The sequence below is a fragment of the Enterococcus sp. DA9 genome, from assembly GCF_008000875.1.
Classification (GTDB): Bacteria; Bacillota; Bacilli; order Lactobacillales; family Enterococcaceae; genus Enterococcus_B; species Enterococcus_B lactis.
Genome location: NZ_CP042839.1, coordinates 1,540,858 through 1,656,200, shown reverse-complemented (window position 1 = coordinate 1,656,200; position 115,343 = coordinate 1,540,858). Strand labels below are relative to the sequence as shown.

Sequence of the window (115,343 nt, the reverse complement as noted above, 5' to 3'; positions counted from 1 at the left end):
AAATTTTCCTACAAAAAATGAGTCACTCCATTGAGTTAGCCAAATAAATAATGATTCTAGTTGGGTCCAACTTGAAAAACCAAACATTTCTTTTAATTGTCTAATACTATAATATATTTTTGGTCTCCAATTAGATTGTATGAAAAGTATTATAGATGATATCACCAAACTAAAAATATTACCAATGATAATTGACCAATATGAAAAATTAAGAAGAGCTAATGGTATAGTTATAAATAACGGGATAGCTGTAGTAATAATTCTATTAATAAATAGACTTTTAAATTTAAAATCTCTTCTTAAAATCCCAATCTGTATTGAAGTGAAGGAGGTGAGAATTACCTGAATAGAAGCAATAGGAATTATACTCGCTAACCTCTCGTTTCCTAACAATTGTGCTAATGGACTTCTAAATAAAAAAATCCACGTATAGACAAAAATTGACAGCAGAAAATTAGTCCAAAATGCTACATTAATTACTTGCTCTTTTTCCTTATTGCTAAGAAACTCTCTCTGAATAATATATTTTTGAAATCCTCCATCAGTTAAGATATCAGCAAAACTAGTTATTATCGTAATATTTATCACAACTCCAAATTCTGAAGGAATCAATAGTCGTGCCAGGACCATATTTATGATTGGTGTTATTATTTTACCAGAAAATTCTCCTATAACTGACCATTTTGTACCATTAATTATTTTTTTTTCCATAGTTTTCTCTTCTCTGTAAAATCTTTTTTTATAATACTTATAGACTCTCTTATTCTTTTAACAAGAGACAGAATATTTTTGTCCTGATATTTAAAATTAGGTTCAACTTCTATCAAATATGAGTAGTATTTTTTTTTAAAAGGATGAGCATTTCTATACTGCCAGGGCTTAGAATTAGAAGTAAAATGAATAATCGATGGATTTTTTCTTAAGTCTTTTAGATGGATAGAATCTATGTCTAATTCTTTGCTTGACTTCATATAGAATACATACTGAACGTTCCACTTTTCAGGAAGTAATTGCCAATCAAGGAAGACTGCATTAAATGCAGCTTGATCATTTAGCCTTGTTAAATGCCCCTTTTCATCAAGGAAGAACTTTAATTTTTTTGAAAATTCGTGTTTTCTAATGTTTTTTAAATTTAACATCATCACACCAGAATTAAACGTCTTATGATCTTTAGATACACCAAATACTCTATTGTCATAATCATATCCTGGATTAATAATAGCACCTAAATAATGGATTTTATTTGAATAAGACCACAATTCTTTAATATCATCATTAATTAAAACATCACTATCTAAATAAATTACTTTATCAATATCAGATAGAATCGTATCTAAATTTATTTTGATATATGCTGCTTTACTAACATGATTTTTAGCACTATAATCAATTCTATTTGAATAATTGATGAATCGTAAAGTAATATTTTTATACATTTTTTCCAAATTCAAAAAAAATTCTCTATCTTTTTTTGATATTACTCCACTATAAATTAAGTTTACTCTAATTCTAGAACTAGTATTTTTACATAAACTAACTATTGCAACTTTTTGATATAAAATATAATTACCATCAGTTATTGTTGCTACTTCTATCTGATCCATTTATTATCCCATCTTTCATTAATTTATAATTTGAAAGAAGCATTCCTGTCAACAGAAATAAATTCTTATATGCAGTATAGTTAAAACTCATCATTCTATTGATTATTATAGCTATTAACAAAATTGCTATTAATTTACATATATTGTTATCTATTCTTACTATAATCCTACTTAAATATAGTAGAATTGTAATAAATATTAGCAATCCAACTAAACCTATTGAAGACCAAATTTCCAAAATAATATTATGTGGATAGAACTTTCCAAAACCACTTCCTATAAATGGTGTAGAATTAATTGATATTAAAGTTTCTCGTATTTTGTCTACTCTTCCTATTGAAGTACTACTTCCAAAAATTGATTGGGAATTAAGTAGTGATTGGACTGAAAAACGTGATACCAGGGGAAACATCATGCTTAATTGTTCATTGAAATAATTAAATAATCCATATAAAAAAAGAACAATCCCTGAAGAAGTTATAATTCTATATGACTTAAAAAAAATACCCTCTGCTAGTACAATGGTTAAAAAAGTAGTAATGATTGCTCCTCTTGAACTTATAATTACTATTTGACAAAAAGAGAGAGCAAGAAAAAAATATATAAAGTAATTTATAACTATTTTTATTAAATTCAAATCTAAGTGTATAATAACTTGTTAAAGAAAGTATAGTTAATAATTCTCCTAAACCAATAGGATTTGCATTGTTTAGCATTACCCTACCAAAACTTTGTGAATTTGACACATACTGAAATATTAATGCAACAATTATAATACTTGAAAATAAGAAAATAGTTTGTTTTAAAACTTTGCTGTTATCTAATATGATGAATCTCCCAAAAAAATAAAAAATACAAGAATAAAAGATAAACTGTATTGTTTCCAGTGCAGTAGACGTAAATATGCCAATTAATAACGAGTAAGATATCAGTAATAAAATCAACATATCCATAATTTGAAATTTAAATATCTTTTTTTCCTTTATCATTACAAATAATACTAGTATAAAAAATATAAGAGAAATAGGTGTTGTAGCATCTGTTATTTTTATCACATTCTCCAATCCGTAACTATATACCAATCCCATTGCTGTCACAATGAGAAATTGATTATATTTATTAAAGTGAATCAATCATCTATCAATCCTTTCAATTAGCATTTATATATTAATACTTATCTTAGAAATTTCACTATATCTAAATCCCTTTTGTGCTTTTTCTGCCCTGGTTTTAAATAAAGAATAATTTCTTCTCATTTCTATAATAGCTTCACTTAGTTCTTCAACTGAACTATTTTCAACAAAAAGAACATTATTTTTTGTGTTTACATGTTCAGTACCTTCCCACTTTTTAGCAATAATCGGTTTTCCGATTGATACACATTGCTCCCAATAAACTGAATGTCTTCCAGGAAATACGCATAAATCTACTCCATTAAATATCTTATAAAATTGCTCATTGTTAAGCCAGCCACCATAAATGATTTTTTCATTATCTATCAATAAATCAAATTTGCTTTTAAGTTCATCAATAACACTACCAAATATTAATAACTTGGTTCTTGAATTTTCTATATTTTTTACACTTTCAATAAGATTAAAAATTTCCTTTTTGGCTATATCTATTTTTCCAATAGTAGCAATAATAAAATCATTTTTATCTATAGAGAAACTTTCTTGAAGGTATTCTCTTGAAACATCATATTTATTATATTTATCTATATATTCATCATCTCCCCCCATTATTAGAAGTTCAACTTTTTTAGGGGGAGTTTATACATATTAACAAGAAAATCAGTACGTGCTGGGAGTACACCATAAAATTTATCTACATATTTTTCTATGCTCCTAGCATAAAATTTCCATACTATTCCATGAAGCAATATTTTTGAGGTAAACGTTCTTGCACTATTGGAAAAATCTGCATGATTATCAATAAATAATTTGGTGTTTGGAAAATTAACCATATATTTTTTTATATTTTTTATTTCTCTAGTTTGTACACCGTGAACAAATATGATATCAGGTCTCTCTCTTAAAAGAAGTAAATATAGATTTTCCATTATTCTAAATCTTTTAGAAATTTTATACGGAAGCCATTTATTAAAAGGTATTCGTATCACCTTCGTTCCATCTAATAAGTAATGGGTTCCATTTGGCAAGGATATTGTCTTTTTTCCGTCTCCAGAGAAACTTAATGGACTTGCCACTATAGTAACATCATATCCCATTTTTTTATGATATTTCGGAATCAAATTTTCTTGATAACTCCAATTATCTGTATATTCACCACAAATACATAAATGTAAAATTTTCATTTTTTTAACCTACCTAAATATTTAAATATATATACTATATAAAAAGTATCCAAATAATTTAGCAACTGCCATTCTTTGTTTTTTCGTAAATTAATATATATTTTCTATTCATATTTTTTACGCTATAGATCTGAGCAGTTTGCATACAGTAATTAGATATGTTTATGTCTTTCCTTATTTCACTAATTTTTTCTATAAATTTTTCACGGTTTCCTTGTTCAATAACAAAACCCACATCTTCTGTAAGAATCTCGCCACTCCCACCAGTATTATATGTAATTACTGGTGTACCAGCAGCAAGTGCTTCAATATTAGTAGTTGGAAAATTATCTTGATAGGTAGGATTTATAAAAACATCAGCTTGTTGATATAATTGAATTAACTGTTCAAGATTATCTGTTCTATCAATGTGTGAAATATTAGCAGGTAGTGTTCTGCCAACTTTTCCAACGATAATAAAATGGTATTTTCTTTCATCTAACTTTTCAGCAAAATAAATAATGTCTTCAAGTCCTTTTCTTTTCTCCCATATATTTGCGACAGCCAAAACTTCTTTTTTATTTCCTTTTTTTATCCCAGTTTTTTGTTCAGTTTTCTCGAATTTTTCCAAATTTATTCCATTATTGATTGTAATCACTCGGTAATCTTTTAAGAAAGACATTTTTACCATTTTATTTAACCAATTAGATGGAGTCACAATCGTAAGATTATCAACATTACTAAATAGGCGTTTTTTTCTTTCAAAATTATAATAAGAACGGTTTATAAAAGATTTCGGATAAGCATATCTTTCAGCAAAATTGGAATTTTTATTAGGTAATGTCCCATTCTTATCATATTCAATATAGGCAGCATGTCCTGAAAAAGCCCATGAATCGTGAAATGTCCATACTATAGGTATTTTACTTTTCTTTAAAAAATTAAACAAAATTTGAACATTTAAATAATACCCGTGAATATTATGCAAATGTATAATATCAGGCTTATACATAATAATAAATGAAATAAATTTTTTAGTTGCTCTTCTTGAAGCAAATCCATGATTATCAAATAAACGAGTCTCTAATACGTGCCAATAGTTATCAAACTTATTCCCAATTTTGTAAGTATTAATTTCTTCCGATGCATCTCCTCTGCCGTAAGCAATACAGCACTCATGGCCTTCTTTTGATAATTCTTCATATAAATCTGTACAAATCCTACCAGTACTGCCCACTCCACAAACTGAATTTATCATTAAGATTTTCATCTTCCCCACACCACTCTATTCACATAGTCTGTATAAGAAAGGATGATACGCAATACTTTTTCCGAAACATTTGGCATTGAATAATCTGCGACGTGTCGCAAAGTATCTTTTTGCTGTGTTTTCAATACTTCCAGTCCTTGCATGATTCTTTCTTTTTCTAATCCTACCATCATGACACTTGCTTCTTCCATTGCTTCTGGTCGTTCATGTGCTTGACGGATGTTTAATGCTTTGAAGTTCAAAATGGAAGATTCTTCGCTAATCGTTCCGCTGTCGCTTAGTACAGCTTTTGCATTGATTTGCAATTTATTGTAATCATTGAACCCCATTGGTTTCATTGTTTGGATCAGCTCATGGAATTTGATTCCTTTTGCTTCGATCATCTTCATTGTTCGCGGATGCGTACTGATGATGATTGGCAATTGGTAAGTTTCAGCGATTGTATTCAAGCTATCTACCAAGTGTAAGAAATTTGTTTCTGAGCTGATATTTTCTTCGCGGTGAGCAGAAACAACAAAATATTGTCCTTCTTTCAACCCTAAGCGATTAAGGACATCGGAATGTTGGATGTCATCTTTTCTTGAATTGAGAACTTCAAACATCGGACTTCCTGTTTTGATTACACGATCAGCTGGTAATCCTTCACGTAAGAGATATTCTCTCGCGATATCGCTATAGGTTAGATTAATATCAGCTGTATGATCAACAATTTTACGATTTGTTTCTTCCGGTACTCGTTGGTCGAAACAGCGATTTCCTGCCTCCATATGAAAAATAGGAATATGGCGACGTTTGGCTGCAATTGCACATAAACAGCTATTTGTATCCCCTAATACTAAGAATGCATCTGGTTTTACTTCTTCCAAAATTGGATCGATCTTGATCAAAATATTTCCAACTGTTTCAATAGCTGTGCCAGTTGCTGCATTTAGAAAATAATCGGGTTTCTTTAGCTTGAAGTCTTCGAAGAATACTTCATTTAGCTCATAGTCATAGTTTTGGCCGGTGTGTACTAGAATATGTTCGATTGCTTCTGATTGATCCAGTCGGTTGATAACAGCAGACAAACGAATGATTTCTGGTCGAGTTCCTACTACTGTCATCACTTTTAATTTTTTCATTGATTAAACCTCCACATAATAAGTATCAGGATGTTCTGGATCAAATGGCTCATTTACCCACATCACTGTCACCATATCCGTTGATCCCAGATTCTCGATATTGTGCGTATAACCTACTGGAATATCAACTACTTCCAATTTTTCTCCTGAAACAAAATACTCGATTATTTCATTTGAGTCTACTTTTCTAAAACGGATTACACCTTCTCCGCTTACTACTAAGAATTTTTCATTTTTTGTATGATGCCAATGGTTTCCTTTAGTGATTCCCGGTTTGGAAATATTGACAGATACTTGCCCCCGGTCTTTTGTTCTTAAAAATTCAGTAAACGATCCTCGATTGTCTACGTTCATTTTTAGAAAATAAGAAAATTCGTCTTCTGGTAAGAAGCTTAAGTACGTACTGTACAGATTTTTTTCTACTCTTCTCGCAAGATTAGGAACACTCAAATTCGTTCGACTATTTTTGAAAGATGTAATTAGTTCTTTTAATTCGCCGACCGTTACTTCATCCGTTTCACGAACAGCACAATACCCATTTTCTGTATAAGGTTGTCCGTTCAGACAATGGAGTAGTTCCTTCACGACATCATCGATATAACAAAGCTCTATGACAGCAGACGGATCATTTACCGTAACTTCTTCGTCCCTTGCGATTTTGTAACAAAATGTGGCTACAACTGTATTATAATTTGGTTGCGACCACTTACCGTATAAGTTTGAGAAGCGATAAATATATACAGGTGCTCCTGTTTCTTTTTGGTATTTCTTTAATAGATCTTCTCCGGCTTTTTTGCTCTTGCCATAAGAATTATTAAGTTCTGCTTGGATAGAAGAGGAAATCATAACAGGACATGTATTGCCATGCTCTTTTAGTTTTTCTAGCAATTCTGAAGTAAAACCAAAATTTCCTGTCATGAATTCAGCATCGTCTTTTGGTCTGTTCACTCCAGCTAAATGAAAAACAAAGTCTGCTTTTTCACAATATTCATCCAATAAATGTACAGGCGTATCTCTATCAAAACTAAGAATGTCTGTGAATCCTTCATTTTTTAATTCAGCAACTAAATTTTTTCCAATAAAACCATTTGACCCAGTTACTAAAATATTCATTGACTTTGCCACTCTTTCAATTCTTTTCTTACATAGTCCAGTTCAAGAAGTCTTTCTTTGATTTGTTCTACAGATAAACGTTGTGTATTATCTGAATTGTATTCTCCTTCTTGTGTCAGCTCTTTGCTTCCTTCAACGAAATACTTGTCATAATTCAAATCACGTGTGTCTGCAGGGACACGGTAGAAATCACCCATATCTTGAGCAACTAAGTATTCTTCTTTTGTCAGTAGTGTTTCATAACGCTTTTCGCCATGTCGTGTTCCGATAATATGAATCTCATTGTCTACATGGAATAATTCTTTGACTGCTTGTGCTAGGTCGCCAACAGTAGAAGCTGGTGATTTTTGAACCATGATATCCCCTGCTTTTGCGTTTTGGAAAGCAAAAACAACCAATTCTACAGCTTCTTCCAAACTCATCAAAAATCTTGTCATGCCAGGATCTGTCACTGTTAATGGTTTACCACTTTTTATTTGGTCAATGAATAATGGAATAACTGATCCTCTAGAAGCCATTACATTTCCATAGCGTGTGCCACAAATCATCGTGCGTTCGTCAGTAACGGTTCTTGCTTTAGCAACAAACACTTTTTCCATCATAGCCTTGGAAATCCCCATAGCATTGATTGGATACGCAGCTTTATCAGTAGACAAGCAAATAACTTTTTGAATCCCCATTTCGATTGCTGCAGTTACGACATTATCCGTTCCCATGATATTTGTTTTTACAGCTTCCATTGGGAAAAATTCGCAAGAAGGTACTTGTTTAAGCGCTGCTGCATGGAAAACATAATCAACGCCATGCATCGCATTTTTGACACTGTTGATGTCCCGAACATCTCCAATGTAAAACTTCAATTTGTCATTATTGTATTTTTTCCGCATATCGTCTTGTTTTTTCTCGTCACGAGAAAAAATACGTATTTCTTTGATATCTGAATCTAAAAAACGTTTCATCACTGCGTTCCCAAAAGAACCAGTGCCACCTGTGATTAATAAAATTTTATCTTTAAACATGCTTTGATCACTCCTATATTAAATAGCTATCCATAATAGTCAATAATTTTTCTTTTTCATATTCTTTTTCAAAGTATCTTCTAGAATTTTCTCCTAATTTGTCTATTTCTTGAGGAGATAAATGAACAATCTGTAATAAATTATTAAATAAATCATCAGGTTCTCCTGCTTTTCCTACAAAGCCACATTTAGCTTCTTTAACAATATCTGCTACTTCACCATTTGCAGATAATAAAATAGGTTTACCACAAGCCATGCTTGACTGTAGTTTTGCAGGGATTGTCATTGAAAATATGTCGTTTTTTTGTAAACTTACAAAAGAGAAATCACTTCCTGCTAGTATTTCAGGGATTTCAGTTGCAGGGACAGGATCAACAAAATGAAACCATTCTTGTAAACTAGCACGCTTGACTTCATCCATTAGTAGCTGCTTATATCTTCCATCCCCGACTATGTTGAATCTAACGTTTAGCTGTTTTTCCTTTATTTTGTTACCAACCATTGGTAATATTTCTAGTCCTTGAGCGGTTCCGATGTTTCCAGCAAAAGTAATATTTATTTTTTTATCATATATTAATTTATCACTTTTTGTATCTGTGATATGATAAAATTCTTCAGCATATTGAGGCCAAAAATGGATCTTCTCTGAATCAATTCCTCTATTTTCTATATTTCTCTTAAAGCTACGTGAAGCAGTAAATATTTTTGTACAATTTTTGTAAATATAATCTACCATTTTATCCAACGGTTTAATGACAAGAGGATTGGTTATACCTGTAATTATTTCAAAATTTTCAGGCCATAAGTCCATTACATAAATATAACATGGTATACCAAACTTCTTTGCTATTTTTACTGCTGGCAGTGCTTGTGTCATAGGGGATACCTCGTAAATAAACACTAAATCGTATCTCTGTTTATTTAACATTTTCCAAAGTTCACCAGAGACAACAAACGAAAGATAGTTTAGCCCCATCATAAGACTGTTCTTTTTTCTAGGAATAATTGGGATTCTTTTAATCGTTATTCCTTCATAGTTTTCGTTTCTTTTTTTGTTATATCCATAACCTTCATAAAAATCTCCATGGGGATAATTAGGGATGCCAGTCAAAACTGTTATATCGTATCCTTTTTTAACCCAAGTTTTACAAATATCATTTATTCTGAATTGTTCAGGATAAAAATATTGGGAAACAACTAAAATTTTCTTTTTACTCATCTTTATATCCTATACTCTTTTTTATTGTTTCTTCGAAGTCAACTAGTCTATCCTCTCTTTCGTTAAGTGTATAAACCAGATTTCCAAATGCTTTATTGGTAAGCCTGCCGATTTTCCCAGGAAAATATCCTAACAATTTAACAAAATAGTTAAAATAGGGAAAGATGATTATTTTCTTTTTTCGGTATTTTGCTATTGTTTGTATAATATCACTTGTCCTGACATACTCGTTATTTTGCGGAAAAAAGATACCATTCTTTTCTTCGTCAATTATTTCTTTTAAATATATGCATAAATTTTCAATAAACAACATGGAACGTTGATTTTTAATAGCAGGAAAGGCAGGTAACATATCCGCTAGTTTAACTAGTTCCGGAAAGTTCCCCTTACTCCCCGGTCCATAGATCATCGGCGGACGTAAAATAGCGATACGGAAAGTATCGTCATCTAATGGTTGTAAGCCAATCTCAGCTTGCAGTTTGCTGTCACCATAGAAATTAGAAGGGTTGGGTTTGGTATCTGGTTTGATTATACGTTTTTTGTTGATATTTGTTTCTTCTCCATAAATAATGATGGAGCTCATATAAATGAATTGGCCCTTTTTTCCTGATAGATCTTGTTTATATTTTTTTGCGGTCTCAATCGCAAGGTCTCGGTTGACCGCATAATAGAGTTGCTTTGTTTCTTCGCTTACTTTCGATACATCTGCGTGCGCGATACCTGCTACATGAAAGACCGTATCATAGCCCGAAAAGTCATGTTCTCTCCACGCGTCACCTCGTACACTTAAAGTGTCGATTTGATATTCGTCTTGGAATTGTGTCATCCATTTTTTGAAGGATGTACCGATATAGCTGTTTGCACCAGTAATCAGGATTTTTTTCATTTTGCATCCCCCTTTTTCACCGAACCAGTTCCGCCTTCGACAACACCTTCGCTTTTAAAGACGGAAATTATAGTTCCAAAAAAGCATTTTAGATCCATCCATGGCGTAATATTTGCTGTGTACTGTCCATCTAAACGTGCTTTGTAGTCGATCTCTAATTCATCACGTCCACTGATTTGTGCCAGGCCTGTTAGTCCTGGACGGATATCATTTGCGTGGTACTTGTCTCGTTCTTCAATCAAATCATATTGGTTCCATAGCGCTGGACGTGGTCCGATGACTGCCATGTCCCCTTTTAATATATTAAATAATTGCGGTAGTTCATCCAGACTTGTTTTTCTAAGAAATTTTCCTACTCGTGTAATAAAAAAGTCAGGATTTGATAATAAATGAGTTGGTGTTTCTTTCGGTGTATCTACTTTCATTGTCCGAAATTTATAGATATAAAAATGGGTCTTGTTTTTTCCTACCCGTTTTTGTTTAAAGATGACTGGACCTTTTGAATCGATTTTGATAGCTAAGCATAAAATCAAAAGAATCGGTGACAATACGATGATACCAGCTAAAGATAATAAAAAATCTATTCCTCTTTTTAAACCGTCTTTATACACTTTATTCCCCCTATTTATTCGAAGCATTTGCAAAAGTGACGATATCTTTAGCCAATTGTTCATCGTCTTGTGGCAGGCTCTTGACAAAATCCATCACTTTTTGTATTGAGTAGCCTTTGATGTTTCCTACAAAGATTTTCTCATAAACTGCTTCATCATTTCTTTCCTTATCCAACAATAGTTCTTCATATAGTTTTTCCCCTGGACGGATACCTGTTTCAATGATTTCGATTTCGTCTTCGCTATACCCGCTCAATCGGATCATGTTTTTGGCTAGGTCTACAATCTTCACTGGTTCACTCATATCTAGAATAAAAATTTCGCCACCTTTTGCTAATGCGCCAGATTGAATAACTAAACGACTAGCTTCAGGAATCGTCATGAAGTATCGGGTCATACGAAAGTCTGTTACAGTGATTGGACCACCTTGAGCAATTTGTTCTCTGAATACTGGAATCACACTACCGCGAGAACCAAGGACATTCCCAAATCTGACAGCTGAGAATTTCGTACAGCCTTCTTCATTCAATCCAGTCACGATCATTTCAGCGATTCGTTTTGTTGAACCCATGACATTTGGAGGATTGTTAGCTTTATCTGTCGATACCATGACGAAGTTTTTCACTTTTGCTGCTTTAGCTGCTTCTGCTACATTTTTTGTACCGAAAATATTGTTTTTGACTGCTTCTTTTGGATTATATTCCATCAGTGGTACATGTTTATGAGCAGCTGCATGGTAGACGATATCTGGATGATATTGTTCCATGATCTCATTGATTTTCTCGCGATCTTGAATATCTGCGATGATCGGTACGATTTCTGTAGGACAATTTTGATGATGCGTGCGTAACTCACGGTCAATCAAGTAGATCGAGTTCTCCCCATGTCCTAAAAGCAATAGCTTTGCAGGATTGAATTGAATGATTTGCCGACAGATTTCTGAACCGATCGATCCTCCTGCGCCGGTGACAAGAATAACTTTGTCTGTGATCTGATCTTTGATGGATTCAATATCCAGCTTTACCTCATCTCTTCCCAGTAAATCCACTACGTCAATTGTTTTTAATTTTGATACGCTAATTTTCCCTGAAGCAAGTTCTTCTATAGAAGGCATCGTGTTGACTTTCACACGAGCGGATTCGACTAACTCGAAGATTCGTCGTAATTTTTTTCTTGATAAGGAAGGGATAGCGATCGTTACCATTTGAATGTCATATTTTTCAATTAATTCCGGAATATCTTTTAATGCACCTAATACTTTTTTTCCTGAAAGATACGTATTTCTTTTATTCGGGTCATCATCTACAAACCCGACAACGTGGATATCTTGAGCCGTTTTGGATCCAAGAAAGCTGTTGTATAAAATACGCCCGCCTTCGCCAGCACCAACGATCAAGGTATTTTTAGCAGAATCTGCTGATACGTATCTCATATTTTTTGTTTCGATGTAGATACGCCAGATCAATCGGCTACCGATGATCAATAAGAGCGAAAGCAGATAAGCAAAGATAACTAACCGTAAACTGTATCGCCGATTAATGAACAGCAGTATGAGGATACTTGAGGCAGCACTTGCAGATAGTGAACTAAAAATTGCAATTATCTCTCTTAAATTTGTATAGCGATTGATCCGAGTGAAAACTTTGAATAAACTACCATAAAATAAATAAAAACCAATCGACAAACCGATAGAGATTAAAATAAGGTCCATTGGTATAGCTACAAACGGCTTCATGAATTTAGCTGCTGCAATATTTGCAGCGATCAATAACAAACTGTCCACAACAACCAATGTGGCAATTTTTCTTCTTCTTGTTAATACAAACACCTTACACTCCCCCTAAAATAAACCAAACTTCTTCTTTTTTATCTCTTCATAGACTGGATAACTGATTTCATCCCCGTTGATCAGATCCTTTGCGACTTGTTTCATCTGTACTACTTTTTCCTTACCAAAGTCCTTGGCAATCTGCTTATAGCACTCTTTTAAGTAAAAGGTGCGCTTAGAGACCCCATGGGCATCAGAAGCAGCCATCTGCACAAGATTATGTTTGACCATCATTTTGGCTGTTTTCTGGATGTCTTTTCCAAATACACCGACATAACTTGGTGCGGTGAGTTGGGCCAAGCATCCCATATCTAGGAATGGCAGCATATGATTCGGGTCTTTACGAAAATGCGCGTTGCGTTCTGGATGGACGATCACTGGTGTCTTTCCTAGTTGTAACAACTCAAAAAAGAGCTGTTCTGCATATAACGGCACTTCCAGTGTCGGAAATTCGATTAGAAGATATGTATCATCTAAATCTGTAAATAAAATTTCATCTCGGTGGATGTCTTCGATCAGTGTTCCGGTAATACGTACTTCTTGTCCTTCCAATAACGTCAAAGGCAATTGTCTTTTCTCTAATTCTGCTTGTAACGAAGCGACTAGAGAAATGACTTGTGATTTTTCATTGCTGTATTTTCCATTATTATGATGGGGTGTGCATAAAATATGTGTGATCCCTTGTTGAATCGCTTTTTCAGCCATGGCGATACTGGCATCTATGTTTTCTGCTCCGTCATCGATTCCTGGCAGGATATGGCAATGTAGATCGATCATTTCTCTTGTCTCCTCTCTTTTTATTTCTTAATTCCCGTAGTAATAGCCAGCATCTTTGCTGTGTTCTGCCCCATTGTATACAACACCAAGGACTCGCGCTTGTACCATATCCAGCAATTCTTTTGCTTTAGTCAATGATTCTTTCCGTGACATATTTTCACGTACGACCAATAAGGTGCCATCCGTTTTGGAAGACATGATCTGTGCATCTGTTACGGCAACGACTGGCGGCATGTCGAAGATCACTACATCAAATAGTTGTCTTGCTTCTGCTAAAATCTGATCCATTCTTGGCGAACTTAGTAGTTCTGATGGATTTGGTGGTTTAGGTCCACTTGGCAGAATCGACAAATTCTCGACTGGTGTTCGTTGGATCTCATCTGCTACACTTCCTGATGAACTAAGAACGGTACTTAATCCGCTTGCGTTGTTCAACTTGAACATTTTATAGATGACGGGCTTACGTAAGTCTACATCGACTAGCAGCACCCGTTGACCAGATTTGGCAAAAACAACGGCAATGTTTGCTGCAGTGGTCGATTTCCCTTCTCCAGGTCCTGATGAAGTCACAACAATCGTTTTAATTTGCTGACCAGCTGCGGAGGCAAACTGGATATTCGTCCGAATCGTACGATATTGTTCAGCGATTGGTGAAGAGGGGTTTGTGAGTGTGACCAAACTGACTGCATGAGTTTGGGCTGCTTTTTGTTTCTGTGTTCGTGCCATTTTTCTTTCCTCCTAGACTCTTGAGCGGCTTCTGCGTGATGGCGCTGTTTTATCGTTTGTAGCTTTTGGTTGTGTCGGAGCTGGTCCTTTTTTACGGATACCAGCATTCAATTCTTTCGCTGACATTTCTGGTACAGTCCCTAAGATCGGGAAGCCCAATGTATCCGTCACATATTTTTCATCTTTTACTGTCCGGTCGAGTAATTCAAATAAGAAAGCTAGACCTACGCCTACCATCATTCCTAACACTAAGCCAATCACTAGATTCAATTTATTATTTGGCGAAACAGGTGTCGTATTGGCAACTGCACCTGAGATGATCGAGATTTTATCGACATTCATCACGTCTTTGGCGTTCTCTTGGAATACTTGTGACGTTGTATTAGCGATTTGTTGAGCCGTCACTGCATTTGTGCTTGTTGCTTGGATCGAGAACATTTGTGAATTTTGTGACTGATTGACGGAGATGGCATCTTTGATTTGTCCAGCAGTCATTTTTACATTGTCTTCTGTTTCTAAACGATCTTTGACTTCATTTAGTACTAGATCACTGACGATCATATCCTTATACGTATTGATCATTTGCAGGTTCGTATTGACATCATTGACATTTGCAGTATCTGATTGCGGCAGTGTCACGATCAATTGGGCTTGTGAGCTGTATTTTGGCGTCAAGATGAAAAACGTCACGATGCCTGAGATGGCCAAGCCAGCAAACATTGAGATGAGGATTGTTATCACGTGTTTGCGTAATGTTTCAAAAATTTCTTTCAAGCTGATTGTCTCTTCCATTTTTTCTCCACTTTCCTATTTATTCTCTAGATTCATTTGATCTTTTAATTCTTTTTTCACACGATCAAGTTCTTGATCGCTGACTTTTTGGTATGAGATATTGTCTTGCATGAAGCCTTCTCCTTGCAGCTGATCTTGCTTGATCGTACCAAATGCATCCCGATAATCTAAAGCAATCTTTTTCATTTCATCAAAGCTCATGTCTGTTTTCATATTCGACTCTAGAGCATTCAAAACGGATTGATAGTTGCTTACACCGTTCAGACTCAACACTTTTTTCGCTACACCTTCTACGATCTTTCTTTGACGTTCTTGTCTGCCGTAGTCACCATTTGGATCTTCATAACGCATACGAGAATAAGACAATGCCTGATCCCCGTTCAATGTGATTTTACCGATCGTAAAATCATAGCCATCTTGTGAGAAGGTGAGGTCATTATTGACTTCGATACCACCAACTGCATCAACGAGTTCTTTTAGACCTTTCATATTGATTGAAACATAGTGATCGATTGGGATGTCTACATATTTTTGTACGGTATCCATCGCCATGGCAGCTCCGCCGAATGCGTAAGCGTGGTTGATCTTGTCTTTTGTGTCATGTCCAACGATGTCGACATACGTATCACGAGGAATGCTGACAATCGTTGTCTGTTTGTCTTCAGGACTGACTGTGGCAACCATCATCGTATCTGATCGTCCTTGATCGACCCGACCTAAATCTCCCGTATCAATCCCCATCAATAGAACAGAGAAAGATTCTTGTTTGTCCAGATCAACTGGTTTTGTTCGTTCTCCTTGGGTTCGTTCCACTGATTCGTAAGTTTTTTCAATAGAATGTGAGAGATCTAGATATAATTTTGCTCCTACTCCTACGATTGCTAATACTAATACGACAAGAATTGCTAAAATAATTAGAAATATCTTTTTCCCTCTTGATCTTCTTCTTCGTTTTGCCATAGTTTCCTCCGTTTGCTAGCCTTGCTTGAATTCTCGCTTATTAATAGCTCGTATTGCTATAGCCCATTTGCTGAGCGACTGTTTCTGCTTTTGACGCGTATGCGGCTCTTATTTTTTCATTCCGGATCTGTTCGATGAGACTGAGTGCGGTCAAATATTGATCGTAAGTAGCAGTAGTTGTTACTTGACCGTCTTTCAGCATCGTATCGAATAGCTGATCTAGTTGCGTGACTTGTGCAATTTGGGTATCAGCGAATCCTAGATATTGCATAACGACCGTTTTCCAAGCACTATCCTTAAAAAAGCTCATATTTTCACGTACATGGGCGACATCTGCACTTGCCAACTTTTCTTTGATGATGACATCATCCACAGCTTGCTGCCAGTTTGATACGTTTTTAGTAAATAATTTATTGACAGCCGTTTGGATCTTCAGTTTTGATTCTGCATCCTCTAACTGTGTTAAGACTGCTTTCTTTTCTTCTTGGATCGCAGCAGCTTCTTTAGGTAATTCTGATTCCTTGATGTCATAATCATCTGCTGAAAGTTTGATAGAAGATAGTTTATGTGACAAATTTGAAACTGTTTCTTCTGTTATTTCAGGATTTAGGAAAATTTTTTCTTTTGTACTGTACAGCTTATCTACTTCTTTTGATAAAGAGGTCACGGTGTCTTTTTGATTGGTGATGGCAGATTCTGCGTAATTGATCCGTTGATGATGTTGCCGCTGATTATTGAGATGGTATCCAAACAAGCAAATCACAATAGCGCCTGTGCCTACCGCCACAGTAGCCAATAACTTGACGAACGGCTTTTCCATAGATTCACTCCTAAATATTGATGATAGATAAATAAAGATGTGATTCATTCACATCAGAATGAGCGCTTTTTATTTTAAAAGCATAATTAAACTAATATATTCATAGAAATATTTATAAACAGGTTTTCCATATATAATCATACCACAAACAGTTTTCTTGACTAGGGAAATTCCTAATTTAAAAGTAAATAAAACAGTAACAAGATTATTATTAATCTTTTTCATTTTTATTTCCTCACTTTTCATGAGCGTTTTGAAAATTCTAGCAAAGAATAAAATAACAAAAATTATTAAAATAGAATTAATAACAGCTTTTATATTTATAACAAAAAAACAGAGACACAGCACGTTTCGTGCATGCTCTCTGTTTTTCAAACAAAAGACTATTTTGTGATGATTTGATCCAAGCTTGCTAATGACAAAGCCATGGCAGCTATTTGACTAAGTTGTGTTAGTCGGTTCTTACGTACTGCTGGTTCATCAGCCATGACCATCGTTTGATCAAAATAATTTTCGATCAGTGGACGAAGAGCGACAAGCTGGTCGTAGTTTTCGTGGATCGTTTGGTCAGCAAAACTTGCTTTCATTGCTTCTACTGCTTTGTGTAATTCTTTCTCTGCGTCGTTTTCGAACAGCTCAGGGTCTACTTCTGATTGTTTTTCAAGCTGCGCTTTTTTCGCTAAGTTCACGACACGTGTCAATGCTTCCATTGAAGGTTTGAAGTCTTCATCTGCAAGATGTTGTTTGAACAATTGTGCTGCTGCAAATACTTTTGTCAGATCTTTTTGTTCCGCATTCAAAACAGCATCGATGACATCATGACGGATGTTCTTCGTGGTCAATAATTGGCGCAGACGACCCTTGATAAAGTCGATCACTTGTTGTTGCCCTTCTGATAAACCAATGCCGAAACGATCCGTATCTTTACTGATAACATCACTAATCGTTTCTTGCAGAACAGACAAAGGAAAGGCCCATTTTTTCGATTCGATGATCCGAACGACACCGTATGCTTGGCGACGTAAGGCATAAGGATCGTTTGACCCGCTTGGAATCATCCCAACTGCAAAGAAAGAAAAGATGCTATCTAATTTATCTGCAATCGCTAAAACAGAACCTACTGTAGACTGAGGTAGCTCTCCTTCACTGGATATAGGCATGTAATGCTCACGAATCGCTGTCGCTACAGCTGGTTTCTCGCCTTTCAGCAGAGCATATTTTTCGCCCATGATCCCTTGTAGTTCAGGAAATTCCCCTACCATGTTGGTTACTAGATCAAATTTATAGATTTCAGCAGCTCGTTGCAGATCCATCAATTCTTCCTCAGATAGTCCTACTTGTTCGCCAATGATACGGGCAATGACTTGTACCCGCTGCATTTTCTCATAGATACTACCGATTTTTTCATGGAAAGTAACAGTTTTTAGTTTTTCAACGTATTGGTCGATTGAAGCTTTCTTGTCTTCATTATAAAAGAATTCCGCATCTTCTAAACGAGCAGTCAATACTTTTTGATTGCCTCGAACCACATTTTCCAATTTTACCCGATCGCCATTACGAGCAGAAATAAAATGAGGAAGCAGCATACCTTGATCATTCCGTACTTCGAAATAACGTTGATGTTCTTTCATAGAAGTGACTAGTACTTCTTCAGGAACAGAAAGATATTTTTCTTCGAAGTCGCCAGAAAAGACAGTTGGATATTCGACTAAATTGTTGACTTCTTCTAGTAAATCTTCGTCTAGATCAATAACCCAGTGATTTTTTTCTGCTAATTCGTTTGCTTGTGTAACGATCATTTCTTGTCTTTTTTGCGGAGACGCAATGACGAATTGTTCATTCAATTTTTCTTCATATTCTTTTGCATGCGCAAATGTCACATCTTCGCCTAAGAAACGATGACCTCGAGAGGCTCTGCCTGTTTTGACATCCAAGATTTCGAATGGGATTACTTCATCATCTAACAATGCCACGATCCAGTGAATAGGGCGGATATATTCAAAATCGTATTCTGCCCAATGCATCGTTACAGGGAAAGTCAGGCTTTTAATGACATCTGCTAAACCTGTCAATACTTCTTTGGATTCCTTACCATGAGTGTATTTCGTTACATAGACATATTCCACACCTTTTAATTCTCTAAAAGTGATAGCGTGTGTCGTCAGACCTTGTCCGCGGACAAATCCTTCCGCTGCTTTCGTCCAGTTTCCATCTGCGTCCAAAGCAATTTTTTTGGCTGGTCCTTTGACTTCTTCTTCACTGTCCGCTTGTCGTTCTGGAATGTTTGTTACTTTGATTGCTAAACGGCGCGGTGTGGAAAATGTTTCGATCGTATCATAAGTCAATTGGTTTTCATCTAAAAATTTTGCTGTTTTTTCTTCTAATTGTTTCATGCTTGGTGTGACAACATGGGCAGGCATTTCTTCCAGCCCGATTTCAAGTAATAAGTCTTTTGCCATCTTATTCAGCCTCCTTCACGGTTTCTGGATTTGCTGTGTTTTTATTCAACAAAGGGAATCCTAATTTTTCGCGTTCTGCCACAAAGATTTTGGCTACAGCACGAGCCATGTTGCGGATACGGGAAAGATAACCGGCACGCTCTGTTACGGATACTGCACCGCGAGCATCTAATAAATTGAATGTATGGCTGCATTTCAAAATATAATCATACGCTGGATGAACAAGATTTTCATCGATACAGCGTTTAGCTTCTTTTTCAAAACGATCAAAGTTGCTTAGTAGCAAGTCTTGGTCGCTTACTTCAAAAGAATATTTGGAATGTTCATATTCTGGTTGTTTGAAGATCTCGCCATATTTCACGCCATCAGCCCATTCTAAATCATAGACACTTTCAACTTCTTGGATATAAGAAGCAAGACGTTCTAGTCCATAAGTGATCTCAGAAGTGACTGGTTTACAAGGCAGTCCACCAACTTGCTGGAAGTACGTGAATTGTGTGATTTCCATTCCGTCAAGCCATACTTCCCAACCCACACCGGCACAGCCCATGGATGGGTTCTCCCAGTTGTCTTCAACAAAACGGATGTCGTGTTCTAATGGATCGATTCCTAAAAGGCGCAAGCTTTCTAAATAAAGCTCTTGGATATTCTCAGGTGAAGGTTTCATCACGACTTGGAATTGATGATGCTGATACAAACGGTTTGGGTTTTCACCATAACGTCCATCAGCTGGTCGGCGAGATGGTTCTACGTAAGCAGCATTCCATGGTTCTGGTCCGATTGCCCGTAAAAAGGTATATGGGCTCATCGTACCTGCTCCTTTTTCTGTGTCATACGCTTGCATCAGCATGCAGCCGTTTGATGACCAAAATTTTTGTAATGTTAAAATCATATCTTGGACGGTCAATTTTTTACTCATCTGTTTTGCCCCTTTCAATTTTAAAGCGTTGCTGTCAAATAAGAATACAGGAAAGAAAACGACAAAAAATCCCTATGTCTGATTACAGACATAGGGACGAATAATTCGCGGTTCCACCCTACTTCCGAATAAAGATTCGGCAGCTTCATTTATCGTACTCGCAAGTGCCTCTTCAAAAATCGTTTGGGTCCGGCTCCCACTCTCCCGAACTCGCTAAACCACGTGTTTTTTACTGATCTTGGTCAATGTACGTATTCATTTTGCAGTTTTCTTGTTTCTATAATAGATCCTCTCAGTGAACGATCTATTTGATCTACGGTTAATAATAGACGGAACTCCCTGTGTTTGTCAAATGGTTTTGATTTTTTGTTGTATGTTTCATTTACTATTCTTCTTTTTTAGGTAGATCTTTTTCAGACATGTCTTTCTCTGGCGTCTTTAATACGTGTGCCCAAGACTTCATTTGATCGATGAACTTTTTGCTTTTCAAATGGATACCGACATATTCATCATACAGCTGGTCGATGAGTTCACGGATTGCTTGTTTGGTTTCTTCTTTCAGATGGATTCCACTGATCTTATCATAAGAAATAGCTGAAAACATCCGAACGAAATAAACAGCTCGAGGATCTGCATGATAACGGTGATCGTCCATCGACCAATGTCTTTCGCATATCACACCACCATATTTGGAAGAATAGTCAAACTTCCCTTTTGTTTCCCCACATACGACGCAGTGCGTCCAGATCGGCGCGATCCCGAAGCGTTGCAGTATTTGGACTTCAAAAATATTCGTGATGATTTCTGCATCATCTCCTTGGTCCATCCGTTGCAGTGCTTGTTGCGTAAACTGGAACAAATGCGGGTCGTACTGATGATCTTCGATTGCCGCATCTACTAGATTCAATAAATATGTGCCATAGCCGCTCAAAAAGATGTCTTCTTGGATGTGTCGAAACGCATGGACATCTTTGACACTGCTTAAAAATGACAGACCTTCACTTCGAAAATTCCCGATATAAACTGCTTCAGTAAAAGGGAGCAAAGCCGGAGCTAAGGGCTGATTTTGCCGATGGATCCCTTTGATATAAAACATCATTTTGCCAGAAGATTCCGTAAAGATTTTGACTAATTTATCTTTTTCTTTGTAATTACGGCTAGATAAAATCAAGCCTTTTGATTCTGCAAGCTGGCTCATATTCTCCCTCCTAAAAAATAAATCTGGAAAAGCAGATTCTGCCGATCCAGATCATTTATGTTGCGATCTTCCGCAGCTTTTCTCAACACGCGGATTTTTATCCAGTTTATTTCTATACCTAATTTACAAGAAGCTCAGAATATCAGTATTCGTCTTTTCGGTAGCCGAAGTCTTGCAGATAGACTTTTTTGTCTCGCCAGTCTTTTTGAACTTTGACCCAAAGTTCTAGAAAGACTTTGTCTCCTAAAAGATTTTCGATATCTTTTCTTGCTTTCGTTCCTACTTGCTTCAGCATTTTTCCGCCTTTACCGATAATGATCCCTTTTTGGCTATCTCTTTCGACGATGATCGTAGCCTGGATATGGATTTTATCATTCTCGTTTCGCTTCATCGAATCAACAACGACTGCGACAGAATGAGGCACTTCGTCTCGTGTTAAAAACAAGACTTTCTCACGGATCAATTCAGAAACGATGAAGTATTCAGGATGATCAGTCACTTGATCATCTGGAAAATATTGTGGGCCCTCTGGCATTTCACTGACTAATACATCCATCAAACGTTCGACGTTGTTTCCTTCTGTAGCAGAAATTGGAATCACTTGTGCAAAGGGCATCTGCGTTGAATAATCTTCGATGATTCCCAACAACTCGTCTGGATGGATTTTATCGATTTTATTGATAATCAGATAAACAGGAGAATGCACGTTTTTTAGACGTTCAATAATAAAATCGTCTCCCCGGCCGCGTTTTTGATCAGCGCTGATCATAAATAAGACCGCGTCCACTTCTTTCAACGCACTGTAAGCTGCTTCTACCATAAAATCTCCTAAACGATGCTTTGGTTTATGGATTCCTGGTGTGTCAATAAAAATCAACTGAGCTTCTGGTGTAGTATATACTCCTTGGATTTTATTTCTAGTTGTCTGCGCCTTATCACTCATGATGGCAATTTTTTGACCCACGATTCGATTCAATAATGTGGATTTTCCTACATTCGGGCGGCCGACGATTGCGACAAACCCTGATTTATGTTCTGGCATATACGTTCTCCTTTTTAATTAAACAACAAATGATATATTTTAGGGACAAATAAAATCAACCCAACGATGACGGCAAAACAAGCGGTCACTAAAACTGCTCCAGCTGCCATATCTTTGATTTTTTTCCCAATCGGATGAAAATGAAAATCCGTAAACATGTCTACGACATTTTCAAAAACAGTATTGATGATCTCTACTATCCATACGAGAAAAACAGCTAAAAGCAGCCATAACCATTCTATCCGATCAAGTTGGAAAATCACGCCCATAAACAAAGCGAGGATTCCGAACGCAACATGTTTCCTCATGTTGCGTTCTTCCTCAAAAACAGTTTTGACTCCTTGGACGGCAAATTCCACGGACATCAGGAAATGTTTGTTTTTCTCTACGTTTTTATCTTTTAAGTCCATAGGCATCTAAGATCTCTTTCTGTAAACCAAACATTTCTTTCTCATCCTCTGGTGTCATATGGTCATACCCGTTGATATGCAAGAATCCATGAACCGCTAAAAAGCCAAGTTCCCGATCATACGAATGGCCGTAAGCTTCTGCTTGCTCTGCAGCACGTTCAGTAGAGATCATGATGTCTCCCAGTACACGAGGCAATGGATTCTCTCCATCTTCAAAAATCACTGGGATTTCGTCTTCACCCTCTTCTTCCAAGGCAAAACTGATGACGTCTGTCGGTGCATCTTTTCCACGGTAATCACGATTGATTACTTGGATCGCTGCGTTGTCCATGAAAGTAACAGACATTTCTGTTTCTTCTGGCAACTCTAAATATGATGCTGCAAATTGCAACAAGTCGTCGATTTCTTTCATTTTCTCTTCTGAGACTTGGTTTGTTTCATCCATGAAGGTAATATCCATTATACATCGCTTCTTTCTATTCTTCTTTCTATTCTTCTTGCTATTCTTCTTGTTCTTCTTTTATCTTCTCAACTTCCGATTTCATTTTAGGATATTTGATCCGAGAATGGAAGGTACTGCTTAAACCGCTGATCAATGATTTTTCTACTTTACGGATTTCTTTTAACGTCAATCCACTGTCGTCCAATTGTCCATCGGAAATACGCTCTTCTATAAGATTATGGACAAAACTTTCGATTTTTTCGCTCGTTGGATGGTCCATTGCCCGTACTGCCGCTTCACAACTGTCAGCTATATTGACGATTCCTGCTTCACGGCTTTGAGGTTTTGGTCCAGGATAACGGAATTGCTCTTCCGTGACTTCCGGGTTGCGTTCCTTTGCCTTAACGTAGAAATAACGCATCAGCGTGGTTCCATGATGCTGTCTGCAAATATCGATCACCATTTGCGGCATATTATAATCTTCCAATATTTTGGCACCATCTGTCACATGTCCAAAGATAATATGTTTACTGTCTTCTGGCAATAAGAAATTGTGCGGATTTTCCGCTCCTGAAGGCAAGTTCTCAACGAAAAAACTGGCGTGTTTGATCTTGCCGATATCATGATAATAGCAAGCTACTCGAGTTAGTAAAGAACGTCCACCGATTTCTGCTACAGCATTAGCACTTAGATTGGCTACCATCATGCTATGGTGATACGTACCTGGTGCTTCTTCCAGCAACTGTTTCAATAAAGGATGATTAGGATTGCTGAGTTCATTTAATACGATCACACTATCATCATTGACCATCAATTCAATATAGGGGTGCAGACCTATCGTCAGCAAGAATGAGAACAATGCACCTGTGAATCCGCAGACTAGCGTTAACCAAGTCGTTGCATCCCCAAAGCTCATTCCTTGGTAGATAATCAAAATGACATCCATCATCACAGGGAAAATAATGACCCACATAGCAGCGGATAACCCTTGTTCTGAGATCCGTTTGCGTCTGACGATCGTTGCCATGAGACCAGAAAATACATAGGACATCAAAATAACTGTCAGAAAGTTCGTGCCAATCGAATCATAAAAAATGAAAAGTGCGGATACTGCTTGGAAAATACCAGCCATGATCCCTGCTCTTCGATTCAAGAAAAAGCTTAAAACAAGTGGAGCAAAAGCCGCGGGGTAAAACAGCGGAATATAAGCAGCTTGTTCTGTTTGGAAGAGTTGGAAAAATTTCATTAGTACTACGCTGACTGACATTGCTGTCACGTAGAAAAGTACGTATTTTGTTCTTTCTCCTGCATTTTGAAATTGAAGTGAATTATAAATCAGTACACCGATTTGAAGCAAAACAGCTAAAACCATGGCAATGAGTGGGAAAATCGAAGTCGTTTGATTCGTCAATCCTAGTAATTCCAATTTTTTCATCGCTGAAGCATCAATTTGATTTCCTTCGCGAACAATGATTTCTCCTTGGAAGATCATCACTGGTTGTACAGCTTCTCGTGCAGATTGTTTTAATTCTTCTGTCTTTTTCTCATTCAATACATCATTGACTACAATGCCTTGATCCACTAAGTAGCGGATCATTTGTTGCTGCTCTGTTGTGACATTCAAATACTGAATCTGATCTTCTGCTTCTTGTTTAAAAGCTTCCAATTCGCTTTCACGAACTTGTTTACTCATCTGTTCGTCAATGAGCTTCAAACTTTCATCCCTAACCGTGTGAATTTCCGTTTCAGTCATTTCAAATATCGTCGAATAAAAATTGTTCGGCAGTTTTTGGTAAAACGCAACGTTTTCTGCATTCACGTTTTCAAAATTTTTCTTCAGTGTAGCAATCCGCTCTTCTGTAGTAGGTTTCGGGATATTTTCATCTTCCTTCGCCTTATCTACCTTGTCATTATAAGATTTGTTGATGGTATCATTCGTCTTATCGATCAATTCGAATAATTGCTTGATCCGATTGTTCTGGTCATCTGCCAGATCTTTTTGATAAGTATATTCTGGAGTCACTGCTTCTGCTGCCAGTTTTCTTCTTTGTTCGGTTTCTTCCGTGTTCTCGATCGTTTTATTCGCACGGATACTCTCTTCTGCTACTTGGCCTTCTCTAAAATCATTGGCCTTTTGTTTGACACTACTAAATGTAACGCCGCAGACAATGATAAAAAACAAGAACAGAAGGAAAGGCAATGCTGCCTTTCCGAGTTTTTCTTGTAGTTTCTGCAGTGTTTTATTCAACATGTGCTTATCCTCCTAAGCAAAGCTTATTCTTGATGAAGATCTGCCTTTTCATAAGCTTTGATGATTTCGGCAACTACAGGGTGCCGAACAACGTCACTTGCTTCAAAATTAACAAAATCGATTTTTTTGATTTGCTTTAGTGTTCGTTCTGCATGAACAAGACCACTTGTCGTCCCTCGAGGCAAGTCTATCTGACTTGTATCCCCATTGACAATCATTTTTGATTGATAACCGAGACGGGTCAAGAACATTTTCATCTGAGCGACTGTCGTGTTTTGTGCTTCGTCCAAGATAACGAATGCATCATCCAATGTCCGCCCCCGCATGTAAGCTAATGGTGCGATTTCGATTACGCCTCGTTCCATCAATCGGTTCGTATGATCCAATCCAAAAATTTGGTATAAAGCATCATAAACAGGCCGCAGATAAGGATCCACTTTTTCTTTCAGATCCCCTGGTAGAAAGCCTAGGTTTTCCCCTGCCTCTACAGCGGGCCGCGTCAAAATGATTTTTTGCACTTCGCCTTTTTTTAAGGCAGCAATTGCTAATACTACGGCAAGAAACGTTTTCCCTGTTCCGGCTGGCCCTACACCAAATACGATGTCATGTTTGGCTACCGATTCAACGTATTTCTTTTGACCGCTGTTTTTTACCCGTATAGGTTTTCCATTACGGTCTTTGACGATCTCTTCCTCATACATCTCAACAAAATAATCTAATGTACCTTTTTGCCCCATTTTCAATGCCGTCACAACATCGGGCGTACTTACGTGGATTCCTCGTTTGATCAATTCCTGTAATGTCCGAATGACTGAGGCAGCCAAGGAAATCTGGGATTGTTCACCAATGATCTGAATGATTTCTCCACGTGTATGGATGGTTGTTTCCGTTGTTTCCTCGATCAGTTTTATATGCTTGTCGTGTGCACCTAAAAGCATGCTGACATCATCAGCAGCTGTCAATCTAATCTCTAAAGAACTAGACTCTTCCGTCAAAAATAGACATCCCCTTTTTTTCGATTCATTCTTTCCTATTTTACCATACTCAGAAGAAACTATATAGCAAATAAGAAAAGGTTGTAAAAGAGGCTCTTAACCATACGTACCAAGAAACGTTAAAAAATAGCCGTTTCCATTCGCTAAAGGTCTCGTTTTGATAAAAAGAAGCTGAGAATGTAAGTTATATGAAAGTGGAGAACAAAATATTCCGTTTCATTCAGCAGGTATTCTCTAGGTATTTTTCTTGTTTCAAAAAAAGAAAACAAAATAGTTAAAATATTCTTGCATTTCAAAAAAAACAGGTGTATTATTACGTCAACAAATAAACATACAGCAAAGCGTCGAGGAAAACAGTAGGCTATTCAACGATTTATTCCCAGTGAGTCATGTAAGTGAGAAATGACAATAAATCGAATAGACGAACATCATTTCCGAGTCAATGTCGAAAACGTAGATCATTGTGGCTGCCTCCATTATCAGGCTAGCGGATAACTTTAGCAAAAAGCGTCCGTGAATGAAGAAGCTTTTTTAAGCGAAAAAAGGTGGTACCGTTCTAGAATCTAGAGCCCTTTTCCCAAGTGGAAAAGGGCTCTTTTTTATATTTTAAGGTGGTGGTTTTCATGGAATCTGATATTAGTGGCATTACTAATTGCTGCAACGTTTATATCGTCAATCAAAATGATAATTATTGGAGGAAAAATTTATGGAAGAAACAAAAACTTATTCATGGAAACAACTATTGATGGTCAGTTCACTTATCTTCGGGATGTTCTTCGGGTCAGGTAATCTAATCTTTCCTGTCCACTTAGGTCAAATGGCTGGCGCAAACTGGGTCAGTGCTGGCGTAGGATTTGCCATCTCAGGCGCTCTTTTCCCATTACTAGCTATCTTAGCTGTAGTAGTGACAAAAAGTGATGGTCTGTATGACTTAGCTAAACCTGTTGGAAAATGGTATGCTGCCTTGTTCTTAATCCTTGTTCATTTGACGATCGGACCATTTTTCGGTACACCACGGACAGCTGCTACTGCTTTTGAAATGGCTGCTAAACCATTTTTGTCTGAAAAATATAATTCATTAGGTATGTTTTTATTCTCTGCTCTTTTCTTTTTACTTGCTTATTTCCTTACTGTCCATCCCACACGGTTGGTCAAATACGTCGGAAAGTATCTAAACTCCTTGTTTCTTGCATTATTAGCAATCATTTTTGTCGTTTCTTTATTCCACCCAATGGGAAATCTAAATCAATCTGCTGCAGATACTTACCAAACAAACGCTTTAACAAATGGTGTCCTAGAAGGTTATAACACGGTTGATGCAGTAGCTTTGCTTGCCTTAAGTGTCACTTTTGTCCATGCAGTCCGTGACCTTGGTTTCAAAGATAAAAAAGTCACAGAATTAACAGCAAAAGCTGGTAGCCTGAGCGTTGCGCTAGAAGTCATGATCTATTTTGGTCTTGTTCTTCTCGGTGCGATGAGTTTGAATAAGATGTCTTTATCAGAAAATGGCGGAACTGCACTTTCTCAAATCACTAATTTTTATTTAGGTAACTTCGGCGCTAGCTTCTTAGGAGTGATGGTCACATTAGGTGTCTTCACTACCGCTATGGGACTCGTTGTTTCTTTTGCACAAGATTTCCATAAACTGTTCCCTAAAGTCAGTTATATGACATGGCTGCGGTTAACGACTTTTGTCTCTTTTGTCGTTGCAAATGCTGGTTTGGACAATATCATCCAATGGTCTTTACCAGTATTGATGCTTTTGTATCCATTGTCGCTTGCGTTGATCTTGCTTTCCTTAACAGCAAAATTTTTCCAAAAGACACCATTTGTCTATCAAGTAACGATGTTGTTTGCTGCTGTTCCCGCCGTATTGGATATGCTGGCAAATTCGCCTGCTTTAGTGAGTCAACAAAGAGTTGTAGCAAGCATGCTCGAATTTTATCATCATCACGTTCCTTTTGCTGCATTAGGACTTGGTTGGATGGTCCCAACGTTACTTGGTTACGCTGGCAGCTTACTCTTCTATTACGCCTATCGCCTATCAGGGCACAAACAAGAAGCGAATGAACTACCAGAAGAATAACCAGATCAAACACAATTTAACATAAGAAATATTAAACAGGAAAAAACCAGCTAGATGAAAGAATCCTATTCTTTCGTCTAGCTATTTTTTAGATTTCTTTTTTACGAGCACAAAAAAACTGCGGACAATGATTGTCCGCAGTTTAAATGATAAAATTAAGATTGTAATAGTTCTTTCACAATGGCATTTACTTGGTTTCCATCTGCTTTTCCTTTGACTTTAGGCATGATCGCACCCATGACTTTGCCAAATTCTTTCATTGATGAAGCACCAGTTTGTGTGATTGCTTCTTGAACAAGTTGTCGAATTTCTTCGTCGGAAAGTTGTTCCGGCATGTATTTTTCGACTATCACAATTTCACTTTTTACTTTTTCAGCTAAATCGTCACGTCCTGCTTCTTCAAACTCATGCAAAGAATCACGTCGCTGTTTCATTTCGCGAGACAACACCGTTAATTCTTCTTCTTCTGTCAAGTCGTGACCTTCTTTAATCTGCTCGTTTTGTATAGATGACTTGATCATTCGGATGACTTGTAAAGATTCCTTATCTTTCGCTTTCATCGCTGTTTTCATGTCATCGTTTAATCTACTTAGTAGTGACACACTACCAACTCCAATTCATCACAGAACTAGAATTTTTTGCGTTTTCTAGCTGCTTCAGATTTTTTCTTGCGTCTTACACTTGGTTTTTCGTAGAATTCACGTTTACGAGATTCTTGTAAAGTACCCGCTTTTGACACGGAACGTTTGAAGCGACGAAGAGCATCGTCAAGTGATTCGTTTTTGCGAACGACTGTTTTTGACATGTTAATTCCCTCCCTCCGAGCTTAAAAAGTAACCGTAATTGTTATTGAAATATATCTCAAAAAACAAGACTGTCCTGTAAATATTATATCTAATGCTGTTTTGACCGTCAAGGAAATCTTGCTTTTTTTTAAAATTATCAAATGTTATTTTATTTAAATCCTTATTGACAATTTACACATCTTCCGAAAATCTCGAATCTATGCCCTTCGATCGTACATCCACCGAGCTGTTCTTCGAAATAATTCATTGGACACATATGGATTTCTTTCGTTGTTCCGCACACCGTACAGATAAAGTGATGGTGATGGCCGATTTCCCCTTGACAGCAATGAAAACGAAACTTCATCTCTCCATTTAAATCGGTTTCTTCCAGTAAATCGATTTCTGCAAAATCATGGAGATTTCGATAAATCGTATCGTAACTTACTCCTTTGAATTCCTGATTCATATAGTCAAAAACTTCTTTAGCGGATACGTAGCGATTGCGCTTCACTAAATAAGTTAACAATGCTTCTCTTTTTTTAGTATATTTAAAACCGTTATTTTTCAATGTTTCTAGTGATTGTTCGATCAATGTCTGTTTTTTCATGACTTATCCCTCCAAATCAAAATGATTACGAAGTACACATTCTAGAGTATGGTATAATAAACATAAAAAAAATGCAAGTGAGGTTTTATCCATGTCTTCCGATTCTACAGAAATCGTTACTTTTTTTGTCATCTCCGACTCTGCTGGAGAAACTGCGACAAAATTAGCACAAGCCACTATGGCCCAATATCCTAGCGTTGAGTTCAATTTATTCCGCAGAACATTTGTGACAGATGAGAAAACATTGATGCAGGCACTGCAAGATGCACTAAAAGAAAAAGCCCTTGTCCTACACACATTGATCAATCAAGAATTGATCGAGATGACGCGTTCTTTTTGTGAAGAACATCAATTATTTAGTTTTGATGTGATGACTCCGCCGATATCAGAAATCGAGCGCTTAACTGGTATCAAGCCCATTCGGCAACCTGGCGCCCTTCATTTATTGAATGAGAACTATTTCAAACGGATCAAAGCAATGGAATTTGCTGTAAAATACGATGACGGGAAAGATCCGCGTGGGTTTCTAGAAGCAGATGTCGTTTTGCTAGGCGTATCCCGAACTTCCAAAACGCCTTTGAGCTTGTTTTTAGCTAACAAAAATTTAAAAGTTGCCAATCTTCCTTTGATCCCACAAGCACATATTCCCAAACAGCTTTGGGAGATCGATCCTAAAAAAATCGTGGGACTGACGAATAACCCAGATATTTTAAACAATATCCGTAAAGAACGGATGCGCTCTTACGGATTAAATCCTGATACTGCTTATTCCGATATCGAAAAAATACGAGCTGAACTCGATTTTGCAAATGATCTTTATGAAAAACTGGGCTGCGTAGTAATCAATGTCGCTTCTTTATCTATTGAAGAAACAGCTTCGCTTATTTTGAATGCTTTAGACCTAGAAGACCATAGTTATTATGGAACTGAAACCATCGAAGAAACAGACTAACAATTTTTCTTTAAAAAAACTGGACTGTGTCAGCGAAGAAGATTCGTTGACACAGTCCAGTTTGTCTCTATTTGCACCTATCGTTATTGATGTTCCACATGTTTGAGTGTCTGGTTCAAAATATCCAGTACGTGAGAATCATCAAGACTATACAAAATCGCTTTTCCCTCACGATGGGACTTGACGACATGGTTTTCTCTTAATAAACGCAGTTGATGCGATACAGCAGATTGTTCCATTTCCACTGCTTGGGTGATTGCTGTCACATTTTGTTCCCCGTCTTTCAGATACAGCAGAATTTTGAGACGAGTGGGGTCACTCAACATTTTGAATAGTTGGCTGACTTTCTCTACTTTTGTTTTTTGCGTGTCTGGCAATCCATTCACCTCCAACTTGAAAAAAGACTGACTTCTAAAGTTTACCACTTTTTCCATCAGTCTCAAGTTTTTTTATTCTTCTGTCATCTTTTGGATAATCGCTTCATAAGCGGCTACTTTTTCAGCTGCGTCTTCTGAAGAGTTTCCTTTTACACCGATATAAAACTTGATTTTCGGCTCAGTTCCTGAAGGACGGATAGCGATCCAGCCATTTTCTTCCAGCGTATACTTCAATACATCAGATGGCGGTGTCGTTAGTTTTTCTACATTTCCTTCACGGTTTGTTCTCGTCAACTCTTTGAAGTCTTCTGTTTGGATGACTTTTGCTCCGGCAAATTCTGTTGGTGCTTCTTCACGGAATTTTTCCATCAAAGCAGAGATTTTCGCAGAACCTTCTTGTCCGCTCATTGTCACAGAAATCGTTTTTTCTGCGTAGTAGCCATAGGTTTCAAAAATCGTTTGCAAGCCGTCATACAACGTTTTGCCTTGTTTTTTATAGTAAGCTGCTACTTCTGCTAATAAGAGCAATGCTTGGATCGCGTCTTTGTCGCGAACGAAAGGTTTAACTAAATAACCGTAACTTTCTTCGAATCCGAACATAAAAGTATGGGAATGATCTTCTTCGAATTGTTGAATTTTTTCAGCAATGAATTTGAATCCTGTCAATACATTGAACATGGTAGCCCCATAGTGTTCCGCAATTGCTGTAGGCAATTCGCTAGAAACGATCGATTTCAATACCGCTGCGTTTTCAGGTAAAGTGCCTCGCGATTGGTGTGCTTCCAAAATATATTGAGCAAACAGTGCTCCGATTTGGTTTCCGGTCAATACTTCATAGGAGCCATTTGGCAAACGAACGGCTGCACCTAAACGGTCTGCATCAGGATCTGTTGCAATCAGCAAATCAGCGCCTTCTTTCTCGCCAAGTCGTATCGCATACTCAAAAGCAGAGTGTTCTTCTGGATTTGGTGATTTGACTGTAGTGAAATCTGGGTCTGCGACAGCTTGTTCTGGAACTAGTACGAATTGTTCGAATCCAGCTTGTTTCAACGCACGTTCGCCTAACATTTTTCCTGTTCCGTGAAGTGGTGTGTACACAAGTTTCAAATCTTTCCCCATTGTTTCCACCAATTCATGATCAATCGTTACTGCTTTGATTTCTTCTAGATAAGCGGCATCCACTTCTTCTCCGATGATCGTGATCAATCCGCTATGTTCAGCTTCTTCGTCAGATAATACTTCAACTTTTAACGGATTGCTGACTTCACGGACATATTTCGTCAATGCATCTGCGTCTGCAGGAGGCATTTGTCCCCCATCTTCTCCATAGACTTTATATCCGTTGTAAGCTGCTGGATTGTGGGATGCAGTTACCATGATTCCCGCAAACGTCTTCAAATGACGGACTGCAAAAGAAAGCTCTGGTGTTGGACGTAGACTTTCGAATACATAAGATGGGATATTGTGATGTGCTAATGTTTTGGCTGCTTCCATGGCAAATTCTGGTGATTGATGGCGTGAGTCATAAGCGATAGCGACACCTCGGCGTTTTGTTTCTTCGCCTTGTGTATCCATGAAACGTGCAAGTCCTTCTGTTGCTTGTCTTACCGTATAGATGTTCATTCGATTGATCCCAGGTCCTAAGATTCCCCGCATGCCTGCAGTACCGAATTCCAACGGTGCATAAAAAGCATCTTCAAGTTTTTCAGGATCTTCACCCAGATCATTTAATTGTTTTTTTAAGTTTTCTTCTAAATTTTCTTCATGTACCCATTGTTCATACACTTGTTCCCAAGACATGAAAATAACACCTCTTTCTGAAATATGGTTCTTAATAAGTATAGCATTCACTTATTAGATATGAAAGTATGAGGACCAAAAAACGCTTAAATCAAGAAAAGATTCTTTTATCAAGCACGGTTACAAGTATTCGCATAAATCGGATTCAGTAGATTTCACGCGAAAAAAAAGAGTAAAAGAACAATTGAAACCGTTCTTCCACTCTTTTTAAACTTATGCAGTTGTTTCTTCTAAAGATTCCAAGTATTTATACACTTGTTGTCCAGCGATCCCACCATCACCAACAGCAGTAGTGATTTGTCGCAAATCTTTTTCACGAACATCTCCGATGGCAAAAACGCCTGGTATATTCGTCTTCATTTCGTTGTCTGTTGGAATCCAGCCGGCTTCGTTCGTCAACCCAGCTTCTCTAAATGGTGCAGTTAATGGATCCAGTCCAACATAGATGAATACTCCGTCTGCTGCCAAATCAAACTCATTGCCGGTTTTGACATTACGTGCTTTCACACCTGTCACTACCATTTCATTCCCAACGATTTCGTCAACGACTGTATCCCACATAAAGGAAATTTTTTCATTCGCAAATGCACGGTCTTGGATGATCTTTTGTGCACGTAATTCATCTCTACGGTGGACGATGACTACTTCAGAAGCAAATTGTGTCAAATAGATGGCTTCTTCTACTGCTGAGTCTCCTCCTCCGATCACTACTAGACGTTTGTTACGGAAAAACGCACCATCACAAACTGCACAGTAAGAAACGCCACGTCCAGCAAATTCTTCCTCGCCAGGTACGCCTAATTTACGGTGGATACAGCCTGTTGCGATAATGACTGTTTTTCCTTCGTAAGTTTTATCTTCACAAATAACTTCTTTGTGGCTGCCGTGATCCTTGATATCTTGCACGATTCCATAAGCATTTTCTGTCCCAAATCTTGAAACACCTTCATACATCTTATAAGCTAGATCAGGACCCATGATTGAATCGAAACCAGGATAGTTTTCGATTTCTGCCGTATTGTTCATTTGGCCGCCAGGGGCGCCTTGTTCGATCATCAATACGGATAAGTTTGAACGTGAAGCATATAAAGCAGCAGTCATCCCAGCAGGACCTGCGCCAATAACGATTACATCATACATATGTAGATTCTCCTTTACTTAATCAAGTAAGCATACTTTACAGCCAATGCGAAAAAAAGTCTATTGTTCTGCTTGCGTTTCTCGAATAGCTTTATTATACTCGAAAAATCCGCTGAAAAACAATAGACTTTTATAAATCATTGATCAATCATTCGAAAGATTTTCTCCATTTGAATCAATTACTTTTTTATACCAGTTGAATGATTTCTTCTTCGAACGGGCTAATGTGCCATTTCCTTCGTTGTCACGATCGACATAAATGAATCCGTACCTTTTCTTCATCTCACCTGTACCAGCTGATACTAAATCAATACATCCCCAAGTCGTATAGCCTAATAGATCGACTCCATCTAATTCTACTGCATCTTTCATTGCCTGGATATGTGCTGCCAGATAGTCGATTCGATAATCATCTTCCACATAACCATTCTTATCGGGCGTATCGACTGCACCTAAGCCGTTTTCTACAATAAATAGTGGTTTTTGATAACGATCATAAATATCATTCATCGTTATTCTCAAGCCTAATGGATCAATTTGCCAACCCCATTCACTTGCTTCCAGATATGGATTTTTGACAGAAGCAAAGATATTTCCTGCAGTCTGTTCCAAGAGTTCGTTGTCAGTAGTCGAAACTCGAGAAGAATAATAAGAAAGGGAGATAAAATCAACAGTATGTTCTTTCAGCAATGCGGCATCCCCAGGTTCCATTTTGATCTGAATGCCATTTCGTTCCATTTCTTTCAATGCATAAGCGGGATATTCTCCTCGTGACTGGACATCAATGAAGAAATAATTTTCTCGATCTGATTTTCTAGAAGCCCAAACATCTTCAGGATTGCAAGTGTATGGATAATATGCTCCTGCTGCCAGCATACAGCCTACTTTGTTCTCCGGATCTACTTCATGAGCAATCTTCGTTGCGATGGCACTTGCAACCAACTCATGATGTGCCGCTTGATATTTGATTTGTTCTTCATTTTCTCCTTCTTCAAAATACAGCCCTGCGCCCATGAATGGTGCATGAAGGATCATATTGATCTCATTGAATGTCAACCAATATTTGACAAGTCCTTTATAGCGATTGAAGATGACTCGGCACAGATTTTCATAAAAACCAACGAGTTCTCTGGAACGCCACGCACCATATTCTTTGATCAAATGCATCGGACAATCAAAATGTGTAATCGTCACAAGCGGCTCGATCCCGTACTTTTGACATTCTTTAAAGACATCCTCATAAAATTTCAAACCAGATTCATTTGGCTCTTTTTCATCGCCCATTGGAAAAATACGACTCCAAGCAATGGACATCCGATAAGTCTTGAACCCCATTTCTGCAAATAAAGCAATATCTTCCTTATAATGATGATACATATCGATCGCAATTTTTGCTGGATAAAAATGATTTTCATCAAATTCAAACATTTTCTTTTTTCCAGTAATGACAGGAAAACGGTCTTCTCCGATTGGCACAACATCTACGTTCGCTAACCCACGTCCGCCTTCATCATAACCGCCCTCGCATTGATTGGCTGCTGTAGCTCCGCCCCATAAAAAATTTTTTCTGAATCCCATCATACTTCCTCCATTACATGTGTATTGCTTGATAATTCTCTTGCCAGTTCATCTTGGACTTCGATTCCTTCTGCTTTTAACCGGCTGATTGTTTCCTTGAATTGCGGTAAATACTGCTGATGTGCAATAAACAACTCATCCATGATCCGTTTTGCTGTCTTTCCTGATCGTATAAGCGGATTGATCGTAAACGCTTGTAAAGCTGTTCCATAATCACCAGTCACGGCTGCTTCGATCGTCAGCAATTCCATATTCTTCATTACTTGCAACCAGCCTCTTTCAGCAGCAGGAAGGGAACCAAACGCTACATTTCGTGCGCCTTGTGCGACAACATAGGCAGTGACTTCTACTACACAATCTGCCGGCAGATCAGGAACAGCTCCATCATTCTTTGTAGATACCACGATCTGTGTTTCTTTATTTCCATAGATCGAAGCAATCGTTTCACAGGCAGCATCTGAATAATAAGCACCACCTCGTTTTTGCAATTGTTCAGGTTTATGATCCAACTCTGGATCTTTGTATAATTCAAACAGCTCTGCTTCTGTTTCTTTCACTTGCTGCGCTCTTGTACCAATCGTTTGATATTCTTCTAAAGCATGTTCCAGCATTTCTTCTTCACGATAGTAATAGCGGTGGTAGCCACAAGGGATCATGTTCATTTGTTTTAATTGTTCTTTGAAAAACGGGATATCAAAGATATTTTTCGGCAATCCATTGTCTTCATCGTATAAACGATCAATCAATTCTGCCGTGCGGTCATTTCCTTTATTATCTGCTACTTTGTGCCAATGGAAGTGATTTAGACCGGCAAACTTGTAGATCAGCTCTTCTTTTTTCTTGCCAAGCATTGTTGGTTCTGTCATCATCGCCATTACTGGCACATTGCATAATCCGATCACTTTATCCCATTTGCCATATCTGATAACTGCTTCTGTCACCATCCCGCTTGGGTTCGCGAAATTGATCAGCCAAGCATTTGGACATAAACGCTTCATGTCTTCAACGATTGCCAAAACCACTGGAACAGTACGAAAAGCTTTGAATATCCCGCCAGCACCATTTGTTTCTTGCCCAATCATCCCATAATAACTAGGGATCCGCTCGTCTTTGATTCGTGCATCTAATTGACCGACACGAAACTGAGTCGTAACAAAATCCGCATCTTTCAATGCTTCTTCCCGATCCAGAGTTGCATAGATTTTGACTTCATACGGAGAAGCATCCCACATACGCTGAGACATCTGACTGACGATCTCAAGCTTTTCTTTTCCTTCTTCTACATCTACGAGCCAGATTTCTCGTATCGGTAATTCCTCATATCTTTTGATAAATCCTTCCATCAACTCGGGGGTGTAACTGCTGCCTCCACCAATCGTAGCGATTTTGATTCCTTTTGCCATGTTCTCACTCCTTTACTTTTTACACTTTTATTATCTTTTTTGTAAACAAAACAAACAATAGAAATTCGTTTCTTTCCAGTAACATTTACAAAAGTTAGTGTTTTCTTCTGGATTTTTGTAAATATCTTGTCAAAAAATGTCTTTATTAAGCTATATAACATAAATCCGTTTACAAATCATTTTCAAAAAAGTTATAATTTACGTAAAAAAACAAGAAGAAAGTATCTACATGTTATTACGTGAAAAAATCAAAGAAATCTCCTTTTCTCCTTCAGAAAATGAAGTGATTCAGTTTCTCTTAAGCGATTCTCCAGCACTTGGCGAAATGACCATCCAAGAGATTGCTGAGCGATGTTATGTCCACCCGTCCACACTCATCCGTGTAGCAAAAAAAATGGGTTTTGATGGCTGGGTCAGTTTTCGTAATGCTTTTTTAGCTGAAACAGCCTATCTTGAAGGGAATTTTCAAGACGTAGATGCGAATCTTCCTTTTTCCACCACAGACGGTATTATGACGATCGCAAATAAAATGGCTTCTTTAGAACAGATGACGATTCAAGATACACTTTCTCTCATTCATCATGACCAACTGCAAAAAGCCAAACAACTAATGCTTCAAGCAAAAAAAATCGTGATTTTCGCCAGTAACTCGAATACTTTGATTTCTCAAGATTTCATGCTGAAAATGAAGCGCATCAAAATGGATGTCACGATTGTCACCACTTTTGGTGAATCGTTCTATGAAGCGTACAATTGCACGAGTGATATGTGCGGGATTCTGATTTCTTATACGGGTGAAAACAATGTGATCCTTCGTACCGCAGAAATATTGAAACAAAATCATGTGCCAATTTTAGCTTTGACCAGTATCGGTGTTTCAACGCTATCTTCAATGAGTACAGCCGCTTTGCGACTTACGACACGCGAACGACTGTATTCGAAAATTGGTAATTTTACGATCAATACATCGATTTGTTATCTTCTAGACGTGTTATATAGTTGTGTTTTTGCAGAAAATTATCAACAGAATTTAGTCCATCTAATTTCTGTAGGACAAAAATTTGATAAACGCCCTATCAGCTCAGCCATCATGAAAGAGCCTTTCAATTTCGAAAATAAAGAAGTGGAATAAAAAGAATAGTTAAGCCTAGTCCATTCTTTCACCTAACCGTTCAGGTCAGTGCGGTGATAAGTGCATCGTCTGGCCCGACCGTCTCCCCTTGATTTTCCAAAATATCCAAATAATCCGTGTAATTGGTGACGATCACAGGTGTTTCTAAACTGTATCCTTCCTCTTCGATTTTCTTTTTGTCGAAGCGGAGCAACAGATCGCCTTGTTTCACTCTTTCTCCTTGCTGCACCAAGCTTTCAAAATATTTCCCTTCCAACTGAACAGTATCCAATCCGACATGAATCAGCAATTCCAGACCTGCTTCAGAAACCATTCCGATTGCATGTTTCGTCGGGAACAGGGTCATGACTGTTCCGTCAAAAGGGGCACGTACTTCTCCTTTTTCAGGGTAGATCAAGATTCCTCGACCTAGTGTTCCTTGTGCAAAAGCTGCATCCTTTGCTGCATTCAGTGGAGCGATTTGTCCTTGTATCGGTGTTTTTACAATTTCTTTACCTGATCTTTTCTGTCTATCATCTGTTTCACCTGCTTCCTCCTTCCAAAAGAAAAAAGTCAGCGCAAAGGATACCACCGTCGCAATGGCGATTCCAATCAATACATTAATCACATCCGTTAAATCACCATCTGGTCTAATATAGTTGGGAATTGTAAAGATGCCTAATCCACCTTGATTCCAAGAAGTTAAATTCATTAATCCACTATACGCACCCCCTAACGCACCACCGACACAGGTAAAAATAAATATTTTTTTACGTGGCAATGTAAACCCATAAATAGCTGGCTCTGTAATCCCCACAATACCAGAAACAATGGCTGGTATTGCGATTGCTTTGTCTTTTGGGTTTCTAAGCTTAAAGTAGAGTGCAGTAAGTGCTGCAGTTTGTCCAAAAGACACTACTGCAACAGGTGTCATGATATTTTGCCAGCCATTCACAGAAAATTGCATCAATCCCATTGGTACGATTGCCCAATGGAGACCAAACATCACTAGAATTTGCCAGAAGAAGCCTACGATTGCTCCATAAATAACTGGCGAAAGTGCTAAAAGTGTTTCAAATCCAGCCATTAAAATATCAGTTGCGAATGTGAATGCTGGTCCAACGAGTAAAAAACCTAAGGGCATTGTAATAAGAACGGTGAAGAATGGAACGAAGAAATTCGCGATCATCTCAGGTACTAACTTTTTAATTGGCTTCTGAATTTGGCTAGCTAACAACACAATAAAGATAATGGGAATGACAGAAGAAGCGTAGTTACGCGCAATCCAGGGAATGCCGAATACTGTTTGATAAATAGGTGCTTCAAAAATAGTACCAGAAAATATGGTCGTCAGTGGTGCTTCTGCTGCACCACTCAAAGCTTCCAGCGACAAGCTAGGATTCATTAATGCTGCGCCAAGCAACATCCCTACGAATTCATTTACTTTAAATTTACGGGCAGCTGTTAAACCGATAATAACAGGCATAAATTGGAATACAGAATCACCGATATTATCAAACATAACAAATGTGCCAGAACCGCGGTCAAATGCGCCTAAGAAGACAAGTAATGCTGTCAGTCCACGAATCATCCCACCAGCAGCTAGAATAGCAAGGAATGGCTGGAAACAGCCCGATATTCCATCAATAAGCATATCAAACGGTCTCATTTTTTCTGTTGAAACAGCCTCATCAAAAGTAAGGTTTCCTGCTTTTATAACCTCTTCAAACACGACTGGCACATGATTCCCGATAACAACTTGGTACTGTCCTCCCGCTCGCATTACCGTCACAACACCGTCCATATTTTTCAAGATCTCATCATTTGCTTTTTCTTCGTTTTTTAATTTGAAACGAAGCCTTGTGATACAATGTGTCAAACCATTGATATTTTCCTTTCCGCCGACATTTTCTACAATTTTGCTCGCTAATTCTTGATATTTTCCCATTTCTATTCCCTCCAATTTATTAGTGGAAGGTTTAGCCAACTGAATGTCACTACCCTTATTTCATACGTTCTTGTTAATTTATCCTCCTTTTTTTATTTATTTACAACGATTCTCATGCACTAAACGCGTAGTATGAATCGTTAAATACATTTTTTCGTCCGTGGACATCTGGTAGTTGAATGCCTCGGCTAAAAAGTCTGCTATTTTCTCAACGCAACCAAACGTGTCCTTATATTTTTTTTGAATAACCTGGAACAATTCCTCAGAAACTTCTCCCACTTCTGTTTTTTCTCCATCTAGGACGCGTGTCAGAAAAAAACGTAGGTGTGTGACGAATCGAAAAAAATGGACTGAATCTTCATCAAATGTAATCTTATAGTAATAGCGGACGATATTTAGAATATCCTGTATTGTTGTAGTAAACAGGTAGGTATTGTCTTGTTGGCTTTGAATGCCTTGTGCATTGACTAAATGCAATGCGATAAATCCGGCTTCATCTTCTGATAACTTGATGTGGTATTTATCCGAGATTTTCTTCACTGTTTTTTTCCCGATGGCATACTCTTTAGGAAATAGTTGTTTGATATCATACAGCAATACATTTGGTACAAATATTCCCATTTTGTGACGTTCGATAGCCGTATACAAATGATCCGTCAATGCAATATACACCGAATCATTCAACTGGACTTGTAGAGCCTCTTTTGTATATTCAATGATTTCACAAGAAATTTCTAAGTACTCAAGAGGAATCGCTTGTGCCAATTCTTGGAACTGTTGTGAAAGTCCGTCATTTGTCAACTGAAATTTTTTGTCGATGCATGAGTCAAAAATCGGGTCACCCACTTTCTTTTGAATGCCAAACCTTTTCCCATCACGATCATTTCCTGATTTCTTTCATCCCTGGTTATTACGACGTTGTTATTCAGTACTTTCTCAATCAGCATGTTTTGCTCCTTTCCATGATATATAGGGCTGTATCCAAAACAAAAAGAAAAACCCAAAAAGCCGTCCATGGAACCATGGGAGACTCATCAGGTTTAGCTTGCATCAGGCAATCACTATCCAAGTTGTATCGTTTTCTTTATATTATCGAAAGTAAATGTTTTTGTCAACGCTTTCTTAGCGGCTATTAGGCACTTCTGACTAGCTGTCGTGATCTTTTTTTAAATCTGGTGACTACGACACTACCGCTCACAGATGAAGAATCTGGGAAGCTCTGTTTTATTTTCACTCTAGCGCTTAGGTCAAAATGCTACTATGCTACTGTCACAACTTCTAATATACGGTGTTCCAGTACCAGCTTATCGGTGATAAGCCAAATTTATGCAAAAATCTGGAAAGCCTTTTTTACAATTTTTTTCTTATCACCTAAAGCTGAACGGAGCCCTGTCACAACCACTTTTTACACACCACTGCTTTGCAGTTTGTACATATCTGCATACAAACCATTTTGCGCTAGAAGTGTTTCATGATTCCCGCGTTCTACTATATGACCTTTGTCTAAAACTAAAATCAATTCTGCATCCCGAATCGTGGACAGCCGATGGGCAATCGCAATCGTTGTCCGTCCTTGTCGCATTTTTGTCAATCCTTCTTGGATCAATCCTTCTGTTTCAGTATCGATATTTGCTGTCGCTTCATCCAATACTAGTATTTTAGGATCTGTCACGATTGTTCGCGCAAAAGTGATCAGCTGTCGTTGTCCGCTAGAATAGCTGGCACCGTGTTCGATCACTTTTGAGTGATATCCTTTTGGTAATTCATCGATGAACTTGTTTGCTTGAACAAACTCAGCTGCATGGCGAATCTGTTCGTCTGTGATAGCTGGATTCATCATCCGGATATTTCCTGCGATATCTCCATAAAACAAGAAGGCATCTTGCAAGACCAATCCCATTTTCTTACGTAACTCTTCCATTGGATATTCTCGAATGTCATGATCATCAATCAAGATCTGGCCTTCATAAAATTCGTAAAACCGCATCAATACGTTGATGATCGAGCTTTTTCCGCTTCCGGTGTGCCCCACTAATGCAACGGTCTCTCCCGGATTAGCGACAAAAGAGATATTGTTCAATACATTGTGCTCTCCATCATAAGAAAAGCTTACATTGCGAAACTCGATCTTACCTGAAGTAATCGCTTGATCTGCTCCAGGATTTTGTTGCGGTGCATATTCTTCTGTATCCATGATTTTCAAAATGCGACTACCGGCAACCATTCCATCTGTAAAGGTGCTCAAAAAGTCCATCATTTGAGACATTGGATTAAAAAATCCCTGGACATAGGTCGTAAATGCATAGATCAGTCCAACTTCTACGGGAGAATGCAACGCATCGATCCCAAACAAAGTCAACGCCAACGCAATCGCCAATGCATATAGAAAATTGATGATCGGACTTAACAGAATCGAATTCGTTTTGATCATCGCATAGCGCGTGTCTAAATACTCGTTGTTCACTTGTTCAAATTCTTTAGCTAAACGAGCTTCTTGGCGAAACTGCTGGATAATACGCATGCCGGAAATCGATTCATTCAATTTCGTGTTCAGCTGACTTAATTTTTCCCGCATATTCCGGTAAATACGAGAACTAAATTTCTGGTAATACCAGATGACGATTCCTAAAATCGGCAAGAACACCAAAGTCCACAAGGCAATTTCTCCATTGATTTGAAACATGGCAATGAAGGAAGAAACGACTGCAAAGATCCCAGTCAATACCATCAAAAAGACATACCAAAATTCAAATAGCGTTTCTGTGTCATTTGTCACTCGAGAAACAGTCGATCCTGCCGGTGTCTGATCAAAATAACGCATACCTAGTGTATGCAGCTTTTCAAATAATCTTACCCGAACATACTGATAGGTCTTCAATGAAGCCATGGAATACAAATACCATTGGAAAAACCAAATGATACTTTTGACTATGACTCCAAACAAGTACATACCAGCAAAAAACAAAATAACTTGTGTCGTAGCCGACTGTTTAGCCAGATGATCATCCATAAAAGTTTGGATGATCCTTGGCAATAGGACATTGATCACAGACAGGGCAAACGCAAATAAGATAGCAACGATGAACGTTCTTCTAAAAGGTTTGGCGAACTTCATCAGTCGTTTGATGATCTTCTTCTGTTCTTTAAGTGGAATCGATTTTGTCCATTCCGATTGATAATTTTCATCCATCAGGCCTCGCCTCCTTCTATCTTCGCTTCTAATTGCTGTTTCTCCCACATTCGTTCATACCAGCCGCCTAATGCAAGCAGCTCATGATGGGTTCCTCGTTCAATGATTTTCCCTTGATCGACAACAATGATTTCTTTTGCATGCATCACGCTGCTTAAACGGTGAGCTGCAATGATGGTTGTTTTCTCTTTTCTTATTTCTTTTAAATTATGCAAGATAGCTTCTTCTGTTTTGGCATCTACTGCAGAAAGTGCATCATCTAAGATCAGCAATTCAGGATTTTTGATCAATGCTCGAGCAATCGAAATCCTTTGTTTCTGTCCGCCAGATAAAGAGACTCCACGTTCTCCAACTAAGGTATCATAACCTTTTGGCAATTCCTTGATTTCATTGTTGATAAATGCTAAAGAAGCCGCATGCTCTACTTCTTCTTCTGAAAGTTTTGGATTAGAAAAACGGATATTATCTCGAATGGTCATCGAAAACAAGAAGTGATCTTGAGGCACATAGCCGATTGATCCTAATAAAGCATTCAATGAATATTCTTTGATCGAACGTCCGCCAAATTGGATTTTTCCTTGATAATCATCGTATTCACGCATCAGTAATTTGATGATTGTCGTTTTTCCCGCACCAGTTTTCCCAACAATACCTAATGTTTCTCCTTCTTGGATCACAAATTTGATTTGTTCTAATGCTGGTGATTCTTCTTTCGGATAGTTAAAAGAGGAAATAGCTACATTCAGCTCGCCTTTTGCCGGGGTCTGCACTGCACCCAGTTGTTCCACGATATGCGTCTTTTCATGCAAAAGTTCATTGACGCGATCATAAGAAGCATTTCCTCTTTCCAATACGTTGAACAATCGACCAATCGCAAACATCGGCCAAACAAGCATACCGATATAGCTAATAAATGAGACCATCTGCCCGATCGAGATCGTGCCTTCCAAGACATACTTTCCACCTAAAATAATTGTTGCAACATAAGACAGACCGATAATCAAGGTAATGAATGGATCGAATAAGGAGTCTAAAAAATTGACTCGTTTGTTTTTAATAATTGCATCTTCAATCTTTTCTTCAAAATCCGCGAGATCTTCTTTTTCTTGTCCAAATGTTTTAATGACTTTGATCCCAGTGATACTTTCTTGTGTCTTATCATTGATACTAGAAAAAGCTTCTTGCGAATCACGAAAAGCATCGTGGAGTTTTGACCCCAGCACTCGTGAAGTAACGGCTAGCAAAGGCAGAGGAATCAGCGCAATCAGTGTTAAGCGCCAATCAATAAACAAAATCATCGCAATGATCGTTGTTCCGCCCGTGATCACTGAATCTGCAAAGGTCAAGATACCAGCTCCTGCTACATTCTGGATTGCATTCAAATCATTCGTTGCATGAGCCATCAAATCTCCAGTCCGATATTTTTGGTAAAAGAGATTGTCCATTTCTGTAAAATGTTTGAATAGCTGCTGCCGAAGTTCTTTCTCCAACCGAGCTGCACTTCCCCAAATATTCGTCCGCCAGATATAACGAAAAAGATATTGTAAGAGAGCTGCAAGGATCAATAATAAGATCCACCAGGAAATGATCTTTATTGATAAATTTTTATCGGCAATCTCATCAATGATGATCCCAATCACCTTTGGAGGAACTAACTGTACCAAGGCCACTGCGAATAGGGAGAAAATCCCAATTAAATAATGTTTCTTTTCCTGTCGAAAAAACCAACCTAATTTTCTAAAAATCGACATTTTACTCCTCCTTTGTCTTTATCAAGAGCATAGGATTGTCTGTGCTTGTCTTTTTTGCTGAATAGTCTGAATAGTCTAACAAATTACGAAATAAAAAACGGACTGAAAAAATCAGCCCGCAAAAAGTCTTTGGGTCAGAACCTATTTTTTCCCTTGGTTCTTCATTTGCTGCATCATCTGGCGAATTTTCTTCTCAGATGGTTTTTGCCCCATTGACATCATCATTGATCGCAACATGTCCTCATTAACGGGAGGATTTTTTTCTAAATAGTCTTTCATATATTTACGCGCTAGGAAAAAGCCACCTACTGCGCCGATTAGCAAAGCAATAATAGCAATAAGTACGACAATACCTGTTGATACCATATAAATCTCTCCTTTCTATTTCCGAATTGCTCTCAATGATTTATTTTACTAAAGTTTATTGAAAAAAGAAAGGCGTATTCTTTAGTTTCATGCAAAAAATAGTGGTTTTTTTAGAGAAGAACAAAATTTCTTTCATTAACCAGCAAGACACGCCACGAAAAAAAATTAGGCATACCGAATCTTTTTCTTTAATTTTTTCTTTCTGAGGTGTAGAATGTAATCGTAGATAAATAGGAAAGGTGGTTTTTTCTTGAATAATCAATCCAACAAACAATTTCATAAGCATCGACTTATTGAACATACAAATGGTTTATCTTTAGCTGAAGTAAATGGAACAGTGGATGTACCCAAGGGAAAAAGTTTTTTTAAAACACTTCTTGCTTACTCTGGACCAGGTGCATTAGTAGCAGTGGGTTATATGGATCCAGGTAACTGGTCCACTTCGATCACTGGTGGACAAAATTTCCAATATTTATTGATGTCAGTTATTTTGATGTCTAGTCTGATTGCTATGCTTTTACAATATATGGCAGCAAAATTAGGAATCGTGACCCAAATGGATTTGGCCCAAGCAATCCGAGCACGGACAAGTAAGACATTGGGTGTCATTTTATGGATCTTGACTGAATTAGCCATTATGGCAACAGACATCGCAGAAGTCATTGGTGCAGCAATCGCCCTCTACCTGCTTTTTGATATTCCATTGGTAATTGCCGTATTTATCACTGTGTTAGATGTTTTCGTCCTTTTATTGCTGACAAAAGTCGGATTTCGTAAAATCGAAGCTTTGGTTGTCTGCTTGATTTTCGTCATTTTATTCGTTTTCGTCTATCAAGTTGGCTTGTCTAACCCTGATTGGCACAGTTTGTTTGCCGGCTTTATCCCTAACAGTCATACATTCTCAGACTCACCTGTCATCGGCGGTGAAACTCCGCTGACTGGAGCTTTAGGGATTATTGGTGCAACAGTCATGCCGCATAACTTATATCTTCATTCAGCAGTTTCTCAAACTCGGAAGATCGATCACCAAGACGAAGAAGATGTAGCACAAGCGGTACGCTTTTCTACTTGGGATTCTAATATCCAGTTGTCAATGGCTTTTCTAGTCAATGCACTGCTATTGATCATGGGTGTTGCTGTATTCAAAACCGGTTCTGTCCAAGATCCTTCCTTTTTTGGTCTGTATGAAGCTTTATCTGATCCATCAGCTATGAGCAATGGTATCTTGATTGCTGTGGCAAAATCTGGTATCTTGTCCACTTTATTTGCTGTAGCACTTCTTGCTTCTGGCCAGAACTCTACTATTACTGGTACGTTGACCGGTCAAGTCATCATGGAAGGCTTCATCCATATGCGTATCCCAATTTGGCTAAGAAGACTAGTCACACGATTGCTTTCTGTGATTCCTGTATTGATTTGTGTTTTGTTTACAAGTACAAAAGGAACGATTGAAGAACATACCGCTTTGAATAACTTGATGAATGAATCCCAAGTTTTTCTGGCTTTTGCATTGCCATTCTCGATGATTCCTTTACTGATGATGACCAATAGCCAAGCGGAGATGGGGAGCCGATTCAAAAATTCATTTGTTGTAAAACTACTTGGCTGGTTCTCTGTGATTAGTCTGACTTACTTGAACTTACGAGGATTACCAGGTCAAATCGAAAGTTTCTTCGGCGAGCAAGCCACCTCAGCTCAACTAGCATTGGCTGATCAAATCGCTTATGTAATCATTGTTCTTGTCCTTCTCCTGTTGGCATGGACGATTGGTGATTTATATAAAGGAAACAAAAAATATGAACAGCGTTTGCAAGAAACGATAGAAGAAATCGAATAGAAACTGATTCTTTCACACAAACATACTAAGAGTAGAGGGGAACATCATTCGTCAATGATGTTCCCCTCTACTTTTAGTATGTTTTTATTTAGAAGATAAAGCTTTTTTCAGATTCAATTTACTGAAAACTAGCATGCTTGTTACTACGATGAATTGCGTTAATGGCACACCTGCGCCAGTGTAGACACTTAAAAAATAATCCTTTTTTTCTGGCGCATAAGAACAAAACCACGAGACGCCGAAAAGAAAAACCAATTGTGTCAGTATTAATCCGATGACTACAATCAAAGAGGAACTATAATAGGCACGATCAGCTTTTGCAAATACGGTTCCTAGTACCATAAGTAATATCCCTGCTATTGAAGCAATCAGCACGGGAATGGCCAAAACTTGGTAAATTTTTATCATGACATTCGCGACTTTTGCTGTTTTTGTCAACTGGAAATCAGGTGTTCTCGGATCACTGCTATCGATCCAATTATCCATTAGTGGAAGATTCAATAGTTCTTGTGCCTGTTCGACTTGTTCTTGCGTCCCGAAACTATAATTCCCCCCTTGATGGAAATCTTTGTATCGCCATGCATAGGCATATCCTGATTTCAGAAAAGCAAATACGATTGGCAGATCATTCATCGTCTTTCCATCCCCTGATCCCATCAGATAGAATTCTTTTTTCTTTTTGATAGTTCCCTTTTGATAGGCTTCTTCTAATTCTTGATTGACTTTTTTCCAAAAATCATTGGTTTCTTTTGCATTGTTTTGGTAATAACCAGATTCGCTTACCACATCTCGCAATGCCCAAAAAATGATATCTCCTGGTAATTCTTTTACTTTTCCACCTTGGGTCCACGCATGAGTCGTATACAATTCGTCAATACGAGTAGAAACAGTATGAAATGTAGGAGATGCGTCTAATGCTTTATTTAACGCAGCATGCGAGACCCATATCTCACTGTTTTCTTTATTTAAGTTCGTTTCGTCATCTATTCGGATCAGCTGTTTCATCAAACGTCCAAATTCGCCACTCGAACGGTCATTGATGGTGGCAATACCATATGTTGTCTCGTTTTTATATTCGATCCACTGATAGACGATGGAGAAACCGACTAGAGGGAGTAAAAACAATGAAAGTTTCAGCCATTCTTGTTTCGAAAGGAGAAATGGTCGTTCTTTTAACTTCTTTGCTTCTTTGAAAGAAAAGTCTTGTCCTAGCAAGATCTGAACGAAACTGATGCCTAACGCGACTACAGTAAAAGGAAGAAGCCAGATGGAATCTTCGCGAATGAACCAAAAGAAAGGAAAAGAAACAGCCAGCCCTAAAAACCACGGCAGCAATTTTCTGCGGGAACTATATTTACGGTAATAAATAGCTAGTAAACAAGCGATAATGATCTCAACAGCCGGGATCACGAGAGCATTACGATACGTTCGAGTAGAATACTCATGTGTAAAACTAATCGGAGAAAACAAAAAATAAAAATAGATACTTAAAAGAAGATACTTGTTCTTCACGATCGGTTTAAACGCTAGTGCAACCAATATGCTGGCAAGAATACTGAACATGCCGAACAAAACTGCATAAGAAAGATGCAGTTTATGTGCAAGTACTAAAAACAAGCTGTAGGAGATCCCTTTTGAAAGTGTCGTAGTCGTGTACTCCCCTAGCCATTTACCATCCAAAATATTTTGAGCATAGTGAATCAGCAGCTGATCATCATAGGTTGCCGACATATCTGTTCCATAGATTGCTTTACTATATAAATACAACCGAATAATTGTAAATAATACGGCTATGCCAAGAATAAAGTATGTATGTTTCTTTTTTAGTTGGTCGATCAAGGGGTTTAAAGTGTTCAGCATCTTTTCGTCCTTTCAATCACGTTTTGCTACTTGCTTGTGAATCTTTTCGTTTTTTACTTTTCTATCAGTATACCCTGTTTGTCTGAATTTAAAAAGAGGGGGCGAAAGGAGCATGGCGAAAACGACTGCAAAAAGCACTCCTTTGTTTCTTAAACAAAAAAGGACAAGGCAGACTGCCCAATCCTTTTTTGTTGCTGTCAGATAGAAAACTTAAAGTGTGACTTCTTCTGCTAATAACTCAGGGAACACTTCGGGATCGAATGCTTGCGCTTTGAACATGGCAATTTCTTTTCCATATGGTGCGTAAGCTTTCTTTTTATCTTTACCGACATATGGAGTTTCTAAGATTTTCGAAATGTTGTCAAACATTGGATCATGGACGATTTTGTTCAATGTGTCAAATCCAATTGTTCCAAAACCGATATTGGCATGCCGATCTTTATGAGAACCTTGTGGATTTTTAGAATCGTTGATATGGAGTACTTTAAGCCGATCTAATCCGATGACCTTATCAAACTCTTCCATCACACCTGAAAAATCTTCTTTTATATTATATCCGGCATCATTCGTATGACATGTATCAAAAGTAACGGATAATTTTTCATTCAATTTTACTCCATCGATGATTTGCGCTAATTCCTCAAATGTTCGACCGATTTCCGTACCTTTCCCTGCCATCGTCTCCAAAGCGATCTGTGCCGTCTGTTCTTTTGTCAAAACTTCATTCAAACCCTCAATAATTCTAGCAATCCCAGCTTCTGCCCCTGCTCCTACATGAGCGCCTGGGTGAAGGGTGATTTGAGTAGCACCTAAAGCTTCCGCACGAACAATCTCTTCTCTCAGAAATTGTACAGCAAATGGAAACATTTCTGGTTTGATCGTATTTCCCAAATTAATGATATAGGGCGCATGAACGACGATATTTGTTAGTCCGTTTTCTGCCATAAATGCTTTTCCGGCATCAATATTCATCTCTTCGATGGCTTTTCTTCTAGTGTTTTGAGGGGCTCCTGTATAGATCATAAAAGTCGAAGATCCATAACTGGCTGCTTCTTCTGCTGCTCCTAACAGCATTTTCTTTCCGCTCATGCTGACGTGTGAGCCTAATAACATGGATGGATTCCTCCTTGAAAGGCAATTGTTTCGAACAATTCCTATATATTGGTAAGATGATATACAAAGAAAATGATTGATTTTTCTTTGCCCTGTTCTCCATAGTAACTGAAATTTTCTCTAAAGAAAAGCTTAAGAACTCTTTTATAAAAAAGATCATTTTCTCACGTTTTAACTCCTTTAAAAAAGAAATTCCTGCCAAAAACAGCCTTGTCTGTTTTTTTGTTCTATTATTTGCTATAATTAGCGAAATAAAACCATTAGTTGAGGTGACCCTTTTGCCACGCAAAAATACTCGAAAAAAACAGAATAGAAGAAAAAAAGAAAAATGGTTTGTTCCTAAGATTATTTTTAGAGTTTTTCAATCATTGACTGTTTTTATTACTGTTCTTCTTTTGATGTTCGCAGCTCTAGGTATTGGAATAGGCGCTGGCTATTTTGCCTATCTCGTCGAAGACACACAATTGCCGACTAAAAAAGCACTGCAGACAGAACTAGGAAACATTACAGAAACGTCAAAGATTGTTTATGCAGATAATACAGAGATATCAAAAATCCAGACAGATCTGATGCGCACGACTATTTCATCTGATAAAATTTCACCTTTATTGAAAACTGCAATTATCAGCACAGAGGATGAATACTTCGATAAACACCAAGGTTACGTTCCTAAGGCTGTTTTACGAGCATTAGTATCTGAAGCTACTGGTATTGGCTCTTCTGGTGGATCAACTTTGACACAGCAATTAGTCAAACAGCAGATCCTTACAGATGAAACAACATTCAAACGTAAAGCAAACGAGATCATTCTTTCTGCACAAGTAGAAAAATACTTTTCAAAAGATGAGATCATTGCTACGTATTTGAATGTCTCACCATTTGGTCGTAATAATAAGGGACAAAACATTGCTGGAGTCCAGGAAGCTGCAAGAGGAATCTTTGGTGTAGATGCAAAAGATGTGACTCTGCCGCAAGCTGCTTATATCGCTGGATTACCCCAAAGCCCGATCACGTATAGTCCATACACGAACACAGGCGCGCTAAAAGAAGATCTTTCTGCCGGCCTTGCCAGAAAAGATTTTGTTTTATTCAGTATGTATCGTGAAGGCCAAATTACGAAAGAACAATACGAAGAAGCGAAAGCCTATGATCTTACAAAAGACTTTCTCCCACAACAAATCGCGGAACAGACTGACAGAGAATTCTTGTATTATACCGTGATGAACGAAGCAACAAGGATTATTGCACAACAATTGGCAGAAAAAGATAATGCTGATATGTCAGATTCATCGGTCAGTGAAGCTTATTATCAAAAAGCACAGCAAACGATCCAAAACAAAGGATATACGATCCATTCGACGATCGATAAAGATATCTATGCTGCATTGCAAACCGGCGTAGAAAATTACGGCTATATGTTAGATGATGGTGCTGGTAGCCAAGTGGAGACTGGAAATGTATTGATGGATAACAGAACCGGACGTATCTATGGCTTCGTGGGTGGCCGGAATTACAGCCAGAATCAAAATAACCACGCCTTTGATACAGAACGTCAAGCTGGTTCATCCATCAAACCGGTTCTTGTTTACGGTCCTGCAATCGATATGGGGCTTATCGGATCAGAATCCCGTGTATCAGATTATGCAACAACTTGGCAAGAAGGAGAAAATGCTGGCGAGAAAATCGTCAATGCTACTAACGAAGGATCGAACACCTTTCAAACCGTCCGTGAGTCACTAGAATGGTCCAACAATATCCCGGCTTATCACTTATATCAAGATGTGTTGAATTCCGGTGGATCGAAACAATATGCTTACGAGCACTACTTGGCAAAGATGAACTACCCGGCAAATGACAATTGGGGCGTTGAATCTGCTCCTTTAGGTACAGTAGATGTCACAACGCTTCAACAGACCAACGGATTTCAGGCTTTAGCAAACGGCGGGGTCTATGAAGAAGGCTATATCATCGATTCCATCACAGATAACGCAGGAAATGTAATTTATAAACATGAAAGCAACTCTGTCCGGATCTATTCGGAAGCAACAGCATCGATCATGAATGACATGATGCGTAGTGTGATCAATGCAAAAATCACTACACCATTCAAAGATGCCATCTCAAGCTTAAACGGAAATCTAGGAAAAGCAGATTGGGTCGGAAAAACTGGTTCTACCAATGAATACCGAGATTCATGGCTAATTGTCTCTACTCCGTCTATTACCATCAGTAGCTGGGCAGGGCACGATGACAATACTGGAATGGACAGCCAAGCAAGGATACGTTCGGCTAATTATCTTGCCAATCTGATCAATCAAGCTTACCAAGCAAAACCTGACATTTTTGGCACTGATGAGAAATTCGAATTATCATCTGATGTGATGAAGAAAAAAGTATCTGGATTTACTGGTCAAACACCTGGAAAAGTTACTGTCAATAAAAAATCCATCCAAACACCAGGAAAAACAGTTGAATCGCTATGGGCAAAAAATGGACCGAAGAAAAGCGCCTTTAAATTTGGCGTTGGCGGTACCGATGAAAACTATACAGATTACTGGAACACCGCTTCAGCTTATGCTAGAGCGAATCCAGAGACCAAAGAATCAGACGATAAAGATGATTGATCTAATAGATTAATCAGAATTAAAGGGAGCTGCGACAAAAATCTTGTCACAGCTCCCTTTTTCCGAATAAATGGTGTTCAAAAGCTTGCATCTACGATATTAAGACAAATTTATGTAAAAATGTGAAAAGCCATTTTCACAAAATTTTTCTATATAACTTTACTAACGAAACTGTTTTAATTTCTTTTCTTGTCTTTGGAATAATTCGGTTAGTTTTTCTGCAAATTGACCTTTTACTGATTCTTTCAAGTGTACATGTCGGTTAGAAAATTCTTGAGCAGCTTCTTCTGCAGTCATTTGGTGGTTTTGATCTGTCAATCGTTTTTCTGCCCAAATTTGCTGAGATATCCCCATACCAACTGAACGTACATTTGATCGATGTAGATTTTTCTCTAATTCTTTTAGTAATTGCATTAAAAATTCATTCATAAGATGATTTCTCCATAGTTATTTGTCTGATTTTTTGACGATAGGAACGTTCTAGTTCGTCTTGCTGCTGATAGAGTTTTCGTCGTTCTACTTGTAGGGCTTGTTGATAATGCTCCTGATAATTCGAATAACTTCGTCTTGCTTGAAACAGAGGCTCATTATCTAAAGCTAAGTTCTTTAATACATGATGCAGTCGCTGCTCCTCTTGCTCCATCAATCGTAATCCTTGATTCTTAAAGTGGATCAATTCATCTTCTTGAGCTTCTAATTGTCTTCGTTCACTTCGATAATCTCTTTCCAATTCTTCTAGTTTCATCTACTTCTCCTTTAATTGAATTGCTGTGCTAATTCTCGATCTCGTGCCACGATTTCATTGATTTTGTCTTGGATCTCCTTCGCCAATGTATCAAAGGCCTCCCCCATACGTCTTGCCTTATTGATTCGCAGCAGATAGACTTCTTTCGCAGAATCGACTAAGTTCTCTTTTGTGGCGCCCACACTAGCTAATGCTTCTATGATTTCCTGTTCAGTCAACGAAGGGGCGACAACACGTGCTTGCCGCAAGCCTTCTTGCCATTTTTTCTCTAGCTCAAAAATTCCTCTTTGATTGATGCGGATAACTTCTTCCATAGCGCTTTTCATTTTTGCCGATAACTTTTCCACTACTAACCTAGCTTGTGTGTCATCTAAGTAAATTTGTTCATTAACTGTCAGCCGACCGCCACTTAATCGTAGTTTTTTACGTATGTTGTTCAGTTCTTGCAACTGATAGGAAAACAACTGGGTCGCTTGGTTTTCTTTCTGTTGTTTTCGAGCTTTAACATTGTTTTCATTTTCAGGAATAATCAGCTTTCCATTTTCATCAAACTTTCAAGAGGTTAAACTGTGGGAAGCAAGCAGATTCAAGAATGCTGTTTCCATACTGATCCGAACTTCAGCACCTGTGCCATTACCACCAAAATTACCGATAAAATCGGTGTGATTTCGGTAATTGGTGAGCATACCGGGATTTTCTTCCACCCATTTTTTTGCTTCTGGTGATAAGAGATCATACGGGTCCGGCCCGTTGAAGCCGACATTTTTCCATTGTTTCTCTGCTGCTACATATAATGCTAAGAATCCACCTAATGAATGGCCGGTAGTAGAAATAGCAGCTTCTCCATATTCCTTTTTTACTTCATTAGCAAATGCAATCGCTGAATTGATTTGCCCCGCTGTTTTCAATCCACTAACGGATAAAATCTTGTTTGTTGTTGCTTTTTCAGAAAAACTTGCTCCTGGTCTATTCCCGTAGAGATTCATGACACTCCTTGCATCCGTTTCCAAATCTTTCCAATCACTTAAGTTCGTTCCTGCAAAGGCAATCACTACTTGAGAAAGATCCACTTTACCGTCCTTGATTGGCGCTGCAGCCATCGCCTGCATGCCGTCGAAGGAGTTTTTGATTTTTAGGATTTTATACATAGTGCCGTTAATTTTAAAACTTAAATTTTCTTGCATTTCAGGTACATAGTCTCTATGTTTAGGATCTAGCCAGTAAACAGCATCACTTAATTCACTATATTGTTTGTCAGTAATCATTAAATACTTTCCTCATTTCCATTAGAGTAAGTTACTTTAACTTTATTGAGCGTATTTCCTTCTTTTTGCTTTTTTTCATCAACTATTCCGTAACTTCCTATCTCATTTCTTTCTTTCCAAAAACTATAAGAAAAATAAATCGATTGATCTTGTTTATTAGTCATTAGAATAACTATCCGGTATGAACCCGTCATTTCATTTCGAGCAGATTTTTCAATCTTCACTTCCTTGATATCCGCAAAGGTATTTTTCAGAACTTTGACGGACTGTTTTTCTACTGCGAGTAAATCTTTCTGTCTTTGTGCTTCTCTTTTGTCCATGTAGACTTTCCCTCCGATTCCTAATATGACGATTAACAAAATGGCTAAGCTGCGTTTTCTTATTTTCCGTGACAAGAACGTGCCTCCTTTCTTTTTATGTATGTAAGTATTGACACCTTCATTATTTAAGTACGCGAAAGTTTGCAGGAATTTTTTTATTTTTGAAATTTTTCTCCAATTTGCTATGGACGATTGGCGCTGCAGCCATCGCCTGCATGCCATCCAATGAGTCTTTGATTTTTAGGATTTGGAATTTTGTTTCTCCAAAGTTTTTAATGGCGCCTTCTTTGTAACTTTTACTATATTGAGGATGTTTTGGATCTAGCCAATAAACATGTTCACTTATATATCTATACTCTTCGTCTTTTACTGTCACACTTCCTCCGCCTCTCCATTAGAATAAATAACTCTTATTTTAGGAGTAGTAACCCCTTCGTTTTGTATTTCTTCATTTTCTACGCCATAACTGCTAATTTCATTCATTTGTTTTGAAAAAAAATAATCAAAATAAACAGATTTCCCTTCATTATTTGTCATTGTCACAAGTGCACCATAACTTCCGGTGACAGGGTTTTTTTTAAATTCTTCTACCTTCACTTCCTTGATATCCGCAAAGGTATTTTTCAAAACTTTGACTGACTGTTTTTCTACTGCGAGTAAATCTTGCTGTTTTTGCGCTTCTCTTTTGTCCATATAGACTTTCCCTCCGATTCCTAATATAACGATTAACAAAATGGCTAAGCTGCGTTTTCTTATTTTCTGAGACAAGAACGTGCCTCCTTTCTTTCTATGTAAGTATTGATACCTTCATTATTTAAGTACGCGAAAATTGGCAAGAATTTTTTTATTTTTGAAATTTTTCTCCAATTTGCTATGGACGATTGGCGCTGCAGCCATCGCCTGCATGCAGTCCAATGAGTCTTTGATTTGTAGGATTTTAAATTCAACACCCGCAAAATCCCACTCACTATTAATTTTTAAATCAGGCTCATATTTTGAATGTTTAGGATCTAGCCAATAAACCTTGTCACTTAACTCCCGATAGAATTCTTCAGTTATAGTCAAACTAGTTCCTCCTCTTTATTTGTATAAGTAACTTTTACTTTTTCTTTAGTGATTCCCTTTTTTTGTATATTTCTATTTTCTATACTATAACTCCCGATTTTGTTTTGCTCTTTCCAAAACGTATACGAGAAAGATACTGTTTCGTTATTAATAGTTATTAGCGTTATATGCATTCCGTAAGAACCAGTTTTTTCATTTTTTCCTGCTTCGTTAATCTTCACTTCCCTGATATCCGCAAAGGTATTTTTCATAACTTTGACGGATTGTTTTTCTACTGCGAGTAAATCTTGCTGTTTTTGCGCTTCTCTTTTGTCCATGTAGACTTTCCCTCCGATCCCTAATATGACGATTAAAAAAATGGCTAAGCTGCGTTTTCTTATTTTCTGGGGCAAGAACGTGCCTCCTTTCTTTTTATGTATGGTATTGATACCTTCATTATTTAAGTACGCGAAAGTTTGCAGGAATTTTTTTATTTTTGAAATTTTTCTCCAATTTGCTATGGACGATTGGCGCTGCAGCCATCGCCTGCATGCCGTCCAATGAGTCTTTGATTTTTAGAATTTGGAATTTTGTTTCTCCAAAGTTTTTAATGGCGCCTTCTTTGTAACTTTTACTATATTGAGGATGTTTTGGATCTAGCCAATATACTTTATTACTTATTCCTTTATACTGCTTATCAGTAATTGTCATACTTTTTCCTCACTCCCATCTGTATAGATAACTATAATCTCATCAACCGTAATCCCTTCTTTTTGTACTTCTTCATTTTCAACACCATAGCCATCTATCTCATTGCTTTCTTTTGTAAAGCTATAATCAAAATAAACGGCTTTTCCTTCTGTATTGGTCATCGTTATCAATGCTTCATAGATTCCTGTCATGTCGTTTTTCTCAAATTGTTCGATTTTCACTTCTTTGATATCCGCAAAGGTATTTTTCAGAACTTTGACGGATTGTTTTTCTACTGCGAGTAAATCTTGCTGTTTTTGCGCTTCTCTTTTGTCCATGTAAAATTTTCCTCCGATTCCTATAGTAAGAATGGTCAAAATGATGACTATGGTCTTTCGTCTTTTCTTAGGCAAATAGAAGTCTCCTTTCGGGTTATGTATGATGGATTGTTTCTCCTTTAAGATAAGTACGCAATCGGGCTTGGATTTTTTTGAATTTTTTAGAGTTACTTATCTACTTTTCTACTTTCTTTTTTATCACGTTTTCATTTTAAAGTAATTTTGATAGTAGTGAACAAAATGTAGCATCTACGCACAGATTGTGTCGTATACGATGGACGTAAGGTTTGTTTCCGCCATTCTCTCTTTTTTTAAAGTCACAAAAAAAAGGGGTTATGACAAAATTTTGTCATAACCCCTTTTCTCGAATAAACGTTGTTCCAGAAGTTGACCACTTTTGGAACAACCTTTAAATGATTGATCTTTTATTATTTAGTTGATCCTTTTTCTTCGATTCCATAAGGCAAGATAATCGTTTTTTCTTCGACTTCTTCTTTATTCATCATTTTCGTCAATAGGCGCATGGATACCGCTCCTAAATCGTATAATGGTTGTGTGATACTTGTCAAACGAGGACGAGCTACTTCTGTCAGTAAAGAATTGTTGCTTGTGATGATTTCGAATTCTTCTGGTACTTTTACGCCGCGGTCTAATAAACCATCCAAGATACCAATGGCTAATTCATCGTCTGAAACATAGACAGCTGTTGCACCGCTATTATGGATCCGGTCAACTAGAGACAGACCATCTTTAAAGTTGTATTGTGCCTCAAAGATTAATCCTTCGCTATATGGTAGATTGTTTTCGCTTAATGCTTCTTTATAGCCTTTTAAACGGTTTTGACCATTGATAGGATCAATCAGCGCACCGCTGACAAAAGCGATTTTTTTATTGCCGCTTTTTGCTAATTTATTTACTGCATCTTTTGTTGCTGATACATAATCAATGTTTACGCTACCTACTTGTTCATCTGGATCAATGGAACCAGCTAGTACAACAGGCGTTTTTGAACGTGAAAATTCTCCACGGATTTCGTCTGTGATATGGTGACCCATAAAGATCACGCCGTCCACTTGCTTAGCCAATAAATTATTCAATACATTGACTTCTTTTTGATCGTTGCCATCTGAGTTTGCTAAGATGATATTGTATTTGTACATTGTTGCCACATCGTCGATACCACGTGCTAAAGAGGCAAAGAACATATTGCTGACATCAGGAATGATTACCCCAACTGTTGTTGTTTTCTTACTTGCCAAGCCACGTGCGACTGCATTTGGACGATAATCCAAGCGATCAATAACTTCCAAGACTTTTTTTCTTGTTGCTGGTTTGACGTTTGGATTGCCATTTACGACACGTGAAACAGTAGCCATCGAAACATTTGCCTCTCTCGCTACATCATAGATAGTGATTGTTTGCTTTTCCATTTGTGTTCTCCTATTCATATTTTATATGTTTTCTGAAAATACGTCTTACATTTCTAAAATAGGATATCAAATAATCTCAACAATTGCAACCGTTTTATCTCTGTTTTCATGAAAATTTTTACTTTTTTCAGTTTTAAGAACGTTGGTCTTTTAATCAATCAGTGGTACAATTATTGAATACAAAATTAATTTAGAAAGTAGGTTGCCAAATGAATAACGTAAAAATCAATGAACTACGTCAATGGATGGCACAACACCAAGTAGAATTGGCTTATATCAGCGACCCTGGCCACATCGCTTACTTTTCCGGATATGAAAGTGATCCTCACGAGCGTGTACTCGCTCTTTTTATCCCTCTTGAACAAGATCCTTTCCTTTTCACTCCTGCTCTGGAAGTTGAAGATGCTCAAAACAGCAGCTGGACGTACGATGTACGTGGCTACTTAGACAGCGAAAACCCTTGGGAGATCATCGGAAAAGAGCTTCGCGCACGCTATGGGCAACCTGGTAATGTAGGGATTGAAAAGAATGCTCTGACTGTCGATCGCTTCGATGCTATCTCTGATATCTTGACAGGTACAGATTCTTACACTGATCTAACTTCTATTATCCAGCGTCTGCAACTGATCAAAACGGTAGAAGAAAAAGACAAACTGATCGAAGCTGGTAAATGGGCCGATGTTGCCTTTGAAATTGGCTTCAAAACAGTAAAAGAAGGCATAACTGAACAAGCAATTATCGCAGAAATCGAATACCAATTAAAAAAACAAGGTGTTTCGCAAATGTCTTTCGACACCTTAGTCCTTGCAGGAGCAAATGCTGCAAGCCCTCATGGTACACCAGGAAGCACGAAGGTTTCACCAAATGAACTAGTGTTATTCGATCTTGGCGTTGTTTGGAATGGCTATTGCAGTGATGCTACTCGTACAGTTGCTTATCAAAAACCAACAGAATTCCAAGAAAAAATCTACAACATCACTCTTGAAGCACAGCTTGCCGCACAAGAGGCAGTTCGCCCAGGTGTGACAGCAGGTGAACTTGATCAAATTGCACGAAACGTGATCAACAGCTATGGCTACGGCGAATATTTCAATCACCGTTTAGGTCACGGAATTGGGACAACCGTCCACGAATTTCCTTCTCTTGTAGAAGGAAACGACTTAGTGATCGAAGAAGGGATGTGCTTCTCTCTTGAACCAGGAATCTATATTCCTGAAAAAGTAGGGGTACGTATCGAAGATTGTGTGTATGTGACAAGTGATGGTTGTGTGCCATTCACGACTACACCAAAAGAATTACTTGTTTTAGAGTAATGAAAATAAAAAGGTGAGAGCTGGTCCGCTCTCACCTTTTTATTCTAGAAATGAGTAATCTTAGTGATTGGTAGTCGAATCTGTCATTGTATCTTTCATTTCTTTTTTAGCTTCTTTTGCATCTTCTTTTGCCATTTTCAACATTTCTTTTGTGTCATCTGCAACTGGTTTTGCTTCTGACATTCCTTCATTGACCGTCTCTCCTGCTTTATCTGCAGCATCTTTTACATCGATCATGATATCTTCTGAAGTATCTTTAGCAATACTACCTAATTCGTCTGCTGGTTTTTTCAGATCTTCTGCTGTTTTTTTGAAACGATTAGATAAATCAGCTGATTGTTCTTTGAGGTTTAACAAGATATCATCTGATTCACTTCCTGCTTCCTCTGCTGATTCACTTACCTTTTGCTTAACATTACCTGCTAGATCCCCTGCTTGTTGAGAAAGATCTTGCGCTTTTTCTTTTGCAATGCCTGTTAACTCAGCTGATTTTTCTTTTGCCATATCTGTGTAATCTGAAGCCATGTCCATCAAATCATCTGCTTGAGCAGCCAATTCATCCCGAAGTTCTTTACCAGATTTGGGTGCTAACAATAATGCGGCGATTGCTGCGGCTGTACCTCCAACTACTGCACCTAATAAAAATCCACCTTTTTTAGCCATTCTTATTTTCCTCCTGTCGTTTCAGTATGTTTTTTGTTTTTAAAAAATTTCATCGCTGTTCCACCGACTTTTCCGGCAACAGTCGCTTTAGCTGTCGTTTTTCCGATTCCGCCGACTTTCGTCACGATGTTTTTACTAGAATGATTAAGTTCCGATACACTTTCACTTAAATCAGCAACTGCTGTGAACAATGGATCGATCGTTGCGACTTTTCCATTGATATCCAAGAGCAGCTCATTACTTTTGACCAGCAAGCCTTCTACTTGTCTAGATAAAAGATCTACGTCTTTTGTGACGATCTCAATTGTCGTATTTGCTTCTGCGACAGTCTGGTCTACTTTTTCTAAAGTTTTGGAAACTTGCAACAATACGCGAACGATGAAAACGACAAGTATCGCAAAGGCGATTGCTGCGATCAATCCTGCAATTTCTCCTCCTGACATGATCAAACTCCCTTCTTGTCTCTCTTTTCTATAAGGATAGCATTTTCGTGTTTTTTAAACAAATAAAAACGAGCTTCAACTACTTTTTATTCAATTAGCAGCTGAAGCTCGTTAGAAAAAAATGATTATTTTTTCTTTTCTTCTTTGATTTCTGTTATTCCTTTTGGATTATGATCGATCTTGCTTCCTTCTGCTTCTAATGTTTTACCTAAAGACATGATGTATTCACGCAAAGGTGCCCCTACTTCTGGATGTGTCAGACCATATTCAATACTTGTTTTCATAAAACCAAATTTGTCACCAACGTCATAACGTTTACCTGTGAATTTACGGGCAAATACGCGTTGTGTTTTATTCAACGTATCGATTGCGTCAGTTAGTTGGATCTCATTTCCAGCACCTGGTTGTTGTTCTGATAATACATCAAAGATTTCTGGAGTCAATAAGTAACGCCCAATAATAGCTAAATCACTTGGTGCTTTGCTTGGATCTGGTTTTTCAACAAAGTTTTTGACATTGTATAACCCATCTTCCAGTACTTCCCCTGGGTTGATGATTCCGTATTTTGAAGTTTCATCGTGAGGAACTTGCATAACGGCAATCGTAGAAGCGTGTGTACGTTCATAGTCATCGATCAATTGCTGTGTCAATGGTACTTCGTCTTCCATGATATCATCGCCTAGCATAACGACAAACGGTTCATTTCCAATAAAGGCTCTTGCTTGAAGAACGGCGTGTCCTAACCCCTTTGGATGAGATTGACGGATGAAATGCAAGTTGACATCTGTCGTTTCTTCTACTAATTTCAATAATTCGGTTTTTCCTTTTTCACTTAGGTTTGTTTCTAATTCGATATTTGAATCAAAGTGATCTTCGATTGGTCGTTTAGCTTTTCCTGTAACGATCAAGATGTCTTCGATTCCTGATTTCAACGCTTCTTCAACGATGAATTGGATCGTTGGTTTGTCCACGATTGGCAACATTTCCTTTGCCATCGCCTTTGTTGCTGGTAAAAATCTTGTTCCTAATCCTGCTGCTGGAATAACTGCTTTTTTTACTTTCATATACATTCGCTCCTTCAAAAAATTGTTAATGAGAATTCATTTTCTTTTTTCCCATCACGTAACATGATTTCTTTTGCGGCTGTTTTGATTTCTTTTTGTTCATACAGCACTTCATAGATTGTTTGAGTGATGGGCATTTCGATTTCCATCATTTGGGCTAGTTCCATCGCTGCTTGAGTAGTATTCACACCTTCAACGACCATTCCCATATTGGCTAGCACCTCTTCTAGAGGCTGTCCTTGTCCTAACAAGTTGCCTGCGCGCCAGTTTCTGGAATGAACACTTGTGCAAGTAACGACTAGATCGCCTACTCCGCTTAAGCCAATAAAGGTCAGCGGGTTGGCACCCATTGCTACACCTAAACGGCTGATCTCAGCTAATCCGCGCGTCATGATTGCCGCTTTTGCATTATCGCCAAACCCTAAGCCGTGAATAGCACCAGCTCCAATGGCAATAATATTTTTCAAAGCTGCCCCCATCTCTACACCAATCACATCAGGGTTGGTATAGATTCGAAAATAATGGTTCATGAACAGCTCTTGTACATATTTTGCTGCTTTTGCATCTGTGCTTGCCGCTGTGATCGTCGTAATGTCATGCTTTGCTACTTCTTCCGCATGGCTTGGCCCAGAAAGAACAGCAACAGCTTTTCTTTTTTCTGTCGGGATTTCCTCTAACAAGATTTCAGAGATTCTTTTATGCGTTCCCTGTTCTAATCCCTTACTTGCATGGATGATCACTGGCTTCGTATTCAATTTGGCAACTAGTTCTTTTGCAACAGAACGTATCGCTTTCGTCGGGATAACGAATAGTACCGCATCTGCATCTTTTACTGCATCTTCCATATCGGTGAATGCTCGGATGGAATCGGGTAGATGATGATCTGGTAAATAACGTTGATTGGTGTGTTGGGTGTTGATTTCTTCTACTTGTGAAGCACGATGTCCCCAAATCCGAACGTCATGTCCGTTTTCAGCGAGGACTTGTGCTAAAGCAGTCCCCCAAGAGCCTGGTCCTAAAACCGCTACTCTATAATTCATTTTACCACTCCTGAAATTTTTTTCATTTTTAACGCTCTGAAAATCAAATAATTTGTTGATTTTTTCCTAATGAGCGGTCATAATCCGGTAAATTTCCTTTTTTTCTACGCCAAATAAACAGAATCAATGTGCCGACAAATAAAACAGCAGACAATAATTGAGAAATGCGGATCACACCTAAAAAGTAAAGGCTGTCTGTGCGTAATCCTTCGATAAAGAAACGTCCGAAACTATACCACATTAGATAACATAAAAGGACTTCTCCTTTTTTCAAAAGATGCGGTTTCTTCCGCAAAACCAAAAGCAGAATAAATCCAAACAAACTCCAAAGTGATTCATAAAGAAAGGTTGGTTGTCGATAGATCCCTTCGATATACATGTTATCAATGATGAATTGCGGTAAATGCAGACTTTCTAAGAAACTTCGTGTCGTGTCTGGACCATACGCTTCGTGGTTCATGAAATTTCCCCATCGTCCGATTGCCTGCGCCAGTAATACACTTGGTGCAGCGATATCTAAAAAGGTCCACAAAGAAATAAAATGATATTTGGTAAAAAAGTACAGTGTGATTGCACCTGCAATCAATCCCCCGTAAATCGCTAATCCTCCTGAACGGATATTGAATATTTGGATTGGATCAGCTATATATTGGGGAAGATCGAATAAAACATAATACAAGCGGGCACCAATAATGGAAATCGGCAATCCCCACAACATAAAATCTGTCACGTCATCTGCTTTTAATCCTACCCGAACAGCTTCTCTGCTGCTGAGCCACATGGCAATAATGATTCCTGATACGATAATCAATGCATACCAGTAGATAGGAATTCCTACAAGCTCAAAAGCAACTCGATTGATTTGTGCTAACATATTGTCACTCCTTGCTAGTCATTGCCTGAGTTTTCTTCAATCAAGCGACTTAATCTTTCTTCAAATGTTTTCGTTGCGTCAAAGCCCATTGTACGCGCGCGGAAATTCATCGCGGCTACTTCAATGATGATTGCAACGTTTCGTCCTGTTTTGACAGGGATTTTTATTTGTGGAATGCCCACTTCCGCGATTTCAACGGTCGTGTCTTCAGAACCCAAACGGTCGTATTTCTTATCTTTCGCCCATGCTTCTAGATAAACAGCTAACTGGACTTGCATAGAGCCTCGTACCGCACTCGCACCGAAAAGATTCATTACATCTATGATCCCGATCCCTCGAATCTCAATCAGATGTTCCAGGATTTTAGGAGGTTCTCCGATTACCGTCAGTTCATCTTGCTGATAGACATCTACTCGATCGTCTGCGATCAATCGATGTCCGCGCTTAATCAGTTCCAACGCCGTTTCACTTTTCCCTATCCCACTGTCCCCTTGAATTAGTACACCTAATCCGTAGACATCGACTAACACACCGTGGACACTTGTTCGAGGGGCTAAGCGCCCATCTAAATAACTAGATAATTCACCTAGCAGCCGAGACGTTGAGATAGGCGAACGCAGCACAGCTATCCCATTTTCATTGGCTGCTTGGATCATTTCTTCCGGAGCCGGCAATCCTCTTGAAATAATAAATGCGGGCATATCTTCACTACATAATCTTCTCATGATGATCAAACGCTCTTCTGGGATCATCCGTTCCGCAAAACTGATTTCTTTACTGCCAAATAGCTGTAAACGATTATGGGAATAATAATTAAAATAACCGGTCAACTCTAGTCCTGGGCGTGAGATGTCCCCAGTCACGATGACGCGGTCTAAACTTTTCTCGTCGCCTGTGACGATTTCCAAAGATAATTTTTTTACTAATTGGCTAACTTTTACAACTTCTGACATTCATGCTACCTCATTTCTATTAGAGTGTTCTCTATCATTTTATCATTGTCTAGCCAAAAGTACTACCAATTAAAAAAAACGTTTTTATTTAATTACCAATGTAATAGAAAACGCATTCTTGATTCTAAACAAAAAAAGCTGTGCCGAGATCTCGGCACAGCTTTTTTTATTTTCTGCTGTTATGTTCACTAACGATTACATTGACAAGTGACATCAAGATAGCTACGAATAACGCTGCACCAAATGAAGAAAAACTAAAATGTTCTGCTCCTACAAAAAAGGAAGTCATTTTAAGAATCGCTGCATTGATAACAAACGTAAACAATCCCAATGTGACTAATGTAAAGGGCAGGGACAGGATCGTCAAAATCGGTTTGACAAACATGTTCAACACAGATAATACGAAGCTGGCAAGGACGGCTGTCCAAATACTGCTCACATGGACCATCGCAGGAAAAAGAACAGCCAACGATATGAATGTTAACGTATTAACCAAAATACGCTGAAAGTACGACATTAAAAGTCACTCCATTCGTCATCATCGATTTTTTCCGCTTCTTTGCGTTTTTTTGTTTGTTCACGATAATTGTTTTTTTCATAATATGCATTGTTATGTCCATAGTTTGTTCGTGCAGAACGCGCAGATGGGATAATCAAAGCTAATAAAATGTATAAAATGATTGGACTTCCAAAAGCAACTAAGCTTAGGAATACATAAAGCACACGGATAACAGTGGGATCAATCCCGATATATTCCCCAATCCCTGCTAAAGTACCTGTCAAAACAACATTTTTATTGGATTTTGTCAACTTTTTTTTCATCATGTCTCACCTCTGTTCTACTATTTTAAATGAAGAAAATCGTTGTGACAACCTTCTTCTTAATCGGTGTTCAAGAGATAGCCTATCGGCAATAAGGCACAATTTTGTAAAATAGGGGAAGCTATTTTACAAAATCGCTTCTTATTGCTCAAGGCTGAACATCTCTTTCACAACCTCTTTATTTATCTGTATCTTTTAAATAGATACTTCCTGTTGTCGTTGAAAGTTGCACTTGCGCGATCTCATCATCTGAAACACGGCGGAATTGCAACATTTGGTTTGTCCGTTCTTTTTTCTCACGAACTACTTCGTAATTGGACAGACGGCTGTTGATGCTTCCAAGACTTGTTTTAGCGTGTCCTTCCAAACCGATGGTATCTGGTAAAGCAACTTTGACATTCCCGTTCACTGAACTTGCTTCTACTTTTTTCAAATTATCTTCTTTAATCGTAAGACGTACATCACCATTTACTAAAGACACAGAAAGGTTTTCTGGTGTGGCACCAAATGTCACTGTGCCGTTTACTGTTTCGATAATAGAATCTAAGATGTTCCCGTTTCGAATATCGATATTGCCGTTTACACCTTCTACTTCCAACATCGTTGCAGTTAATTGGTTCACGATGATGTTCCCATTCGTAGATTTTGTATAAATATCTTTAGCTTCCAATGTCTCAATCATGATGTTGCCATTTAGAAGTTTGATAGCTGCATGGTCGTATACTCGTTTAGGCAAGTAGAAAACAAGGTCTGCACGCACACGCTTATTTGGAATTTGGAAGGAGATATGATCTTCATTGACCTCGATCTGGCTCCGTTCAGAGAATGCTTCAAATGGTTCAGCACCCATTTTTCCGTAAAGTTTGATCTTAGCTTCCACTTTCACATCATCACTGTCCCACGTTTTTAACGTCACGTTTCCGTTTGCTGCCTTGATATCAAGGATACTTGCTGCAGGAGCTTCATAGTAAAATTCGTGTTCAAATTTCGTTGTCGCAATTCCAGGGACACGTAAGCTGACATCTTTCCATTCCATGTTGTCATTTACTGTTTCTGAAACAGTTTGGAATGTTTTCTTCAAGAATTTGCCTAACTGTGATCCAGCTTCTGACATTTTTTCGCCTACTTGATTCAGCGTATCTGTCGCTTGATCTTTCCAATCATCTGGCAATTCAAACTTATCCGTAAACGTTTCTTTTTTCTCAGACCATTGGTTCTTGCGGATATCTTTTAATTCTGCTTCCAGCTTCAATTGTTCTTCTAATAGTGTATCGCCGGTTGCTTCTAACTCTTTGATTTCTGCTTCTAACGTTTGACGCTGTGCTAATTCTTCTTCTGTCAATTCGCCTAATTCTTCTTTTGTATTCAGCTGCATCAATGCTTCCTGTTTCTCATTACGTGCTGCCTTATTGTCAGCAAATTGAGCATTTACTTCGTCTAGACGCGCCGAAGTTTTATTCGCTTCAGTTGCTAGTTCATCTAAGATCTTTTCTAAGTTTTCTTGATCTTGTCTTTCTTTTTCTTTTGGATCAACTGGCTCAGAAATTCTTTCTTCACCGTTTTCAAGTTCATCGATCAATTGACTTGCCTGATCTTTTTCTTTATGACTAGCAGTTACCTTGTCTGCTTCTTTTTTGATTTGTTTTTCGTCTTTTTCAGTTGCCATGCTTTCTAATAAATCTAAGCCTTCTTCAGTCGAAAGGATTCCTTTTTTCACTAAGTCTAAAATACGTTCTCTTTCTTTCATGGAAATTGCCTCCTTAAGCAAAATTGTTTGCAAGCTTTTCCTTACATCCATATTATGCACTGATTCAGTAAAAATGTCATAGGACTTAAGTTGTAACTTTTACTCCATCTTGAGATGTTCTTTCTTTTTTGTAAAGAGATATGCTGTAGTCACGCAAGTTAAGGGCAGGACAAGTAGTGCGGCCAATGTGGTAAGGATAGCCATCGTATATTCCAAGACAAATGATTTTTCATTGATTATTTGCTGAAAAGGAATGTCTAAATCAATGAACCAAAGAATCAACGCTAAAGAACTCCCCATAAACGCAAAAAGAAGAGTCATCACTGTTGACGCCAATATTTTTTTAGCAATGGCAAAACTAGCATGGCGCAATTGGTTAAAAGACAAATGCGGATTTGCCTGATATACTTCGAATGTTCCACTAGAAATCGCTACACTCGCATCTAAAACAGCACCGCTAAGACTGATCAGAAGCAACGACCTCGCAAGTAGTCTAAAATCAATTGCTAACGTCTTATCTAAGCCAGATAGTTCTTCTAGTTCTATCGAAGTAAACCCTTGGATCGCTAAAAAATCAGTGATAGGAATCAATAGTAGGAAACAAAACAAAAAGATCAGTATACTGGCAAAAGCGGCTCGCATTTTCAGATTATAACCGTTGATAAAAAATAAGATAACCACAGCGATCAATAGGAATCCTATAATCGACAATACCAATATCGGCCACTTCTGATGATAGCCGAATAATAATAGGAAAAAGATTCCTAAATTAATGAATAATCCTAAAAGAATATACATACCTTGCGTACCACCGACAAATAGCACACTAATTGCAAAAATCCCAACAAGTATAATAAGTACATTCATTTTTTTAACCTCCTTACAGCGAGAAAAAAGAGGACCGCGATGGGGATTGATAATACTATTCCTAAGCTGCCAGCAATGACGCGTAAAAATTCTAATGATAAATGTTGTTCTACCGTTTCTTTGAAAGACCATTGATTTCCTAAATATAACAGAAGCGATGGAATCGCTCCGCTGATATAGACGAATAAAAGGATATTAGCCATCGAACCAATCACATCTCGGCCCACTTGCCTTCCTGAAAGCCATAACTGTTTCGCTGATATTTTCGGTTGTTGCTTGGTCAATTCTTCTAATGTCGCAATGACTGTGATCACGGTATCCAGTGTCCCTCCAGCTGTCCCAATCAGCACGCTGGAAAGAAAAACAGAACGATACGGTCGTGTCAGATAATTCAGTTCTTCATAGCGCAGTCCTTGATCTTTCCAATGATTCATTGTCAAAAGACAAATAAAAAATGCTAAAAAAACACTTGTAACTGCAGCCGAAATTTTGATTATACTGCTTCTATTCCATCCGTCTAACGCCAATATACTAACGATTATCCCTATAACGACAAATAAGATTGCTATATTTAAGAGAGAAATACCTTCTGTTTTGGTAAAGAGGAGCAACAAAAGTAAAAGTAAAACGATGTTGACGATGAGACTTCCCAAAGCAAATACACCCTGTTTTCCACCAATAAGCAACATGGTGCCAATGAAGATACTTGTAAAGAAAAAAAGCCAGCCATCATTTTTTTTTGCTACTAGTTGCCATTCATCTCCATGCATTTGGACAAGATAGATTTGTCTTGTTGTTATATTTGCTGTTTCGATTTGATTTTTTTGATAAGGAGCCGATAAAGAAATCACTTCTCCTTTTTGGTCCGTGTTCATCAATCTTCCTGTAATCAATTGCTGATCCTCTTCTATTCTCACTCTTTCGATCTCGATAACAGGTACGTCATATAGAGCAGCTTGACGCTGAATAAACCATGAAGCAAGTATACAAATAAAAAATAGAGTGATGATGATGCTAATCTTTTTTTGCATTCTTTATCCTTTCTATTGGAATAATGAAAAGGGTTTGTGACATGTTTTGTCACAAACCCTATTCCCGAATAAACAGCAGAATCACAACTTCAGTTTAGAAAATCTCATTGTGGTTCGTATTTAACTCAGTGATTTTCCCTGTAGCCAAGTAGACGATCCATTCACAGATGTTTGTCACATAGTCTCCGATTCGTTCTAGATAACTGGCAACATTCAAATAGTCTGTTCCACTGATGACTGTTTCAGGATTTTCTTGCATGTTTTTGATGGTTGCATTATAGATTCGATTGAAATAGTCATTGACTCTTTGATCCATATTGGCGATCGTACGCGCGTCTTTTTCGTCTGTTTTGACATATGCAACTAGGACGTTGTCCACCATTTTTTTCACGTAATCGGACATATCGGAGATCTCTTTTTCGATTTCCGGTATTCTCGTCTGTCCTTTTACGCGGATTGTAGATTTAGCAACGGACACCGCATGATCGGCCATACGTTCTAAATCAGAGCTAGCTTTCATGACCGTGATAATCATACGCAAGTCAGTTGTAACTGGCTGTTGCAATGCAATCATTTCAAAACTTTTTTTCTCCAAACGCGTTTCCATATTATTGATATTTATATCGTTTTCGATAACTTCTTGAGCTAAGATTTTATCGTGTTTGATGTATGCACGAACTGACTTGTGCACAGCGCTGCTCACCATCATCCCCATTTCGTAGAACTGATTATGGAGATTCAGCAATTCTTCTTCAAATTGTGTACGTAGCATTCCGTTTCCTCCTTATCCAAATCGACCTGAAATATAATCTTCTGTCTCTTGTTTTTCTGGATTCATGAATATCTTCTTCGTATCGTTGTATTCGATCAAGTGACCATCTAAAAAGAATGCCGTCTTATCTGAAATACGTGAAGCTTGAGACATATTATGGGTCACGATGATCATCGTATACCGCTCTCTTAATTCTAACAGCATACTTTCGATTTTCCCAGTAGAAACAGGGTCAAGTGCACTAGTTGGTTCATCCAATAAGATGATTTCGGGATTCACTGCCAAAACACGTGCGATACATACACGCTGCTGCTGCCCACCGGATAAAGACAAGGCACTTTTATGCAGTTTATCCTTCACATCCTCCCAAACAGACGCTGCCTTCAGACTTTCTTCCACTACTTGATCAAGGACTTTTTTATCTTTTTCTCCTTTTAACTTCAATCCATAGATGACATTTTCATAAATAGAAAAAGGAAATGGATTTGGCTGCTGGAACACCATGCCGATTTCTTTTCTTAGTTCAACAACATCTGTTTTCGGACCATAGATGTCTTTGTCTTTATATAAAACACTTCCGGTGATCGTTACATTTGGAATCAGATCGTTCATTCGATTCAACGAACGTAGATAGGTAGATTTCCCGCAACCAGAAGGACCGATCATCGCTGTGATTTCACCTTGATTGAAACTTAGATCGATTCCCTTTAGTGCTTCTTTCTTTCCATAATACAGATGAAGATCTTTGGATGAGATAATTTCTTTTGTCATGTTGAGGCCTCCGTCTTAACCAAAATGACCGGACACATAATCTTCGGTTGCCTGAATTTTTGGTCTGGTAAATATCTTGTTTGTTTTGTCATATTCCATTACTTTTCCTAGATAGAAAAAGGCAGTGTAGTCGCTGATACGAGCTGCTTGTTGCATATTATGCGTCACGATGATGATCGTGTAGTCTTCTTTCAAGTTTACAAGTGTTTCTTCAACCGTTCCTGTCGAAATAGGATCCAAGGCACTTGCCGGCTCGTCTAACAGCAAGATATCGGGTTTCATCGCAATTGCACGAGCGATACACAAACGTTGCTGTTGTCCGCCAGATAAAGCCAAAGCACTTTTATCCAAGCTATCTTTTACTTGATCCCACAAAGCTGCTTGTTTCAAGCTTGTTTCAACGATTTCATCTAATTTCTTCTTGTTTTTTTCACCATGTTGTTTCAAAGCAAAAGTTATATTGTCATAAATCGATTTGCTAAAAGGGTTGGGGCGTTGGAACACCATGCCGATCCGTTTGCGCATTTCATAAACATCCACTTGAGGCGCATTGATATCCACGTCTTTATACATGATCTTTCCAGTGATTTTCGTATTAGCGATCCCATCATTCATACGATTCAAAGAACGAAGATACGTGGATTTTCCGCAGCCAGAGGGGCCAATCAATGCAGTGATCTTATTTTTTTCGAACTCTAGATCCACTCCCTTGATTGCTTCATTGTCGCCATACCAAACATGCAGATCATTCGTATATAATGCTACTTCCTTCTCTTTTGGCATGGTAATGACATTTGTTTCATTCCAATTATATTTTTTCATCTTACTTCTTCTCCTTAAGCTGAAGTCATTTTTCGGTATAATCGTTTGCCAATCGCACGAGCGCCGAAGTTGAACAGTAAAACAGCAATGATCAACACGGCAGAAGCACCAGCCGAAACAGAAACACCATCAGGCATCGTACCTTCTGTGTTGATCTTCCAAATATGGACAGCCAGTGTTTCAGCTTGGCGGAAAATGCTAATCGGACTAGAAACACTTAATGGATTCCAGTTCGTAAAATCTAATGCTGGCGCGCTTTGACCAGCTGTATAAATCAATGCGGCAGCTTCACCAAAAATTCTTCCTGAACTTAGGATCACACCAGTCAAAATTCCTGGTGTTGCTTCTGGAACAACCACTTTTATCACTGTTTCCCAGCGTGACAAACCTAACGCCAATCCAGCTTCTCGTTGTGTGTAATGGACCGCTTGTAAAGATTCCTCGACCGTTCGAGTCAAAAGAGGCAGGTTGAATACGGTCAAAGCCAATGCACCAGAAATGATTGAGAAACCATACTGGAATTGAATAACGAAAACCAAGAAACCGAATAAACCGACAACAACAGAAGGCAAAGAACTCAAGATCTCGATAGACGTACGGATCACGTCTGTCAGCCAGTTTTTTCCGGCATATTCTGAAAGATAGATACCCGCACCTAAAGAAATAGGAAAACTGATGATCATGGTAATCAAAAGCAAATAAATCGAGTTAAACAGTTGAATCCCGATACCACCGCCTTCTTGGTAGGCTTTGGAAGGTTCAGTCAAGAAAGACCATGAAATGTGCGGTATTCCTCGAACTAAGATATAAAGTAATAAAGCTGCTAAGATCAATACGATGATCCCTGAAACCACATATAGAACACCTGTAGCAATTTTATCTGAGCGTTTTGCGTTCATTATTTCAGCTCTCCTTTCTTCCCAATCATACGGATCACGATATTAAAGAATAATGACATCAATAGCAAGATCAGCGCTAATGACCATAACACATTATTTTCAACTGTTCCCATGATTGTATTTCCGATTCCCATTGTCAAGATGGACGTCAATGTAGAAGCAGGAGTAGTAAGTCCTGTTGGCATTAATGCCGCATTACCAATAACCATTTGGATAGCTAAGGCTTCGCCAAACGCACGAGCCATACCAAAAACGACTGCTGTTAAAATCCCGGGCACTGCTGCTCGCAGCACCACTTTGTAGATTGTTTGCCATCTTGTGGCACCTAGCGCTAATGAAGCTTCCCGATAGTGCCGTGGCACTGCCTTTAATGCATCCACAGTCATCGTTGTGACAGTCGGTAAGATCATAACGAATAACACAAATGTACCAGCTAAGATACCGAACCCTGTCCCGCCAAAGATACTTCTAACAAAAGGAACGATAACAGATAGACCGATAAATCCGTAAACGACAGATGGAATACCTACAAGTAGTTCGATGACCGGTTGCAAGATCTTCATTCCGTTTTTAGGAGAAATCTCCGTCATGAATACTGCTGCTCCGATAGCAAATGGTGTGGCAACGATAGCTGATAAAAAAGTCACAATAAATGAACCTGTGATCATAGGCAATGCCCCTACCATTGGTTTCCCATTTGCTCCGATTTGGCTCGGATTCCAATCTGTACCAAACAGAAAATCAAATACATTGATCTTATCAGTAAAAAAGGTGGCCAAACCTTTACTAGCGACAAAATAAAAAATAGATAATACAACCAACACGATCAGCGCGATACATAAAAAACTAATAAATTTTCCGCGCTGTTCCATTTTTGAACGTTTTGATTTTGTTAATAATACTTTTTTCACATCTTCCACAGATGACTCCCCCTTAATCAGGTTTAACATACTCACTCAGTGTACAAATTGAACATCAATTTGGTTTTAATAACATGTAAAAGTTTAGCTAAGTTTGTAAATTTTGTGTAAAGATTACTCTTTAACAATGTTTCCTTGCCAATCACGTTCAACTTTCATATGTGAAACAGGGATATAGCCTAGCTCTCCGACAATATTATCTTGTACTTCATCAGATAAGATATAGTCTAAAAATTCTTTTGTCAGTTTTTTTGGATGGTCTCTTGTGTACATATGCTCATATGCCCAAATCGTCCATTTGTTCGTTGTCACATTTTCATCTGTTGGTTCCACACCGTTAACGTTCAACGTATCCACATCATCGGAAACGTAAGAAAAAGCAACATAGCTAATTGCTCCGGGTGTGTCCGCAACGATTTGGCGCACCATTCCGCTTGAATCTTGTTCCTGTGCCTGAACAGCTGTTTCTCCGTCCAATACCCATTTTTCAAACGTACTACGGGTCCCGCTTCCTGATGCACGGTTCAATATAACTACTGGCTGATCTTTCCCACCGACTTCACTCCAGTTTTTGATCTCGCCCGTAAATAATTTTTTCAGGTTTTCCATACTGATATCTTTTACGCCAATATCCTTGTTCACAATAGGAGTGATTCCAACAACTGCTACTCGATGATCGACTAATGCCGAAGCATCAATCCCTGATTTTTCTTCCGCGAATAAATCAGAATTTCCGATATCGACTGCTCCTGACTGTACTTGAGACAACCCAGTTCCGCTTCCGCCCCCTTGTACATTGATGAATTTTCCAGGATTTTCTGTCTGGTAGGTTTCAGCAACCGTTTCTACTAAAGGCTGTAAGGCAGAAGAGCCAACTGCAGTAATGGATTCTCCTCGATCAATCCACTTTGAACAGCCTGATAAAAGAATAGCTAATCCTATTATTGGTAAGAATAATTTTAGTTTTTTCATTAGAAATCTCCTTTAATCCTAAAGTATGTCTATTCTATCATTTTCATTACTTGATGAAAACGAATCAAAACCATTAAATAACAAAATAAATTCTCATAATTGCAAAAAAAGCTATCTCATTAAAAGTTTCTATGCTATACTGGCTTTGAAATGTGTCTCTTTTAATAGCATATATTAGCTTATTTCTTGCTTTCCCCAAAAAACAAGAGATACCCCAAAGTTAATTTCGCTCATGCGAGACGCTTTCTCCATTTCTGACGTACTCTCAGAAATGGCCCCGAGAAAAAAGGACACGAGATTTCCATCTATTGATGGCTCTCCTGTCCTTTTTGTATTTTAAAGGAGCGGCGAAATCAGTCTTGCTAATCCTTCTTTCATCTTGATCATCATCCCTCGGTTTTCATACACTTCTTTTGTGAGATGCGTCGAAATCTTTGAATCTTCAAAGAATGCTTTTCTTACGCGAGAAGCCATTCGTTCATCATAGATCAGTGTATTGACTTCAAAATCCAATCTAAATGAGCGAACGTCGATATTAGCTGAACCAACGGAAACGATGCCGCCATCGATAATCATCGTCTTTGCATGGATAAATCCATTTTCATATGTTTCGATTCTTGCCCCATAATCGATCAGCTCTGCAGCGAAAGAATACGTTGCCCAGTAAACGAGAAGATGATCTGGTTTGTTAGGTATTTGGATATGGACTTTTACGCCTGAGAGAAGAGCCAACTTCAATGCCTCATGAATCGATCCATCCGGTATGTAATACGGCGTTTGGATCAATATCTCCCGTTTGGCTAACGAAATCATTTTCAAATATGTCATTTTGATTTGCTCATGTTCGGTATCTGGTCCGCTTGTCACGATTTGAACAGCCATATCACCTGTAGAATGAATGGTCGGGAAAAATTCCGGTGAATATCCTACTTCTTTTGTATGCTGAGAATTCCAGTCCATCAAAAAACGGTTTTGCAAGGTGTAAACCGCTTCTCCATAGATACGCAGATGATTGTCTCGCCAATAACCAAATTTCTTTACCAATCCTAGATATTCGTTTCCAACATTGAACCCACCTGTATATCCGATTTTCCCATCAATCACTACGATTTTACGATGATTGCGATAATTGATTCGAGGATTGATATACGGAACGAATAGAGGAAAGAAAAATGCGACTTCTCCACCTGCTTTTTTCAAATTCTGAAAAAAACTAGAAGAAACTTGTGTGGAACCCCATGCATCAAGAAGGACTCTGACTTTTACTCCGCGTCTTGCTGCCTCTGTCAATGCCTCTCGAACTTCTTCACCTAATGTATCACTGCGGTAAATATAATATTGGAAATGGATATGGTCTTCTGCCTGTTTGATATCCTCGATCAGCGCATCGAATTTTTCACGACCATCTGTAAATAAAGTGATTTCATTTTTAGTCGTATAAAGCGTACTTTCAAATACAGTAAGCATATAGATCAATTGTTTCACATCTACTTGTCCAGTAGGCGGATGAGGATAAAGTCCTCGCATCAATGCTTGTTTATCTTCTTCGATTTCTAGATTCTTACCGATTTTCCCTTGGATCTTCAAATCAAAGATTTTCTCTTTGGAAATCCCTCTTCCTAAAAAAATATATAAAATAAATCCTACAACTGGAATGAACATCAAAACGAGCAGCCATGCCCATGTTTGCGCAGTTTCCTTTCTTTCTCGAAAAACGATAATAAAGGAAAGCAAAATATTCATAATCAAAAGGATCGTAAAAAAATTGTCAACGATAATCTTCACGGCTTCACCTCTTTTTCTACCAACTTAAGAATACCCAAGTTGTTTTTTAAAGTAAAGAGAAAAAAGCCGCCCCATTTACTCCACCTAGCTGATAAAAAAAGAAAGCTGGAACGAAATCGTCCAACTTTCTGATTATATTTATCTTGTGACACTAGAATTTCAAGAAACGTCTCATAGAGATAATCGAGCCGAGTGAACCAATGATCACACCAATACCGACCATCAAAAGATTGATTTTCCAAACGATATTTTCTGGATGGATCAATGAATAATGAGATCGTAATAATGACGGATTGATCAATTGGTAAAACCATGCGTAACCAAATGTAATGATCAGTATCGGAAGAATGGCACCGATTAAGCCGATCCAACCACCTTCAAGGAAAAATGGCCAGCGGATATATCCATTTTTTGCTCCTACTAAACGCATGATTTGAATTTCACGCTGTCTAGATAAAATCGTGATCCGAATCGTGTTAGAAATGAGAAACATTGCTACAAACAACAGCAATGCCGCCGCAACTAATCCCCATGTTCGAACTGCACCAGCAATTTGGAAAATCCGATCTGAGGAAGCCCCACCGTAATCAGAACGAGAAACATTCTTCAAATCTGCCGCTTTTTCTGCTACTTGTTTTGTATAAGAAGGATCGGTAGCACTTACTACGTATACATCATATAACGGGTTATTATCCCCTTCAAACAATTTCCAAGAATCGCCCATTTCGTTTTGGATTTTCTTCAATTCCTGTTCTTTGCTTGAAAATTCGACTTTTTTGACATGATCTAAGTCATTTAATTCTTTTTCTAGTTTTTTCATCTCTTCGTCTTTTGTACCAATGTCTACGAACACAGATACATCCACGTTTCCTTCTATATCTTGTGCTAGTTTGGTTGCGTTCATGATGACCGCCATGAACACACCAACTAAAGTCAACGTGATCGTTACCGCACTGACCGAAGCTACTGTCATCCAGCCGTTACGTTTCAAACTCTTGATACTTTCTAATAAATGGCGGAAAAAGGTTCTAATCATCGTATCCATATTCCCCTTCCGCTTGGTCTCGAATAATGCGGCCGTTTTCGATAGCAATTACTCGGTGTCGAATCGTATTTACGATCGTACTGTTATGTGTAGCCATCACGACAGTTGTTCCTTGTGCATTGATCCGATCTAATAGTTTCATGATTTCCCATGAGTTTTCCGGATCTAGATTCCCTGTCGGTTCATCCGCGATAAGTACTTTAGGTGTATTTACGATTGCTCGGGCAATAGAAACACGTTGTTGTTCCCCACCAGATAATTCGCTAGGAAAGACTCGGACTTTGTGTTTCAAACCAACAAGATCCAGCACTTCCATTACTCGTTTTTTGATATCCCGAGGTTTTCTGCCGATAACTTGCATGGCGTACGCAACATTTTCATATACTGTTTTTCTTGGTAATAATTTATAGTCTTGGAACACCACGCCGATTTCTCTGCGTAGATAAGGAACTTCGCGGTTTTTGATGGCTATTAGATCATGACCTGCGACGTTCAAAGTTCCTTTTGAAGCTTTTTCTTCTCGATACATCAATTTGATGAATGTAGATTTACCAGCTCCAGACGGACCAACAACATACACAAACTCTCCTTGTTCGATGACAATCGAGAGATTGCGGATAGCAGTGGTACCGTTTGAGTACTTCTTCATTACATCCTTCATTTCAATCATGGCGTTCTCTCCATATCTTTTTCAGTCTTTAGCTATTATAGCATGGCAATGTTTCAACTTGCTTGCAAAATCTTACAATTTTATTTCAATTTAACAAATGGCTCTTATTGCAGATGCATTTTCAAATAGCCGTCAATAAATAAATCAAGATCTCCGTCCATAACAGCTTGGACATTTCCTGTCTCTACGTTTGTCCGATGGTCTTTTACCATAGAATATGGATGGAAAACATAAGAACGGATCTGTGATCCCCAGCCGATTTCTTTTTGTTCTCCTCTCAGTGCAGCTGCTTCTTGTTCTTTCTTTTCCACTTCTAATTGGTAAAGCTTAGCTTTCAGCATCCCCATCGCTTGTTCCCGGTTTTTCAATTGTGAACGTTGTGCCTGACTCGCTACTACTGTTCCTGTAGGCAAGTGAGTGATTCGTACAGCGGATTCTGTCTTATTGATGTGCTGACCACCTGCACCACTTGCCCGATATGTGTCGATCTTCAAATCATCTGGATTGATTTCTATATCGATCGTTTCATCAAGCTCTGGCATCACATCTACCGAACAAAAAGAAGTATGACGACGTTTTGCTGAGTCAAAAGGCGAGATACGTACAAGGCGATGAACACCTTTTTCTGATTTCAGATAGCCAAATGCGTTGTGTCCTTTGATCAGTAGGGTCACACTCTTGATTCCTGCTTCATCGCCTGCTTGATAATCTAGTGTCTCTACTTGATACCCATGCTGCTCTGCCCAGCGTGTATACATGCGTAAAAGCATGCTGCCCCAGTCTTGGGACTCCGTTCCGCCAGCCCCTGGATGCAATTCGACGATGGCGTTGTTTCGATCATAAGGACCATCTAACAACATAGATAATTCATACGTCTTCATTTTTTCATCTAGCGCATTGATACGTGTTTCTGCTTCTTCTTGCATTGCTGCATCAGGTTCTTCCTGCAACATCTCCACCATCAATTCGATTTCTTCCAGTTCTTCAGCAAGAGAATGGAATTGATCATAAGTTTCTTTATTTGCATTGTTTTCACTGATCACTTTTTGAGCAGCTTCGCTATCATCCCAAAAACCAGGTTCAGCCATTTTTGCTTCTGCTTCCGCAATGTCTTCTTCCAGCTGGTCTAAGTCAAAGAGACCTCCTGAAGCTTGTGACCTTTTCCTGCATTTCTGTCAGGAGATTTCGAATTTCGGATATTTCCATGTTTTTTTCCTTCTTTCACTATACTTTTTTTATTATATCTAGTCTAACAGAATCGTCAAATAACAGAAAGAAGGTGAGACAAATTCTTTAAAAAAGAATTTGTCTCACCAATCCTGCTGTCAGAAATTAGTTTGCATCTTTTCCGTGACAGTTCTTATATTTTTTCCCGCTTCCACAAGGACAAGGATCATTTCTACCAACCTTGTTCACATGGATTGGTTGTTTTTTCGCGCTAGTATTACTGTTTTCTTTGGCATCTCCATCTTCTGAGTGAGAAGCTGTTCCTTGAGAAACTTGCTCACGTTGTACGTTTTGACGGATCTCAGCTTTCATGAAGATACGAGTGACTTCATATTCAATGGCACCTACCATATCTTCGAACATCTTATAACCTTCTGTTTGGTATTCGACTAATGGATTGTTTTGACCATAGGCACGCAAGCCGATTGACTGACGTAATTGGTCCATTGCATCAATATGATCTGTCCATTTAGAGTCCACGACACGTAAGATCACGACTTTTTCAAATTCAAGCAGTTGCTCTGGTCCGTTCAATTGAGCTGCTTTGGTATTGAATACTTCTTGTGCTCGTTCGTTTAGATATTCTTTGATTTCTTGAGAGGTTTTTCCTTCGATATCTGTAAGGGAAATACTGTCTTCATGGACAAGCGTGCTGCCAGCAAAATCGACGATACTTTCCAAATTCCAATTTTCTTTTTCTAATTGCGTATGCGCATCTACCACACGACTGATTGTCCGTTTGACCATATTCATCAGTGGTTTAGATAAGCTTTTTTCTTCCATGATCACTTCTTGACGCTGTTTATAGATTACTTCACGTTGCTCACGCATCACGTCATCGTATTGCAAGACGTTCTTACGTGTGTCGTAGTTGTTTCCTTCTACGCGTTTTTGTGCAGCTTCTACTTGTTTCGTCAGCATCTTGCTTTGGATCACAGCATCTTCGTCACCGATCTTCATTCGATCTAAGAAAGCTTTGATTCGTTCTGAACCGAATCGTTTCATCAAATCATCTTCTAAAGACAAGTAGAATTGTGACATACCAGGGTCTCCTTGACGTCCTGCACGTCCTCGAAGCTGGTTATCGATACGACGAGATTCATGTCGTTCTGTCCCGATAACTGCTAGGCCACCAAGTTCTCTTACGCCAAGCCCTAGCTTGATATCTGTTCCCCGACCAGCCATGTTGGTAGCAATCGTCACTGCACCTTTTTGACCCGCATTCATGATGATTTCTGCTTCTTTAAAGTGATTTTTCGCATTCAGTACTTCATGAGGAATACGTTCTTGATTCAGCATATCTGATAATAACTCAGATGTTTCAACTGCAACAGTTCCGACTAAGACAGGCTGTCCTTTGCGGTAGCGATCTTTGATATCTTGTACGACAGCATGGAACTTGCTTTGTAATGTTGGGTAAAGCAAATCTGGTCGATCGTCACGGATGACCGGACGGTTTGTCGGAATCTGGTATACTTGAATATTATAAATCTCTCTGAACTCTTCTTCTTCTGTCTTAGCTGTACCAGTCATCCCCGCAAGTTTCTTGTACATACGGAAATAGTTCTGGAAAGTGATCGTCGCCATCGTTTTCGTTTCGTCTTCGATCTCTACGCCTTCTTTAGCTTCGATCGCTTGATGAAGACCATCTGAATAACGGCGTCCATCCATGATCCGACCCGTAAATTGGTCAACAATCAATACTTTTCCATCTTGAACAACATAATCGATGTCTAAAAGCATGATGTAGTTGGCTCTCAATGCTTGATCCAAGTGATGGGTCAATGCAGTATTTTCAATGTCATATAAGTTGTCCAAACCGAATGTTTCTTCAGCTTTTTCGATCCCTGCTTCAGTTAAACTGATTGTTTTTGATTGTATATCGATTTTATAATCTTCTTCTTCTTTCAAACGTTTCACGAAGTTGTCTGCTCTTGTATATAAAGCTGTTGATTTTTCTGCTTGCCCTGAAATGATCAGCGGCGTTCTCGCTTCATCAATCAAGATCGAGTCAACTTCATCGACAATGGCATAATTCAGCGGACGTTGTACCATTTGATGACGGTAAACGACCATGTTGTCTCTCAAATAGTCAAATCCTAATTCATTATTCGTGCTATAAGTGATATCGCAATTATAAGCCTCGCGTTTTTCATCCGAAGATTTTGAGTTGATATTCAACCCAACTGTCAATCCTAAGAAATTATAAAGCTCGCCCATTTCCGTCGAGTCACGGGTTGCTAAATATTCATTGACGGTAACTACGTGGACCCCTTCGCCAGTCAACGCATTCAGATACACCGGCATCGTTGCAGTCAAGGTTTTACCTTCACCAGTACGCATTTCAGGGATATTCCCATCGTGAAGCACGATCCCACCCATTAATTGTACGTGGTATGGATATAACCCCAATACACGTTTTGCTGCTTCCCGAACGACTGCAAAAGCTTCCGGAAGTAATTGATCTAATGTTTCTCCTTTTTGGTATCTGCTCTTGAATTCAGCAGTTTTTGCTTGTAATTGTTCATCAGTTAATGCTGCCATTTGGTCAGCGTATGATTCAACTTTTTTTGCAATGCTATCTAAACGTTTTAGTTCTTTCTTATCATTTTCGATAAGTGAACGAATCAAATTGGCCATGCGTTGTGTAATCTCCTTTTCCTTCTGTGTATTATCCAGACTATGTAGACTCTACTTTTTATTTTATCATTAGTTATAGATAATTGAAATATCTTAATCGTATTAAAGTAAGAACTTCATAATTTATTCATATTTTAACTAAAAAAGAGACGAACTCAAAAAAACTTGCGGCAGCTATTGACAGCTGCTGCAAGTTTTTGATGTTATTTAAGTATGGATGATCAGTCTGTTTCGATCAATCCGTATTTTCCATCTTTTCGGCGGTAAACGATACTTGTACCATTTGTTTCTGCATCTTCAAAAATAAAGAAGTTATGTCCCAGCATGTTCATTTGTAAGACTGCTTCTTCACTGTCCATTGGTTTCAATGAAAGGCGTTTTGTACGTACGATATCTAATTCAGAATCGTTTTCGTTTTCTTCCTCTCCATTGAATAAAACAGCAGCATCTGCAGTATTCATGCCCGTTTCACGGGATTTACGATTGATTTTTGTTTTGAATTTGCGGATTTGGCGTTCCAATTTGTCAACAACCAAATCGATACTTGCGTATAGATCTGGAGAAGTTTCTTCGGCACGTAATACAAGATAAGGTAATGGGATCGTTACTTCCACTTTTGCTGTTTTTTCTGTATAAACTTTTAAGTTCACATGCGCCGTAGCATCGGGTGCGTCACTGAAATAGCGTTCTAGTTTGCCTACTTTTTTCTCAACGTAGTCGCGAATCGCTTCAGTTACTTCGATATTTTCGCCGCGTACATTATATCTAAACATAAAAATTACCCCTTTCGTCTACCACAATCAAGAAGGAGAAGGACCACTCTTTCCCTCTTCTTAATTCTATTATATCGAACTCTAAGTTATTTGCAAATTAAATCGCTATCAAATTTCCACATCTGATTCATCTTGCCAAAGAAATGGTTCGGATGATTTTTGGCTGTGCGGTCTGCAAGCAATCTGCTGCATGAAAAAGTGTCTGACCTGTTGTATAGACATCGTCAATAATCAATATTTTTTATGTTGTATCTTAGAAAGAGGTACAGCAAGCTCAAAAGGCTGAGGCATCTCCAATCTTTCCTTTCGCGTGTTTTTTGCTTGAGCAAGCAGATGTTGCTCTCTTTTGAGCAGCATCTGAAAAGGAATTTTTGCTGCTTTCAACATCTCGCTTACTTGATTGAATCCTCTTTCTAGCCACCTTTTTTCAGATAAAGGTATTGGACAATAAATATATGCCGGGTAATCTTTTTTTATCTGAGTCCATTTATATGCAAAAGTCCCTGCTAATCGGATGTCTCCCATAAACTTGTACCGATTGATCCAAGCCTGCATTTTTTCATCGTACGTAAAAAAGGCGCGGTGTTGAAAATCATATGCAGGATATTTCTTCTTCCATTCTTGACAGTCGTTGCAGAAAACGAAACTAGTCTTTGCTTTCTTTTTCGTCTCCTCGTATGTCAAATGGATTGGTTTTTGACAACCTGCACAACCTTTTGCTTCCAATAAATGGAATTGTGTGCGGCAAACTGAACAGGTCTGAGGAAGTCTATATTTCGACACACCGATGATCTCGCTGAATGTTAAATTTTGGATGATGTCTTTACTGCAGCAACTACATCTCACAGCATCTTCTTCCCTTCTTCGTTCATTTCTTTGATTTCCTGACAGGCTTTTCGAATAGCTGAAGTTTTTTCTTCATAGAAAAAATAGACTCGACTGTTCGTATAAGGACCTTTACGATCGGCTCTTCCTGCGATTTGCACCAAAGAGGATTTAGTAAAAACTGGATGATCTGCTCCTAAAACGATGACAGAGATTCTTTCAAATGTGACTCCTCGTTCTAGGATCATCGTGGTTAACAGTATCTCGTATGTTGCTTCTCGCATTTTCTGAACTTTCTTTGCCCGTTGATCGTCTTGTGAAGAAACATCTGTTATCTCATATTCTGGAAAAGCTTCTTGCAGTGTGACTTTTAAACGATGCATCATCGTAATACTTGGACAAAATAAAAGGATATGGTTTTCTTTGATTAGTTGCTGAATGATCCGCACCAAAGAGTTGATTTTCTTTTTGTTCCCACATTTTTGTCGCCAATTATTCATGAAAACAAGTACGGGTTCAGGAAGCAAGCGCCGATGAAAGCGCAAGGCAAGTTTGTGGATCTCAAATGTCTGCTTGATTTCCTTTAGTAACTTTTCATCAGGCGTGGCGCTTAAGTAGATGAATCGACCGTCTGATTTGATTGCTGTTTGCACAGCGTGAGCTAGCCCAGCATCCCCGCTATAAGGAAAAGCATCAATCTCATCAATGACTAATAAGTCAAAGGATCGATAAAAACGATATAGTTGATGAATCGTACAGATAACAAAAGAACTAAAGGTATAAGCTGTTGTTGTATTCCCATGGAGTAACATGATTGTTTCTTCTGGAAAAACAGGACGATAACGTAAAAACAATTCATTACAAACGTCGATTCGCGGTGTACAAATGGCTACTCTTCCTCCAGCTTTTAACGTTTTCACTAAAATCGGATAAAGCATTTCTGTTTTTCCTGCACCTGTTACTGCCCAAATAAGATGGTGTCTTTTTTCTGAATGATAAAGTATCCTATCTGCGATTTCCGTTTGTTTTTCAGTAAGCTGTCCTGTCCAAGAAAAGACGACTTCTCGAGATTCTGCTTTTGGCTGATCAAATAAATATAACTCTTGTTGACTGTCGCATCGCCCTAAAGACAGGCAATGTATGCAAAAATAGCCATAGTCTGCAAGCTGTCCCTCAAAGAAAGGCGTTTTCACTCCACAACGATGACAAAGAATCCTGTTACCTAAACGTTCTACAGCTGCGATCTTCTTATAATTTGGTAAGTTTCCCTCCTCACAATCCATTGCTTCAATCTCTCTCGTAAGAAGCCTTCTGCCCCAAAAATGATTCATATCATTCGCCCTAAAAAAATATACGAAAAAACAAGCAATCTTTTTTTTGATTGCTTGTTTGATAGTTCTATATAATCTATTTATTCACCAATCAATGTAATTGCTTGGTCTAATACTTTTTCGCCATTCATCATTCCATAATCAGCCATATTGATGACGTCTAAAGGAATGCCTTTTGGTTCCAGACGTTTTTCAAAATCAGCTTTCATAAAGCGAACTTGAGGTCCTAATAACAGTACATCTACATCTTTATTTGCAAGATTATTATCTGCATCAGAAGCTGACACAGCGAAAATATCAGAATCGATTCCTTTTGCTTCCGCAGCTTTTTGCATTTTTGTTACTAGCAAACTTGTGCTCATACCAGCCGAACATACAAGCATGATTGTTTTTTTAGCCATACTTTTCTCTCCTTTTTAAAACAGACTACGCAAACGTTTTCTTAGCGTTTGTTACTCTATTATATAAAAAGAAAGAAATTTGTCAACGTTTTCTAAACACGGTTTATTTAATCAAATAGCCAGCTAGATTTCACTAATTTATTGAATACGACATATTCTTTATCCAAATTGATGACCACTACTTCATAGCCTGCATTTAACCAGCCGTAGGCACCCTTTTCTGGATGTCTATAGTCATTTGCCCACCAATCTGTGATTTCCCTGGCTGTTTTGGGAAGTCCGTTACTGGGAAACAACAGTTCATCAAATTGAGTAAAGGTTAATGTTACTTGGGAGCCGCCGTTGTTCTTCAAATAATGCATAATTGCATCATACTTTTTCATTCGTTCCTTCATCCCCGGATCCACCTGCCTTTGTCTTTATTATCGCATACTACAGTAATTGCGCAACCGTTATAGTGTTGAAACAACCTAGAACTTTCTTTATACTGAATAAAGCAACCGAAAAAAAAGAGGTGACAAGATGATCGAACGTTATCGTACAATCAAAGAAAATGGACAAAGTGAGATTGAAATCAAGAAATCACGCTTTATCTGTTCTCTTAAACGAATAGAATCAGAAGAAGAAGCGAAAAACTTCATCCAAGAAATCAAAAAAGAACATTGGAAAGCAAACCATAACTGCAGCGCCTTCGTCATTGGCGAAAAAAATGAGATCCAACGTAGCAGCGATGATGGCGAACCAAGTGGAACGGCGGGCGTACCGATGTTGGAAGTCCTCAAAAAAAATCAACTGATCAATGTAGCTGCAGTAGTCACTCGATATTTTGGAGGAACGAAACTCGGCACGGGCGGATTGATACGTGCATACACTCATGCGGTCTCTCAAGCATTGTCCGACATTGGAATCGTAGAAGGTACCTTGCAACAGGAGATCTCCGTAGTGATCACGTATCCGCAACTAGGAAAATTACAAAATTATCTTGAACTACAGCATTTTTTCATAAAAGAAATCCAATACACTGATCAAGTCATCGTCATCTGTGCAGTGGATGAAAAAAATGCTGACAGCTTTAAAGAATCCATCATTGAGCTGCTGAACGGACAAGTCCAATTTGAAGAAGGTCCTGTTTCTTATCACGAGCAACTGATAACTGATCATAGATAAAAACAGGTGATTCTGATTCTCTTTTTTTCGAATAAGGAATCAGGGATCACCTGTTTTTTATTTTTCCAAATAAAACTCAAAACGATTTCCTACATATTGCGTACGCACATACTCAAATGGCGTACCATCATCAAAATAGGAAATCTGACGCAAACGAAGAACTGCATCTCCTCGTTTCACCTCTAAATAGTCTGCGATTTTCTCAGAAGCCAATACAGCAGTAATCGTTTGATTCGCTGGACCGATTTTTTTCCCGCCTTTTTCTTCTAATGTGCGATACAGCGATTCAGTAATCTCTGCTTTGCTGTAGCCATCGATCAGCTTTTGCGGAACACTGGCTACTTCAAAACAAATAGGGACATCATCTGCAAAACGAATACGCTCCATTCGCAAGATCGTGTCATCTTTACTCAAGTTTAGTTTTTCCATTTCACTTGAGCTTGGCGAAGTCAAAAAGTAAGAGATTGTTCGACTAGAAGGTACTCTATTTTGCGATTCCATGATTTCTGTAAAACTTGTCGCGCCAGACATCTTTTCTTGTACTTTTTCTCGCGCAACATATGTACCCGAACCGATCTTTCTTTCTAAGATTCCTTCATCTGCCAAGTTTTGAATTGCTTGTCTCAACGTCATACGGCTGACATTGAATTTCACTGCTAATTCTCTTTCTGAAGGAAGACGGTCTCCGACTTTCCATATACCTTGTTCGATTTCATTTTTTAATTGGTCATGAATCTGTATATATACAGGTAATTGATTCGACATAACGTACACCCGTCCTTTCGTTTCTTCTATTATAACTGGTATATACCTGATTCACAACTGAAAAAGATAAAGGATTCTATCCATAAACAGATGATGTAGGTACAAATCCTTCTTCCCATTCCTATTAATAGAATTCATTTTCTAGATATGTCCTATTGAGAAAATAACAAAAGACCCTATAATCGCTGAAAATGCCGATTTATGGATCTTTTGTTATTATTAGCGGTTTTTAGCCATCCATTTTTTGGTATGATTCGTTGGGCGTTTTGATTTTACATGGACTGCTTTTTCACCTTTTTTAAGAATGTTCACTTCGATATCGTATTTTTCTGATTTGACCAAGTCATATAACTTTTCAGCTGCTTCGTCTACTTTTTCTTTCCACTTCATTTTGACCCCTCCAATTTTTTTTGTTAACTTAACTCTATCTTAATTTGACAGAATCTTCAAGGAACAAGGTAGCAAAGCAAAAAAAGAGCTCTCGAACTTACGAGAGCCTACGGTTGTGCTATACTGGGGTAGCTGGATTCGAACCAACGCATGAGGGAGTCAAAGTCCCTTGCCTTACCGCTTGGCTATACCCCAATGAATGGAGGAGAGTGGATTCGAACCACTGAACCCTAAGGAACGGATTTACAGTCCGTCGCGTTTAGCCACTTCGCTACTCCTCCGAAAGGTTTGTATCAACCTGACTTAGTTATAATACCTAATTTTCCAGATTTTTGCAACCCTTTATTGAAAGTTTTTTTGATATTTTTTTATTCGTGCAGATTCCAGTGACGAATCACTGTTTCTATCGCGTTTTCAAGACTTTTTTCTTTTCCAAAATCTTCTTCACCAAAGAAAATTTCATATTCTTTTGGTCCATAGGCTAAAATTTCACCAATCATTTTTTTTCCTATAAATAACTGAGTGACTTCATAATTCTTACCTTTGATATCTTTTTTTACTTCTTCGATACGTACTTCAATATCTTTATTTTTTTTTGACATCATTTTCACCTCTCAGACATTTTATCATATTGCAGCCAATAAAACATTCCTTAGGCAAAAATCTCTTGTCCATTTCATCTTCTTTTATGCAAGAAGTGACTTCTCTAAAGCTTTTAATTCTCCCCTTGACCTATAGCGATATAGTTGGCCGCTGCGCCTACAAGGTTAGCATCGTTTCTGTATTCACACAATAGGATCTGTGGCTCGAAATCATGCAGGTCGAATTGATCTGTCAACTTCTTCATTCTACTTTGGATCTCATCGATGAGCCCATCCTTTGCAGAAACGCCACCGCCTAATACGATAACTTCCGGATCGAATGAAAATTGGATACTGAATAAACCTTTTGCAAGGTACGTATAAAAACTCTCAACTTCTTCTTTTGCTATTTCATCCCCAGTTTCTGCTAATTCAAAGACGTCTTTTCCGGTATAAGTATTCTTATCGACTCCTTTGCGTTCACAATACCGCCAAGCCATCTGTACGGCTGTACCAAGTTTACTAAATGTCTGATCGCCCTCTAAGAACATCAAACCGAACTCTCCACCATAAAGATGTGCACCTTTATTGATTTGGCCTTTCGTGAACATCGCCCCACCAATCCCAGTTCCTACCACGACAAAAGCAACATCTTGATAATCACGAGCAGCTCCTTCATAAAACTCAGCCATTCCGGCACAGTTGGCGTCATTTTCAATCGTTACCGGAAGTTGAAACAAAGTTTCCAAATCTCTAAAAATATTAAAGCCATGAATATAAGGGATCGCACTGATTCCCTCAATTACCTGTTTCTCATTATTCACTACTCCAGGTGAGCTGATCCCAATTCCTTCAATCTCAAAAGAAAGACACATGTCTTTATAGACTTGTAATAATTGCGCTTTCATTTCTTCCCAAGATTCGGGCGTTGCAAATTGGCCCTTGCCTTTGACATCTTTACTATCCCAACAACCATATTTGACAGCCGACCCGCCAAAATCAAAAACTAATATCCCCATAAACATATTCTCCTTTTTGCTTGCTAAAGCTATTGTAATGTATATGTTTAGTATTTGAAAGCATTTTCTCGGATCACAAGTCTATTCGTTAAAGCTGGTTTTGTGTAAGTGAATTGCTAAAATCACTTGATCTCGCAATTGTTCTCCGTTCTCAAAAATCGGTTTAGAATAATGATGGATAAAATAGTCTTTGACTCGACCAATCTCCACATAGCCCATTTTTTGATAGAGATGTAACGCAGCACTGCTAGTACTGCCGGTTCGTATGATGATCTGAGTTTGACTGGAAGCGAGCTGTGAAAGCTCCTGAAAAGCTGTCTCAAGGAGTTTCCCACCAATCCCTTTTCCTTGATGCGAAGGTTCTACAGCTACGTTAACGATTTCGAATTCTTTTTCCCTTACTATATAGATCAGTATACCTATTGTTTTTTCTTTTTCTTTCCATATCCAGCCGTTCCCCTTTGAAACATATACCTGAACTTTTTCTTTATCAGGATCTGCATCTAATAACAAGGACCATGGTAAATCTATCTTATTGAGTTCTTCGATCATTTTTGACCTCCATATATGTAGTCATGAAGTCGTTGCTTTGATAGTCACTCTCTCTTTTCTTTATTGCCCAGTACTACCCGTATTTTTCACAACCTTTTTTGACGGTGTTCAAAATCCAGCACTTCGGCAATAACTCACAATTTTGCAAAATATGGGAAGCTATTTTCCAAATTATTTCTTTATTGCTCAGTGCTACCCGTATTTTTCACAACCTTTTTTGACGGTGTTCAAAATCCAGCACTTCGGCAATAACTCACAATTTTGCAAAATATGGGAAGCTATTTTCCAAATTATTTCTTTATTGCTCAGTGCTACCCGTATTTTTCACAACCTTTTCATAATCTGGTTCTTTTTTATCTTTCTTATTTCTCGTTAATTGAAAGGTCAAAGGTACATAGTCAATACCGCCTTTGACAAAGGGATGACAGCGTAAGATCCGAGCCGTTCCCATTACCGTCCCTTTTAGCGCACCATGAGTTTGAATTGCTTTTATCATATAATTAGAACAGGTTGGATAATAGCGGCAACTAGGAGGAAATGCAGGCGAAATAAAGCGCTGATATCCTCTAACTAAATAAATCAATATCTTCTTCATCAACTAGATTCCTTCTTTTCTTTTACTAAAAAAAGGGATCGCGACTAAAGTCAACGTTCCCTTCTGTTTTCTTTTATCCTATGCTGCTTCATAGCTCATTTCCTATCGACTAGAACCACCGTAATTAATTATCAATGAAAAAAGTCTCGAATATGAATCCACAAGCTTGGTTGAAATACTTTAAATGGATTGCCACCACCGATGACGCCATATCCAATCATCGTTCCGGCTACAAAAAGAAGGATAAGTAATAAGATCACCACTAAAATCTTTATCAGAGTTAATAAGATATATCGTTGGTTACTCATTCAGCCACTTCCTTATGCAATCGTTTGTGCTGTTTTTTCAGCAGGAGTTTGATCCATGTCTACACGTTCAACATCTGCACCTAATTTTTGTAGTTTGATATGGAAGTTATAATAGCCACGATCTAGATAATTCAAGTTACGGACACGTGTGATTCCATTTGCTTTCAAGCCAGCTAAAACTAATGCTGCTGCTGCACGCAAGTCTGTTGCATACACTTCCGCACCTTGCAATTCATGGTTTCCATCCATGATTGCTACATTTCCATCGATTTTGACGTGGGCGTTCATACGGCGCATTTCTTCTAAATGTTGGAACCGATTTTCAAAAACTGTTTCAGTTACTACGCTTGTACCTTCTGCCACTAATTGGATGGCTGTCATTTGAGCTTGCATATCTGTAGGGAAACCAGGATGAGGCATCGTTTTTACATCTGTAGGTAAGATATGTTTTGGTCCGATGACACGGATTCCGCCTTCTTCTTCAATGATTTCTGCACCCATTTCGATCAATTTAGAAATCAATGGGCGGTTATGTTCAGAGATAGCATCAGCAATCAGTACATTGCCTTCTGTCATTGCAGCAGCGACCATAAAGGTACCAGCTTCGATACGATCTTGTACGATTGAATGGTTGACTGCATGTAAATGATCAACGCCTTCGATACGCATTGTTTCAGTACCCGCTCCATAGACATGAGCACCCATTTTATTTAAAATATTTGCTAAATCAACGATTTCTGGTTCGCGAGCTACGTTTTCAATGATGGTTGTTCCTTTTGCTTTTACGGCAGCCATCATGATATTTTGAGTAGCACCTACACTAGGAAAATCTAAATAAATCGTGTTACCGATCAATTCATCTGCAATTGCTTCAATATAGCCGTTTTTTTGAATAATTTTTGCTCCTAAAGCTTGAAATCCTTTTAAATGTAAATCGATTGGGCGTTTACCAATCGCACATCCACCAGGCATAGCCACTTTTGCATGTCCATTTCTAGCAAGTAGCGGTCCCATCACAACGATTGAAGCACGCATTTGACTAACATATTCATAAGGCGCTTCGATCTCTAATTGTCTTGAAGCGTCGATTGTTACTTGATTCTTTTGTTCATCAAAATCTACATCTACATTTAAGTGACGAATCACTTGATTCATAGTGAAGACATCAGAAAGAATCGGAACGTTGTCTAATGTCGTAATACCTTCTTCTGCTAACAAACTGGCAGCTAAAATAGGCAATACAGCATTTTTAGCTCCTTCAATTCTTACTGTTCCATTTAATTGATTGCCACCTCTTACGATGATCTCTTCCATGTTGTTGTTCCCTCCAAAAAATTCCAATGAGCATACACTTACTCAAAATCTTTTCTATTATAACACCCTTGCTTTTAAAATAGTACCTTTTTTTAAAATTTACAGGCTAACGAAAAGATTTCGGCATAAAGCGATAACTTCTAAGAAAAAATTACTTGCAGTGTACCCTAAAAAGATTGAAAAAAGTACGATTGCCATTCTAATTTGCGTATTATGCATTGGTCTAAAAAAAGTCTCAATGCGTAACGAACGTAAAGACCAGAAGGCTAAGTAGATAAACGCCAAATGACTCACGATTCGAAGTATCGCATCAATTCCGTATACTTGCATAATGACGTCCTTTCTAACAGTTGTTTTTATAATAACTAATAAAATGATAATACCATAAAATGTATAAAAGGAAAAACAAGTATACTTAAAAATAGAGGAATACCCTTACATTTTTAGGAAATAAGGGAAAAAATATGCAAAAAAAGAGACTGAGACAAAAGTCTTGTCTCAGTCCTTTATTCTAAATAAACGGTGTTCTCCTGCCAACTCCTCGGTCACAAGCCACAATATTCATCAAACATGAGAACCTGTTTTTTTTAATTTGTTCCTTGTGACCTCGGAGCTGAATGGCAGGCTCACGACCTCTGATACACGGATAAACATCCGCTTCTCATTTTATGAGTGCTTAGATACTTTAATACGATTGATTGCTCGATGCAACGCAACAGTTGCCCGCTTCAATTCGTTCGTATCTTGTTTTGCTTTTGCTTCTTCGATCTGGCGTTCTGCACGTTGTTTTGCACGTTCCGCACGAGATACATCGATATCCCGTTCACGTTCCGCACTATCAGCAACGATTGAAACAACATTATCACGCACTTCCATGATTCCGCCATTCACAGCAATCCAATCGACATGGGTATCTGAATCTGTCCGTTTTACACGAACTTCATCAATCGTCAAAGGAACGATGATCGGTGCATGTTTAGGCAAAATCCCAAGCTCACCAGCTGTCGTACGTGCGACGACGATAGCTGCATGGTGATCATAGACCAAACCGGCAGGAGTTACCACATTTACTGTTAAATATTGATCCATGGGGCACCCCTTTCTAGTAGCCTAGTGTTTTCGCTTTTTCTACGACGTCTTCGATTCGGCCAACACTTCGGAAAGCTTCTTCAGGAAGATCATCGTATTTGCCTTCCAAGATTTCGCGGAATCCTTTCACTGTTTCTTCTACAGGAACATAAGAACCTGGAAGACCAGTAAATTGTTCAGCCACGTTAAAGTTTTGTGACAAGAAGAATTGGACTCTGCGGGCACGAGAAACTAACACTTTTTCCTGATCGGATAATTCATCCATACCTAAGATAGCAATAATATCTTGTAATTCGCGATATCGTTGCAATACGTGTTGGACTTCTGTTGCTACTTTATAGTGTTCTTCTCCCACGATTTCAGGTGCTAAAGCACTTGAAGAAGAAGCCAATGGATCTACCGCTGGATAAATCCCTTGTTCTGTTAATTTACGTTCCAAGTTGGTTGTCGCATCCAAATGGGCGAATGCTGTTGCCGGCGCCGGGTCAGTGTAGTCATCGGCTGGCACATAGATGGCTTGGATCGATGTAATCGAACCTTTTTTCGTAGATGTGATACGTTCTTGCAATTGACCCATTTCTGTTGCCAATGTTGGTTGATAACCAACCGCAGAAGGCATCCGTCCTAACAAGGCTGATACTTCAGATCCAGCTTGAGTGAAACGGAAAATATTGTCGATGAACAACAGTACATCTTGGCCTTCTACATCACGGAAATATTCCGCAATCGTCAAACCAGTTAACGCAACACGCATACGTGCACCTGGTGGTTCGTTCATTTGACCGAACACCATGGCTGTCTTTTCGATAACTCCTGAATCTTTCATTTCATAATACAAGTCATTACCTTCACGAGTACGTTCACCAACACCGGTAAATACAGAAATACCACCGTGTTCTTGGGCGATATTATGGATTAGTTCTTGGATCAGTACGGTTTTACCAACACCGGCACCACCAAATAGTCCAACTTTCCCACCTTTTAAATATGGGGCAAGCAAGTCGATAACTTTGATCCCTGTTTCCAAAATTTCTGTACTTGTACTTAATTCGTCAAAGGCTGGTGCTTTTTTATGAATTTCGCTTCTTTCCGCATCTTCTGGGAAAGGTGTTTCTAAATCGATCGTATCTCCTAGTACGTTGAATACGCGACCTAATGTTTCTTTACCTACAGGAACAGAGATTGCTTTGCCTGTATCAATGACTTCCATTCCTCTTTGTAAACCATCTGTTGATTCCATTGCAATGGTTCGGATCACTCCGTCCCCTAATTCTAATGCTGCTTCAAGAACAACTTTTGATTTATTTTCGTCATTTTTATAAACAACTAATGCGTTGTTGATATCTGGTAAGGATTGGTCTAAAGAAAATTCCACGTCGACAACGGGACCGATTACTTGAACAATCTTGCCTGAACTCATCTTTTTTCCTCCAATCTCAATACTATTCTAGTGCCGAAGCTCCGGCAACAATTTCGGTAATTTCTTGGGTAATAGCCCCTTGTCTTGCACGGTTGTAAGAAACCGTCAGCTCATCAATGATATTAGCAGCATTATCAGTTGCTGTTTTCATTGCTGTCATACCAGCAGCATGTTCTGCTGTTTTGGCGTCAACGATCGCACCGTAGATCAAACTTTCAGCATACTGAGGCAATAACTGAGACAAGATTTCTTCTTTTGAAGGTTCAAAAATATATTCTTGTTCGAAAGTCGTTGCTTCTTCTGGATCTAAGTCTGAGATTGGCAGCATTTTTTCTACACGAAACTGACTAGTTAGCGAATTGATATGATGGTTATAACATACGTATAATTCATCGAATACTTCGTTTTGGTACATAGTTGTTGCCATATTTACGATTTTGCGGACTTCATCAAAGCTTGGCTGATCAGATAAATTGCGCAGCTCATATGCTAGGTTGATACCGCGTGCTTTAAAGAAGTCTGCACCAGTTCCGCCAATTGCGATCATCACGTAATCATCGGGTGATTGGTGGTCTTCTTCTAAAATAGACATCGTTTGTTTCAATATCGAACTGTTATATCCACCGACCAGACCGCCATCTGCAGTGATGACGATATAACCGGTTTTCTTCACAGGACGGCTGAGCAGCATGCTGTTGTAATTGATATCCCCTCTAGGATTTTCTGAGGCAATATCATTTAACTGAGTAGCAGTCAAATGCGTAACGATTTCCCTTACTTTTGTTGCATAAACCTGAAACTTCTGTGAAGAAGCTTCAGATTTTGTCAACTTAGAAGCAGACACCATCTGCATTGCCCGCGTGATTTGGCTCGTTTTTTTCGTTGAAGCGATACGTGTCTTGATTTCATTTAATGAAGCACCCATTCATCTCACCTCACTATGCATTTTGAATGGATTTCAATTTATCTTCTGTAGAGGAATTATTTCCTTTTGTAGCTAAGAACATGTCTTTATATTCCTGAATCGCACTGTTCAACGTTTCTTCTTCTGGAAGATCTTTTGTTGTACGGATTGTTTCAAAAATATCTGAATGATTGGTATCCAGATATTCGAATAATTCATGTTCGAAGTCTAAAATACTGTCTACAGGGATACTGTCCAAGAATCCATGCGTCAAGGCATACAAAATCACTACTTGTTTTTCAACAGCTAGCGGTGCATGCAGTTTTTGTTTCAAGATTTCTACTGTACGGCGTCCACGATTTAGTTTTGCTTGTGTTGCCGCATCCAAATCAGAACCGAATTGTGTAAATGCTTCTAATTCACGATAACTTGCTAAGTCTAGACGTAAAGTCCCAGCAACTTTTTTCATTGCTTTGATTTGCGCAGAACCCCCTACACGAGAGACAGATAGTCCGGCATCAACCGCTGGACGAGTACCTGCGTAGAACAAGTCGCTTTCTAAGAAGATTTGTCCGTCAGTGATTGAAATAACGTTTGTTGGGATATAAGCAGAGATATCTCCAGCTTGCGTTTCAACAAATGGTAAAGCAGTCATTGAACCGCCGCCTAAATCATCACTTAATTTTGCTGCACGTTCTAATAAACGTGAGTGCAAGTAGAAAACATCCCCAGGATAAGCTTCACGACCTGGTGGACGGCGAAGTAGCAAGGAAAGTTCACGATAAGCAACAGCTTGTTTTGAAAGATCATCAAAAATGATCAATACATGTTTACCATTGTACATGAATTCTTCACCCATTGCAGTACCAGCATATGGTGCGATATAAAGCAATGGTGCTGGTTGAGACGCACCGGCATTCACAACGATTGTGTAATCCATTGCGCCATATTTTTTCAATGTTTCAACTTGTGTACGAACTGTAGAATCTTTTTGTCCGATTGCTACATAGATACAGATCATATCTTGGCCTTTTTGGTTGATGATCGTATCGATCGCAATAGAAGTTTTCCCTGTTTTACGGTCACCGATGACTAATTCACGTTGTCCGCGTCCGATTGGCACAAGGGCGTCGATCGCTTTTAGCCCTGTTTGCATTGGTTCGTTAACAGATTTACGTTGCATAACGCCTGGTGCCATCGCTTCTACTGGACGAGCTTTGTCAGTAACGATTTCACCTAGTCCGTCGATTGGTTGACCTAGCGGATTGACTACCCGACCAATCAAGGCCTCTCCAACTGGAACTTCCATGATTTTACCTGTTCGTTTTACTTTATCTCCTTCACGAATGGACTCGAAATCGCCAAGGATAATGATACCTACATCATTTGACTCTAAGTTTTGCGCCATTCCGTATGAGCCGTTTGAAAATTCAAGCAACTCACCACTCATCGCGTTTTCTAAACCATGTGCACGAGCGATCCCGTCACCTACATAAGTTACGGTACCGATTTCTTCGACTGAAAGCACGTTTTGATAATTTTCAATTTGTTCTTTAATCAAGGCACTAATTTCTTCTGCTTTGATGGCCATTCGATTCACCTACCTCTTTGTACTATCTATTTAATTGATTACGCATTTTTTCTAATTGCGTGCGAATGCTTCCGTCGATTACTCGATGGTTGGCTTCAACAATCGCGCCACCAATAATAGAAGAATCAACGATTTGTTTTAATTCAACTGATTGATAGTCCATTGTTTTTGCAACATTCTTTTCTAATTGTATTCGTTGTTCGTCTGAAAGTGGGACTGCTGTTGTGACACTTCCCAATAGTAACCCTTGATGTTCATCATATCGACGTTCATATTCTTCGATCATGAACAAAAGGTCATCCATTCGGTTATACTCATAAACAACTTCTAAAAAGTTTTTAACGATCCCATCATAACCGCTGACAAGCTTGTCCATGATTTCTCGTTTTTCATGAGGTTCTAGACGAACATCACTTAACATATTCCCTAATCCAGGTACTTGTTCATAGATTTGACGTAAACTTACGAGATCTTGATAGATTTCTTCTGCTTGATTTGAATCGATCGCCAGTTCAAATAAAGCTTTCCCGTAACGTCTTCCTACTGTATATTTATCTAGTTTCATTTGAAGAACCTAGACCTTCAATGTATTGATTGATTAATGATTCATGCATTTCTGGAGATAATTCTTTGTTCAAGATTTTTTCCGCGATTTGAAGAGAGAGTTCTGCAACGTCGTCTTTTACAGAGTTCAGCGCTGAATCACGTTCTACAGTGATATCAGCTTGGGCTTTGCTTTTTAGACGAGCTGCTTCTTCTTGAGCATCCTTCAAAATATTTTGGCGGCTTAATTCTCCACTTTCTTTCGCATTTTTGATGATATCAGCTGCATCAGAACGAGAGGCTAACAATTGTTGTTCGCGTTCTTGTTCCATTTTCGCTGAGTTGATGCGAGATTGTTCTGCAGAATCTAAATCATTGGCGATCTTGTCTTCACGTTTTTTCAAAATATCGCTGATTGGTCCCCAAGCAAAGTGCTTCAAGAGAGCCAGTAGTATCAAAAATGAGCCGCTGACAACGATGATGTTACCTAACATCGCATTGCCAACTTCTGCAATTGCCAATTGATTCAGCATAGGCGAGCCTTCCTTTCTTTGGAGTATTTCTAGTTTCCATGTAAAAAAGCAGTAACAAACGATGTTGTTTCTGCCTTAATACTGATTCAATTAAACGGCAAAAACTAGAATCAAGGCGATAACTACCCCTAAGATAGGAACAGCTTCAACTAGAGCTACCCCGATAAACATTGTTGTACGGAATTGACCAGACATTTCAGGTTGGCGAGCCATTGATTCGATTGTTTTAGAGATAACTTGACCGTTACCATAACCGGCTCCGATTGCTGCTCCCATGATTGCGATTGCTGCTGCGATATAATTCATAATTGTTTTCCTCCTAAAATAGATAAATAGTAGTTTGTTTTTTAACCGAGTATTATTCTTCTACTTCAATCTTATGGCTCATATAAACCATTGACAAAGTAACAAAGACAAATGCTTGGATGCTCCCAATAAACAAGGAGAACGCGATCCAGACCATCTCTAATGGAATTGCTAATGGTAATGAGAACCAGCCTAAGCTTGTCATCATTTTTGCAATCAAGGTTAGCAAAACTTCCCCCGCATAAATATTCCCATAAAGACGTAAAGCAAGTGTTAATAAGTTTGTAAATTCTTCAATCAGTTTCATCGGAAACATAAAACTATAGGGTTTCAAGAACGAATTTACGAAATATCCTTTGAAGCCTAACTTTTTCACCCCGAATAAGTGAGTAAGTAAGATCATTATAAATGCCAAAGTTAAAGTAACAAACGGGTCTGCTGTCGGGCTTTTCCAAAGTGTTGTTTCGTTAGGTAAGACGATTTTTGTTACTAAACCGATGTTGTTTGCAACAAAAACAAATAAAAACAATGTAAATGCCAACAAATGGAAATTGCTCAATTCTTTTCTAGGCAGATTATCTGTTACGATTCCTCGACTAAAATCAATGACCCATTCTATCGCATTTTGTTTGCCTGTTGGTTTCAACTTAAGATTTCTTGTAAAAAAGTAAGCTAAGAAGAAAACAATCAAACAGGTCAGTAACACCATTATACAAACTGTACCATCAAACCAAATTGGTCCAATGTGGAACGTTAGCGAGCGTTCATCCAATCCATTTCACCTCTTTTCCCCGAAATTCACATAAAATCAATTCATGTGCGTATCTGGTTTTTTCCAATCGGTTTCTAACCACACGGTATCATACCACCATGAAACAGAAAATTCAAAACATTTTCATGAAAATTAGACACTTTTTTATTTCAGTCAAAAACGAAGCGAATTTTTCCCCATGCACGGTGCTCCTGATCTAAGAAAAAACCTGTGATAATCATGTTTTATCAGATTAAATGCTAACAAATTTTATCATTAAGTAAAAGCAAAAGCACCGAATATGCGAAAAAGGATAATGAAATTATCTAGAGAAATTTTTTAATGTTCGATCAATTTGTCGATCGATATCTTTTCGTTTCAAATCTTCCCGTTTATCATACGATTTTTTCCCTTTTGCCAGACCAATCAATACCTTGGCATAGCCGTTACGAATATAGACTTTTAAAGGAACAACAGTGATTCCCGTGTTTTTCAATTCGTTTTCAAGACGAACGATTTGTTTCTTGTGCAATAATAGTTTTCTCGTGCGCAACGGATCATGATTAAAAATATTTCCTTGTTCATAAGGACTGATATGAACATTATGCAAGAAAGCTTCCCCGTTGCGGACACGAATAAATCCATCTTTCAGATTGATCCGGCTGTTTCGTATCGACTTGATCTCCGTTCCTTGCAAGACCATCCCTGCTTCCATCGTGTCGATGATCGAATAATCATGGCGAGCTTTCTTGTTTTGTGCAATTAATTTTCCCTCGCCTTTTGGCATAGCTGTTTCCTCCAACTCATTTTATTTTTTCTTTTTCTTCTTTTTGACACCTTTGTAAAATGGCTTTTTCCCTTTTTTCTTACCGAACGTTTGCTTACTATCACTATATCGTTTGTTCTTCTTGCCATTTTTTTCTGAGCGTTTGCCTGCTTGTTTTCCTTCTCGTTTTCCAGATTTTCCATTGCGTGATTTTGGACGTTCCAACGCAGTGACCTCTTCTGCGGAAACGAGTTCAAAATCCACTGCTCGTTCATCTGGATCAGCTTTGACTACTTTTACGCGCACTTTTTGTCCGATTTTAAAAGTCAGACCGGTTCTTTCACCTACAAGTGCTAAATGATTTTCAATAAAATGGAAGTAGTCTTGTTTCAATTCATTGATATGGATCAATCCTTCTACTGTATTCGGCAGTTCGATAAACAGTCCGAATTTCACAACAGAGCTGATGATCCCGTCGAATTCTTCTCCCACTTTGTCCATCATGAATTCTGCTTTCTTCATCGCATCTACTTCACGTTCTGTTTCTACTGCGCGACGCTCCATCTTAGAACTATGATCTGCAATTTCAGGAAGTTCCTCAGCCCATAAACTTTGAATGCTTTCACTTTTATCTTGGCTATAGGAACGGATCAGCCGATGGACGATCAGATCGGGATATCGCCGAATAGGAGATGTAAAATGTGTGTAGTAATCTGCTGCTAAGCCATAATGTCCAAAATTATCTTCTGAATAGCGTGCTTGTTGCATACTTCTTAGCAACATAGTATTGATAACTGCTGCTTCTGGTTTATCTTCTACTCCTTCGATCACATGCTGTAAATCTTTTGGTGTGATCGTTCCTTTCGTTCCTCGTACCAGAATGCCCAAAGCTGAAGCAAAATCAAAGAAGCGCTGCATTTTTTCTTCTTTTGGCTGTTCATGGATTCGATAAATAAACGGAAGATTTAATTTATTATAATGTTCAGCTACTGTTTCGTTGGCGGCAAGCATAAAGGATTCGATCAAGCGTTCACCTATCCCTCTGCTTCTTAGCTGGATGTCATTTGGATGTCCTTCAGCATCAACAAGGATCTTCGCTTCACGATCCTCAAAAGAAATCGCTCCACGTTTGATTCGCATCGTTTCAAGGATTCGATGCAATTCACCCATTTCTTGGAACATAGGCACGAGCTGAGCATAGCGTTGCATCGTTTCTTCATCTTGATCTTCTAAGATTTGATTGACAGCTGTGTAGGTCATCCGTTCTGTTGTTTGGATCACACTTGGAAAAATCTCATGTGAGACAACTTGTCCATTTGGATCGATCTCCATTTCACAACTCATGGTGAGTCGTGGAACATGGGGATTCAATGAACAGATACCATTGGATAAACGTTGTGGGATCATCGGAATCACTCGATCGGTCAAATAGACACTTGTTCCTCTTTCGTATGCTTCTCTGTCCAGTTGACTGCCTTGCGTCACATAGTAAGATACATCTGCAATGTGTACTCCAAGAAAATAATTACCATTTTCTAATTTTTTTACCGTTACTGCATCATCTAGATCTTTTGCATCTTCTCCATCAATTGTAACAATGAGCTGATTTCTTAAATCTCTGCGTCCAACAATATCCGTTTCGCTGATCTGGTCTGGAACTTCATCTGCCTCAGACAACACATCATCAGGAAATTTTGTAGGAATACCGTTAGCCACGACAATCGAGAGGATATCCATGCCAGGGTCATTCTTATGACCAATCACTTGCTTGATTATCCCTTCTAAACTAGTCGCATACCCTTTTTCAGGGTAATGGGTCAGTTCGATCAGTACAATACTTCCGTCAACTGGACGAACTCCCTCTGCCGCTGCATACACTTTGAATTGGTTAAGCTTTCTATCTTTCGGGATGACCACACCATAAAGATCCGTTTCCTGTATCTCTTCGTCTGAATAAGCAACAAATTCTCCGGCTAACTGAGTAGTCGCTCGGTCTCGAATCTCCACTACTTTTCCCTCTGCTCCGCGATCCATATCTGTATTTGCTCGCTTCATGATATCAATTGCTACGGTATCCCCATCCATTGCAAAGCCAGTCGCTTCTTTCGGGATATAGATATCATCTTCTTCGGGATCAATCGTTACAAATCCAAATCCTCGTTCATTTGCCCGAAATGTCCCTTCGACCAAGATTGGTTTTAAAGGAAGTTTCACTTTTCCTTTTTTATTGAAAACGATACTCTGTTCTCTTTCCATTTGAGCAATCGTTTGTACTAGTAATTTAAAATCATCGCTTTTTTGAAAGCCTAGACCTTCAGCGATTTCTTCCATAGAAAAACTACGTTTGCGACTGCTTTCCATGAAAAAGAGAATTTTCTCTTTTATTGTTTCTTTTGTCATATTTATTCCTCATTCCAAGGTAATTTTTCTAAAAATTCCAACACGTCTTTTTCTAATTCGCGTCTTGCTGTGCCAACTGTAATCACATGACCGCTTTCAGGATACCATTGAAGTGTCACCCGTTGGCGGCTCAATTTGCGTGCCGTTTCAAATACACCATTTGGGTCGATCATTTCATCTTTCCCAGCTTGAGCTAAAAATATCGGCTGTTGGATATCTGATAGTCTACTTTCTGCGATTGCTGCTTGGTCTTGTATATCCATTAATTGATGTTCAGCTAACGAGCGATAAGACACTGCTTTTTCATTGATTTCTTTTTCAGATTTGCCTGCTATCTTCAGCACTTGACGTACATATTTTTCAAAATTTTCAGGCACGTTTGTTTTTACAGGAGACAGGGGCGAACAGAAAAAACCGCCGCCAATTACTGATTCTTCTTCTAGTGCCCGTACAGCAAAGATGCCACCCATTGATAGTCCCAATACGGCAATATCAGAAAACTGTTCAGACTGTAAAAAATGGATGGCTTTTTTAGTATCTGCCCACCAGATTTCTGCTTTTTCTTGCAAGATATCATATGGCTCCATCGTTCCATGTCCTTTAAATAGCGGCGCATAGACTGTATAATCTGCTTTTTCTAAAAACCGTGCGAGCATCCGGACATCATTTGGACTTCCTGAGTACGCATGAAGCAGCAAAACTGCTCGTTTTCCATGTTTTGCATAAAGGGGTTTTGGTAATTGTTTCACTCGTTTCACCTCTTTCGCCTCATTTTACCATAGTTTCTTTCATAACTTCTTCTTAAGCGTTCTCTTTGCAATAAAAAAAGCCGCCCGCCGTTGTGCGAGAGGCTTATTCGACTACTTCGAAGATAAAAATGCTAGGACAAATAATAAGATCATCCAGACAGCTCCCATGACTGCAGTTGATCGCTGCATGACAGCTTCAAAGCCGCGAGCTTTTTGTTTGCCGAATAGTTGATCCGCACCGCCGGTAAATGCACTCGCTGCACTATTTTGCTTGCTTGGCTGCATCATAATCGCAATGACCATAACAATTGATAAAACGATCACGATTCCCAAAATTAAATTATACATATAGCAGCCTCCTTCCCAAAAGATATCGTCTCTTTAACTTTATCATAGATAAAACTCCGTGACAACTCTATATAAATGGAAAAACAGCTGAAAGTGCAAAACTTTCAGCTGTTATTATTATGATTGGCGTAAGACGTCATGATATTCTGGTTTCTTCTCAAACTCTTTTTTGCGTAAGGGCATAAAGGGATGATCTTTTTCCCTTCACGTCTTGCTAGTTCTACTCCAGTATACACTAGCTTTTCAGCTAATTTTTGACCACGATATGCTGGATCGACAAATGTATGGTCAATGATCATGATGTCTGGCCCCGCATCCGACCATGTCATTTCTCCGATTTCTTGTTGCTCATCATTGAATAAAGCAAGACGATTTTTTTCCTCTTTGATTTCCATATGCCGCACTCCTCAAATAACTGATATTTTTTTATTCCTACCTTATTTTAACAGTCTCCTGGTCTATAAACAATTATTTATCCTCGGATTGCTTACAAAAAGGAAGAGGAAATCAATCCATCGTTATTCTTTGTTCAATAAATGAAAAAATCACTGTCCAATAGGTCTTCGGATCTTTCATCGATGCTTCCAAATGTTCTGCTTCTGGAACAAGCAGTAATGCTTTGTCCCCTGCCGTAGCGTTTTGAATCGTGTATGCTGCTTCTGTAGGAACAAAATGATCTCTTTCACTATGGATGACTAACAAAGGCAAATGGTTACTACCAAGCTGTCTTGTAGCTGATGCTTGCTTTAAAGAATAACCTGCGTATTTCTGAGCATAGTGATTCGCATATCTCATAATCATTTTTTTAGGAAAGACCGTGATTTTACTTAACATGTACCGAAATTCCGCATAAACAGAAACATATCCGCTGTCTAAGATAAATCCTTTGACTGCAGATGGAAGCTTTTCACCACTTGCCATCATAATTGTAGAAGCGCCCATTGAACCCCCGTGCAAAATAATGGATGCATCTGGTTGTTCATCTAAGATGAGTTGGATCCATGCAATTAAATCTAGCCGGTCTAGCCATCCCATTCCGATGATTTCTCCTTCACTTTCTCCATGCGCACGTAAATCGGGTATAAGAACGTTGAATCCTTTCTCTGCATATCTTTTACCTATATGAGACATATCTCTTTTCCCTGTACTTCGATAATCATGTACACAAATGACCCATTTATTCTGCTGAGTTGGTTGGATGAACATCTGTCCAGCTAGTTTCAACCCGTCATAGCTTTTGATCGTTTTCGGTATTCCTTGTTCCCAGAAGCTTTCACACTCTTCTTCTAATTTTTGTCGCTTTTTTTCTACTGACGTGACTGCAGCAGGATCCATCAAGCGGTGCCCAGTGTCTTCATACCAGTCATAGCCTCTCTGAACTCCCGCTCTTACTAATTTCTTTGCATAAAAATAAGAAAGAAAATGGTAACTGATTCCTATAATTATCAGAATAAGAATGAAATAAAAAATAACCATCGTACACCCGCCGCTTTCTGCCAAACTATAATCTATTTATTATACAATATACCGATCAATAGGATTCTTTTTCTTCGGCACACGTAAATTCCATTTCCTTTTCATTGTATCATTTACTTAAAGTTCTTCTCAATAGATTTACTTGTAAGAGAGCATTTACATTCACAATAAAAGCCAGTATACTAATTTCGTGCATTATAAACAAGACGCTCGTCTTGGACTGGTTCGGAAACTTCCCAGAATAAAAAACTAAGTATCTCTAAAGAAAGGAGATTGGAAATAATGCGAAAAGTAATTATTGATTGCGATCCAGGGATCGACGACACTTTAGCTTTATCACTAGCTGTCAAATCCCCTGATATCGAAGTAGTTGCTATTACCGTTGTTTGCGGGAATGTCCCTGTAGATATCGGTACGCAGAATGTGCTGAAATGTTTGGAACGCTGTGATCGTTTAGATATTCCTGTTTATCAAGGAATGGAAAAACCTTTGAAGCAACCTTTCATTAGTGCGCAAGACACTCATGGGTTGGATGGATTAGGGGACACAAATTTCCCGATGGTCTTAGCAAAACAGGCAGAATCGCTCCATGCAGTTGATTTTCTGGCTGATTATTTCAAAGAAAAAACAGATACATCAGTCATTGCTTTGGGTCCTTTGACCAATATCGCTTCTGCTTTGAAAAACAATCCATCTGTTGGAAAACATATGGATCGTTTTGTCTCAATGGGCGGAACTTACAAAAGCCATGGTAACTGTTCACCAGTTGCTGAATACAATTACTGGTGTGATCCTGAAGCAGCTTCTTATGTATTCGAGAAGCTCAAACAACCGATAGAAATGGTTGGGTTAGATGTGACAAGAGAAATCGTCTTGACACCGACTATCCTTGAATATTGCTGCCAAATGAATCCTGAAGAGGGAGAGTATCTAAAAACGATCACTCGTTTTTATTTTGACTTTCACTGGAAACAAGAAAGAATCTTGGGGTGTGTCATCAATGATCCGTTAGCTGTTGCTTATTTTATCGATGAGTCCATCTGTGAAGGCTTTAAAAGCTTCACTGCTGTAGAAACTGAAGGACTAAGTCGTGGACAAACATTGGTTGACCGTTATGAATTTTGGCAGAAACCTGCTAACAGTAAAATTATGACAAAAGTAGATACTCGTCTTTTTTTCCAAAAGTTTTTAACCGTTCTTTTAAATGCACAAGAAGAAACGATTATGAAAGATTTGGAAAGGTTAAAGATGGGCTGACAAAATGAATAAAAACAAGATGGCAACTCGCGTACTTACAATGATGGCTTTGTGTATTGGGATCAATTATGTTGGAGGAACGATTGCTTTATGGCTTCGTTTGCCAATCTATCTAGACTCTATTGGAACGATTTTTGCTGGCGCGTTACTTGGTCCCATACCAGGAATGTTGACAGGACTATCCAGTGGGGTATTAAGCGGGGTGACTACAGATATTTTTTCACTGTATTATTCACCGATCCAAATCCTCACAGGTTTGTTGGCTGGATTGATTTTACCAAGGTATCTCGACAAAGATAAAAAACGTTTGAAACTTTTATTACTCGCTTTGATTTTGTCTGTACCTGGAACGATTGTCTCTTCGAGCATTACCGTTCAGTTATTTGGCGGAATCACTTCCTCAGGATCTAGCATGATCGTCCAATTGTTACATGGGTTAGGTTTCGATCAAACCATCAGTGTGATCTTGGTACAGGCGGGCACAGACTACCTTGACCGTCTGCTATCTATCGTCGTTGTTACATTAGTCATCACTATGTTGCCGCAGCGCTTGATATATTCCAAGAGAAAAATAGGATGAACAAACAGAGCCAAATGAGCAAAAAGTTGCTCATCTGGCTCTATTTTTCATCGATTAAAAAAACTTACGCTAAGTAAGATAAAATAATGGCTTGATATTTTTCGATCATATCTAAATAATTATCGAGCTCGACATACTCATCTACTTGATGAGGCAAAGTAACGACACCAGGCCCAAAGACGACAAAATCGAAGGAGTGGTCAGCTTTTGTAAATTCGGCTGCATCTGTGGTTGCTGCCGCTCCAACTAAAGGTAATGGCTGACTGAATTGTTGCTGAATGCAATGAATCAAAGGAGAATCTGGATCAGCTTTGACAGGTATTTTGTTGTAATCGATCGTCAATTCCAAATGGTAGTCTGTCTCTTGATTCAATTCCTTGACGATTGATTGCAGTAATGTAATGATTTTATCATTTGGATATTCAGGAATCGATCGGATATTCCCTTGAAGCTGCGCGTGGCTCGGAATGCTGTTTACTTGATTGCCGCCGCTGATCAACGTGACATTATGGATTGTTTTTCCTAAGACGGGATTCTCGATTGTTTCAGCGAGGTAATTCATTTCAGCATTTGCTTTCGTAATGAATTCATTTAGATGATTGATCGCATTATAGCCTTGGTCTGGCATAGAGCTATGCGCTTCTTTTCCGTGCGAGATGACCGTATAGTTGATTGATCCCATGTGTGTGTACATCAAACTGTAATTAGTTGGCTCTCCGATGATCAAGGCATCTAAGTCATCCACATAGCCTGCTTTCGTGAGCTGTTCCCCACCTAATTCACCCACTTCTTCTCCGACAGTGGCTAATAATTTGACTGTTCCGTTAAATGGTTTTCCTGACTCTTTGAGCTCGATCATGGCAATCACCATCGCCGCCAAGCCACTCTTCATATCTGTAGCACCACGTCCATACAAACGATTCCCATGGATTTCTGCTGCAAAGGGCGCATAGGTCCAAGACGATTCATTCCCCGCCGCCACGACATCCATATGACCAGATAGGCCTAACACTTTTCCTGATTGCCCTTTTTGGAATTGAGCAATCAGATTATCTCTACCATTACTGTAAGAAACGATTTCACCTATTATGCCATGTTTTTCCAAAATCTTATTCAAATAAGCTGCTACTTCGCCTTCGTTCCCATTCACTGATTTTATTCGGATGATCTCTTGTAAAATCGCAATTTTTTCTTCTTTTTTCATCTAATCTTCTCCTTTGCTGTTTCTTTTATTGTATTGGAGTGCACCTAGATTTACAAATAAGAGAGGCCACAGAAAAAAAGGGCGTGACAAAAGCAGCGTCACATTCCCCTTTTCCAAGTAAATGGCTTTCCAATTCTTGCCTCTACGCTAGTAAATCCAACCAAGTAAAAAAACAAGAGAAGCTACTTCGTTGAACTGTTCTTCTATAGTCAAATCATTTTATTCCTCATCATTGAAAATAAGAGTATCACATGATCTATAGCTACTCCTACTTACGTAATAACCACGTAGCCAATTATTTTCTTCAAGAGAGTAGTCATATTCATACACATACACACTATTCCTTACCATGAAAAAAATACTGACACCGCCTCTACCACTTTTCGTATCTTTCACCACTCTTGAAATAAAAATATCATAATCGGTTAATTGGTATTCCTCCTCTAATAATTGATACAGTGCTCGTGTAGCTATATGTTTCTTGATTGGAAATTGATAGAGCCATGTACCCCCTAACAGTAAACCTATCGAAATAAAAATCTTAGAACAGTAATTTCTTTTTTTAGAAATCCTCCTTCTCATCATCAATTCTCCCATGTTAAGATATGGATCGCTCTTTCATCAAAATAATCAGGAAGATCGTATGGCAAAGCAATAAGCGGCTGATACATCCCTCCTACTTGCACGGCAGCCGAAGCATACCAGTAAGCTTGCCAGACGATTTTAGAACAGTAAGTCGGATCCATCCCAAAAATATTTGTAGTTATCCCATATTTATAATTTTTATCATTGTAATTATCTAAATTTTTTCATTTTTCTGTCTCCCTGTTCAAATGATTTTTATCGAAAGAGGAAGATTGCCATCCCCTTTTTGAAGAGAATCATCCTATCCGAGCGTAAAAGGATATGAATGAAACGAAGACTGCTTCCTCCTCTCTTATTGTTCTATCCTTAAAAGGTCCTATACGATGTTATCTCTTGATCACTGATTTTTTTCGATACGATTGTCTCGTATCGATATTTGTAAATATTATATACAGAAGCCAGTTACAAAAATAAAATTATGAGTTATTTTTAATAAATACGGATATTTATATAATAGGGTTTATATGATATATATAAATAAACAGTTGTTATTATAATAATTTATGTACTCTCCCGATTTTTCTGTTCTTAAAAAAGAGATTTATTCATCAAATGATTTTCACAACAAAAAAACTCTCTACTTGCTGAAATCAGCAGGTAGAGAGTCTGATTACTTAACTAAGTGATCATGCTCGTCTATCTTTCAATCGGTCGATCATGTATCTTCATTAGAAAAGAATTATTTGTTTTTCAAGTTGTAGAAAGATTTCAAACCTTTGTATTCTGCAACTTCACCAAGTTGGTCTTCGATACGTAGTAATTGATTGTATTTAGCAATACGGTCAGTACGTGATAGAGAACCTGTTTTGATTTGACCAGCGTTTGTTGCAACAGCGATATCAGAGATTGTTGAATCTTCTGTTTCACCAGAACGGTGAGATACAACTGCTGTGTAGCCAGCTTCTTTAGCCATTTCGATAGCTTCGAAAGTTTCTGTTAATGTACCGATTTGGTTCACTTTGATAAGGATTGAGTTAGCAATTCCTTTTTCGATACCTTCAGATAATTTTTGAGTGTTTGTTACGAACAAGTCGTCACCAACTAATTGAACTTTGTCGCCTAATACGTCAGTTAATTTCTTGAATCCGTCCCAGTCGTTTTCGTCTAATCCATCTTCGATTGAGATGATTGGATATTTAGAAACTAATTCTTCGTAGAATTTGATCATTTCGTCAGTTGTTTTTTCGCCTTCGCCTGAGTCAGCTAGTACGTAAACGCCTTTTTCTTTGTCGTAGAATTCTGAAGAAGCAGCATCCATAGCAAGAACAACGTCTTTACCAGGTACATAGCCAGCTTTTTCGATTGCTTCGATGATTACTTCGAAACCTTCTTCGTTTGAACCAAGGTTTGGAGCAAATCCACCTTCGTCACCAACAGAAGTTGCTAATCCGCGAGCTTTCAAGATTGAAGCTAATGCGTGGAATACTTCAGCACCCATACGTAGAGCTTCTTTGAATGTTGGAGCGCCAACAGGCATGATCATGAATTCTTGGAAGTCGATTGAGTTATCAGCATGTGATCCGCCGTTGATGATGTTCATCATTGGTGTTGGCAATACTTTCGTGTTGAATCCGCCTAGGTAGTGGTATAAAGGTACTTCTAGGTAGTCAGCAGCTGCACGTGCAACAGCGATAGAAACACCTAAAATAGCGTTCGCACCTAATTTACCTTTGTTAGGAGTTCCGTCTAAAGCGATCATAGCTTTGTCGATAGCCATTTGGTCACGAACATCGTAGCCAATGATTGCTTCAGCAATGATGTTGTTTACGTTGTCGACAGCTTTAGTTACACCTTTACCGCCATAACGAGCTTTGTCTCCGTCACGTAATTCAACTGCTTCGTATTCACCAGTTGAAGCACCTGAAGGAACCATTCCGCGGCCAAAAGCTCCGCTTTCTGTGTATACTTCTACTTCGATTGTTGGGTTACCACGTGAGTCTAAGATCTCGCGAGCGTAAACATCAGTAATAATTGACATGTTTTGTCTCTCCTTTGAGTTTGTTTTTTCCTAAGGGATTTCCCTCATATACGATTTTAGTTAATTTTGCTCATTAGTGCAAACATTTCTTGCATTTTTCGCAAATTTTCATCAATTATTTTACAGCGTCTAACAATGACAAGAATGAATCTGCTTGCAAGCTTGCGCCGCCGACTAAAGCACCGTCAACATTTTCTTTTGCCATGTATTCAGCAATATTTTCTGGTTTTACAGAACCGCCGTATTGGATACGAACAGCTTCTGATACTTCTTTTCCATAAAGTTTTTCAACTGTTTGACGTACAACACCACAAATTTCGTCAGCGATTTGTGCGTCAGCTGATTTACCAGTACCGATTGCCCAGATTGGTTCATAAGCAATCACCATGTTTGACACTTGCTCAGCTGAAAGATCAGCTAAACCAGCTGTAATTTGTCCTTCGATCCATTCAGCAGTTTTGCCTGCTTCATATGTTTCTAAAGATTCGCCACAGCATAAGATTGGTGTCATACCGTTTGCAAAGATAGCTTTTGCTTTTTTATTGATGTCTTCGTCTGTTTCATGGAAATATTCACGACGTTCTGAATGTCCGATGATCACATAGTGAACACCTAGATCAGCAAGAGCTGCTGGTGAAGTTTCACCAGTGAACGCACCTGAGTTTTCCCAGTAGCAGTTTTGTGCTGAGATTTTTAGTTCTGTACCTTCAGCTGATGTCATTAATTCTTGTAAGAATAATGCAGGAGATCCGATGACTGAATCAACCTTGTCATTTGAAGGGATTTTGTTTTTTACTGCTTCAGCAAATTCTTTTGCTTCGGATGCAGTTTTGTTCATTTTCCAGTTACCTGCGATAATAGGTTTACGCATTGAGGAACACACTCCTTAATTTATTGAAAAATGGCTAGGGAGTCATGAAAACTCCCTTCACCTTTTGATCGATTACTCGTCAGAATAGAGCAAAATTGGCTGTTTATTTATCGTTGATTGCTGCTAGTCCTGGTAATTCTTTACCTTCAAGCAATTCCAAGCTTGCGCCGCCACCTGTTGAGATGTGTGTGAATTTGTCAGCAAAACCTAATTGTTCTGCTGCTGCAGCTGAGTCTCCTCCGCCGATGATTGTTGTTGCGCCTTCTAAGTTAGCGATTGCTTCACAAACACCGATTGTACCTTTAGCAAAGTTACTCATTTCAAATACACCCATAGGTCCGTTCCAAACAACTGTTTTTGCACCTTGTAATGTATCAGCAAATAATTTTACTGATGCTGGGCCGATGTCTAAAGCCATCAAACCGTCAGGAATGTCTCCTTCGATTACTTGTGTTTCTACATCATTTGAAAATTCTGGTGCACAGACATTGTCGATTGGCAAGACAAGTTTGTCGCCTGCTTTTTCGATCAATTCTTTTGCTAGTTCTACTTTGTCAGCTTCTACTAGAGAGTTACCGATCTTGATTCCTTTTGCTTCGTAGAATGTGTAAGTCATTCCGCCACCAATCAAGATTTTGTCTGCTTTAGGAATCAAGTTTTCGATTACGCCGATTTTATCAGAAACTTTTGCGCCACCAAGGATTGCGATCATTGGGCGTTTTGGTTCTTCTACTGCTTCACCGATGAACTTGATTTCTTTTTCCATCAAGAATCCAGCAACTGTTGGGATACCAGTTGAAGCGATACCTACGTTAGAAGCATGCGCACGGTGAGCTGTACCGAAAGCATCGTTAACAAATACATCACCTAATGAAGCCCAGTATTTACCTAGCTCTGTATCGTTTTTGCTTTCTTTTTTACCATCAACATCTTCAAAACGTGTGTTTTCAAATACGACAACGTCGCCATCTTTCATGTTGCGGATTGCTTCTTCTAATTGTTCTCCGCGAGTTTCAGGTACGAATGTTACTTCTTTACCTAATAATTCGCCTAGACGTTTTGCAACTGGAGCTAAAGATTTTCCTTCTTTATCTTCTTCTGTTTTTACACGTCCAAGGTGAGAGAAAAGGATTGCTTTTCCGCCTTGTTCTAAAACGTAGTTGATTGTTGGCAATGCTGCTTTGATACGAGTGTCGTCAGTGATCACGCCGTCTTTCAAAGGAACATTGAAGTCAACACGGACAAGAACTTTTTTGTCTTTTAAATCGATATCTTTCACTGTTTTCTTAGCCATTTTATTTCCTCCTGAATAAACTTATTATCAAAAAAAGCGGAAGAAGCGCGATTGCTTCCCCGCTTTTAAATGTACATGTCTATCATTTACACTTGTACGTTTGTCTATCTTATAAGTTAGCGAAGTATTCTAAAGTACGTACTAATTGTGCAGTGTATGACATTTCGTTGTCGTACCAAGCAACAGTTTTAACTAATTGTTTGTCGCCAACTGTCATTACTTTAGTTTGTGTAGCATCAAATAATGAACCGTAAGTCATACCAACGATATCTGAAGAAACGATTTCGTCTGTGTTGTATCCGTAAGATTCGTTTGAAGCTTCTTTCATTGCTGCGTTGATTTCGTCAACAGTTACTTCTTTTTCAAGAACTGTTACTAATTCTGTTAATGAACCTGTTGGTACAGGAACACGTTGAGCAGCTCCGTCTAATTTACCGTTCAATTCAGGGATTACTAAACCGATAGCTTTAGCAGCACCTGTTGAGTTAGGAACGATGTTTGCAGCAGCAGCGCGTGCACGGCGGAAGTCACCTTTAGGATGAGGTCCGTCTAGAGTCATTTGGTCACCTGTGTAAGCGTGGATAGTTGTCATTAATCCTTCAACAACACCAAATTTGTCGTTCAATGTTTTAGCCATAGGAGCTAAACAGTTAGTTGTACATGAAGCACCTGAGATAACTGTTTCTTTACCAGTTAATGTTTCGTGGTTTGTGTTATAAACGATTGTTGGAACATCGTTTCCGCCAGGAGCAGAGATAACAACGCGTTTAGCACCAGCTGTCAAATGTTTTTCAGCTGCTGATTTAGAAGTGAAGAAACCAGTACATTCTAGAACGATATCTACGCCTAGTTCGCCCCATGGTAATTCTTCTGGGTTGCGGTTAGCTAATACTTTAACTTCTTTTCCGTTTACGTTGAATGAACCTTCATGAACTTCAACTGTTCCGTTGAAACGTCCTTGAGTTGTGTCGTATTTTAACAAGTGTGCCAACATTTTAGCATCTGTCAAGTCGTTAATTGCTACTACTTCGATTCCATCTACATCTTGGATACGACGGAATGCTAGACGTCCAATACGTCCAAAACCATTAATACCTACTTTAACTGTCATTTAAGATTTCCTCCTTATGAAAATCAAAAAAATATTTATTTTAAAGGGTTACCCCTTTTAAAATCTCGTTTGCAGCAGCTTCATCAGTGATGAGCCACGTTTGTTTTGGTGCATTTTTCATATAAGCTCGAATTGCTTTGGCTTTTGATTTTCCGCCCGCTATCGCCATGATGATTGGGACTTTCGCCAAATCTTGCAATTCTATGCCAATCCTAGGGACCTTATAAACAACTTCACCTTTTTCATTGAAAAAGTAGCCAAAGGATTCCGCTACAGCATTTGCTTGTTTCAGCATGACTAATTCTTTTTCAGTCATCTTTCGACGTGCTGCCATGTGTAATGCACGCCCAATACTATGAATAACACAATTCGCCTCACTAATCAAGTTTAAGACTTCTTGGATAGATGGCTCATTGAGTAAAGAATTGTAAGTTGCCAGACTTAATTGCTCCGGAACATAAAGTGCACGGTGGTTTCCGTTTGCTTTGGCAGCCATTCTTGCACTGACAGAATTTGCCTGTACAGTTATCGCTTCACCGATCCCGCCTCTTGCAGGGACAAATAGGTTATGCCGTTTTTTATTTTCCAGATTAGACAACTGTTCTGCTACAACTGCCATGGTGGTTCCTCCCATCACAGCGATGATATTCTCGCCTTCCGGAAGCAGTCGGTCTAAGGCTTCACTCAGCGCTTCGCCGAATGCATCAGCCACTTTGGTTTGCTCTTCGCTGTTTCCTGAAACAACGATACAGCGCTGATTACCAAAATATTCTGCCAACTGTTGTTCGGTTTGATGCGTACCTAAAAGCTGATCCATGAAGTTTTCAAGACTTTGATAAACTTCTTCACCCTTAGTTGTCAGCGTCATACCGCTTTTTGAGGTATCGATCAAATTCAGATTTTTCAAAAGGTCTGTTTCTGTTCGCAATACTCGTTCTGTTATCCCCATACTTTCTGATAAACTTCGACGTCCAATCGGCTGCATCCAATAGATATTTCGTAAAATTTTATAGCGTTCTTGCAACACTTCGATAATATCTGGTGC

The 115,343-nt window shown here is 38.4% G+C and carries 115 protein-coding genes, 2 tRNA genes, 4 pseudogenes and 1 riboswitch (2 of these 122 only partly in view); of the genes and pseudogenes, 9 read left to right on the top strand and 112 right to left on the bottom strand.

Going from position 1 to position 115,343, the window contains the following annotated elements:
• From FTX43_RS08880 to FTX43_RS08765, 26 genes are all read right to left on the bottom strand, one after another.
• Positions 1-711 carry the start of a lipopolysaccharide biosynthesis protein gene (locus FTX43_RS08880; protein WP_002333103.1) on the bottom strand. 732 nt of this gene lie to the left of the window's left edge, so only the first 711 of its 1,443 coding nucleotides appear in the window; the start codon lies at positions 709-711; the stop codon falls past the left edge of the window.
• Positions 696-1,604, bottom strand: a complete 909-nt coding sequence (locus FTX43_RS08875) for a glycosyltransferase family 8 protein (protein ID WP_002333104.1) — start codon at positions 1,602-1,604, stop codon at positions 696-698. Before FTX43_RS08875 ends, FTX43_RS08880 begins: the two co-directional genes overlap by 16 nt.
• Complete coding sequence (locus FTX43_RS15510; protein ID WP_396015212.1) at positions 1,573-2,241, bottom strand: O-antigen ligase family protein; 669 nt, start codon at positions 2,239-2,241, stop codon at positions 1,573-1,575. The genes FTX43_RS08875 and FTX43_RS15510 overlap by 32 nt, the downstream gene beginning before the upstream one ends.
• Before the next feature lie 523 nt (positions 2,242-2,764).
• Positions 2,765-3,346 carry a glycosyltransferase gene (locus FTX43_RS15210; RefSeq protein WP_261801523.1) on the bottom strand — a complete coding sequence of 194 codons (582 nt, stop codon included), beginning with the start codon at positions 3,344-3,346 and terminating at the stop codon, positions 2,765-2,767.
• 2 nt (positions 3,347-3,348) lie between these two features.
• Positions 3,349-3,921 carry a hypothetical protein gene (locus tag FTX43_RS15205; protein WP_261801522.1) on the bottom strand — a complete coding sequence of 191 codons (573 nt, stop codon included), beginning with the start codon at positions 3,919-3,921 and terminating at the stop codon, positions 3,349-3,351.
• Between the two features lie 58 nt (positions 3,922-3,979).
• Positions 3,980-5,170 (bottom strand): glycosyltransferase, encoded by a 1,191-nt coding sequence (locus FTX43_RS08865; RefSeq protein WP_139902405.1) that lies wholly within the window; start codon positions 5,168-5,170, stop codon positions 3,980-3,982.
• The gene (wecB, locus tag FTX43_RS08860) at positions 5,167-6,291 is read right to left on the bottom strand and encodes a non-hydrolyzing UDP-N-acetylglucosamine 2-epimerase (protein WP_002333108.1); all 1,125 of its coding nucleotides are present in this window, start codon (positions 6,289-6,291) and stop codon (positions 5,167-5,169) included. Before wecB ends, FTX43_RS08865 begins: the two co-directional genes overlap by 4 nt.
• A gap of 3 nt (positions 6,292-6,294) precedes the next feature.
• Positions 6,295-7,404 (bottom strand): capsular polysaccharide biosynthesis protein CapF, encoded by a 1,110-nt coding sequence (locus FTX43_RS08855; protein ID WP_002333109.1) that lies wholly within the window; start codon positions 7,402-7,404, stop codon positions 6,295-6,297.
• Positions 7,401-8,423 carry a polysaccharide biosynthesis protein gene (locus FTX43_RS08850; protein WP_002333110.1) on the bottom strand — a complete coding sequence of 341 codons (1,023 nt, stop codon included), beginning with the start codon at positions 8,421-8,423 and terminating at the stop codon, positions 7,401-7,403. The genes FTX43_RS08855 and FTX43_RS08850 overlap by 4 nt, the downstream gene beginning before the upstream one ends.
• 13 nt (positions 8,424-8,436) lie before the next feature.
• Entirely contained in the window at positions 8,437-9,642 is a 1,206-nt protein-coding gene (locus tag FTX43_RS08845; protein WP_139902402.1) for a glycosyltransferase family 4 protein, read from the bottom strand.
• Positions 9,635-10,528 carry an NAD-dependent epimerase/dehydratase family protein gene (locus tag FTX43_RS08840; protein WP_139902399.1) on the bottom strand — a complete coding sequence of 298 codons (894 nt, stop codon included), beginning with the start codon at positions 10,526-10,528 and terminating at the stop codon, positions 9,635-9,637. Before FTX43_RS08840 ends, FTX43_RS08845 begins: the two co-directional genes overlap by 8 nt.
• Entirely contained in the window at positions 10,525-11,139 is a 615-nt protein-coding gene (locus tag FTX43_RS08835; RefSeq protein WP_002333113.1) for a sugar transferase, read from the bottom strand. The genes FTX43_RS08840 and FTX43_RS08835 overlap by 4 nt, the downstream gene beginning before the upstream one ends.
• A 10-nt stretch (positions 11,140-11,149) precedes the next feature.
• Positions 11,150-12,967, bottom strand: coding sequence for a nucleoside-diphosphate sugar epimerase/dehydratase (locus FTX43_RS08830; RefSeq protein ID WP_139902396.1), 1,818 nt, complete (start codon positions 12,965-12,967; stop codon positions 11,150-11,152).
• Between the two features lie 12 nt (positions 12,968-12,979).
• Positions 12,980-13,744 (bottom strand): tyrosine-protein phosphatase, encoded by a 765-nt coding sequence (locus FTX43_RS08825; protein WP_002333115.1) that lies wholly within the window; start codon positions 13,742-13,744, stop codon positions 12,980-12,982.
• A gap of 27 nt (positions 13,745-13,771) precedes the next feature.
• Positions 13,772-14,470, bottom strand: coding sequence for a CpsD/CapB family tyrosine-protein kinase (locus FTX43_RS08820; protein WP_147607000.1), 699 nt, complete (start codon positions 14,468-14,470; stop codon positions 13,772-13,774).
• A 12-nt stretch (positions 14,471-14,482) separates the two neighbouring features.
• Positions 14,483-15,262: a YveK family protein gene (locus FTX43_RS08815; RefSeq protein WP_002308654.1), complete on the bottom strand. Its 780-nt coding sequence runs from the start codon at positions 15,260-15,262 to the stop codon at positions 14,483-14,485.
• A 15-nt stretch (positions 15,263-15,277) separates the two neighbouring features.
• Positions 15,278-16,222, bottom strand: a complete 945-nt coding sequence (locus FTX43_RS08810) for an LCP family protein (RefSeq protein ID WP_002333118.1) — start codon at positions 16,220-16,222, stop codon at positions 15,278-15,280.
• A 40-nt stretch (positions 16,223-16,262) separates the two neighbouring features.
• The gene (locus FTX43_RS08805; RefSeq protein WP_139902388.1) at positions 16,263-17,042 is read right to left on the bottom strand and encodes a hypothetical protein; all 780 of its coding nucleotides are present in this window, start codon (positions 17,040-17,042) and stop codon (positions 16,263-16,265) included.
• A gap of 383 nt (positions 17,043-17,425) precedes the next feature.
• Positions 17,426-19,501: a glycine--tRNA ligase subunit beta gene (gene glyS / locus FTX43_RS08800; RefSeq protein ID WP_139902386.1), complete on the bottom strand. Its 2,076-nt coding sequence runs from the start codon at positions 19,499-19,501 to the stop codon at positions 17,426-17,428.
• A 1-nt stretch (position 19,502) separates the two neighbouring features.
• Positions 19,503-20,420: a glycine--tRNA ligase subunit alpha gene (glyQ, locus tag FTX43_RS08795; RefSeq protein WP_002305598.1), complete on the bottom strand. Its 918-nt coding sequence runs from the start codon at positions 20,418-20,420 to the stop codon at positions 19,503-19,505.
• A 385-nt stretch (positions 20,421-20,805) separates the two neighbouring features.
• Positions 20,806-21,618: a DNA repair protein RecO gene (recO, locus tag FTX43_RS08790; protein WP_002314698.1), complete on the bottom strand. Its 813-nt coding sequence runs from the start codon at positions 21,616-21,618 to the stop codon at positions 20,806-20,808.
• Positions 21,619-21,760: 142 nt separating this feature from the next.
• On the bottom strand, positions 21,761-22,660 hold the full coding sequence (gene era, locus FTX43_RS08785; RefSeq protein WP_002288753.1) for a GTPase Era: 900 nt from the start codon (positions 22,658-22,660) through the stop codon (positions 21,761-21,763).
• A 14-nt stretch (positions 22,661-22,674) separates the two neighbouring features.
• Entirely contained in the window at positions 22,675-23,070 is a 396-nt protein-coding gene (locus tag FTX43_RS08780) for a diacylglycerol kinase family protein (RefSeq protein ID WP_002316408.1), read from the bottom strand.
• Positions 23,054-23,530, bottom strand: coding sequence for an rRNA maturation RNase YbeY (gene ybeY, locus FTX43_RS08775; protein ID WP_002291700.1), 477 nt, complete (start codon positions 23,528-23,530; stop codon positions 23,054-23,056). Before ybeY ends, FTX43_RS08780 begins: the two co-directional genes overlap by 17 nt.
• Positions 23,531-23,570: 40 nt before the next feature.
• Positions 23,571-25,763 carry an HD family phosphohydrolase gene (locus FTX43_RS08770; RefSeq protein WP_002291699.1) on the bottom strand — a complete coding sequence of 731 codons (2,193 nt, stop codon included), beginning with the start codon at positions 25,761-25,763 and terminating at the stop codon, positions 23,571-23,573.
• A gap of 23 nt (positions 25,764-25,786) precedes the next feature.
• A complete protein-coding gene (locus tag FTX43_RS08765; RefSeq protein WP_002291698.1) occupies positions 25,787-26,758 on the bottom strand; it encodes a PhoH family protein in 972 nt (323 codons plus the stop codon).
• 706 nt (positions 26,759-27,464) lie between these two features.
• Here FTX43_RS08765 and brnQ point away from each other — a divergent pair.
• A complete protein-coding gene (gene brnQ, locus FTX43_RS08760) occupies positions 27,465-28,844 on the top strand; it encodes a branched-chain amino acid transport system II carrier protein (RefSeq protein WP_139902383.1) in 1,380 nt (459 codons plus the stop codon).
• Positions 28,845-28,999: 155 nt separating this feature from the next.
• Here brnQ and FTX43_RS08755 read toward each other — a convergent pair whose 3' ends face one another.
• The 3 genes from FTX43_RS08755 to FTX43_RS08745 form a co-directional block, all read right to left on the bottom strand.
• Complete coding sequence (locus FTX43_RS08755) at positions 29,000-29,446, bottom strand: GatB/YqeY domain-containing protein (RefSeq protein ID WP_002291695.1); 447 nt, start codon at positions 29,444-29,446, stop codon at positions 29,000-29,002.
• Between the two features lie 26 nt (positions 29,447-29,472).
• Entirely contained in the window at positions 29,473-29,649 is a 177-nt protein-coding gene (gene rpsU, locus FTX43_RS08750; protein WP_002287321.1) for a 30S ribosomal protein S21, read from the bottom strand.
• 161 nt (positions 29,650-29,810) lie between these two features.
• A complete protein-coding gene (locus FTX43_RS08745; RefSeq protein WP_139902380.1) occupies positions 29,811-30,239 on the bottom strand; it encodes a Fur family transcriptional regulator in 429 nt (142 codons plus the stop codon).
• Positions 30,240-30,330: 91 nt separating this feature from the next.
• Between FTX43_RS08745 and FTX43_RS08740 the strand changes: the two genes are divergently transcribed.
• Positions 30,331-31,191 (top strand): pyruvate, water dikinase regulatory protein, encoded by an 861-nt coding sequence (locus FTX43_RS08740; RefSeq protein ID WP_147606998.1) that lies wholly within the window; start codon positions 30,331-30,333, stop codon positions 31,189-31,191.
• Between the two features lie 83 nt (positions 31,192-31,274).
• Here FTX43_RS08740 and FTX43_RS08735 read toward each other — a convergent pair whose 3' ends face one another.
• The 5 genes from FTX43_RS08735 to FTX43_RS08715 all read right to left on the bottom strand — a co-directional run bounded on the left by FTX43_RS08735 (position 31,275) and on the right by FTX43_RS08715 (position 37,489).
• Positions 31,275-31,625 (bottom strand): helix-turn-helix transcriptional regulator, encoded by a 351-nt coding sequence (locus tag FTX43_RS08735; RefSeq protein ID WP_002316410.1) that lies wholly within the window; start codon positions 31,623-31,625, stop codon positions 31,275-31,277.
• A gap of 15 nt (positions 31,626-31,640) precedes the next feature.
• Positions 31,641-33,368: a phospho-sugar mutase gene (locus FTX43_RS08730; protein WP_002291690.1), complete on the bottom strand. Its 1,728-nt coding sequence runs from the start codon at positions 33,366-33,368 to the stop codon at positions 31,641-31,643.
• Between the two features lie 213 nt (positions 33,369-33,581).
• Complete coding sequence (trxB, locus tag FTX43_RS08725) at positions 33,582-34,508, bottom strand: thioredoxin-disulfide reductase (RefSeq protein ID WP_002291688.1); 927 nt, start codon at positions 34,506-34,508, stop codon at positions 33,582-33,584.
• A 144-nt stretch (positions 34,509-34,652) separates the two neighbouring features.
• The gene (locus FTX43_RS08720) at positions 34,653-36,086 is read right to left on the bottom strand and encodes a 6-phospho-beta-glucosidase (RefSeq protein WP_147606996.1); all 1,434 of its coding nucleotides are present in this window, start codon (positions 36,084-36,086) and stop codon (positions 34,653-34,655) included.
• On the bottom strand, positions 36,086-37,489 hold the full coding sequence (locus FTX43_RS08715; protein WP_139902375.1) for a 6-phospho-beta-glucosidase: 1,404 nt from the start codon (positions 37,487-37,489) through the stop codon (positions 36,086-36,088). The genes FTX43_RS08720 and FTX43_RS08715 overlap by 1 nt, the downstream gene beginning before the upstream one ends.
• Positions 37,490-37,718: 229 nt before the next feature.
• On the opposite strand from FTX43_RS08715, the gene FTX43_RS08710 reads away from it, so the two are divergent.
• Positions 37,719-38,621 carry a MurR/RpiR family transcriptional regulator gene (locus FTX43_RS08710; protein ID WP_139902373.1) on the top strand — a complete coding sequence of 301 codons (903 nt, stop codon included), beginning with the start codon at positions 37,719-37,721 and terminating at the stop codon, positions 38,619-38,621.
• Between the two features lie 40 nt (positions 38,622-38,661).
• Here FTX43_RS08710 and FTX43_RS08705 read toward each other — a convergent pair whose 3' ends face one another.
• The 5 genes and pseudogenes from FTX43_RS08705 to FTX43_RS08685 all read right to left on the bottom strand — a co-directional run bounded on the left by FTX43_RS08705 (position 38,662) and on the right by FTX43_RS08685 (position 45,855).
• Positions 38,662-40,548 carry a beta-glucoside-specific PTS transporter subunit IIABC gene (locus FTX43_RS08705; RefSeq protein ID WP_002291680.1) on the bottom strand — a complete coding sequence of 629 codons (1,887 nt, stop codon included), beginning with the start codon at positions 40,546-40,548 and terminating at the stop codon, positions 38,662-38,664.
• Between the two features lie 96 nt (positions 40,549-40,644).
• A pseudogene (gene licT, locus FTX43_RS08700) lies at positions 40,645-41,495 on the bottom strand (BglG family transcription antiterminator LicT).
• A 458-nt stretch (positions 41,496-41,953) separates the two neighbouring features.
• Complete coding sequence (locus tag FTX43_RS08695) at positions 41,954-43,738, bottom strand: ABC transporter ATP-binding protein (protein WP_002329480.1); 1,785 nt, start codon at positions 43,736-43,738, stop codon at positions 41,954-41,956.
• A complete protein-coding gene (locus tag FTX43_RS08690) occupies positions 43,738-45,489 on the bottom strand; it encodes an ABC transporter ATP-binding protein (protein ID WP_002291671.1) in 1,752 nt (583 codons plus the stop codon). Before FTX43_RS08690 ends, FTX43_RS08695 begins: the two co-directional genes overlap by 1 nt.
• 141 nt (positions 45,490-45,630) lie before the next feature.
• Complete coding sequence (locus FTX43_RS08685; RefSeq protein WP_002291670.1) at positions 45,631-45,855, bottom strand: YneF family protein; 225 nt, start codon at positions 45,853-45,855, stop codon at positions 45,631-45,633.
• Positions 45,856-46,105: 250 nt separating this feature from the next.
• Between FTX43_RS08685 and FTX43_RS08675 the strand changes: the two genes are divergently transcribed.
• The gene (locus FTX43_RS08675) at positions 46,106-47,692 is read left to right on the top strand and encodes an Nramp family divalent metal transporter (protein WP_002320293.1); all 1,587 of its coding nucleotides are present in this window, start codon (positions 46,106-46,108) and stop codon (positions 47,690-47,692) included.
• 84 nt (positions 47,693-47,776) lie between these two features.
• Here FTX43_RS08675 and FTX43_RS08670 read toward each other — a convergent pair whose 3' ends face one another.
• Positions 47,777-49,552 carry a glucosyltransferase gene (locus tag FTX43_RS08670; RefSeq protein WP_147606994.1) on the bottom strand — a complete coding sequence of 592 codons (1,776 nt, stop codon included), beginning with the start codon at positions 49,550-49,552 and terminating at the stop codon, positions 47,777-47,779.
• Between the two features lie 210 nt (positions 49,553-49,762).
• A complete protein-coding gene (locus FTX43_RS08665; protein ID WP_002335980.1) occupies positions 49,763-50,665 on the bottom strand; it encodes a deoxyribonuclease IV in 903 nt (300 codons plus the stop codon).
• A 278-nt stretch (positions 50,666-50,943) separates the two neighbouring features.
• On the opposite strand from FTX43_RS08665, the gene FTX43_RS08660 reads away from it, so the two are divergent.
• A complete protein-coding gene (locus tag FTX43_RS08660) occupies positions 50,944-53,289 on the top strand; it encodes a transglycosylase domain-containing protein (protein ID WP_147606991.1) in 2,346 nt (781 codons plus the stop codon).
• 162 nt (positions 53,290-53,451) lie between these two features.
• On the opposite strand, the gene FTX43_RS08655 is transcribed toward FTX43_RS08660, so the two are convergent.
• From FTX43_RS08655 to ccpA, 11 genes and pseudogenes are all read right to left on the bottom strand, one after another.
• A complete protein-coding gene (locus FTX43_RS08655; RefSeq protein ID WP_002305583.1) occupies positions 53,452-53,718 on the bottom strand; it encodes a hypothetical protein in 267 nt (88 codons plus the stop codon).
• A complete protein-coding gene (locus FTX43_RS08650) occupies positions 53,711-54,034 on the bottom strand; it encodes a hypothetical protein (RefSeq protein ID WP_002305582.1) in 324 nt (107 codons plus the stop codon). The genes FTX43_RS08655 and FTX43_RS08650 overlap by 8 nt, the downstream gene beginning before the upstream one ends.
• Positions 54,035-54,045: 11 nt before the next feature.
• A pseudogene (locus FTX43_RS08645) lies at positions 54,046-55,299 on the bottom strand (lipase).
• Entirely contained in the window at positions 55,299-55,694 is a 396-nt protein-coding gene (locus FTX43_RS08640) for a hypothetical protein (protein ID WP_147606989.1), read from the bottom strand. Before FTX43_RS08640 ends, FTX43_RS08645 begins: the two are co-directional and overlap by 1 nt.
• Before the next feature lie 46 nt (positions 55,695-55,740).
• On the bottom strand, positions 55,741-55,995 hold the full coding sequence (locus FTX43_RS08635) for a hypothetical protein (RefSeq protein ID WP_016853049.1): 255 nt from the start codon (positions 55,993-55,995) through the stop codon (positions 55,741-55,743).
• The gene (locus FTX43_RS08630; RefSeq protein WP_002335983.1) at positions 55,992-56,387 is read right to left on the bottom strand and encodes a hypothetical protein; all 396 of its coding nucleotides are present in this window, start codon (positions 56,385-56,387) and stop codon (positions 55,992-55,994) included. The genes FTX43_RS08635 and FTX43_RS08630 overlap by 4 nt, the downstream gene beginning before the upstream one ends.
• A 42-nt stretch (positions 56,388-56,429) precedes the next feature.
• Positions 56,430-56,684, bottom strand: a complete 255-nt coding sequence (locus FTX43_RS08625) for a hypothetical protein (RefSeq protein WP_147606987.1) — start codon at positions 56,682-56,684, stop codon at positions 56,430-56,432.
• The gene (locus tag FTX43_RS08620; protein WP_002340893.1) at positions 56,681-57,076 is read right to left on the bottom strand and encodes a hypothetical protein; all 396 of its coding nucleotides are present in this window, start codon (positions 57,074-57,076) and stop codon (positions 56,681-56,683) included. The genes FTX43_RS08625 and FTX43_RS08620 overlap by 4 nt, the downstream gene beginning before the upstream one ends.
• A 43-nt stretch (positions 57,077-57,119) precedes the next feature.
• Positions 57,120-57,374 (bottom strand): hypothetical protein, encoded by a 255-nt coding sequence (locus FTX43_RS08615; RefSeq protein WP_002340894.1) that lies wholly within the window; start codon positions 57,372-57,374, stop codon positions 57,120-57,122.
• Positions 57,371-57,766 (bottom strand): hypothetical protein, encoded by a 396-nt coding sequence (locus FTX43_RS08610; protein ID WP_016853050.1) that lies wholly within the window; start codon positions 57,764-57,766, stop codon positions 57,371-57,373. The genes FTX43_RS08615 and FTX43_RS08610 overlap by 4 nt, the downstream gene beginning before the upstream one ends.
• Positions 57,767-58,119: 353 nt before the next feature.
• On the bottom strand, positions 58,120-59,121 hold the full coding sequence (gene ccpA, locus FTX43_RS08605) for a catabolite control protein A (protein WP_002291653.1): 1,002 nt from the start codon (positions 59,119-59,121) through the stop codon (positions 58,120-58,122).
• A 209-nt stretch (positions 59,122-59,330) separates the two neighbouring features.
• Between ccpA and FTX43_RS08600 the strand changes: the two genes are divergently transcribed.
• The gene (locus FTX43_RS08600; protein ID WP_002329485.1) at positions 59,331-60,434 is read left to right on the top strand and encodes an aminopeptidase P family protein; all 1,104 of its coding nucleotides are present in this window, start codon (positions 59,331-59,333) and stop codon (positions 60,432-60,434) included.
• A gap of 60 nt (positions 60,435-60,494) precedes the next feature.
• On the opposite strand, the gene FTX43_RS08595 is transcribed toward FTX43_RS08600, so the two are convergent.
• The 27 genes and pseudogenes from FTX43_RS08595 to FTX43_RS08465 all read right to left on the bottom strand — a co-directional run bounded on the left by FTX43_RS08595 (position 60,495) and on the right by FTX43_RS08465 (position 86,186).
• Positions 60,495-61,097: a YtxH domain-containing protein gene (locus FTX43_RS08595; protein WP_002291650.1), complete on the bottom strand. Its 603-nt coding sequence runs from the start codon at positions 61,095-61,097 to the stop codon at positions 60,495-60,497.
• Positions 61,098-61,099: 2 nt separating this feature from the next.
• Positions 61,100-61,540 (bottom strand): DUF948 domain-containing protein, encoded by a 441-nt coding sequence (locus tag FTX43_RS08590; protein WP_002335987.1) that lies wholly within the window; start codon positions 61,538-61,540, stop codon positions 61,100-61,102.
• Between the two features lie 125 nt (positions 61,541-61,665).
• Positions 61,666-62,604 (bottom strand): UTP--glucose-1-phosphate uridylyltransferase GalU, encoded by a 939-nt coding sequence (gene galU, locus FTX43_RS08585; protein ID WP_002291647.1) that lies wholly within the window; start codon positions 62,602-62,604, stop codon positions 61,666-61,668.
• Between the two features lie 14 nt (positions 62,605-62,618).
• Positions 62,619-63,644 carry an NAD(P)H-dependent glycerol-3-phosphate dehydrogenase gene (locus FTX43_RS08580; protein WP_002340896.1) on the bottom strand — a complete coding sequence of 342 codons (1,026 nt, stop codon included), beginning with the start codon at positions 63,642-63,644 and terminating at the stop codon, positions 62,619-62,621.
• A 43-nt stretch (positions 63,645-63,687) separates the two neighbouring features.
• Complete coding sequence (gene lgt, locus FTX43_RS08575) at positions 63,688-64,518, bottom strand: prolipoprotein diacylglyceryl transferase (protein WP_002291644.1); 831 nt, start codon at positions 64,516-64,518, stop codon at positions 63,688-63,690.
• Between the two features lie 14 nt (positions 64,519-64,532).
• Entirely contained in the window at positions 64,533-65,471 is a 939-nt protein-coding gene (gene hprK / locus FTX43_RS08570) for an HPr(Ser) kinase/phosphatase (RefSeq protein ID WP_002289568.1), read from the bottom strand.
• 166 nt (positions 65,472-65,637) lie between these two features.
• Positions 65,638-65,988: a phage holin family protein gene (locus FTX43_RS08565; RefSeq protein ID WP_002303620.1), complete on the bottom strand. Its 351-nt coding sequence runs from the start codon at positions 65,986-65,988 to the stop codon at positions 65,638-65,640.
• A complete protein-coding gene (locus FTX43_RS08560; protein WP_002292752.1) occupies positions 65,988-66,296 on the bottom strand; it encodes a PspC domain-containing protein in 309 nt (102 codons plus the stop codon). Before FTX43_RS08560 ends, FTX43_RS08565 begins: the two co-directional genes overlap by 1 nt.
• Positions 66,297-66,471: 175 nt before the next feature.
• Entirely contained in the window at positions 66,472-68,040 is a 1,569-nt protein-coding gene (liaX, locus tag FTX43_RS08555) for a daptomycin-sensing surface protein LiaX (RefSeq protein ID WP_002292753.1), read from the bottom strand.
• Positions 68,041-68,139: 99 nt separating this feature from the next.
• A complete protein-coding gene (locus FTX43_RS08550) occupies positions 68,140-68,907 on the bottom strand; it encodes a YibE/F family protein (protein WP_002292754.1) in 768 nt (255 codons plus the stop codon).
• Positions 68,904-69,938: a YibE/F family protein gene (locus FTX43_RS08545; RefSeq protein WP_002292755.1), complete on the bottom strand. Its 1,035-nt coding sequence runs from the start codon at positions 69,936-69,938 to the stop codon at positions 68,904-68,906. Before FTX43_RS08545 ends, FTX43_RS08550 begins: the two co-directional genes overlap by 4 nt.
• 94 nt (positions 69,939-70,032) lie before the next feature.
• Entirely contained in the window at positions 70,033-70,710 is a 678-nt protein-coding gene (gene phoU, locus FTX43_RS08540) for a phosphate signaling complex protein PhoU (RefSeq protein ID WP_002289490.1), read from the bottom strand.
• 12 nt (positions 70,711-70,722) lie between these two features.
• Positions 70,723-71,481, bottom strand: a complete 759-nt coding sequence (gene pstB, locus FTX43_RS08535; RefSeq protein WP_002292757.1) for a phosphate ABC transporter ATP-binding protein PstB — start codon at positions 71,479-71,481, stop codon at positions 70,723-70,725.
• A gap of 15 nt (positions 71,482-71,496) precedes the next feature.
• Positions 71,497-72,303 carry a phosphate ABC transporter ATP-binding protein PstB gene (pstB, locus tag FTX43_RS08530; RefSeq protein ID WP_002292758.1) on the bottom strand — a complete coding sequence of 269 codons (807 nt, stop codon included), beginning with the start codon at positions 72,301-72,303 and terminating at the stop codon, positions 71,497-71,499.
• Between the two features lie 14 nt (positions 72,304-72,317).
• Complete coding sequence (gene pstA / locus FTX43_RS08525) at positions 72,318-73,202, bottom strand: phosphate ABC transporter permease PstA (protein WP_002292759.1); 885 nt, start codon at positions 73,200-73,202, stop codon at positions 72,318-72,320.
• On the bottom strand, positions 73,202-74,122 hold the full coding sequence (gene pstC / locus FTX43_RS08520; RefSeq protein WP_147606984.1) for a phosphate ABC transporter permease subunit PstC: 921 nt from the start codon (positions 74,120-74,122) through the stop codon (positions 73,202-73,204). The genes pstA and pstC overlap by 1 nt, the downstream gene beginning before the upstream one ends.
• Positions 74,123-74,236: 114 nt before the next feature.
• Complete coding sequence (locus FTX43_RS08515) at positions 74,237-75,094, bottom strand: phosphate ABC transporter substrate-binding protein PstS (RefSeq protein ID WP_002292763.1); 858 nt, start codon at positions 75,092-75,094, stop codon at positions 74,237-74,239.
• A gap of 336 nt (positions 75,095-75,430) precedes the next feature.
• A complete protein-coding gene (gene cls, locus FTX43_RS08510; RefSeq protein WP_002313495.1) occupies positions 75,431-76,879 on the bottom strand; it encodes a cardiolipin synthase in 1,449 nt (482 codons plus the stop codon).
• A gap of 151 nt (positions 76,880-77,030) precedes the next feature.
• Positions 77,031-77,915: a permease-like cell division protein FtsX gene (gene ftsX, locus FTX43_RS08505; protein WP_002292767.1), complete on the bottom strand. Its 885-nt coding sequence runs from the start codon at positions 77,913-77,915 to the stop codon at positions 77,031-77,033.
• Positions 77,908-78,594 (bottom strand): cell division ATP-binding protein FtsE, encoded by a 687-nt coding sequence (gene ftsE / locus FTX43_RS08500; RefSeq protein ID WP_002292768.1) that lies wholly within the window; start codon positions 78,592-78,594, stop codon positions 77,908-77,910. Before ftsE ends, ftsX begins: the two co-directional genes overlap by 8 nt.
• Before the next feature lie 104 nt (positions 78,595-78,698).
• Positions 78,699-79,800 (bottom strand): peptide chain release factor 2 gene (gene prfB, locus FTX43_RS08495; protein WP_096948712.1). Its coding sequence is split into 2 segments (ribosomal slippage): positions 78,699-79,727 and positions 79,729-79,800, totalling 1,101 coding nucleotides; the frame shifts between segments, so codons are not numbered across the junction.
• A gap of 126 nt (positions 79,801-79,926) precedes the next feature.
• Positions 79,927-82,461, bottom strand: coding sequence for a preprotein translocase subunit SecA (secA, locus tag FTX43_RS08490; RefSeq protein WP_002308589.1), 2,535 nt, complete (start codon positions 82,459-82,461; stop codon positions 79,927-79,929).
• Between the two features lie 221 nt (positions 82,462-82,682).
• Entirely contained in the window at positions 82,683-83,234 is a 552-nt protein-coding gene (gene hpf / locus FTX43_RS08485; protein WP_002292771.1) for a ribosome hibernation-promoting factor, HPF/YfiA family, read from the bottom strand.
• A 127-nt stretch (positions 83,235-83,361) separates the two neighbouring features.
• Positions 83,362-84,080, bottom strand: a pseudogene (locus FTX43_RS08480) (ComF family protein).
• Entirely contained in the window at positions 84,077-85,390 is a 1,314-nt protein-coding gene (locus FTX43_RS08475) for a DEAD/DEAH box helicase family protein (RefSeq protein WP_002313493.1), read from the bottom strand. Before FTX43_RS08475 ends, FTX43_RS08480 begins: the two are co-directional and overlap by 4 nt.
• A gap of 80 nt (positions 85,391-85,470) precedes the next feature.
• Complete coding sequence (locus tag FTX43_RS08470; protein WP_002292778.1) at positions 85,471-85,791, bottom strand: PTS sugar transporter subunit IIB; 321 nt, start codon at positions 85,789-85,791, stop codon at positions 85,471-85,473.
• A 107-nt stretch (positions 85,792-85,898) separates the two neighbouring features.
• Positions 85,899-86,186, bottom strand: a complete 288-nt coding sequence (locus FTX43_RS08465; protein ID WP_002313492.1) for a hypothetical protein — start codon at positions 86,184-86,186, stop codon at positions 85,899-85,901.
• A gap of 127 nt (positions 86,187-86,313) precedes the next feature.
• Between FTX43_RS08465 and FTX43_RS08460 the strand changes: the two genes are divergently transcribed.
• Positions 86,314-86,958: a YigZ family protein gene (locus tag FTX43_RS08460; protein WP_002308585.1), complete on the top strand. Its 645-nt coding sequence runs from the start codon at positions 86,314-86,316 to the stop codon at positions 86,956-86,958.
• Between the two features lie 57 nt (positions 86,959-87,015).
• Here the strand turns inward: FTX43_RS08460 and FTX43_RS08455 are convergent, their stop codons facing one another.
• From FTX43_RS08455 to FTX43_RS08340, 25 genes and pseudogenes are all read right to left on the bottom strand, one after another.
• Positions 87,016-87,723 (bottom strand): GntR family transcriptional regulator, encoded by a 708-nt coding sequence (locus tag FTX43_RS08455; protein ID WP_002313489.1) that lies wholly within the window; start codon positions 87,721-87,723, stop codon positions 87,016-87,018.
• Between the two features lie 219 nt (positions 87,724-87,942).
• On the bottom strand, positions 87,943-88,113 hold the full coding sequence (locus FTX43_RS14920) for a hypothetical protein (RefSeq protein ID WP_187160000.1): 171 nt from the start codon (positions 88,111-88,113) through the stop codon (positions 87,943-87,945).
• A gap of 123 nt (positions 88,114-88,236) precedes the next feature.
• A tRNA-Gln gene (locus FTX43_RS08450) sits at positions 88,237-88,308 on the bottom strand.
• Between the two features lie 5 nt (positions 88,309-88,313).
• A tRNA-Tyr gene (locus FTX43_RS08445) sits at positions 88,314-88,394 on the bottom strand.
• A gap of 87 nt (positions 88,395-88,481) precedes the next feature.
• On the bottom strand, positions 88,482-88,718 hold the full coding sequence (locus FTX43_RS08440) for a DUF2969 domain-containing protein (RefSeq protein WP_002316425.1): 237 nt from the start codon (positions 88,716-88,718) through the stop codon (positions 88,482-88,484).
• A gap of 110 nt (positions 88,719-88,828) precedes the next feature.
• Positions 88,829-89,713, bottom strand: a complete 885-nt coding sequence (locus FTX43_RS08435; protein WP_002308583.1) for an ROK family protein — start codon at positions 89,711-89,713, stop codon at positions 88,829-88,831.
• A gap of 81 nt (positions 89,714-89,794) precedes the next feature.
• Positions 89,795-90,265 carry an N-acetyltransferase gene (locus FTX43_RS08430; RefSeq protein ID WP_002308582.1) on the bottom strand — a complete coding sequence of 157 codons (471 nt, stop codon included), beginning with the start codon at positions 90,263-90,265 and terminating at the stop codon, positions 89,795-89,797.
• Positions 90,266-90,563: 298 nt separating this feature from the next.
• A complete protein-coding gene (gene yidD, locus FTX43_RS08425) occupies positions 90,564-90,860 on the bottom strand; it encodes a membrane protein insertion efficiency factor YidD (protein WP_002308581.1) in 297 nt (98 codons plus the stop codon).
• A gap of 131 nt (positions 90,861-90,991) precedes the next feature.
• On the bottom strand, positions 90,992-91,168 hold the full coding sequence (locus tag FTX43_RS08420; RefSeq protein WP_002292789.1) for a DNA-directed RNA polymerase subunit beta: 177 nt from the start codon (positions 91,166-91,168) through the stop codon (positions 90,992-90,994).
• Between the two features lie 12 nt (positions 91,169-91,180).
• Positions 91,181-92,482: a UDP-N-acetylglucosamine 1-carboxyvinyltransferase gene (murA, locus tag FTX43_RS08415; RefSeq protein ID WP_002308580.1), complete on the bottom strand. Its 1,302-nt coding sequence runs from the start codon at positions 92,480-92,482 to the stop codon at positions 91,181-91,183.
• A gap of 99 nt (positions 92,483-92,581) precedes the next feature.
• Entirely contained in the window at positions 92,582-92,812 is a 231-nt protein-coding gene (locus tag FTX43_RS08410; RefSeq protein WP_002300479.1) for a DUF1146 family protein, read from the bottom strand.
• A gap of 336 nt (positions 92,813-93,148) precedes the next feature.
• Positions 93,149-93,571 carry a F0F1 ATP synthase subunit epsilon gene (locus tag FTX43_RS08405; RefSeq protein ID WP_002289005.1) on the bottom strand — a complete coding sequence of 141 codons (423 nt, stop codon included), beginning with the start codon at positions 93,569-93,571 and terminating at the stop codon, positions 93,149-93,151.
• A gap of 13 nt (positions 93,572-93,584) precedes the next feature.
• The gene (gene atpD, locus FTX43_RS08400) at positions 93,585-94,991 is read right to left on the bottom strand and encodes a F0F1 ATP synthase subunit beta (protein WP_002289006.1); all 1,407 of its coding nucleotides are present in this window, start codon (positions 94,989-94,991) and stop codon (positions 93,585-93,587) included.
• A gap of 22 nt (positions 94,992-95,013) precedes the next feature.
• Positions 95,014-95,916 (bottom strand): F0F1 ATP synthase subunit gamma, encoded by a 903-nt coding sequence (locus FTX43_RS08395; RefSeq protein WP_002292792.1) that lies wholly within the window; start codon positions 95,914-95,916, stop codon positions 95,014-95,016.
• A 13-nt stretch (positions 95,917-95,929) separates the two neighbouring features.
• Entirely contained in the window at positions 95,930-97,486 is a 1,557-nt protein-coding gene (atpA, locus tag FTX43_RS08390; RefSeq protein WP_002292793.1) for a F0F1 ATP synthase subunit alpha, read from the bottom strand.
• A gap of 22 nt (positions 97,487-97,508) precedes the next feature.
• Positions 97,509-98,051 (bottom strand): F0F1 ATP synthase subunit delta, encoded by a 543-nt coding sequence (locus FTX43_RS08385; protein WP_002292794.1) that lies wholly within the window; start codon positions 98,049-98,051, stop codon positions 97,509-97,511.
• Positions 98,038-98,562 carry a F0F1 ATP synthase subunit B gene (gene atpF, locus FTX43_RS08380; protein WP_002292796.1) on the bottom strand — a complete coding sequence of 175 codons (525 nt, stop codon included), beginning with the start codon at positions 98,560-98,562 and terminating at the stop codon, positions 98,038-98,040. Before atpF ends, FTX43_RS08385 begins: the two co-directional genes overlap by 14 nt.
• A gap of 90 nt (positions 98,563-98,652) precedes the next feature.
• A complete protein-coding gene (gene atpE / locus FTX43_RS08375) occupies positions 98,653-98,868 on the bottom strand; it encodes an ATP synthase F0 subunit C (RefSeq protein ID WP_002292797.1) in 216 nt (71 codons plus the stop codon).
• A gap of 52 nt (positions 98,869-98,920) precedes the next feature.
• Positions 98,921-99,640, bottom strand: a complete 720-nt coding sequence (gene atpB / locus FTX43_RS08370) for a F0F1 ATP synthase subunit A (RefSeq protein WP_002300474.1) — start codon at positions 99,638-99,640, stop codon at positions 98,921-98,923.
• Positions 99,641-99,941: 301 nt separating this feature from the next.
• Positions 99,942-100,406, bottom strand: a complete 465-nt coding sequence (gene smpB, locus FTX43_RS08365) for an SsrA-binding protein SmpB (protein WP_002292799.1) — start codon at positions 100,404-100,406, stop codon at positions 99,942-99,944.
• A gap of 21 nt (positions 100,407-100,427) precedes the next feature.
• Entirely contained in the window at positions 100,428-102,785 is a 2,358-nt protein-coding gene (gene rnr, locus FTX43_RS08360; protein ID WP_002308574.1) for a ribonuclease R, read from the bottom strand.
• 2 nt (positions 102,786-102,787) lie between these two features.
• Complete coding sequence (locus FTX43_RS08355; protein ID WP_002308573.1) at positions 102,788-103,543, bottom strand: carboxylesterase; 756 nt, start codon at positions 103,541-103,543, stop codon at positions 102,788-102,790.
• A 102-nt stretch (positions 103,544-103,645) separates the two neighbouring features.
• Complete coding sequence (secG, locus tag FTX43_RS08350) at positions 103,646-103,882, bottom strand: preprotein translocase subunit SecG (RefSeq protein WP_002292802.1); 237 nt, start codon at positions 103,880-103,882, stop codon at positions 103,646-103,648.
• A gap of 117 nt (positions 103,883-103,999) precedes the next feature.
• Positions 104,000-104,277 (bottom strand): annotated as a pseudogene (locus tag FTX43_RS08345) (GNAT family N-acetyltransferase).
• 112 nt (positions 104,278-104,389) lie between these two features.
• Positions 104,390-105,358, bottom strand: a complete 969-nt coding sequence (locus tag FTX43_RS08340) for an alpha/beta hydrolase (protein WP_002313487.1) — start codon at positions 105,356-105,358, stop codon at positions 104,390-104,392.
• A 214-nt stretch (positions 105,359-105,572) separates the two neighbouring features.
• Positions 105,573-105,617, top strand: a riboswitch (PreQ1 riboswitch).
• A 23-nt stretch (positions 105,618-105,640) separates the two neighbouring features.
• On the opposite strand from FTX43_RS08340, the gene FTX43_RS08335 reads away from it, so the two are divergent.
• A complete protein-coding gene (locus tag FTX43_RS08335; RefSeq protein ID WP_002316429.1) occupies positions 105,641-106,615 on the top strand; it encodes a nucleoside hydrolase in 975 nt (324 codons plus the stop codon).
• A 4-nt stretch (positions 106,616-106,619) separates the two neighbouring features.
• Positions 106,620-107,195: an ECF transporter S component gene (locus FTX43_RS08330; RefSeq protein ID WP_002308568.1), complete on the top strand. Its 576-nt coding sequence runs from the start codon at positions 106,620-106,622 to the stop codon at positions 107,193-107,195.
• 64 nt (positions 107,196-107,259) lie between these two features.
• Here FTX43_RS08330 and FTX43_RS08325 read toward each other — a convergent pair whose 3' ends face one another.
• From FTX43_RS08325 to FTX43_RS08295, 8 genes are all read right to left on the bottom strand, one after another.
• Positions 107,260-108,399: an ArgE/DapE family deacylase gene (locus tag FTX43_RS08325; RefSeq protein ID WP_002313485.1), complete on the bottom strand. Its 1,140-nt coding sequence runs from the start codon at positions 108,397-108,399 to the stop codon at positions 107,260-107,262.
• Positions 108,400-108,618: 219 nt separating this feature from the next.
• Positions 108,619-108,981: a hypothetical protein gene (locus tag FTX43_RS08320; RefSeq protein WP_002346068.1), complete on the bottom strand. Its 363-nt coding sequence runs from the start codon at positions 108,979-108,981 to the stop codon at positions 108,619-108,621.
• Positions 108,982-108,983: 2 nt separating this feature from the next.
• Positions 108,984-109,145, bottom strand: a complete 162-nt coding sequence (locus tag FTX43_RS14915; protein ID WP_002292811.1) for a hypothetical protein — start codon at positions 109,143-109,145, stop codon at positions 108,984-108,986.
• Positions 109,146-109,723: 578 nt separating this feature from the next.
• Positions 109,724-111,022 (bottom strand): phosphopyruvate hydratase, encoded by a 1,299-nt coding sequence (gene eno, locus FTX43_RS08315; RefSeq protein ID WP_002292812.1) that lies wholly within the window; start codon positions 111,020-111,022, stop codon positions 109,724-109,726.
• A gap of 115 nt (positions 111,023-111,137) precedes the next feature.
• Entirely contained in the window at positions 111,138-111,893 is a 756-nt protein-coding gene (tpiA, locus tag FTX43_RS08310) for a triose-phosphate isomerase (RefSeq protein WP_002292815.1), read from the bottom strand.
• Positions 111,894-111,996: 103 nt separating this feature from the next.
• Entirely contained in the window at positions 111,997-113,187 is a 1,191-nt protein-coding gene (locus FTX43_RS08305) for a phosphoglycerate kinase (protein ID WP_002292817.1), read from the bottom strand.
• Positions 113,188-113,296: 109 nt separating this feature from the next.
• On the bottom strand, positions 113,297-114,298 hold the full coding sequence (gap, locus tag FTX43_RS08300) for a type I glyceraldehyde-3-phosphate dehydrogenase (RefSeq protein ID WP_002292818.1): 1,002 nt from the start codon (positions 114,296-114,298) through the stop codon (positions 113,297-113,299).
• 40 nt (positions 114,299-114,338) lie between these two features.
• A protein-coding gene (locus FTX43_RS08295; RefSeq protein WP_002316430.1) for a sugar-binding transcriptional regulator crosses the window boundary here: on the bottom strand, positions 114,339-115,343 show its 3' portion. The gene runs 87 nt beyond the window's last position; only the last 1,005 of its 1,092 coding nucleotides appear in the window; its start codon lies beyond the right edge, outside the window; its stop codon occupies positions 114,339-114,341.

Coding starts and splice junctions, on each gene's coding strand:
- eno (WP_002292812.1), bottom strand. CDS start 111,022: ATGTCAATTATTACTGATGTTTACGCTCGCGAGATCTTAGACTCACGT.
- pstA (WP_002292759.1), bottom strand. CDS start 73,202: ATGAACGCAAAACGCTCAGATAAAATTGCTACAGGTGTTCTATATGTG.
- FTX43_RS08865 (WP_139902405.1), bottom strand. CDS start 5,170: ATGAAAATCTTAATGATAAATTCAGTTTGTGGAGTGGGCAGTACTGGT.
- FTX43_RS08820 (WP_147607000.1), bottom strand. CDS start 14,470: ATGGCACGAACACAGAAACAAAAAGCAGCCCAAACTCATGCAGTCAGT.
- FTX43_RS08305 (WP_002292817.1), bottom strand. CDS start 113,187: ATGGCTAAGAAAACAGTGAAAGATATCGATTTAAAAGACAAAAAAGTT.
- tpiA (WP_002292815.1), bottom strand. CDS start 111,893: ATGCGTAAACCTATTATCGCAGGTAACTGGAAAATGAACAAAACTGCA.
- secG (WP_002292802.1), bottom strand. CDS start 103,882: ATGTATAATTTAATTTTGGGAATCGTGATCGTTTTATCAATTGTTATG.
- atpA (WP_002292793.1), bottom strand. CDS start 97,486: ATGGCCATCAAAGCAGAAGAAATTAGTGCCTTGATTAAAGAACAAATT.
- FTX43_RS08780 (WP_002316408.1), bottom strand. CDS start 23,070: ATGGACTTAAAAGATAAAAACGTAGAGAAAAACAAACATTTCCTGATG.
- hpf (WP_002292771.1), bottom strand. CDS start 83,234: ATGTTTAGATATAATGTACGCGGCGAAAATATCGAAGTAACTGAAGCG.
- FTX43_RS08395 (WP_002292792.1), bottom strand. CDS start 95,916: ATGGGTGCTTCATTAAATGAAATCAAGACACGTATCGCTTCAACGAAA.
- FTX43_RS08840 (WP_139902399.1), bottom strand. CDS start 10,528: ATGAAAAAAATCCTGATTACTGGTGCAAACAGCTATATCGGTACATCC.
- atpE (WP_002292797.1), bottom strand. CDS start 98,868: ATGAATTATATCGCAGCAGCAATCGCAATCATGGGAGCAGCAATCGGA.
- FTX43_RS08810 (WP_002333118.1), bottom strand. CDS start 16,222: ATGGCAAAACGAAGAAGAAGATCAAGAGGGAAAAAGATATTTCTAATT.
- glyQ (WP_002305598.1), bottom strand. CDS start 20,420: ATGAGTAAAAAATTGACCGTCCAAGATATGATTTTAACATTACAAAAA.
- FTX43_RS08665 (WP_002335980.1), bottom strand. CDS start 50,665: ATGTTATTAGGCTCACACGTCAGCATGAGCGGAAAGAAAATGCTGTTA.
- FTX43_RS08595 (WP_002291650.1), bottom strand. CDS start 61,097: ATGGCTAAAAAAGGTGGATTTTTATTAGGTGCAGTAGTTGGAGGTACA.
- FTX43_RS08740 (WP_147606998.1), top strand. CDS start 30,331: ATGTCTTCCGATTCTACAGAAATCGTTACTTTTTTTGTCATCTCCGAC.
- atpF (WP_002292796.1), bottom strand. CDS start 98,562: ATGCTGAATCAATTGGCAATTGCAGAAGTTGGCAATGCGATGTTAGGT.
- FTX43_RS08615 (WP_002340894.1), bottom strand. CDS start 57,374: ATGACAATTACTGATAAGCAGTATAAAGGAATAAGTAATAAAGTATAT.
- FTX43_RS08560 (WP_002292752.1), bottom strand. CDS start 66,296: ATGATGAAAAAAAAGTTGACAAAATCCAATAAAAATGTTGTTTTGACA.
- galU (WP_002291647.1), bottom strand. CDS start 62,604: ATGAAAGTAAAAAAAGCAGTTATTCCAGCAGCAGGATTAGGAACAAGA.
- FTX43_RS08475 (WP_002313493.1), bottom strand. CDS start 85,390: ATGAATCATTTTTGGGGCAGAAGGCTTCTTACGAGAGAGATTGAAGCA.
- era (WP_002288753.1), bottom strand. CDS start 22,660: ATGCCAGAACATAAATCAGGGTTTGTCGCAATCGTCGGCCGCCCGAAT.
- glyS (WP_139902386.1), bottom strand. CDS start 19,501: ATGGCAAAAGACTTATTACTTGAAATCGGGCTGGAAGAAATGCCTGCC.
- ybeY (WP_002291700.1), bottom strand. CDS start 23,530: ATGGATATTACCTTCATGGATGAAACAAACCAAGTCTCAGAAGAGAAA.
- FTX43_RS14915 (WP_002292811.1), bottom strand. CDS start 109,145: ATGGATCCGACTTACTGTTCTAAAATCGTCTGGCAAGCTTACTGGTAT.
- atpD (WP_002289006.1), bottom strand. CDS start 94,991: ATGAGTTCAGGCAAGATTGTTCAAGTAATCGGTCCCGTTGTCGACGTG.
- rpsU (WP_002287321.1), bottom strand. CDS start 29,649: ATGTCAAAAACAGTCGTTCGCAAAAACGAATCACTTGACGATGCTCTT.
- ftsX (WP_002292767.1), bottom strand. CDS start 77,915: ATGATTAGAACCTTTTTCCGCCATTTATTAGAAAGTATCAAGAGTTTG.
- FTX43_RS08655 (WP_002305583.1), bottom strand. CDS start 53,718: ATGAATGAATTTTTAATGCAATTACTAAAAGAATTAGAGAAAAATCTA.
- FTX43_RS14920 (WP_187160000.1), bottom strand. CDS start 88,113: ATGAAGTGGAAAGAAAAAGTAGACGAAGCAGCTGAAAAGTTATATGAC.
- FTX43_RS08470 (WP_002292778.1), bottom strand. CDS start 85,791: ATGGCTAAAAAAACAATCATGCTTGTATGTTCGGCTGGTATGAGCACA.
- ccpA (WP_002291653.1), bottom strand. CDS start 59,121: ATGGAAAAGCAAACAATCACTATCTATGATGTAGCGAGAGAGGCAAAT.
- FTX43_RS08845 (WP_139902402.1), bottom strand. CDS start 9,642: ATGAGTAAAAAGAAAATTTTAGTTGTTTCCCAATATTTTTATCCTGAA.
- FTX43_RS08805 (WP_139902388.1), bottom strand. CDS start 17,042: ATGGAAAAGCCGTTCGTCAAGTTATTGGCTACTGTGGCGGTAGGCACA.
- FTX43_RS08435 (WP_002308583.1), bottom strand. CDS start 89,713: ATGGGGATATTAGTTTTTGATTTTGGCGGGTCGGCTGTCAAATATGGT.
- trxB (WP_002291688.1), bottom strand. CDS start 34,508: ATGTATGATGTAATCGTTATTGGCGCAGGTCCTGCTGGGATGACTGCT.
- FTX43_RS08590 (WP_002335987.1), bottom strand. CDS start 61,540: ATGTCAGGAGGAGAAATTGCAGGATTGATCGCAGCAATCGCCTTTGCG.
- ftsE (WP_002292768.1), bottom strand. CDS start 78,594: ATGATTGAAATGAAGGATGTAATGAAGAAGTACTCAAACGGTACCACT.
- FTX43_RS08710 (WP_139902373.1), top strand. CDS start 37,719: ATGTTATTACGTGAAAAAATCAAAGAAATCTCCTTTTCTCCTTCAGAA.
- wecB (WP_002333108.1), bottom strand. CDS start 6,291: ATGAAAAAATTAAAAGTGATGACAGTAGTAGGAACTCGACCAGAAATC.
- FTX43_RS08705 (WP_002291680.1), bottom strand. CDS start 40,548: ATGGGAAAATATCAAGAATTAGCGAGCAAAATTGTAGAAAATGTCGGC.
- FTX43_RS08580 (WP_002340896.1), bottom strand. CDS start 63,644: ATGAATTATAGAGTAGCGGTTTTAGGACCAGGCTCTTGGGGGACTGCT.
- FTX43_RS08335 (WP_002316429.1), top strand. CDS start 105,641: ATGCGAAAAGTAATTATTGATTGCGATCCAGGGATCGACGACACTTTA.
- murA (WP_002308580.1), bottom strand. CDS start 92,482: ATGGAAGAGATCATCGTAAGAGGTGGCAATCAATTAAATGGAACAGTA.
- FTX43_RS08410 (WP_002300479.1), bottom strand. CDS start 92,812: ATGCAAGTATACGGAATTGATGCGATACTTCGAATCGTGAGTCATTTG.
- FTX43_RS08690 (WP_002291671.1), bottom strand. CDS start 45,489: ATGTCGATTTTTAGAAAATTAGGTTGGTTTTTTCGACAGGAAAAGAAA.
- FTX43_RS08670 (WP_147606994.1), bottom strand. CDS start 49,552: ATGCTGAACACTTTAAACCCCTTGATCGACCAACTAAAAAAGAAACAT.
- FTX43_RS08770 (WP_002291699.1), bottom strand. CDS start 25,763: ATGTTGAATAAAACACTGCAGAAACTACAAGAAAAACTCGGAAAGGCA.
- FTX43_RS08735 (WP_002316410.1), bottom strand. CDS start 31,625: ATGGAAAAAGTGGTAAACTTTAGAAGTCAGTCTTTTTTCAAGTTGGAG.
- FTX43_RS08325 (WP_002313485.1), bottom strand. CDS start 108,399: ATGAAAAAAGAAGAAAAAATTGCGATTTTACAAGAGATCATCCGAATA.
- pstB (WP_002292757.1), bottom strand. CDS start 71,481: ATGACAAAAGAAATTATCTCATCCAAAGATCTTCATCTGTATTATGGA.
- FTX43_RS08600 (WP_002329485.1), top strand. CDS start 59,331: ATGAATAACGTAAAAATCAATGAACTACGTCAATGGATGGCACAACAC.
- FTX43_RS08455 (WP_002313489.1), bottom strand. CDS start 87,723: ATGTCGAATCAATTACCTGTATATATACAGATTCATGACCAATTAAAA.
- pstB (WP_002292758.1), bottom strand. CDS start 72,303: ATGAAAAAATATAATTGGAATGAAACAAATGTCATTACCATGCCAAAA.
- yidD (WP_002308581.1), bottom strand. CDS start 90,860: ATGAAGAAGATATTGATTTATTTAGTTAGAGGATATCAGCGCTTTATT.
- hprK (WP_002289568.1), bottom strand. CDS start 65,471: ATGTCAGAAGTTGTAAAAGTTAGCCAATTAGTAAAAAAATTATCTTTG.
- FTX43_RS08465 (WP_002313492.1), bottom strand. CDS start 86,186: ATGAAGGAACGAATGAAAAAGTATGATGCAATTATGCATTATTTGAAG.
- FTX43_RS08330 (WP_002308568.1), top strand. CDS start 106,620: ATGAATAAAAACAAGATGGCAACTCGCGTACTTACAATGATGGCTTTG.
- gap (WP_002292818.1), bottom strand. CDS start 114,298: ATGACAGTTAAAGTAGGTATTAATGGTTTTGGACGTATTGGACGTCTA.
- rnr (WP_002308574.1), bottom strand. CDS start 102,785: ATGACAAAAGAAACAATAAAAGAGAAAATTCTCTTTTTCATGGAAAGC.
- FTX43_RS08825 (WP_002333115.1), bottom strand. CDS start 13,744: ATGATCGATCTACATTGCCATATCCTGCCAGGAATCGATGACGGAGCA.
- FTX43_RS08385 (WP_002292794.1), bottom strand. CDS start 98,051: ATGAAACTAGATAAATATACAGTAGGAAGACGTTACGGGAAAGCTTTA.
- lgt (WP_002291644.1), bottom strand. CDS start 64,518: ATGTTAGCACAAATCAATCGAGTTGCTTTTGAGCTTGTAGGAATTCCT.
- FTX43_RS08875 (WP_002333104.1), bottom strand. CDS start 1,604: ATGGATCAGATAGAAGTAGCAACAATAACTGATGGTAATTATATTTTA.
- FTX43_RS08340 (WP_002313487.1), bottom strand. CDS start 105,358: ATGGTTATTTTTTATTTCATTCTTATTCTGATAATTATAGGAATCAGT.
- brnQ (WP_139902383.1), top strand. CDS start 27,465: ATGGAAGAAACAAAAACTTATTCATGGAAACAACTATTGATGGTCAGT.
- liaX (WP_002292753.1), bottom strand. CDS start 68,040: ATGAAAGAAAGAGAACGTATTTTAGACTTAGTGAAAAAAGGAATCCTT.
- phoU (WP_002289490.1), bottom strand. CDS start 70,710: ATGCTACGTACACAATTTGAAGAAGAATTGCTGAATCTCCATAATCAG.
- FTX43_RS08420 (WP_002292789.1), bottom strand. CDS start 91,168: ATGAGTAACCAACGATATATCTTATTAACTCTGATAAAGATTTTAGTG.
- FTX43_RS08565 (WP_002303620.1), bottom strand. CDS start 65,988: ATGTCGTACTTTCAGCGTATTTTGGTTAATACGTTAACATTCATATCG.
- FTX43_RS08405 (WP_002289005.1), bottom strand. CDS start 93,571: ATGGATCAATATTTAACAGTAAATGTGGTAACTCCTGCCGGTTTGGTC.
- smpB (WP_002292799.1), bottom strand. CDS start 100,406: ATGCCAAAAGGCGAGGGAAAATTAATTGCACAAAACAAGAAAGCTCGC.
- FTX43_RS08430 (WP_002308582.1), bottom strand. CDS start 90,265: ATGATCGAAGAACTCAATAAGATAGATTTACCATGGTCCTTGTTATTA.
- FTX43_RS08695 (WP_002329480.1), bottom strand. CDS start 43,738: ATGGATGAAAATTATCAATCGGAATGGACAAAATCGATTCCACTTAAA.
- FTX43_RS08850 (WP_002333110.1), bottom strand. CDS start 8,423: ATGTTTAAAGATAAAATTTTATTAATCACAGGTGGCACTGGTTCTTTT.
- FTX43_RS08545 (WP_002292755.1), bottom strand. CDS start 69,938: ATGCAAAAAAAGATTAGCATCATCATCACTCTATTTTTTATTTGTATA.
- recO (WP_002314698.1), bottom strand. CDS start 21,618: ATGAGCCAGCTTGCAGAATCAAAAGGCTTGATTTTATCTAGCCGTAAT.
- FTX43_RS08730 (WP_002291690.1), bottom strand. CDS start 33,368: ATGTCTTGGGAACAAGTGTATGAACAATGGGTACATGAAGAAAATTTA.
- secA (WP_002308589.1), bottom strand. CDS start 82,461: ATGGCCAATTTGATTCGTTCACTTATCGAAAATGATAAGAAAGAACTA.
- FTX43_RS08715 (WP_139902375.1), bottom strand. CDS start 37,489: ATGGCAAAAGGAATCAAAATCGCTACGATTGGTGGAGGCAGCAGTTAC.
- FTX43_RS08815 (WP_002308654.1), bottom strand. CDS start 15,262: ATGGAAGAGACAATCAGCTTGAAAGAAATTTTTGAAACATTACGCAAA.
- FTX43_RS08460 (WP_002308585.1), top strand. CDS start 86,314: ATGATCGAACGTTATCGTACAATCAAAGAAAATGGACAAAGTGAGATT.
- FTX43_RS08745 (WP_139902380.1), bottom strand. CDS start 30,239: ATGAAAAAACAGACATTGATCGAACAATCACTAGAAACATTGAAAAAT.
- FTX43_RS08320 (WP_002346068.1), bottom strand. CDS start 108,981: ATGAGAAGGAGGATTTCTAAAAAAAGAAATTACTGTTCTAAGATTTTT.
- FTX43_RS15210 (WP_261801523.1), bottom strand. CDS start 3,346: ATGGGGGGAGATGATGAATATATAGATAAATATAATAAATATGATGTT.
- FTX43_RS15205 (WP_261801522.1), bottom strand. CDS start 3,921: ATGAAAATTTTACATTTATGTATTTGTGGTGAATATACAGATAATTGG.
- FTX43_RS08440 (WP_002316425.1), bottom strand. CDS start 88,718: ATGATGTCAAAAAAAAATAAAGATATTGAAGTACGTATCGAAGAAGTA.
- FTX43_RS08550 (WP_002292754.1), bottom strand. CDS start 68,907: ATGAATGTACTTATTATACTTGTTGGGATTTTTGCAATTAGTGTGCTA.
- FTX43_RS08685 (WP_002291670.1), bottom strand. CDS start 45,855: ATGGTATCAACAGGTATTGTCGTACTTATTGCTATTATTGCTTTGCTA.
- FTX43_RS08650 (WP_002305582.1), bottom strand. CDS start 54,034: ATGAAACTAGAAGAATTGGAAAGAGATTATCGAAGTGAACGAAGACAA.
- FTX43_RS08720 (WP_147606996.1), bottom strand. CDS start 36,086: ATGGGATTCAGAAAAAATTTTTTATGGGGCGGAGCTACAGCAGCCAAT.
- FTX43_RS08515 (WP_002292763.1), bottom strand. CDS start 75,094: ATGAAAAAACTAAAATTATTCTTACCAATAATAGGATTAGCTATTCTT.
- FTX43_RS08855 (WP_002333109.1), bottom strand. CDS start 7,404: ATGAATATTTTAGTAACTGGGTCAAATGGTTTTATTGGAAAAAATTTA.